This window comes from Neorhizobium sp. JUb45 (genome assembly GCF_004343585.1).
Lineage (GTDB): Bacteria > Pseudomonadota > Alphaproteobacteria > Rhizobiales > Rhizobiaceae > Neorhizobium.
This window is the reverse complement of record NZ_SLYW01000002.1, coordinates 1,124,609-1,207,998: the sequence shown is the minus strand read 5'-3', so window position 1 is coordinate 1,207,998 and position 83,390 is coordinate 1,124,609. Positions and strand designations below refer to the sequence as shown.

The window sequence follows — 83,390 nt, the reverse complement described above, 5'->3', positions numbered from 1 at the left end:
GATCTACAAGTTCGCGTATTCGGCCGATGGTCAGGCGATCAAGTTGTGGCGACATTTGCCCGAGCATCGCGCCCGACGCCGACCACGCCATGCCATGCCAGACGCAAGCATGGTCAACGGTTTAGCCCAGAACTCAACATTTTGCGCCGCCCCGACACTGTCGCTTCCCGGAAGCAGTTCGGGCACTGGGAATGCGATCTCATCCAGTTTCGAAAGAAGTTTGGGAAAGCCAATGTGACGTCGCTCGTCGAGCGCGTGAGTCGTTTCGCCATTTTCCTGCGCAACAATGATCGGCAATCCCGGCCGGTCATGGATGGCCTCGTTCAGGCGTTGCAGGCCCTGCCCCATCTTGCGCGTCGCTCCATCACCTTCGATCGCGGCACGGAGTTTACCGACTGGCCTTATCTGCAGGCCAGCATAGGCACACAGACATGGTTCTGCGACCCGCAATCGCCCTGGCAAAAAGGCACCGTCGAAAACACAAACCGACGAGCGCGAAAATGGCTTTCGAGAGAGGTCGATCCGCTGTCCGTGACCGACGCCGACCTGATTGAGATCTGCAACAGACACGGAACGCCACGCAAATGCCTCGGCTATCGAACGCCGGCAGAGGTCTTTCGCAAGAAACTGCTCGCCCAGATGCGCTATGCCGGTTAGCTTGATCAGGCCCGCAAGTCACACTTCAGCATGAATTCACACGGGCACATTCTATTTCCAAGTGCGACATGCCAGTAATTTCAATGGCTTCACTTTGGAGATTTTGGCATGTCCCGATGCTATACGCAGATCACCTCGCCGATCGTCGGCGCCTCCACCATCTGCTGACTGATGCCATAGCCGTCATTTCGAGGTTGAACCCGCCCTCGGCCATGGCGTGCGCTTGACCACCCGTTGCAGCAGCGAGCGCGATCGGCTTTTGTAAGGGACAAGATCGACATCGCTGACCAGCCGCGCGCCACCGTCACGGCGCTCCAGGGTAATCTTGCGGCTGTGGAATGCTTCCAGTTCTGGACGGTGGGCCACGCTGACGATCGTTGCCTTGGGCAGTTCCTCGGTAACGATCTCCATCATGCGGTCCTGGCTCTTTTCGTCGAGTGCGGCAGTCGCTTCATCCATGACGATAATGTCGGGATTGTGCAGCAGAAGCCGCGCGAATGTGAGCCGCTGCTTCTCGCCGCCGGACAATGTCTGATCCCACGGCGCATCGTCTTCGATCTTGTCCACGAGGTGACCCAAGCCCACTTTCTCAAGGGCGGCGGCGATATCTTCGAAACTCCAGACATCCGCCGACTGTGGATAGGATACCGCACGACGAAGTGTGCCGGTTGGAATGTATGGCTTTTGCGGCAGCATGAACAATCGGCTCTCGGGGTGGAAATTGACACTGCCACTGCCCCATGGCCACAGTCCTGCGATCGCCCGCACCAGCGTGCTCTTTCCCGAACCGGACTCGCCGGCAACGAGAACGCGTTCACCGGGCTCGATCTCGACATGCGTTTCCTTGACGACGGCAGTGCCATCGCCAAGCTTGACCGAGAGGTCACGCAGCGTGAGCATTGTTTCGCCCTCGGTGTTTCCGCGGGCAATGCGCCCAAGCGTGTCACTTTGTTCTGCCCGCTCAAGTCCGTCGAGTGACATCATCAAAGACGCGACGCGGCGGGCGCAAGCGTTCCAGTCCGCCAGACGCGGATAGTTGTCGACCAGCCATCCGAAAGCCCCCTGCACGATCGTGAAGGCGGATGCCGCCTGCATCACCTGCCCCAGCGACATGCTGCCATCGAGAAATTTCGGCACGCAAAGCAGGACAGGGACAATAGGCGCAACCAGCAGGGACGTGTGCGAAACGAGTGTCGTGCGCATGTACTGGCTGGCCAGCTTTCGCCATTGCTGGCGCACCGCGCCAAATCTCCTGTCGAGATCATTGCGCTCCTCCTCCTCCCCACCGAGAAGCGCGATGCTTTCACCGTTTTCACGCACGCGCGTCAGCGTGTATCGAAACTCCGCCTCAAGCTGGTTCTTCACTTCCGACACCTGCACGAACCTGCGTCCGATAAACGCGATGGACGTCGAGGTGATGACCGCATAGAGGACCGCGGCCACAACAAGGAAACCCGGAATGGTGATTTCGGAGCCACCAAACGAAACCGTAAGCGCTCCACCTATCGTCCACAATACGGCGATGAAAGTTGATGCGGACAGGAAGGCTGCGACAACGCCCGCAACGAAATCAACCGGGGCCTCTGTGGCGATCCGCATGTCTTCCGAGAGGCGTGCCTCCGGATTCTGGTGATCACCGTCGATCAGGTTCAACTGGTAATAGCGGCCATTGGCAAGCCAGCGCGCAATCGTCGATTTCGTCAGCCAGGAGCGCCAGCGACGTTGGATCAACATCCGTACATAAACCTGGGATGTGACAATGCCGACACTTCCAAGAACCAGTGGCGGGAACAATGCACCGAGATAGTAGACTGTCGGCGCGTCACGCTGTTCGATGGCGTCGAACAGGCCACGGTTCCAGACGTTGATACCGTATTGAAAACCGACATTTATGCAGATCAAAGCCAACAAACCCAACGAGAAGGGCCAGGCAATGCCGTCGCCGCGACGGCTCCAATACCCGCGCGCACTGATCCAGAAGCGGCGGAGCAGGTATTTTCTGCGGGCGCGCTCAATGTCTTCCGGCGTCATGCCGGTATCGGTCTCGCTGATATCCGGCGGAGGTGGTAGCTCGGCCTCCCCCTGCTCTTCCCTCGGATGCTCCTTTCCAGAAGCATGGGGATCGATGACGTCTGCCTGGTGCGGCTTGAGCTCTGATTTATCCATGGCGGCTTCAACGGCGGATGAAGCCAAAGGTTTCACAAGTTGTCACGTCGGCGTGCTGATATCTTGATAGTGTCAGCCGCGTAGAGCACGGTGACGCTCTGGGGCACTCGCCATTTCCATGAAGCACAAACGAAAACAGCCGGCTGACAAAGCCGGCTGCGTTCAATATTTACAGTAACATGCACTCAGTTGCAGACGCGCACGCTTTCCATATGCCAGCCGCCGTCATAGGCGTTGCCGACGCGGCGATCTTCATACCAGCAACGTGGCGGCGGCGGGGCTTCCTCGATGTAACGCGGACCGCCATTGTTGCCGTTGGCGAGTGCGCCGCCGATCAGGCCGCCGATGACGCCTGCCGCGACACCGCCGGCAATGATGCGGCCGGTATTGTCACGATGGCGACGTGGCGGTGGTGGCGGCGGGCCACGGCGGTCATCCCAGCGGCGCGGACCATCATCGCGCCACTGGGCGCTGGCAGGCGCGGTCTGCGCCAGAATGCTGCCGGCCGAAAGGGCCAGAATGATTGCGACGCGAATTGTCTTGTTCATTGCACACGTCCTGTTCCAGTCGCGGTTTCGAAAACCGGAAACCCTGCGATATTTTGATAAGATGCACATATTCTGATTAACGCACGCTGAACGATGCACATTTCCCGGCATCGTTCGTGGCATCTCTCCAGGCATCACTCCCGTCTGGCGAACTACGCCCCAATCATGGAACAAAAACGGCAAACCGCCGTTGAGCGGTCTCCTTCCTGGAGAAATATATATGGCGACCTTTTTCGCCCGGCTTATCGCTTCAACTGCCCCAGTTTCACATCGCCATCGAGAGCCGTGCCCGTGCGAATCAAGTCGCATTTGCCGGACCACGGAGGTGGCAGCGTGAGCGGAAAACAGGTTCTCGCATGGGCCATGATTATTGTCGGCTTTGGCCTTGCCGGTTATCTGCTTTATGCCGGTCTCAGCCAGTATAGTCTTGCCGACATCGTCCAGTCCGTGCAGGCCATTCCGACAGCCAATCTGGCAATGGCGCTGATTTATGCCGCCGGTTCCTATCTGTTTCTGACATTTTTCGACTGGGCCGGCGTACTTTATGTCGGCGGCCGCCTCGGCTACCCGAAAATCGCCCTTGCCTCCTTCCTGGCGCTGTCGATCGGCCAGAGCGTCGGTCTGGCGGGCTTAAGCAGCGGCGCCATCCGTTATCGTTATTACGCTCATTGGGGACTGGATGCCGAGGCCGTTGCAAAGATCGTGCTTCTGTCCGGCGTCACAGTCGGGCTGGGGCTCGCAGTTCTGGGCGGCGTGGTGATGATCCTCAACCCGGCAGATACGGCGGGCGTGCTGCGCCTCAGCGAGACCATGGTGGTGGCGATCGGCATCGGCCTGTTGCTGGCATCCCTGCTCTATGTCGTCCTGGCTGCAACAGTTCGGGCACCACTGAAGATCTGGAAATGGACGTTTGGCATGCCGACATGGCGCATCGCCGTCATGCAGATCGTCGTCGGCACGATCAATTTCGCGCTTGTGTCCGCCTGTCTGCGCGAGGTGATGGCGGCTTCGGCAGACGTCAGTTACCTGAAGGCGGCAACCGCCTTCGTGCTCGCCAATGTCGCGATCCTCATCACCCATGCGCCGGGCGGGCTTGGCGTGCTGGAAGTCACCGTGCGCCATGTGATGGGCGATCAGGCTTCGATCGGCGCGCTGGTGGCGTTCCGGGTGATCTATTTCCTGATTCCGCTGGCGATCGGCCTGCCGTTCTCGCTGGTCACGGAAGCGGCTTTTCGGGCTCGAAAAGGCAGTTCAGACAGTGCTGCATCGAATGGCTCGGCCGCATAACACACCTGTGCATCGCTTTTGCACGCAATCCCTTCATTTCCGCAGCGGTTTGTTCTAGAGACAATCTCTCAATGACGCTGGCCGGCTTCAAAGGGCGGCGCACAATATTCGCAAGGTGATGTAGTCCATGCTCGATTCCCTCAGAACAGCCTCCCGCTCCTGGGTTGCCAAAGCGCTTCTTATGCTGCTCGGCGTGTCATTTGGCATCTGGGGTGTTTCGGCCTCTATCATGGCGCCGGCCGGCGGCAACTCGGTGATGACGGTGGGCGACCAGAGCGTCACGCCGCAGGAATATCGCCTCGCCATGCAGCGCCAGCTGTCGCAGCTCAGCCGCCAGTTCGGCACGCATCTGACGGCGGAGCAGGCTCGCGCCTTCGGCATAGACCAGCAGGTATTCAGCCAGCTCGCAGCCGGCGCCGCACTCGATCAGCTGGCTTCGGACATGCGCCTCGGCCTGTCGGACGACCGCCTCGCCCTTCTTGTTGCCGACGACCCGGCCTTCAAGAACAGCAACGGCCAGTTCGACCGCCAGATGTTTTCTTCGCGTCTGCAGGCTGCCGGCCTCGACGAGAACGAATATATCAAGGAGCGCAAGAAGATCGCTGTCCGCAGCCAGATCGTCGACGCCGTTTCGGATGGGTTCACGCCGCCGGCCGTCATGGTCGATGCGCTGCGCCAGTATGCCGACGAGGCACGTGCGGTCGATTACCTGATCCTTTCCTATGCCAACATTCCGCCGGTCAAGGCGCCGGCAGACGACGTTCTGGCCGCATGGTTCGAAGGCGCAAAGGCGCGTTACCGCGCTCCGGAATACCGCAAGGTCACCTATGTGACGCTGCAGCCGTCCGACGTGGCCGACCCGACCTCGATTACCGATGAACAGGTGCAGGCCGATTACGACCGCCGCAAGGACTCATTCGGCACGCCGGAAACCCGCTCGATCGAACAGCTGACCTTCCCATCCAAGGAAATGGCCGATGCGGCCGCCGGCCAGCTTGCCTCGCGTGCCGTCACCTTCGACCAGCTGGTGAAGGATCAGGGCAAGACTGAAGGCGACGTTCTGCTCGGCGAGTTCACCAAGGAACAGGTGCCGGACCCGAAGGTTGGCGCTGCCGCCTTTGCGCTGCCGGTCACCGGCGGCACCAGCCCGGCCATTCAGGGCACGTTTGGCGCTGTCATCCTGCGCGTCAGCAACGTCAAGCCCGCCACCACCAAGACCTTTGACGAGGTCAAGGAAGAGATCCGTGGCCAGTTGGCGCTGTCGGCCGCCTCGCGCAGCCTCACCGCAACGCATGACCGTTTCGACGACCTGCGCGGCACCGGCGCCACCCTGCAGGAAGCCGCTAACGAGCTGAAACTCAAGACCGCGACAGTCACCATTGACCAGAGCGGCAATGACGAAAGCGGCAACCGCGTTGCCACCCTGCCCCAGTCCGACAATTTCCTGCCGGAAGCTTTTCGCGCGGAAATCGGTGCGGACACCCTGCCGGTCAATCTAGGCAATACCGGTTACGTATGGTTCAACGTCGATGACGTGATTGCCGAGCGTGATCGCCCGCTGGCGGAAGTGCGCGAAAAGGCTGTGGCCGACTGGACCAGCGAACAGCAGAAGGCTGCGCTTGCCGCCAAGGCCGACGAATACAAGAAGCGTATCGACAGCGGCGAGCCGCTTGCAACGATCGCCAGCGAGATCGGCATCACCGTCGAGAACAAGCAGGGCCTGCGCCGCGCCAGCACCGATGCCGTCTTCGGCCAGCCGACCGTGCAGGCCGCCTTTGCCGGCCCGGTCGATTCGACCGCCAGCGCGCTTGCCGCCGACAATGAAAGCCGCCTTCTGATGAAGGTTACCAGCGTCGAACACCAGCCGGCCTCCGGCGGTGGCGCCGACGATCAGCAGGTGCAGCAGATGGCCCGTGCCGCTGGTGACGATATGCTCGACCAGATGGTGACCCGCCTGCAACAGGATTTTGGCGTGCAGATCAACCAGACTGCCGCCGAGCAGGCTCTGGCAACGATGCGTTGAACGTGGACCGAGGAGAGATGACATGCCGGTTCTGAAACCGTTCATCGCCAAGGTTGCCAACGGCGAGAGCCTGAGCCGGCCGGAAGCCCTGGAAGCCTTCAACATCCTGATGTCGGGCGAAGCCACGCCATCGCAGATCGGCGGTTTTCTGATGGCGCTGCGGGTGCGCGGCGAAACCGTCGACGAGATTGCCGGCGCCGTTTCGACCATGCGGGCCAAGATGGTGCCGGTTTCGGCACCGTCCGACGCCGTCGACATCGTCGGGACCGGTGGTGACGGCATCGGCACCTACAACATCTCGACGCTTGCCTCGATCATAACGGCAGGGGCCGGCGTTCCAGTTGCCAAACACGGCAACCGCGCCCAGAGTTCGAAATCCGGCACGGCGGATGCGCTGAGCACGCTTGGCGTCAATCTCGACATCGGGCCGGACCTGATCGGCCGCTGCATTTCGGAAGCCGGCATCGGCTTCATGTTCGCGCAAAAGCACCATGCCGCCATGCGGCATGTCACCGCCAGCCGCGTCGAACTCGGCACCCGGACGATCTTCAACCTGCTGGGTCCGCTATCCAATCCGGCCGGTGCCAAACGTCAGTTGCTCGGCGTGTTTGCCCCGCAATGGCTGCTGCCGATTGCTGAAGTGCTGCGCGATCTCGGCTCGGAACGGGTCTGGGTCGTTTATGGCGACGGCATGGACGAAATCACCACCACGGGCACGACGCAGGTCGTGGCGCTGGAAAATGGTTCGATCCGCAGCTTCGAGCTGACACCGGAAGATTTTGGTGTTTCACGCGCCGTCATCGATGACCTCAAGGGTGGCGATGGTGTGGTCAACGCGGCTGCCCTGCGCGATGTTCTCGCCGGCGCCCGCAATGCCTATCGCGACATCGCGCTCTGCAATGCAGCCGCGGCACTCGTTATCGCCGGCAAGGCGGACAATGTCATGGACGGCATGGCAGTCGCCTCCGAATCGCTCGACAGCGGCAAGGCCACGGCCGTGCTCGACCGCCTGATTGCCGTTTCCAACGAGAATACCGACAAGGAAGGAACCGGCGCATGACCGACATCCTGCGCAAGATCGAAGCCTACAAGCGCGAGGAAATCGCTGCTGCCAAGGCAAAAACCTCGCTCGAAGACTTGAAGGCGATGGCCAGGGACGTTTCCGCTCCGCGCGGTTTCTACAAGGCACTTATCGCGAAGCGTGATGCCGGCGAATTTGGCCTGATCGCCGAAATCAAGAAGGCCAGCCCCTCGAAAGGCCTGATCCGCCCGGATTTCTATCCGCCGGCACTGGCCAAGGCTTATGAAGCCGGTGGTGCCGCCTGCCTCTCCGTGCTGACCGATGGCCCGAGCTTTCAGGGTGCGCCCGAGTTTCTGGGGGCTGCCCGCGATGCCTGCGCGCTGCCGGCTTTGCGCAAGGATTTTCTGTTCGAGCCCTATCAGGTGCATGAGGCGCGCGCCTGGGGCGGCGATTGCATCCTGATCATCATGGCGTCGCTCTCCGACGACGAAGCCCGCGCGCTTGAGGACACCGCCTTTTTGCTCGGCATGGATGTTCTGATCGAGGTGCATGACGAGGCCGAGATGGAGCGGGCGCTGAAACTTGCGTCTCCGATGATCGGCGTCAACAACCGCAACCTTCGCACATTCGAGGTCAACCTCGATGTCAGCGAGCGTCTGGCCTCGATGGTATCGGGCGATCGTCTGCTGGTCGGTGAAAGCGGCATCTTCACGCATGAGGATTGCCTGCGCCTGCAGAACTCGAACATTTCGACCTTCCTCGTCGGCGAAAGCCTGATGCGCAAGGACGACGTGACCGCCGCCACACGGCTGCTGCTGAAAGGCGATGCTGTTACTGCGGCCGCCCAGAGATGACCGAGAGCGACCGAAAACTCACCCATATCGATGCCGCCGGTGAAGCCCATATGGTCGATGTCGGCGACAAGGCGGAGACGACCCGCATTGCGACGGCCGAGGGTTTTGTGCGCATGCTGCCGGAAACCCTGGCGCTGATCCGCGAGGGTAACGCCAAGAAGGGCGACGTGATCGGCACGGCGCGTCTGGCAGGCATCATGGCCGCCAAGAAAACGTCGGATCTCATCCCGCTCTGCCATCCGCTGATGCTGACCAAGGTTTCGGTCGAAATCGAGGAAGATGACGCCCTGCCCGGCCTGCGCGTCACCGCCACAGCAAAACTTTCGGGAAAGACTGGCGTCGAGATGGAAGCACTGACCGCCGTGTCGGTTGCCTGCCTGACGATCTATGACATGGCCAAGGCCGCCGACAAGGGCATGGAAATCGGCGGCATAAAACTTCTGACCAAGAGCGGCGGCAAATCCGGCGACTGGCAACGCGAGGCACCATGAAACCGGCTCTGCTGCCCGTATCCGAGGCAAAGGCGCGTTTTTCGGCGCTCACCACGCCGGTTGTCCGGATCGAGATGGTGCCGCTTGCGCAGGCAGATGGCCGTATTCTGGCCCGAGATGTCGTCGCCCACCTCACCCAGCCGCCCTTCGATGCTTCGGCCATGGACGGTTACGCGCTACGGGCCGTTGACGCGCCGGAGATCGGCAGCGAACTGACGGTGATCGGCAGTGCCGCCGCCGGTCATGCCTTTGATGGCCGAATCGGCACAGGCGAAACAGTCCGCATCTTTACCGGCGCGCCGGTGCCGGAAGGTGCCGATACGATCCTCATTCAGGAAGATGCCGAGAAACTCGACGGCAACCGCATCCGCACGACCTTTGCCGTCACTGCCGGCCGCCATATCCGCCCACGCGGGCAGGATTTTGCCGAGGGCGAGGCGGTCATTACAGCAGGCACGCGGCTGGATTTCACAACGCTGACACTGGCTGCCGCCACCAACAACGCCGAACTTCCGGTCTATCGCAAGCCGCTGGTCGCGATCCTCGCGACCGGTGACGAACTGGTGCAGCCCGGCACGACACCGGGACCGGCGCAGATCGTCGCCTCCAACACGTTTGGGGTTGCCGCGCTGGCGCGTGACAATGGCTGCGAGGTGCTCGATCTCGGCATCGTGCCCGATGACGCCGCACTCATCGGAAAGGCGATCTCGGCCGCGCGTGACGCCGGTGCCGACGTGCTGGTGACGATTGGCGGCGCTTCGGTCGGTGATCATGACCTCGTGCAGGGCGTGCTGAAATCCGCCGGCATGGAACTGGACTTCTGGCGTATCGCCATGCGCCCCGGAAAACCGCTGATGGTCGGCACACTGGGTGGCATGCAGGTGCTCGGCCTGCCCGGCAATCCTGTCGCAAGCCTCGTCTGCAGCCTGCTGTTTCTCGAGCCGACACTGCGAAAGCTGGCACATCTGCCGGAGCGCAACCGCGAGGCGGAAGCCATTACAGCGCGAACGCTTGCGGCAAATGATTTGCGGCAGGATTTTTTGCGCGCAAAGCTTATCCGCAATGATGCGGGCAAGCTGGTGGCAGATGCCTATGGCAAGCAGGATTCCTCGATGATGAAGATCCTTGCCCATTCCGACTGCCTCGTGTTGCGGCTGCCGTATGCGCCGGAACTGCCGGCCGGCAGCCCCTGCTCCGTCCTGTTACTGCGTCCCTGATCTTTTGGCGTTGAGCCTTTGCCGGGCTCGCGCGTTAGTCCCCGGTAATCCAATCCAAGGAGGCCCGTGTGGCTGAAGACAAAAAGACGCCGGTCATCTTCTGGTTCCGCCGCGATCTGCGGCTCGATGACAATCACGCACTGCACGCCGCCGTCGAAACCGGCCGTCCGGTCATTTGCGTCTATATCCGCGAACCGGAAATGCCGGACATCGGTCCGCTGGGTGGTGCACAGGCCTGGTGGCTGCATCACTCGCTGGTCAATCTGCGGGAAAACCTCAAATCCCATGGCAATGATCTGACACTGCGCTCGGGTGCCGCCGAAGAGGTGCTGCAGGATATCGCCCGCACCTCCGGCGCCGATCTGGTCTTCGTCAACCGCGCCTATGAACGCACATCGGTGGATCGCGATATCGCCATTGCGCTGAAGGAAGCCGGCATCGGCATCCGCGCTTTTCATGGCCAGTTGCTGCACGATCCGAAAACCATCCGCACCGGCTCGGGCAATGCTTTCAAGGTTTACACGCCATTCTGGAACGCCATGCAGAAGCTCGGCGAGCCGGGCGAGCCAACCGACGCACCGGACGCCATTGCCGCACCTGACACCCATCCCCGTTCGGAATCGCTCGATGGCTGGAACCTGCTGCCGACCAGACCGAACTGGGCCGCTGGCTTTCCAGAATTCTGGACACCCGGCGAGGACGGCGCGCAGGAAAAGCTCGAAGACCTGATCGATGCCGATCTGCACGACTACAAACACGGTCGCGATTTTCCGGGCACTGAATCGACATCACGACTGTCGCCGCATCTGGCGCTCGGCGAAATCTCTCCGGCCCGCATCTGGCATGCCACCAACGGGCTTGCCGCACGCCACAAGGACGATCTCGTGCATTTCCGCAAGGAACTGGCCTGGCGGGATTTCTGCTACAATCTGCTGGTCGAGTTTCCCGAGCTGCGCACCAAGAACTGGGACGACAAGTTCGATGCGTTCGAATGGGAGTTCGATGCCAGGGATTTTGCCGCCTGGACCAAGGGGATGACCGGTTACCCGATCGTCGATGCCGGCATGCGCGAGCTCTGGCAGACCGGTTACATGCACAACCGCGTGCGGATGATCACGGCATCCTTCCTGATCAAGGACCTGCTGATCGACTGGCGGCGCGGCGAGGAATGGTTCCGCGATACGCTGCTCGATGCCGATCCCGCCAGCAACACCGCCAACTGGCAATGGGTGGCCGGCTCGGGCGCCGATGCCTCCCCCTTCTTCCGCATCTTCAACCCGATTCTGCAGGGTGAAAAATTCGATCCCGATGGCGATTATGTGCGTCGCTGGGTGCCGGAACTGGAAAAGCTGCCGAAAAAATACATTCACAAGCCCTTCGATGCACCGGACCATGTTCTGGCCGATGCCGGCGTCGAGCTTGGAAAGCAGTATCCCAGGCCAATCGTCAACCACGGTTTGGCGCGCGACCGGGCGCTGGCGGCGTATAAGGGCCTTAGAGGCTGAACCCGTACCGCATGTGGCAGGATTGACGTTTCAACGAAGGTCTTCTGCGATTACGCTGTTTCTTCCAGAACGGAGGAGCAGGCATGGCGAAGCGAACAATTGCAGTCGTCGGACTTGGCGGGATCGGTGGTGTCGCCGCGGCCTGCCTGAGCCTGTCACCGGATAACCATGTCATCGCCTGTGCCCGCAGGCAGATCGATGCGCTGACGTTCGACCACAACGAGGAACGTGCGCATATACCACTGACGACGCTGACCGACCCGCGCCTTGCCGAACCGGTGGATTGGGTGGTCCTCTGCACCAAGGCGCAAGACGTTGCAGCTGCCGCTCCATGGCTCGAACGCCTCTGCACACCGCAGACGACAGTCGCCGTGCTGCAGAATGGCATTGCGCATGAGCAGCGCGTTGGTCCTCATGTGAATGCTGCCACGGTGCTGCCGGCGATTGTCTATTACAACGGCGAGCGGTTGGCACCGGACCATGTGCGGCTCCGCCATATCCGCGGGCACGACCTGCTGGTTCCCGCCGTGCCGCAAGCCGATGCCTTTGTAGCCCTGTTCGAAGGCACGCCGATCGATGTCGGCCAGAGCGCCGAATTCATCACCTATCAATGGCGAAAACTGCTCGTCAACGTCATCGCCAACCCGATCACGGCTCTCACACGTCAAAGGCTCGGTGTCTTCCAGCGCACGGACATACAGGATCTCTCGCTTGGCATTCTGCGCGAGGCCGTCGCGGTTGGTCGAGCCGAGGGCGCGCAGTTGCGTGAGGATGAGGCTGAGGCAATCCTGGAGACGTTTCTCGGTTATCCACCGGAAGCAGGCACCTCGATGTATTTCGACTGCCTTGCCGGACGTCCGCTTGAAATCGAGGCGCTGAACGGCGCCGTCGTCGAGGCCGGACAGCGTCACGGCGTTGCCACGCCGCTCAACGGCGCCATGCTGGCATTGCTAACAACCATCAGCGACGAAAATGCGGCAATGTCTGCGCGCACATAACAAAAGACCCGGCCGAGGCCGGGTCTTGAACTGTTTTACACAAGCCGGTTCTGTTCCAGAGCCGCTTCAATGAAGCTCTTGAACAGCGGATGCGGATCGAGCGGACGGCTCTTCAGTTCCGGGTGGTACTGAACGCCGATGAACCACGGGTGATCCGGGTATTCCACCGTCTCCGGCAGAACGCCGTCCGGCGACATGCCGGAGAATACCAGGCCGCAGCTTTCCAGCTTGTCCTTGTAGTCGACATTGACTTCGTAACGGTGGCGGTGACGCTCGGAAATGTCGGTCGATCCGTAGATCTCGGCAATCCGCGTGTCCTTCTTCAGGCTCGCAGCGTAAGCGCCGAGGCGCATCGTGCCGCCGAGATCGCCGGCTGCCGCGCGCTTTTCAAGCGCATTGCCCTTCACCCATTCCGTCATCAGGCCGACGACTGGCTCGCTGGTCGGGCCGAACTCGGTCGAGGATGCGTTTTCGATACCTGCAAGGTTACGCGCCGCTTCGACGACCGCCATCTGCATGCCGAAGCAGATACCGAAATAAGGTACGTTGCGCTCACGGGCGAACTGCGCCGCCTTGATCTTGCCTTCCGAACCGCGCTCGCCAAAGCCGCCCGGCACGAGAATGCCGTTGACCTTTTCGAGGTATGGCGCCGGGTCTTCCTTTTCGAAAACTTCCGACTCGATCCACTCGAGCTTGACCTTGACCTGATTGGCGATGCCGCCGTGATGCAGGGCTTCGATCAGCGACTTGTAGGCGTCCTTGAGGCCCGTATACTTGCCGACGATGGCAATCGTCACTTCGCCTTCCGGCTGCTTGATACGGCTGGATACATTTTCCCAGGCATCCAGACGCGGCGCGGGCGCCGGCTCGATGCCGAAGGCTGCCAGAACCTCGTTGTCGAGGCCTTCCTTGTGATAGGCGACCGGAACGTCATAGATATTGGCAACGTCGAGCGCCTGAATGACCGCCGACGGACGGACGTTGCAGAACAGCGACAGCTTGCGGCGTTCGGCTTCCGGGATCTCGCGATCGGCACGGACGAGCAGGATGTCGGGGTGGATGCCGAGCGCCTGCAGTTCCTTGACGGAATGCTGGGTCGGCTTGGTCTTCAATTCGCCCGCCGCTGCAATATACGGCATCAGCGTCAGATGCAGATAGATCGCCGTTCCGCGCGGCAGGTCGTTCTTGACCTGGCGGATCGCTTCCATGAACGGCATTGCCTCGATATCGCCGACCGTGCCGCCGACTTCGCACAGAACGAAATCGTAGTCGTCATTGCCCTCGGTGACGAAATCCTTGATCTCGTTCGTCACGTGCGGAATGACCTGAACGGTTGCGCCGAGGTAATCGCCGCGACGTTCCTTGTCGATGATGTTCTTGTAGATCCGGCCGGTGGTGATGTTGTCGGTCTTGGTCGCCGAACGGCCCGTGAACCGCTCGTAGTGACCGAGATCGAGATCCGTCTCAGCGCCGTCGTCGGTCACGAAGACCTCGCCGTGCTGGGTCGGGCTCATAGTGCCCGGATCAACGTTGAGATAAGGATCGAGCTTGCGAAGCCGAACCCGGTAACCCCTCGCCTGAAGCAAAGCTCCGAGGGCCGCGGCCGCAATTCCCTTCCCGAGGGAAGAAACCACGCCGCCTGTGATGAATACATATCGCGCCATGGGAGTCACCGGTTACCTTTTAACGATTGATTCCGCCAGCCCCTAATGTCCGTTCTTCTGTTGAAAAGCGGCGGCGAGAATCTGCACAAAACAAAACCGGCAGGCTTTTGGCCTGCCGGAGGTTCAAACTTTCGACCGGTATTACTGACCGGTCGGGACAGCCGACGGATCGGCCGGAGCCGGTGCCGGCGTGGCGTTTCCAGCCGCCGGGGCGCTGGCGCCACCATTGGCCGGAGCGGCATCGGACGGTACGCCATTGCTTGCCGGCGGGGTCGCCGGTGCCGGGCCGAGCGAGTTGAGAATGCCACCGCCCGTACCGCGCTGCGCTTCCGGAATGCGATCGAGAATATCGGTCGGACGCGATTCGTAACGAGCCAGAATACCCAGCCCAAGCGAGGTGATGAAGAACAGCGTCGCCAGGATCGCGGTGGTGCGGGTCAGCGCATTGGCCGTGCCGCGTGCCGACATGAAGCCGGAGCCGCCGCCGATACCAAGGCCGCCGCCTTCGGAACGCTGGATCAGCACGACGCCGACAAGCGCGAGCACGATCAGGAGATGGATGACGATCAATACGGTCTGCATAATAATCCAGTCCGCCCCGGATGCCGAGGCCCAGTCAAATCTTTGCGGCTCTTTAGCCGAGGCGCGCGCGCTTTAAAAGCCCTTGCAGCACGTTTTACGCGCTTTACCTCAGGCTGTTTCCGCCACGAGCGGTTCACATGCGGCGTAGATGGCAAGAAAGTCGTCCGCTTTCAAGCTCGCACCACCCACCAAAACACCATCGACATTGTCGATTGCCATGATTTCTCCGGCATTGCCCGGCTTCACCGAACCGCCATAGAGAATACGTACGCCGCGGCCTTCTTCGCCCATGCGCTCGATCAGTTCGGCGCGCATGAAGGCATGCGCCACTTCGATATCGCTTTTGGTCGGCGTCAGGCCGGTGCCGATCGCCCAGACGGGCTCATAGGCGATAACGGTGTTTTCGGCCGTCGCGCCGGCCGGGATGGAATTGAAAATCTGACGTTTCAGAACATCGAGCGTCTGGTAGGCGTCGCGTTCATCCAGCGTTTCGCCGATGCAGATGATGGCAACCAGATCCGCCTCATGGGCAGCTTCGGCCTTGGCGCGCACCAGATGGTCGGTCTCTGCATGGTCGCCACGGCGCTCTGAATGGCCGACGATGACATGGGTACCAAAGCAGTCGGCGATCATGTCGGCGGAAATATCGCCGGTATGGGCGCCCGAAACCTTCTGGTGGCAATCCTGTGCGCCGATCAGCAGCGGACTGTCGTCGCAGAGCGCGGTCGCTACATAAAGCAGGGTGATCGGCGGGCAGAGAAGGGTTTCGACCTTTTCCGAAAGCGGCGTCTTCACACCATCCGCAATGGCCTTGATCTGATCGAGTTCGGCGCGGGTGCCGTTCATCTTCCAGTTTCCGGCGATCAGCGGGCGTATGTCTGGCGTCATGTAAGCTCTGTCCTCATCCCTGTTCCGTATCATCCGCCGGCACAAAAATGCTCACGCCAGACGGACAAGACGTACTTAGACAGTTCAGCGGCAAATTGGTATTCAAAAACGTGAAAACGGTTCAGAACAGTGGTTAACACTGATCATTTTTTCGCGTTAACAAGCAGAAAGTTCAGGATCTCGCGCCAGTCGCTCATGCGGACCGGCGTACCGTGGCCGCCGGTGGCGAACAGGGTGAAGCGGGTCGGATAGTTTTTGGCCAGCAGTGCCCGGTAGATGCCCATCTGGTCCTCGGCCTTGTAGACCTTGTCGACGCTGCCATGGGTGAAGAATACCGGGATACGCGCCTTCGCTGCCGCCGATGCCGGAAAATCCGGATCCGGCGGGCCGCCGAGAACGGCCATGCCGGCGAGGTTCGCAACGGCTGCCTTGTCCCGCGTGATGCCGGCGCAGATGAAACCACCCATAGAAGCGCAGGTAAGGATCACCGGCCGGCTGCCGGATTTTTCAGAAGCATAGCGGATCAGCGCGGCGATATCGGCCACGCCCTTGTCATCGAACGAGCGCACGCTCGGCGAATAATAGGTGCCGCCGTTTTCGACGGCGAGGTTTTTCAGCCGGTTGAAATTGCCGCCAAACGAGTAATCGTTGACGCCGAGGCGGCGATCCCCTCCCCGACCGTGAATGAAAATCACGGTGAAGGCAGCACCTTCGCTTTTGCCGACGCGCGTCACATCGAGACTGCGGCTGCCAAGGGTGAGCGTTTCGTTTTCCTGGGCACGACGCACGCCGAGCGACACATATTGCGATTTCACCCGTCGTTCCGGTTCGGAATCGCGACCGTTGATATCGCGCATTTCCTGGTAATCGATGGCCTTGAAAGCGCCGCCATCTTTGGTCTCAAGCACCGTCTGCTTCGAAAACAGCTCGTCCTTGAACGGCTTCAGCGGTCCTTCAGCTGCCGATACCGGCGCGATACCTCCCAAAGAAACGGCCAGAACCAGCGTGACACGCGACAAAAGAGCTGTGGACATGCGGCGTTTCATGGTGACTGTGACCCTTTCAATCTTGCCTTCGAACGACCGGCAAAGCATCACTTCGCCAAAGGCCGCTTTTATGACCGTTGCGTACGGCATCGCGAAAAGCCCTGCTTTCTGGCAGAATTGCGGGTGATTCGAAACGTCACGCAAACGGGACGGCCTCACATCGCATTATCGCGAAAAAATTTGGCTCTCACGCAGACAGGGTGTAACGACGCCGCCTATGGATGACAACGACCTCTTCGCCAGCATGCCCGCGCAACCCAAGCCCGCGGCAGCAGAACCAGCTCCGGCGCCCGTGCGCGAAAAGACCGAGCCGCGTGCTCCCACCACATCGAGTGGCGAGGAATACGGCGCGTCGTCGATCCGCGTTCTGGAAGGTCTGGAACCGGTGCGCATGCGGCCCGGCATGTATATCGGCGGTACCGACGAAAAGGCGCTGCATCACCTCTTCGCCGAAGTCATCGACAACTCGATGGACGAAGCGGTGGCCGGCCACGCCAATTTCATCGAAGTGCATCTCGATGCCGAAGGTTTCTTGACCGTCAGCGATAACGGACGCGGTATCCCGGTGGAAAACCACCCGCAGGTTCCTGGCAAGTCGACGCTCGAAGTGATCATGACCAAGCTGCATGCCGGCGGCAAGTTCGACGGCGATGCCTATGAGACCTCGGGCGGTCTGCACGGCGTCGGCGTCTCGGTCGTCAATGCCTTGTCGGACGTTCTCGAAGTCGAGGTTGCCCGTAACCGCAAGCTCTATAAGCAGGTCTTTTCCCGCGGCGTGCCGCAGGGCGGACTGCAGGAACTCGGCGATGTGCATAACCGTCGCGGCACCCGCGTGCGTTTCCATCCTGATCCGCAGATCTTTGGCGATCGCGCCAAATTCGATGGCGGCCGCATCTTTCGTATGGCGCGCTCGAAAGCCTATCTGTTCGGCGGCGTCGAAATCCGCTGGAGCTGCGATCCCGGCGTCGTTCCGGAAGGTGGCGAGATCCCCGAAAAGGCCGTCTTCCATTTTCCGGGTGGTCTGAAGGATTATCTGGCCGCGACGCTCGGCAAGGAATTTACCGTTACCCGCGACATTTTTTCCGGTCGCACGGAAAAGACCGGCGGTCACGGCGCGATGGAATGGGCGATCACCTGGTATGGTGGTGATCCGCAGGTACACTCCTATTGCAACACCATTCCGACGCAGGAAGGTGGAACGCACGAGGCCGGTCTGCGCATCGCGCTGACCAAGGGCCTGAAGAACTACGCCGACCTGACTCAGAACAAACGTGCCAAGGACATCACCACCGACGATGTGATGATTTCCGCCGTCGGCATGCTGTCCGTGTTCATCCGCGAGCCGGAATTCGTCGGTCAGACCAAGGACAAGCTGGCGACCGTCGAGGCCCAGCGCCTCGTCGAAAACACGCTGCGTGACCCCTTCGACCACTACCTTGCCGGCAATCCCAACGAAGCGGCAAAGCTGCTCGAATGGGTGATCGAGCGCTCCGAAGAGCGCATGCGCCGCCGCAAGGAAAAGGAAGTCAACCGCAAGACGGCAGTGCGCAAGCTGCGCCTGCCCGGCAAGCTGGCCGACTGCTCGCAGAACACCGCCGAAGGTGCCGAACTGTTCATCGTCGAGGGCGACTCGGCTGGCGGATCGGCCAAACAGGCGCGTAACCGCAAGAACCAGGCGATCCTGCCGCTGCGCGGCAAAATCCTCAATGTCGGTTCGGCCAGCCGTGACAAGTTGTCGGCCAACCAGCAGATTTCCGACCTGATCCAGGCGCTCGGCTGCGGCACGCGGACGAAATACCGCGACGAGGACCTGCGCTATGAGCGTATCGTCATCATGACCGATGCCGATGTCGACGGCGCGCATATCGCTTCGCTGCTGATCACGTTCTTCTATCAGGAAATGCCGGAGCTGATCCGCGGCAATCACCTCTATCTGGCCGTGCCGCCGCTCTACGTCATTCGCCAGGGCGCCAAGAGCGCCTACGCACGCGATGACGCCCACCGGGCGGAGTTGATGGAAACCATGTTCAAGGGCAAGAAGGTCGAAATCGGTCGCTTCAAAGGCCTCGGCGAAATGATGCCGGCGCAGCTGAAGGAAACCACGATGGACCCCGGCAAGCGCACGCTTTTGCGCATCGCCATCGACGACGTCGATTTCGAAGGCACGCGCGAGGCCGTCGACAACCTGATGGGGACAAAGCCGGAAGCACGCTTCCGGTTCATTCAGGAACGCGCGGCTTTTGCCGACAATCTCGACATCTGATTTTTTTACGGATGGACGATTTTTAAGACGCCGCCTCAGTCCTGCTGGGGCGGCGTTTTTCTGTGCTCTTCAAGCACTCTCATCACAGCCGAGATCAGTGCCGCCGCCTCATAGGGCTTGCGAACCACCGGCGCGTCAAAACTTGCCGGAATGATCGCGCGGTCGCTGTAGCCGGTGGCGAAAACGAAAGGCACATTGCGCCTCGTCAGTTCCTCGGCGATCGGCAGCGAGGTTTCCGAACCGAGATTGACGTCGAGAATGGCAACGTCGGGCGTAAAATCACGCAGGCGGCGCAGCGCCTCCGAAGCGGACGGCGCGGTGGTCACCTTGGAGATGCCGTGGTCGGCCAGCATGGTTTCGACATCGGCCGCCACCAGCATCTGATCCTCGACCAGCAGAAGGGCGAGCTCCGACATCAGCGGCGTGGATGCGCCATGCTGTTCGGCCGCCTGCTCGGCCAGTTCCGGAATAATTTCGGTCTCGGCGATGTGGATATGCTGGGCCGGAATCAGAAACCGTCCCTGCACTCCCTCTGCTGCATACTCGACCTTGCTCTTGCCGCCGAGTTCGAACGGCACGCTGCGGTCGATCAGCACGGTGCCGAAGCCGGCGCGCTTGGGCGGCACCACGGCCGGGCCATGGCTTTCGCCCCATGTCAGCTCGCAATCGCCATTATCCAGCTTCTGCCAGTTGATTTCCAGCAGGCCGCCGGTCACCGACAGGGCCCCGTATTTGGCGGCATTCGTTGCCAGTTCGTGCAGCACCAGCGCCATGACCGAATAGGCGCGGCTGTCGAGCCACACATAGGGGCCGAGCAAGGACACCGTACGCGCACCATCACGATAGGGCTTCAGTTCGGCTTCCAGAAGTTCGTGCAAGGCACCGCCATCGCCGCCACGCACGACCTGATCATGCGCGAAGGCGAGCGCCTGAATGCGGCCCTTCAAGGTGGCGATGTAATCCTGAAGATTGCGGCCTTCCTGCACCGGATGGCCGATCAACGCCTTGATGACGGCGAGGATGTTCTTGACGCGGTGGTTGAGTTCTTCGTTGAGCATGCGCTGACGCACGTCGGCCTTGCCGCGCTCGTCCTCCAGCAGCTCGTTGTGATGCAGAACGATCTCGACGAGCACGGAGCGGATCGCCTCGGCGATCTCTTCCTCGCCATCGGTCCACGGCTGCGACTGGCGGTGAACGGTTTCCTTCCAGATCGCAAAGCTTTTGCGGGGCGTCAGGCGGTCGCCCAGCGGTCCCGTCTCGTAGGATTTTTCCGGGTTTCCGGCCCAGTTGAGCGTCTGTACGACTTCGCGGCGGAAGAAGAACAGGTAATCGCGCGGGCGCTGCGACAATGGGATCGCCAGTACGCCGCAGACTTCGCCCGCATAGGCTTCCGCGTCGGGAATATCGCCCACCAGATTATGCGTCGACCAGATACGGCTATTGGCGGCCGAACCGACAAAATCGGCCAGCGGCGCGATCGCTTCGAGCGGTGGCGTCATGCCGGATGGCGTCCATTCGCCCTCAAGCCAGAGGCCTATGCCATCGCACGGCACCATTGCCCGGAATTCGGCGACGGAGCGCCGCAGCAGGCCGCCGAGATCGGTATGATGCGATGCGGTCTGCAGGAACTGGTCAAGGAAACGGCGGGCATCGTTGGTGGTGTCGAGGATCTGCTTCTGGCGCAGTGCGCTCAGGTGCATGGACAGGAACTCGCCGAACATTTCGGCAGCCACACGCTGCGTCAGAGACAGCGTTTTCGGGCTGTAGTGATGACAGGCGATCAGACCCCACAGCTCACCGTCGATGACGATCGAGATCGACATGGAGGCGCCGACGCCCATATTGCGCAGATATTCGCAATGGATCGGCGAAACACTGCGCAGATGCGCAAACGACAGGTCGAGCGGCAAGCCCGCCTCGTCCAGTGTCGGCACGACCGGCACACGGTGACCTTCGGCGTCGGAGATGATTCGGATCGTATTGCGCAGGTAGAGCGTGCGCGCCTGTTTCGGGATATCGCTTGCCGGGAAATACTGTCCCTTGAAGCTTTCGAGGTCGCGACGCTTGTATTCGCTGACCACCTGGCCGGCGCCGTCCTGCTCGAAACGGTAGACCATCACCCGGTCGTAGCCGAGCATCGCATACATCAGCCGCGTCGATTTTTCGATCAACTGGTTGATGCTGGAAATGCTGCGCACCCGGCTGATCAGCATGCGTGCGGTTTCCAGCGGCTGGTCCGAATGTTCGGCCGCGGGCTGGAACTCGATGATGACCGAGGTTTCTATACGGTGCACGGAAACGTCAAATGCGCCGGTCTCGTTGACGCGCACGCCCATGCGCAATGCGGCGCGGCTCGGGTCATCGGAAGTCGCCAGCGCGTTGCGAAGCGTGTGTGCCGCCTCACCGCCGATCACTTCATCGAGACGAAGACCGTTGATCTGCCCGGAAACGCCGAGCATTTCGGCCGCATTGGCGGAATGGCGCAGAACAACGGCACCGGTGGCATCGCATGCCAGAAGGCAACCATGCGGCTGGATACTGCCTGGAATATGGATCGGTTCGCGGTCGCAGTTGGTTAGATCGACCGTCATCTTGTCAGGCATATACATTTTCCCTGAAGGCGGAACTCGATCCCACCTCCGATGCGGCTGGCCCATCGTCATCGACAGGTTCACGCGCCACCAAATCCCAGAAACTCCGAAAAACCTCCCGACGCTGCCGACCGGCAAGTACGTCTCGAATTCCTCCCGAAGGCATAAGCCGACCGATACCAGACAATACAGGCGGATATCAGCGCTTTAGCACGTGAGCAGATAGAGCATGACCTTCCGGTTTTCCAGATTACGCCGAAGGTTTCATGAAACATCGACGAAATGGCTGAAGCACAGCCGGCCCGTTTGTCACGATCTTCATATTTCTATCGTAAACTTGATCAATCGCAAGAGAGAGGGTTGCGATCCGGCCGACATGGGGTTCCCTTGCGCAGCGGGGTCACATGGCCCATATGCTGATCAACATTTTAGGGAAGAGCAAGCGGCTGTGAGTGCATCTGACAAAAAGACACCATCCAGAGAACCGCGTTGGCTTGGCCCGGTTGCTTCTTCGAGTATTGCTTTAATTCCATCGATTTCGGCGGCGCGCTGGCTGCTGGTTCTGGTCGTTTTCGCCGGCATCTATTTCTTCCATGGTTTCATCGTGCCGGTGCTGGCAGCCCTTGTCATCGGTTTTGCCAGCTGGCCGCTCTACCGTCGCCTTCTTGCCCGCATCGGCGGCAGCACCACGCTCGGCGCGACGATTGCCATCCTGTTCATCGTCACCTTCCTGCTTGTGCCGATCGGCATCGCGATTTCCTACACGACCGGCGAAGTGCGCGAATGGGTCGGCTGGGCACTGGAGGCAAACCGCATCGGTTCGCCGACACCGGAATGGATCATCGCCCTGCCTTATGTCGGTGATTGGCTGAACGTCCAGTGGGCCAGCCATATCGGCCAGCCCGGAGCGATCGGCGAATATATCCAGATCGTCAGCGGCGCCAATATCGGCAATATCTACCGCGCGGTGGTGGCGGCCGGCGGCGGCGCCTTCCACCTCGTGCTGACGCTGCTGTTCATGCTGATCGCGCTGTTTTTCGTCTATCGCGACGGCGCTTCCTTCTCCCGCCAGATCGACCTGATCGGCGAACGCATCCTGCCGTCGCGCTGGGAGCGCATTTCGCGCGTCGTGCCCGCCACGATCAGCTCCACCGTCACAGGCATGACGCTGATTGCCATCGGCGAGGGCATCGTGCTTGGCATCGCCTACTGGATCGCCGGCGTGCCCTCACCCGTGACGCTTGGCGTCATCACCGGCATCATGGCACTGATCCCCGGCGGTGCGCCGCTCTCCTTCACGCTCGTATCGATCTACCTCGTTGCCAGCGGTTCGGTGTTTGCCGGTATTGCACTTCTTGTCTGGGGCAGTGTCGAGCTGTTCATCGTCGACAAGACGGTGCGCCCGCGTCTCGTCGGCGGCCCGATCAAGCTGCCATTCCTGCCAACCTTTTTCGGCCTTATCGGCGGCGTGAAGACGATGGGTTTTCTCGGCCTGTTCATCGGCCCGGTGCTAATGGCGCTGCTGGTTGCCGTCTGGCGCGAATGGGTGCGCGAGGTGGAGCTGTCGGAACCGCGTGAAGCCGAGGCCGCAAACATTCCAGCGACCGAAACACCGGCGGCGCGTCGCGAAGCCGCTTCTTCCTGATCTGCACGACGCCAGCCTGCCTTGCTGGCGTCACGATCCTTGTCATAAGCTCGGACAGGAAACAGAACCGGGACGCTTATGAACGCCGCCATCATCGCCATGACCATTCTCGGCTGCGACGACGCTGTGAAGGATTGCCAGTATATCGCCACGCTGCAGCAGCGCTGGCCCTCCATCGAGATGTGCAACGCGGTTTCGGAACAGCAGCTGGCGTCCTTCGCCAACGTCTCCTACCCCGTCGTCATCGCCGTCTGTCAGGATCCGACTGCGCCGGAGACAGCCGACAACATCGTGCCGCGCCCGCAACAGCCGGACACCGAGACTGCGGCCAAACCGGCTGAAAAGACACCCGCAACGGAGGCGGAAAAACGCGAGGAAGAGCGCGGCATGGCCGCACGCGCCATCAACCGCGTAACCTCGGCCCTGCCGAGCAGCGACGGCATGCGCACGCTGCTCGGCAAGCCTGTCCGCCTGGTGGAAAACAGCTATTCCTGGGTCGCTAAGAAATTCAGGGACTGACCGCCTGACGATCAGGCCGCAAAGGCCAGATCGCTGGCATAGGAGCGCGCCAGCAGGCGCTCTTCCATCAGATGCAGTTTTTCGATCATGTCGAGCATCTCGGCGAGCGGTGTCATCGGCTGCGCCTGCGCCCTGAAACGTTCGATCAAAGGCTGGCAGATGCTCTGCAGCGAAAAACCGATCGGCGAACGCGCCGCTTCCCGCCACAACAGCACGGCCTCGACGAAAACCACGGCAATGGACCGCTCAAGCCCTGCGGCTTCGAACAGCGCCCGCACGGCGTGCATGCGGCCTGTGGCGAGGATCGAGCGGACCCGTTGATCTTCAAGACCGGAGAGATTGCAGATGGCGCCGGAGAAGAAATCCACCTTGCCGCCACACAGGACATGGATCAGGAATGCCGGCGTCAGCCGCCCCTGCTGGCGAAGATGTTCGACCAGAGACGCGATATCGTGATGCCGCACCGTCCCGGCAATGGCGACTGTTGCCGCCTCGCTTGCCTCACGGGTGACATATTCGATACGCGAAGCGGTCAGTGTCGTGCGCATAAGGCCGCTGGCGGCGAGCGCCTCGCTGATATGGCTGACCAACAGGTGACGGGCATCGGCGCTCAGGTCTTCGCGATCGAGCAGCATGTTGCGCACATCGGCATTGTGGCCGTGGCGCTCGGCAATACGCCGCAGCGTAAAACGCGTGATCGAAGCCGTTTCATTTTCCAGCAGCAGCAGCGCTTCTTCTTCGCCCGCCACTTCGGCAATGGCGGCAGCGATGCCGCGTGAAAGGTTGGGGCGTGAAGCGACGAGCGCCCGCGTGACGATGCTGCCGCGACCGACCAGATCGACCAGATCGGTATCGGTCAGAACCGGCGAACGTGTGATCACGGAGGAGGCGATCAGCGGCTGATCTTCGGCGAGCGACATGATCATACCACGCGGCGCATCGGGAGAATCGGCCACGGCCTCGGCCAGTGCGGCGCGTACGACGGGCGAGGAATCATCCAGTAGATGCGTCAGCGCCATGACGGCCGCCTGACGTTTCTCATCCTGCACGGATGAGGCAAGATAGCCCCGTGCCAGCGCATGGGCAGCCTTTGCCCGGTCTGCTGGTCTGGCGGTTTCCGCCCAACGAAGAAAAGCCTGTACGATCACCCCGAAACCCCAATACAAAAGGAGCGTTAGCCGCATTCACCCTACGAACTGCACGCTACGGACAAATCGTTTAAGATTGGTTCACCATAAGACTTAACCACGCCCGGAGAGTATTTCTGTCTGTTTTACTGCCGACATCATGGCTGATCGTGCCATTCGCCAATACTCTCTCCGCTGCCGCGCAAACCGGCACCGGCACGCTGGTCACCGACCTTCGGGAGGCGCGTGATGGTGGTGACGTGGCCGATTCTCCACGTTCCGACGCGCTCGATCACCGCGGAGCCGCGCTGCTACCGCCTGTAACTTCATCGGCCATGACGCAGGTGCTCGACATCTGCCTGGCAAAAGGTGCCGGCATCGTTTTTCTGTCCGGCGCACGCCATGGCGCGGACCTGCAGCATCTCGATGTTCTTCTGCAGGTGGCGGAAGCCCGCGCCGGCATGACGGCGGGGGCGACGCGAATCGTTGCAATGGCAGGTGACAATCCGCATGGCCTGCTGGCGGCGGCGAGTTTTGCGGACAAGAGCGCCCGTCTGATCGGTCTCGGCTGGGATTCGGCAGCGCTTGCCGTCGCTATGGGGGCAAAGGCAGAACTTGGCGCCGACGTCGCCTCGAATGCGCGGGCGACATTGCTGCTCGCAGCGGCAGCAACAAACGTCGTTGCAATCGACACCGCTGAAGTGGAACCCGATACAGACACATTCCGGACAAACTGCCTGCACGCCAGGGCGCAAGGTTTTTCAGGAAAAATGACCGGCACGCCTTGGCAGGTGCCGGTCATCCAATCGGTTTTCGCAGACTGACCGCTCAGCGCTTTGGCGTCGAAGGCCTTGTCATTTCAAAAACATCGGCACCGCCATCGGCATAATCGCGATAGCCCATGCGGCCAAGCGGCCGGGCGATGCCCATATCCACCCTGCCCTCACGAAGAATGTCCTCGCTGAGGTGAATGCCGACCACCTGTCCGAACACAACGATCGCTTCGGCCTTGGAACCATCGATCGTCTTCGGCTCGACAATCTCGGTCACCCGGCACTCCAGCGCCGCATAGGCCTCGCCCACAAAGGGCGCATCGACCAGCGTGCCGAATTTCGGCGTCATCCCCGCGATGGCAAACTCGTCGACGCCGTACTCGACGCTGATCGACGAAACATTCATCTGTTCGGCCAGATGGCGGCTGGCGAGACTGGCGGTAAAGACGCCGGTGTCGCGGGCATTGCGCAGACTGTCCTTGTGGCCGCTCGATGCGAACATCACCAGCTTGGGATTGTCGGAAATGGCATTGAAGAACGAATAGGGCGACAGGTTCAACGAGCCGTCCTGCCCCTTGGTGCCGATCCAGCCGATCGGCCGTGGCGACACGATCGCCTTGAACGGATCATGCGCCAGACCGTGGCGGTTGTCATCTGTGCTGTAAAACATGCTCACTCCGTCCAGGTGACGATATCGGCAAGCTCCGGCCGCGGGCGATCCGGCGTATTGAAATCGCTGGAGCCGATATGGATGAAGCCGGCGGCCTTTTCGCCTTCCATGATGCCGAGTGCAGACTGCACGCGCGCGTCATAGGTGATCCATTCGGTGCGCCAGTTGGCGACATAACCATGCGCTTCGCAGGCCATCACCATGTTCAGGCAAAGCGCACCGGCAGACAGCACCTGCTCCCATTCGGGGATTTTTCCGTGCGGGGCAGCCGTGCTCACCACGGCGACGACCAGAGGCGCGCGGGTGAAGCGATTGAGTTCCGCCTGCTGCGCAGCCTCTGGCATGTCCGGAGCCTTTTCCAGAGACAGCCGGAGAAACTCCTTACCGAGCCTGGCGCGCGAATCACCGCGATAAACGATGAAGCGCCAGGGGGCGATCTTGCCATGATCGGGCACGCGTGACGCAAAACGGAGAATTTCTTCCAGTTCCGTCTGCGAAGGACCGGGCTCCCTATACTGCGCCACCGGCGTGGAATGGCGTTGGCGCAGGTAGTCGATCAGCTTGATATCATTGCCCATGGTCACACTCGCATTATTGACAGTTCGATGACGGACGCATCCGGCATACAGGACCGTTTTTGACACAGGCCTTGAATTTGCCTTGGCGTTGGTTTTCAAGTGAAGTCTGCAACAGCAAGAGTCAATCCGGGCGAAATGACCAGAACCTCCATTGCCGCATATGTGATGCTTGGCGCCGCGCTGATGACAGCGTCGGTCACGCCGTCTTTTGCCCAGGACGCATTCCAGAATTTCAAGCAGCTCGGCGGCTCGACCAAGATGCCGAAGCTCAACGCCTTCTCAGCAACGCCAGGCGCGCCGGCAGGCGTGCCCGCCCGTAACATCGCCTTTGAAGCAAAGCTGACGAAGGACGGCGAAGCAATGAAGGACGGGCTGGCATGGCGCGTCTTCGGCCCCATTCCGGGCGCCGATGGCAAGTTGCCGCTGCTGGCCAGTTCGGATGGCGGCACTGCCGATTTCCAGCTCGCGCCCGGTGACTATTTCGTCAATGTCGCCTTCGGCCGGGCCGGTGTGACGCGCAAGCTCTCCGTGCCGGAAAACGGTCAGGTCAGCAAGCAGACCGTCGTGCTCGATGCCGGCGGCTTCGTGCTCAACGCCGTCACCGGCTCCGATGTCCGTATTCCGCCCGCACAGCTCAGCTTTTCCGTCTATTCGTCGGAAACCCGCGAGGATGGCGAACGCGGACTGGTGATTGCCGACGTCAAACCGAACAGCATCGTGCGGCTTAACGCCGGCACCTATCACGTCGTATCGGAATATGGCGGCGTCAACGCGGTTGCCCGCGCCGATATTCAGGTCGAGGCCGGCAAGCTGACCACAGCGACGTTGCAGCACCGCGCCGCCCAGATCACCCTGAAGCTGGTTTCGCAGCCGGGCGGCGAGGCAATTGCCGATACCGCATGGTCGGTGCTGACCGCATCGGGCGATATCGTCAACGAAAGCGTCAGCGCATTTTCGACCATGGTTCTGTCCGAAGGCGACTATCTCGCCGTCGCCCGCAACAAGGACAAGATCTATCAGCGCGACTTCACCGTGAAATCGGGCCAGAACGCCGATGTGGACGTTCTGCTTTCGGCACACGCCCAGACGGCCAACGCCGACCTCGAATGATCCGGGCAACGCTTCGCCGATCACGTCGAATGTCCAACATGAATCGAAAACGGCGCCTGTGAGACACAGGCGCCGTTTTGTTTTAAGATCAGGCAGAAAGCTTGGCCTTGCGGGCCGCCAGCTTGCGCTTGACGTCCGGCGGTGTCGCTTCATCGGACAGCGAGGTGATCGCGTCTTCCAGCGACATCGGCGTCTGCGCCTGCGAGCCGAGACGGCGGATGTTGACCGAGCGGTTTTCGGCTTCCTGACGACCGCAGACGATGATCACCGGAACCTTGGTGACCGAGTGTTCGCGGACCTTGTAGTTGATCTTCTCATTGCGGAAGTCGGTTTCGACCTGCAGACCGGCATCGCGCAGCGCTTCGGCCACTTCACGACCGTAATCGTCGGCATCCGAAGTGATTGTGGCGACGACGACCTGCGTCGGCGCGAACCACAGCGGCATGTGGCCGGCAAAGTTCTCGATCAGGATGCCGAGGAACCGCTCCATCGAACCGCAGATGGCGCGGTGGATCATCACCGGTTGGGTCTTTTCCGAGTTCTGGTCGATGTAGAAGGCACCAAACCGTTCCGGCAGGTTGAAGTCGACCTGCGTCGTGCCGCACTGCCATTCACGGCCGATGGCGTCCTTCAGCGTGTATTCGAACTTTGGACCGTAGAACGCGCCCTCGCCCGGCAGGATGCCGGTCTTGATGCGACCGCCCGACTGTTCCTCGATCGTCTTCAGGACGTCCGTCATTACGCTTTCGGCGCGATCCCACAGATCGTCGGTGCCGACACGCTTTTCAGGGCGGGTCGAGAGCTTGACCACGACTTCCTCGAAGCCAAAATCCTCGTAGACCGACAGGATCAGCTGGTTGATACGCAGGCATTCGTCGGCCAGCTGCTCGTCGGTGCAGAATACGTGCGCATCGTCCTGCGTGAAGCCACGCACGCGCATCAGACCATGCAGCGCGCCGGACGCTTCGTAACGGTGCACGAGACCGAATTCGGCGAGACGGATCGGCAGTTCGCGATAGGATTTCAGGCCGTGCTTGAAGATCTGCACGTGACCCGGGCAGTTCATCGGCTTCAGCGCGAAAACGCGGTTGTCGGCTTCCTCGTCATCCGCATGCGTGAACGCATAGGCGGATTTCACCGCAAACATGTTCTCCTGATACCAGCCCCAGTGACCGGACGTTTCCCACAGCGAGGCATCGAGCACCTGCGGCGCGTTGACTTCCTCATAGGTGCCGGCCAGACGGCGGCGCATGTAGGATGTCAGGGTCTGGAACATGCGCCAGCCCTTGCCGTGCCAGAACACCACGCCTGGACCTTCTTCCTGGAAATGGAAAAGATCCATCTCGCGGCCGAGCTTGCGGTGATCGCGCTTTTCGGCTTCAGCCAGAATATGCAGATACTGGTCGAGTTCTTCTTGGCTGGCCCATGCCGTGCCGTAGATGCGCGTCAGCATCGGCTTGGTGGAATCACCACGCCAATAGGCGCCGGCAACCTTCATCAGCTTGAAGGCCGTGCCGATCTGGCCCGTCGAGGCCATGTGCGGACCACGGCAGAGGTCGAACCAGCCGCCCTGATTGTAGATCTTCAGATCCTGACCTTCCGGGATCATGTCGACCAACTCGACCTTGTAGGCCTCACCCTTGTCGCCAAATACTTGCTTGGCCTTTTCGCGCGTCCAGATTTCCTTGGTGAAGGCTGCGTTCTTCTGGATGATTTCCTTCATCTTCTTTTCGATCTTCGGCAGATCGTCGGGCGTGAAGGGCCAGTCTTCGCCGCTATCCGGATGGATGCGCTTGAAGTCGTAATAAAAACCGTTCTCGATGACCGGGCCGATCGTCACCTGCGTATGCGGCCACAGTTCCTGCACGGCCTCGGCCATGACGTGGGCGGCATCGTGACGGATCAGTTCCAGTGCACGCGGATCGGTGCGGGTAACGATCTCGATCGCACCGTCTGTGACGGGATCGGAGAGATCGCGCAGCTCGCCATCGATGGTGATCGCCACGGACTTCTTGGCCAGCGACTTCGAAATCGACTCGGCGACGGCAGAGCCGGTCGTGCCGGCGTCGTAAACGCGGACGGAACCATCGGGAAATGTAAGGGAAACGGACATGTTGAATTCTCCTAGCCAGTCCCGCCAACGAATGCGGGTGGTCAAAAAAGGGCCGCGTCTGCGGCAATGAACGCCGGCGTCTTAGTCAAAAATCGCTGGCGAGTAAAGGTTTCAGGCCTTTTTGCCGAACTGCCAGAGTGCCCAGGGCATCCATCTGCGATAATCGTCATCCAGCGCTTCCGGCACAGGATCCAGCCCCCCGGTGCCGCCCGGCCCGCAACGCCCGACACGAAACAGCGTCAGCCAGAAGCCGGACCAGAAACCGTGCCGGGCAAAGGCTTCGTATCCGTATTCCGAACAGGTCGGGATGTGGCGGCAGCCATTACCGATGAAACCGGACAGCGTCAGCTGGTAGAGACGGATAAAGCCCATGCCGAACAGACGGCCGGGCGTCTTGCGAAACGGGCCGCGCCAGTTGCGCCCGGCATATTTTGGGCGCTCCTTGGGCTCGTCCTCATCCGGCTGGCCACAGGCGCCACACATGGCTCAGGCCGTCGCGGCGGTGGATTGGGTCTTCGCTTCCGCCTGTTCGATCGCGTCGACCACGGCATCGAAGGTGAGCATGGTGGAGGCGTGGCGGGCCTTGTAGTCCTTAACCGGTTTGAGAACCCGCATTTCTTCGAAACGGCCTTCGGGGCCTTCGCCGCCATCCTTCAGCATGGCGAGCATATCGGCCCGCGCCTGGCGCAGTTCTTCAACGCTTGCACCGATCACATGTTTGGCCATCGCCGCCGAAGACGCCTGACCGAGCGCGCAGGCGCGCACCTTGTGGCGGAAGTCGGAAACGATGCCACCGTCGAGCTTTACAAAAACCTTGACCTTCGAGCCGCACAGTTTCGAATGTTTTTCGGAGACGCCATCAGCATCCTCCAGTTCTCCCGAAAAGCCGATATTGCCGGCCAGTTCGAGAATGCGGCTATTGTAGATGTCGTCCATAATCACCAGTTTCCGGATTGCTCGCAGCCATCGCCTGCGCGGCGCATGTCGAACACTGCGTCTTCGCAGATGATCCTGTCATGCCGATTGTTTTACCATTATATGCTACCGCTGAAAGCCCGCATCAAGACATGTGCTTTTGCGTGACGAACGTCAAAATCGGAATGCAATGTCTTGTAAAATGACTTCGGCGGCGTCAGATAGCCCCAAAATGACGTCTAACGGCTAAATTGCCCGGCGTCACTGCACTAGGATCGGATGCGGCCTTGACCCGCATCAGGATCAGGAGACCTGAAATGGATGCCATTGTGAAGAACTTTCCGGCCGCTGGCCAAGCCGACGCCCGCCCGACCCAGCAGGAGGCCGAGGACGCCGTGCGCGTGTTGCTGCGCTGGACCGGCGACGATCCGTCGCGCGAAGGCCTGCTCGATACGCCAAAGCGCGTTGCCGCCGCCTATCGCGAACTGTTTTCCGGTTATGAGCAGTCGCCCGAGGACATTCTAGGCCGCACGTTCGAAGAAGTGTCGGGCTACAAGGACATGGTTCTGGTGCGCGACATCCCGTTCTATTCGCACTGTGAGCATCACATGGTGCCGATCATCGGCAAGGCGCATGTCGCCTATCTGCCGAAGGGTCGTGTGCTTGGCCTGTCGAAGATCGCCCGTCTTATCGAAGTGTTCGGTCGCCGCCTGCAGACGCAGGAAGCACTCACCGCACAGATCGCCGATGCCATCCAGAGCGTACTCGATCCGCGTGGCGTTGCCGTGATGATCGATGCCGAGCATCTGTGCATGGCCATGCGCGGCGTTCAGAAGCAGGGTTCGACCACGCTGACGACGACCTTTACCGCCGAGTTCGAGAACAATGCCGCCGAGCAGGCGCGTTTCCTGACCCTTATCCGCAGCTGAGCCTGCCGGTCCGAGGCCTATCATGACGCTGACTTTTGCCGCACCTTCCGCCGACAAGCATGCACTCGAAGAGGCCGGTGATTTCACGCCGCGATTCGATGCGCATGGCCTTGTCACCGCCGTCGTTACCGATGCGCGCGACGGCGAATTGCTGATGGTCGCGCATATGAATGCCGAAGCGCTGGCGCTGACGATAGAAACCGGAATTGCCCATTACTACAGCCGCTCGCGCGCAAAAATCTGGAAAAAGGGTGAGACCTCCGGCAATCTGCAGGCGGTCGAGGAAATCCGCACCGACTGCGATCAGGATGCCGTCTGGCTGAAGGTCAGCGTCGCCGGTCATGATGCCAGCTGCCACACCGGTCGCCGTTCGTGCTTCTATCGCAGCGTCAAGCAGGTCGACGGCAAGGCCTTCGTCGAGATTGCCGACGACGAACGCCATTTCGATCCCGGATCCGTTTACGCGAGCTAAGGAACGCAATTTCCTTTCGTCCCGTTTCCTGTCACATTTGCCGTTGATCAATACTTTCGAAACCCATTCGGGCGCCTAATGGTCATCTGGGTTGATGATCCGGCGTGGAGGAGACGCGGAAGACATGAACTGGTCCTGGAACAGAAACGAACCGCGCCCCGCTCCCGCATCGGATACCGGAGGTGCGGCTGTTCTCGAAGCTCCGCCCGCAAGACCTCCCGAACACACTCAACACCGCAAGGCGAAGATCGCACTGGCACTGGGCGGCGGTGCCGCGCGCGGCTGGGCGCATATCGGCGTGCTGCGGGCGCTGGATGAAGAGGGTATCGAAGTCGGCATGATCGCCGGCACCTCGATCGGCGCGCTGGTCGGCGGCTGTTACCTTGCCGGCAAGCTGGATGAACTTGAAAGCTTCGCCCGTTCGCTGACCATGCGCCGTATTGCCGGCCTGCTGGACCTCACTATCGGCGGCGGCGGACTTTTTGGCGGAATGCGGCTGACCAAGCGCATGCAGGAGCATATGGAAGGCATCGCCATCGAGGACCTGAGCCGTCCCTTCGTCGCCGTTGCCACAGAACTGCAGAGCGGTCACGAAGTCTGGATCGCCAGCGGCTCGCTGATCACCGGCTTACGCGCCTCCTACGCCCTGCCCGGCATTTTCGAACCGGTCAAATGTAACAATCGCACGCTGGTCGATGGCGCATTGGTCAATCCGGTGCCGACCTCCGTCTGCCGCGCCTACGAGCAGCCGCTCGTCGTCGGCGTCAATCTCAACTACGACATCTTTGGCCGCGCCGCCGTGGTGCGCCACAATGCCAGCATTCAGGACATCGAGCAGCGTCAGCGCATGGATGATGCCGGCGGTCGGGCCGCCAGCCGCATCAGCATGACCGGCACGATGGTGCAGGCCTTCAACATAATTCAGGAACGCATTTCCCGGGCCCGCCTTGCCGGCGACCCGCCGGATCTGGGGCTCAATCCACGCCTCAGCGATATCGGTCTGTCGGAATTCCACCGCGCCGGTGAAGCCATCCGGCGCGGCTACGAGGAAACCAAGGCGCAGATCGGCGCGTTGAAACGCATGCAGGAAATCTGCGCCCGATAATCAGCCGGCGATATAGGCCTTGATCTGTTCGGCTTCGTGCTCGATTTCGCTGATGCGCGATTTCACCACGTCGCCGATCGAGATGATGCCGGCAAGCTTGCCATCGGTTTCCACCGGCACGTGACGAAAACGACCGGCAGTCATCATCTCCATCAGGTCGTCATTGGTATTGTCTTCCCGACAGTGGGTGACATTCGTTGTCATCGCGGATGATACGGGCTTTTCCAATACCGCCGCACCTTCGCCGGCTATGGCGCGGACAAGGTCACGTTCGGTAAAAATTCCGGCAATTCGGCCTTCGAGGCTCGTCACCACGACGGCACCGATGTGTTTTTCGTTGAGAATGGTCGCGATCTCGCTCAGGGTCTGCTCGCGGCTGACCGACACGACATTGCGACCCTTTGCATCCAGCATGCTCTTCACGGTCTGGGGCATTGTTCTCTCCTCACTTTTTGCAATCGTTGCGCCGCCAAAAGCCCTCCCCGGCCAGCGATGCAACCATAGGAATGGTGCCCCTTTGGCAGCGCAAAAGCAACATCTTGTGAGCTGTTCGCCTTACCTGACCCGATCGAACAATCCGAACAAGAGATATCCGAACAGGAAACCGCCGATATGCGCATCCCATGCGATCGCATCGGAACCGGTGTCGAGCAGCGGCAGGCCGACGGCAATGAGGATGTTGCCGGCAAACCAGAGCCCCACGAAAACGGCGACCGTACGGTTCATCAGCGCCCCGACAATCGACTGGCGGGGATAAAGATGACCAAAAGTGCGGTCGTAACCGCCATGCCTCGGGAAAGCGAATCGGCAGGCGGCGCCCATCAGCGCCGAAATAACGCCCGATGCGCCTATCAATACGGTCTGCTCACCCCAGTTCAGGCCCGCATGAAAGAAAGCCGAGGCGGCAGCGGAGAATATCCAGAACAGCAGATAACGAGCGGTACCGATGCGGCGCACCACCGGAGCGCCGAACGCCAGCAGCCACAATACATTGAAGCCAAGATGCTGAAAGCTGCCATGCATCAGCGAATAGGTGACCGGCGTCCAGATCTGCCGCATGCCCTCCTCCGCGAATGGGTAGAGATAACGAAGCGGAATAAAGGCGAAAGTGACCAGCAGCCATTCACGCCAGAGATCCGGCAACAGATAGGCATCGACCAGATAGATGGCTCCCAGCAGCGCCACGGTTGCGGTCAGTACGCCCGGCAGGTTGAAGATCGGCTGCTTGCCCTCATCCTCGATCAGCGCCTCTTCCCTCAGGGCTTCATCCGCCGTCGGGTGCGTGGGCATATCCGGTCTGTCACTCATCCATCACCTGCTCGTTTTCACCCGCAAGCCTTACAGGACGGCCAGCACAAACGGAAGCGTCGGCTCAGTTGGCATGGTTTTCGCTACGGTAACCACAAGGGCTCGGGAAAGAATGAATCTTGTTCCGAAATAAGACACATGGATACGATGCAGACTGCAGCAGGAAACGAATTATTCAGCTACTGGCTCGAACTGAAGCGAGATGGCAAGCTCCCCGTGCAGCGGGAGTTCGAACCCGCACGCGTGCGCCACATGCTTCCCGACCTTTTTATTCTCGGCAAAAACGATGCCGGCATTCTCTCTTTTCGCCTGGCTGGCACACGCCTCTGTGCATTGTTCGGCCATGAATTGCGGGGGCGCCCGTTCACCTGCCTGTGGCACAGGTCACAACGTCGGCAGGCCAATATCGGCATTCAGGCGATGCTGGCCCGCGGTCGTCCGATGGTGACCGATGTGACCGGTGTCGGCACCGAGAGTAACCACGACTACCAGATGGTGCTTCTGCCGATGCGATCGTCTGAGGCGGAGCCGGACCGGATTCTGGGCGCCATTCTTCCCCGCCAGCCACGCACGGGGGTTATTCTTGAGACGATCTCATGCCTTTATGCCGGCGAATCGCGCAGTATCGCCGAGGAGAGCGCTGAGATTCAGCCGGACGGCAAGCGTTTTACCCGCTTCATGCGGCGTCTTCTCTCTGTCGAAATAGTAGATGACGGGCTTTCTGGAAGAAGCTGACAAGCCCGTCAGAACGTTCTATTAACCGCGATGCGATATCCATTACAGTGCTCTGCACCGCTCGGCGCATAATGGGCATCATACATTTTAGAATATGCAAATCGCGACTTGAGAGAACGAGCATGTACTCTTTCCAGCCAGCTCAACAATCGACACCACCGCAAGGCGCGCAGGAGCGTTCCTTCCAGCGGGTGACCGTCGGCATGAGCGGGCGCCTGATGCTTGAGAGCCACGACGAATTCCCCTGCACGGCAGTGGAGATGTCTCCGGGCGACGTGGTGTTCTCGTGTGAAGCGCGACCATCCGCCAATGAACGCGTGATCGCCTATATCGAAAATCTCGGCCGCATCGAAGGCAATGTCATCGGCGTCAATGCCGATGGTTTTTACATGTCGATCAACGCCACGGACCGCAAGCGCGAGAAACTGGCGGCGCAGCTGACATGGCTCGCCAACAAGCACGAACTCGGCCTGCCGGAAGATCGTCGACACGATCGCCTGACGCCGCGCATCACCCGCACCGAGATTGTGCTCGACGATGGCCGCAAATATCCGTGCAAGATCGTCGATCTCTCGCTCTCAGGCGCGGCCGTCGACATCGAAATCCGTCCGGCGCTCGGCACACCCGTCATGCTCGGCAACATGCGCGGCCGAATCGTCCGCCATTTCATCGAAGGCGTGGCGATCGAATTCGCCTCGGTCCAGTCGCGCGAGTCGCTGCGCGCCTTCCTTTAGGCGACGGAGACAGCCATTCAGCCTTAACATTTTCGCAGCCGGCGGCACTCACCGCCGGCTTTTTCGTGCCGCAACGGGATGACAAAGCCGCAAATCTCGAAAATAATCGGCCGATATCGAATTATTTTCTCGTTTCGGGACGATTTTTCGACCCCAAAACGGGGTGTTTCAACGCGAAACAGCCGTCTGGCACGATGGAAAACACGGTTTACGTGGCGTTTATCATCGAAAACCAGGACCTCCTCAGCGCATCCGGCAGGTTCGGCCATCAATTGCCACCATTCCGAAAACATCAGCCATGTCAGCAATTTAGGCAAATGAGCCGGGCGCAGGACCCGACAGTTCGTTATAATTTGAAACAAACTTTGCGAAAATACACCGCGAATTTTCGTCGAATTCGATTGCAATTTTCTGCATGTTTTAGCCGAATTGAATTCAAATAAGCACTTGTTTTTACTTCGGTATTTTCCACCGGATCAAAACCTTGCTGCGATTGTCTCCTCACCAACGGGGAGACAAGAAAAATGACGAAAAGCACAGCCCTGGTGATCACCGCTATCGCCACCTTCATCGCCCTCTTCCAGACGCAGTCCGCATTTGCCGTCAGCGGAGACATGAAGATCATCGGTCAGGCAAACCCGCCGATCGGCCATTACGAATTCTGCAAGGCCTATCGCAGCGAATGCGTCCGCACCAATGGCGACCGCGGCCCGGTTGCGCTCACCGAAGACAAGTGGCGCACGCTGCTCGACGTCAACTACACCGTCAACACCGCCATCCAGCCGATGACTGACCAGGAAATCTACGGCGTCGAGGAAAAGTGGGCCTACCCGAAGACTGTCGGCGACTGCGAGGATTTCGTTCTGCTGAAGCGCAAGATGCTCATGCAGAAGGGTTTTGATGCCTCGGCGCTGCTGATCACCGTCGTGCTGCAGCCGAATGGCGAAGGCCATGCCGTGCTGACCGTCCGCACCGATCGCGGCGACTTCATTCTCGACAACATGCGCAACAAGGTCATGCTCTGGGCCGACACCGAATACACTTACCTGAAGCGCCAGTCGAACGACGATCCGGGCCGCTGGGTCAAGTTGCAGGATGGCCGCGCCATCGCTGTCGGCAGCGTCAGCCAGTAACAGTTTTTCTATCTCACTGAAGACTTGTCCGGCCCACGGAAACGTGGCGCCGGACTTTTTCGTTTTCGCCAGCCGGCCCCGCCCCGCGCAAGCCTCATATGCCATGGCTCGTCGAAAGCAGGCAGGTCATCATGGCGCAGGACAATTTTCAGGAACCGCTGATCAGCAATCGCATGGCGCTGGGTATCACCCTTGCCCTCGCCCTGATGGCCGCGGCGACCTTCGCCGTCAATCTCGGCGGCAGTTGGATCGGCCCGAAGCTTGCGCTCGGCAGCCATACCGACAGCCGTGAGGAGATCAGGGTCAGAATCGGTCAGGATGAACTGCGCCTGCCGGCCAACACCATCCGCTTCAGCGAACAGCGCCATGCAGGCGACAGCGAAAGGATCGATCTTTACCTCACATGGCCCGAAATGCAGGGCTACAGCGTCGCCCAGAAGCGACGTTTTGACGATTCGGGCAGCGCCGATGGCCTCATCTTCCTGCAACTGTCACAGAGCACGATGTCGCGCGACATGTCCGGCCGGCTCGAACCGATCTATTCACGACTGTTCGACGGCGACGCTATTCCGGGACCTTATGGGCTCACTGCGCACCATCTGCGTGCCGATAGCGGTTATGGCGACGAAGTCATCCTGACAGCGCCGACTTCCACCGGTGATGCCTATGCCGTCCGCTGCCTCATGCCGCGCGACAAAGGCCCCGAACGACAGACCGGCCAACAGACTTCCCCCGTTGCGACCAACAGCGCCAGTTGCCAGAGAGACATTCGCGCTGGCCAGGACCTGACCGTGCTTTACCGATTCTCGCCGACACTTTTGCGCGACTGGGTCCATATTGATGCCGCGATTGCCCGCTTTGTGAAAGAGCGCGTCGCGACACGAAAAACACCCCAATAAACCGCTAAAATTCGATCGAACGTCGCAACCACAGCTTCATCATAAACGAGTTGGTAACGCTGCTGACCTAAAGTGCCCCCAACGGCACGCTGCGGGGGCGCGACCGGACCTATTGAAATCGAGTTGCAAGTAGCGAGTGCAGGCGTGTTGAAAACCCTCTTTAGTTCATCTCTCCCCAAGGATGGCGCATCTAAAACCGCTCGGGTTGCCGGTCGGTTCGTAGCGGCGATCGTAGCGTCGACGATTTTCGTCAGTCCCGCTCTTGCTGCAAAATACGCCGGCATCGTCGTCGACGCCAAGACCGGCAAGGTTCTTTACAACGAAGATGCCGACGGCCTTCGTTACCCTGCGTCGCTCACCAAGATGATGACGCTTTATCTCACGTTCGAAGCACTGGAATCGGGCAAGATTTCCCTGAGTGACCGCGTCACGGTGTCTGCCAATGCCGCCAAGGAGCCGCCGTCGAAACTCGGCGTTCGCGCCGGCGGTTCGGTCAGTGTCGAACAGGCCATCCTGTCGCTGGTCACGCGCTCCGCCAACGACATGTCCACGGCCATGGGTGAATTCCTGGGTGGCTCGGAAACACGTTTCGGGCAGATGATGACCAACAAGGCACGTGCGCTCGGCATGACGCGCACCACCTATCGCAACGCCCACGGCCTGCCGAACACCGCGCAGATGACGACGGCGCGCGATCAGGCCCGCCTCGGCATCGCGCTGCGCCAGCACTTTCCGCAGTATTACGGCTACTTCAACACCCGCAGCTTCACATTCGGACGTCAGGTCATCGGCAATCACAACCGCCTCGTCGGCAATGTGAAGGGCGTTGACGGTATCAAGACCGGTTATACGCAGGCGGCAGGCAGCAACCTTGCCACCTCCGCACAGCTCGATGGCCGCTCGATCGTTGCCGTCATTCTCGGCGCCAAGGGCAGTGCCGCCCGCGATGCGCAGATGCGCAAGCTGGTCGCCACCTATCTGCCGCAGGCTTCGCGTGGCGGTAACAGCAACCTGATCGCCCAGACCGCACCCGCACCGTCGCTTCCGGTCGTCGATGCGCCGAAGCCGAGCACGCCTTCGGTCGACGTTCGCCAGCTGGCCTCCATGGACCTGCCGAATGCCGGCCCGCTGCCGGGCGCCCGTTACGACCAGAAGGTTCCAGGCGCATCCGCCTATGCAGCAGAGCCGAAATCGCAGGCCGCTCGTGAGGCCGTTTCGTCGGCAATCGCCAGCAACGCTCCGGTACCTCCGCGCGGTCTCGCACCCGCTGCCGGCTACCTGAAGGAACCGACATCGGAACAGAAGGTCGCGACCGTGACCGATGCGGTCACGACCGCTTCGACTCGCTCCGATCGACAGGCATCCTCGGCCCAGCAGATTGCCGGCTGGGTTGTGCAGATCGGCGTCTCGCCGAACAAGGACATGGCAATGGAACTGCTTTCCAGCGCCCAGGACAAGGGCGGCAGCGCATTGCGCGGTGCAAAGCCGTTCACGGTTGCCGTCAGCACCAATGGCAGCCAGCTCTACCGTGCCCGCTTCGGCGGTTTCGACGACCAGAAGACGGCGGTCAACGCCTGCAACGCCCTGAAGAAAAAGGGCATCAAGTGCTGGGCATCGCTCCAGTAATCTCATTGGCTTAACACTGCCGTCGGCATGTCCGGCGGCAGCAGCCGGGGCAGAGTTATTCCCGGCGCCGTTTCAGCCCTCGAATTGTAATGCGTACGAGGTCAAACATGGCAGTGAACGAAAACAACATCGAACGTGAATTTCCGACGACGTTGAAAGGCAATGCCCGCGGCCCTTCGTTGCATCCGCTCCACGAGGCCGCGATGCGGATCGCCGGTCTCGGCATGAACCGGCCGCGAGAAAAGACGCGTGATCTCGTCGGCCTGCTTCTGACGCATGCCGCGCGCGCATGGCGATACACGCAGCCGGAGGCCAGCATTCACCTGCATATCGGCAGCCATTCCGGCCGGGCACCGATCCATATCCGCCTGCGCTGAGCAGAGCCGATTGCCATTGAAGCGCGCCTGACGGTGCGCTTTTTTCGTTTCAGAGAAGGCCGAGTTCGGCGAGTTCCCGCCGCAGATCTTCCGGCAGCGCCATAACATCTTCGCCAAGGCTGCCGAGATCGGCCGGCGCATCTTCCGGCGTCAGATAACGCCAGCCCTGGAACGGGCGCCGTGGCTGCGGCAAGGTTTCGATCACTTCCGGCCCAAGAACGAGATGACAGCGACCGATGCCATCACCGCCGGTAAATGTCTCGATGCCGAGCAGTTTCTGGCGCGCCATAACCTGCCCCTTGATCACCCAATAGAGCGATCCTTCGGCCAGCAGTTCATCGACGCGCTTGGGAACCATGCGGGTGGTATGCACCGAATGCGGCTCAAGGCCGGCAGCGATTGCGCTCAAGGCGCGCTCGGCTACCCAATCCCTCAGATCCTGAATGGAATCGGCGCCGACGCAGAGTTTGACGAGATTGAGTGCCATGCCCTGCTTCAAGACCCATAAGTGCGCCACGTCAAGCCAAGGGCGCGGCATGGCTGGCCTGCATCCACAGGCCCGCTATTGGCGATCAACATTCCACGACGTTGACGGCGAGGCCGCCGGTCGAGGTTTCCTTGTATTTTTCGCTCATGTCGTTGCCGGTCTGGCGCATGGTTTCGATACAGGCATCGAGCGGCACGAAATGCGTGCCGTCACCCTTGATCGCCAGCGATGCAGCAGTGACCGCCTTGACCGCTCCCAGCGCGTTGCGCTCGATGCACGGCACCTGCACGAGACCGGCGATCGGATCGCAGGTCATGCCGAGATGGTGTTCCAGCGCGATTTCGGCGGCATTCTCGATCTGCTCGGGCGAGCCATCCATCACCGCGGCAAGGCCCGCCGCCGCCATCGCGGCCGCCGACCCCACCTCGCCCTGACAGCCGACCTCGGCGCCGGAAATCGAGGCATTGTGCTTGATGATGCCACCGACAGCCGCTGCCGTCAGCAGGAAGGTATGAACATCCTCGCGCGTCGCATCCTCGTGGAAATGCAGGAAATAACGCACCGTCGCCGGAATGACGCCGGCAGCGCCGTTGGTCGGGGCGGTAACGACGCGGCCACCGCCGGCATTTTCCTCGTTCACGGCCATGGCGTAGACCGACAGCCAGTCATTGGCGAGCAGCGGGTTCAGCCGGTTGGAGCGCCATTCGGCCTCCAGCTTCTCGTGGATGGCGCGGGCGCGGCGCTTGACCTTCAGGCCGCCGGGCATGATGCCGTCCACCTGCAGGCCGCGATCGATACAGCGGCTCATCGCATCCCAGATACGGTCGAGCCCTTCGTCGAGCTCGGTGTGGCTCATCTTGGTTTCTTCATTGGCACGTTTCATGGCGGCGATGCTGAGGCCCGCGCCACGTGCCATCTCCAGCATCTCCCTGGCCGAGGCGAAGGGATAGGGCACACGGTCGGAACTGACCTTCTTGTGGCCGCGCATGGCTTCCAGCTCGGTATCGGTCACCACGAAACCGCCGCCGATCGAATAATAGATGCGCTTCAGAAGCAGACGACCATCCTTGTCGAGCGCCTCGAAAGCCATGCCGTTGGCGTGGCCTGGCAGCGGCACCTTCTTGTCGTAGATCAGGTCCGTCTTCGGCTGAAAATCATAAGCCGGATGGCCGGGCGGTGTGACACGGCCGGTACGCTCCACCTTGGCGATGATCGCATCCATCTTGTCTGGATCGACGCTCTGCGGCGCCTCGCCCATCAGGCCGAGCACAACTGCCCTGCCCGTGCCATGGCCGATGCCGGTAAAGGCGAGCGATCCGTGCAGGCTGACCTTCAGGGCCGCCACATGCGCGCCTGCGGGCCTTGGCCAGTCATCCGACAGGATCAGGTCGAGAAAGCGGTTGGCGGCCGACATCGGTCCCATCGTGTGGGAACTCGAAGGGCCGATGCCGATCTTGAAGACGTCGAAGACGGAGAGAAACATGGCTATCCATATCGCGAGAATGATGAGGTCAGGCTACGCTTGACGAAAGACACGTCACGGCGATCGCCCGACATCGGGTTTTGTCGCAGCGACATAGGAACAAAATTACGCCCGCGCAATGTGGATAGGATGATCGTGATCATGCTTGCCGCTTGCCGGGCATGGCGAACTGAAGCATTACAGAAGAATTCGTTGAAATTCGGTCCTTTCCAGTTCTGGTTCCGCCCATGTCGAATGCCGACTATATCGCTCTTGTCCTGTTTCTCGTCCTGTGGGCGCTCTACAGCTGGTTCTCCGCCGGCTCCGGCGGCAAATACCTGCCGCGCCAGAGCCTCAACCGGGTGATGGCGGCACGTCGCAGGAACTGGATCTACAATTCGCTGACCCGCGACCTGAAGATGATCGATACGCAGATCCTTGCCGGACTACAGAACGGTACCGCGTTTTTCGCATCGACATCGATTCTGGCCATCGGCGGCTGTTTCGCGCTTCTGGGCGCCACCGATCAGGTCGAAGCCGTCTTCCGGGACCTCGCCATCGCATCCTATGGCGGACGCACCTCGTTCGAACTGAAGGTCGCCGGCCTCACCGTCATCTTCGGTTATGCCTTCTTCAAGTTCGGCTGGTCCTACCGGTTGTTCAACTACTGCACGATCCTGTTCGGCGCGCTGCCGATGATGCACGAGACCAACGGCAACCGCGAAGCCGCCGAACGCGCTGCCGATCAGGTGATCCGCATGAACACGATTGCCGCCAGCCACTTCAATTCGGGGCTTCGCGCATTTTTTCTGTCGATCGGCTATCTCGGTTGGTTCGCCGGGCCCTATATGTTCATGGCAATGACGATCGTCGTCATCGTCGCCCTGACACGCCGCCAGTATTTTTCGGAGGCGCGTCTAGCGGTGATGGAAGACGAACGGCCCTGAACGACATATCCAGCCGGAAAGAGTTTTCGTGGCAATTGCAGAGACGATTTCGGGCGCGCCCAAAAGGCCGCGCATCCTTCTGATCGACACCCTACGCGGTCTGGCACTGATCGCCATGGCCTCCTACCATTTCACCTGGGACCTCGGCTTTTTCGGTTATATCGATCCGGAAACGGCAACGCAGGGCGCGTGGAAACTTTATGCCCGCTGCATCGCCAGTTCCTTCCTGTTTCTGGCCGGTTTCAGCCTCGTTCTGGCGCATCTTTCGGCCATTCGCTGGCAATCCTTTGCAAAACGATTCGGCATGGTGGCGGGGGCTGCCCTCGTCATCAGTCTCGGCACGCTGTTCGCCCTGCCGGATGAATGGATCCATTTTGGCATCCTGCACAATATTGCGCTGTCGGGCCTGATTGGTCTCGCCTTCCTGCGCCTGCCGGCCGTCGTCACGGCCTTGATCGCCATCGCCATTGCAGCGGCGGGTTACATCAACGGCTATGTCTCTCCGGGCATTTTCAGCAGCGAGTTCTTCAATCCGCGTATTCTCAACTGGACTGGTTTTGCCGCCACGCCACCGCGCTCCAACGATTTCGTGCCGCTGTTCCCCTGGCTCGCAGCGCCGCTTCTCGGCATTGCCATCGGCAAGCTGGCGGTTACCCGCGGCTGGTTGACGCACTTGGCCAAGGTCCAGACCAAGCCGAACGTTCTCGGGCGGGCCGGGCAGCACAGCCTTGCCTTCTACCTGATCCATCAGCCGGTGCTGATCGGCCTCGTCTATCTGTTTTCGCTGATCCATCCGGCACCGGCGCCAGACCCGATGACGAGCTACACGCGCAGCTGCGAGAGCGGCTGTTCTGCTCAGGGCGAGGATATCGGCATGTGCCAGAGGTTCTGCGCGTGTACGGGTGAGCGCCTTCAGCAGCAGTCGCTGCTGGTGCCGATGAACACGGGCCAGATCAACCCGCAGACGGACGAGCGCGTGCAATCGCTGGCGCAGGAATGTTCGATGATCGCCCGCTGACCGGGCTTCGAAAGATCAGGTGCCAACGCCGATTTCGGCGAGACGTGTCAGGCAGGCTTCCTCGACATTGTCGAGTTCGACCAGCGTCTCTTCGATATCCTTGCGCTTCTGGCGCAGATCGTCGCGTTTTTCGTCGAGGCGCTTCATCAGCAGTTTCAGCTGACCCATCTCGCCCGGCGGCTCCTTGTAGACCTGCACGATCTCGCGGATTTCGGCGATGGTGAAGCCGATACGGCGGCCACGCAAAATTTCCTGAATGAGGCGGCGATCGGCGGCGCGGAACAGGCGTGTGCGGCCCCGGCGCTCGGGATGGATCAGGCCCTCGTCCTCGTAGAAGCGGAGGGTGCGCGTCGAAACGCCGAATTCGCGGGTGAGTTCCGTTATGCTATAATACTTGTGCACGTGCTTGCCCTTTTCAGAGGGCTAAAACTAATTGACCTTTACGTACAAGTCAATTTTCGCCCTCAGCCGATGGCAAACCACCATGTCGCGAGGCCGAGAAATGCGAAGAAGCCGGTGATATCGGTGATGGTCGTCACGAACACCGCAGAGGCCACCGCCGGGTCGGCACCGTATTTGTCGAGAAGAAGCGGCACCATGATGCCCGCCAGCGCTGCCGCCATCATGTTGATCAGCATGGCCGTGGCAATGATACCGCCGATATTGGGATCCTGAAACCAGGCGCCGGCGACGATGCCGATCAGCACGCCGAACAATACACCGTTGAGCAGGCCCACACCCGCTTCACGGCGGATGATGCGCCAGGAATTGTGAATGTCGAGATCGCGGGTGGCAAGCGCCCGCACCGTCACCGTCATCGTCTGAGAAGCGGCATTGCCGCCCATGCCGGCAACGATCGGCATCAGCACCGCGAGTGCGACGATCTGCTGGATGGTGGCATCGAAAAGGCCGATGACGGAGGCTGCCATGAAAGCCGTTACAAGGTTCACCAGCAACCACGGCACGCGTGACCGCGAGGTATCGGCAACCGAGTCAGACAGTTCTTCATCGCCGACACCGCCGAGGCGCATGATGTCCTCTTCGGCCTCTTCCTGCATGACGTCGACGATATCGTCGATGGTCAGCACGCCGACCAGACGGCCGTTGTCGTCCACGACGGCGGCGGAGAGAAGGTCATATTGCTCGAACAGCTGTGCCGCCTCTTCCTGGTCCATGTCGGCCGGGATCGGGTAATTGGTCTCGCGCATGATCGTTTCGATCTTCACCTGACGCTTGGTGCGCAGGATGCGGTCGAGATCGATGATGCCCAGCAGCTTGAAGGTCGGATCGATGACAAAGATCTGCGTAAAACTTTCCGGCAGATCCTCTTCGTCGCGCATGTAGTCGATGGTCTGGCCGATCGTCCAGAACGGCGGCACCGCCACGAATTCGGTCTGCATACGGCGACCGGCCGAGCTTTCCGGGTAATCCAGCGCGCGGCTGAGGCGCACCCGCTCGGTAAACGGCAACTGTGCAAGAATTTCCTCGCGGTCTTCCTTGTCAAGGTCTTCGAGAATGTAGACGGCATCGTCCGAATCGAGATCGCCGATGGCGGCGGCAATCTGCGCATTCGGCATCTGGTCGACGATTTCGAGGCGGATCGCCTCGTCCACCTCGGTCAGTGCGGTCAGGTCGAAATCGTCGCCGAGAAGGCGCACCAGCGCCATGCGCTGATCCGGCTGGATGGCTTCGAGAAGGTCGCCGAGTTCGGATTCGTGCAGCCGCGCCACGTTCTGGCGCAGGAACAGCACATCGCGGTCCGCGATCGCCGCGCCGACCATGGCCAGCACATCGGAGCGAATGGAACCGTCTTCGGAATAGATGTCGTCGGAAAACTCTTCGGCGGTCGGGCGAAGGCGATCGTCTTCGATATTCGTCATAAGGCCGCCCTCACATAAGAAGAATCCCGCCGCCATTCGCCTTTTCGAACGAATCTGCAGCAGAAAACCGATTTTCAACAACTGGATAGCGCAAACAGCCGGGTTTGGTTCCCGCCGCACGCCGATATCTGCTAGAACAATTCCAAAGCGGGGTCCAGCCTCGTTTTGGCCAAGCCAAAAACCGATAGTTTCTCGCCAAGGTGCCGCGTGACACGCCTGAAAATCCTGTCCTATCCCGATCCGTTGCTGAGCCAGCCCTGCCTGCCCGTCACGCGCTTCGACGATGACCTTCGTACCCTCGCCGACGACCTCTTGGAAACCATGCGCGCCGCCCCCGGTGTCGGCATCACCGCCGCCCATGTCGGCACGCTTTTGCGGCTCACCGTGATCGAGCTTTCGCCGCAGGATGGCGTGCGCATCTATGCCAATCCGGAGGTGCTGGCGTCGTCGGAAGAGGTGATGCGGCATATGGAAGGCAGCGTTTCCATGCCGGGCTTTACCGATGAAGTGGAACGCCCGAAACAGATCCGTTTTCGCTACCAGGATCTCGATGGCGTCGCCCACGAAGAAGATGCCGAAGGTTTTCTCGCCATCTGCATCCAGCACGAGATCGACCAGCTCGATGGCATCTTCTGGCTCAGGCGCCTGTCACGCCTGAAACGCGAGCGGCTGATCAAGAAATGGGAAAAAGCGTCACGCGATTAATCGCGACGTCGAACAATCCGCCGACCTGCACGTTATGCCTCCCGAGACCAAAATCAGGAGGCTGTCATGGCATTGAAGAAAAGCGAAAACGACCTGTCGCGCGAAGAGGATTTTCGCGACTACGAGGCGCGCGATATCGATGAGGGCTGGCCCTATGCCGACAAGCCGGGCGCGACATCGAAACAGGTGGACAATGCCGCCTATGGCGCATCCGGCAATTTCGACCGCGAGCGCAATGGCGGTTTTCGCGTCGATGGCATCGAGGCCGACGGTCAGGAAAACCGGCTGCGCGACCGCGGCCTGCCGGAAACTGTCGGCCGCGAGAATGACGACGATCTGGAGGAACGCATCAGCGATGCGCTCGAAAATCTCGAAGACCTGCAGATGGAGATGATCGATCTCCATGTCGATGACACGACCGTCGTGCTGGAAGGCATGGTCGATGACGACGCCCTCATCCGCCGTATCGTTGCCACCGTGCAGCGTGTGCCCGGCGTCGGCCGCGTCGTCAGCCGCATCACCGCTGGCGGCGTCGACAGCCACATCCCGGATGACGACGAATGAGCGTCAAATGATGCGGATCGTCGGCTTTGCCAGCAGCGTGTTGCTGACGGTGCAGATTTCTTCCGCCATGTGAATGATTTCGGCGCGTTGTTGCGCGTCGAAATCCCCCGACAGCTCGAATTTCACGTCAAAATTTTCGACCCGCGCCGGCTCTCCAGGGCTCTTCTGCCCGGTCACGTGCACGGCAACCTCATCCAGCTTGTCGAGAATGCCAAGCCGGCTCGCAGCGATCCGTGCGCTCAGAACGAGACAGGCGGCAAGCGACGAATAGAGCAGGTCCAAAGGGTTGAAGCCCGGCATCGAAGCGCTGGTGATGACATCCAGTTCGCCACCCGTCTCGCTCGTCAGACGCGGATGCCCATGTCGCCCGACCTTGGCCAGCGCCCCCACCGGCCGCGATTTCACTTTCACATCGACCATATCCGAAAACGTTCCTATTGCGCCTGCGCCCTGATGGCCGCCTCATAAGCCAGCCGCGCCCATTTCGTCATCTCGTCGGGATCATCCAGCGCTTCATCCGGCACCGTCCAATAGGGCATCAGCACCGGCTTGCCCTTCTTGCCCTCGTAACTCCACTGCTCGGCACCCGCCGCTGCAAATTGCGGCCCGCTGACGGCATCGGCCTTCAACATCAGCGTATCGCGCAGTTCCAGCGCAAAGATCAGTCCGTGGTGATAGATGCCCTTGCCGCCGAACATTCGCTTGACGGTGACAGGCCCGAGCCCTTCGAACAATTCCTCGATTGCAACGATATCCATGCGGAACTCCAATCAACCCGCCTATCGATAGGATTTCATCGCTGCCATTGTCCATGGCAAACATCTTCGTGTTATAGGCGAATACCTTTGACGCAACCGGTTGACAGATCCAGATTGCACGAACCGGCAGAGTGAAACAGTTGAACACCATGATCGTGACGTTAAAAGCCCCGATATTTGCCGTTGCCGGCCTGTTGCTGGCGAGCGCTGGCCCGACCATTGCGGCCACCATCGGTGTCGTCGCGCCGCAGAGCGGTCCCTATGCAGGCCTTGGTACACAGGTGCTGGAAGGCGCCCGCGCCGCAGCAGCCAAGGCCGGTGATCGACTGGTGGAAATCAATGAGACCTGCGATCAGGGTGCTGGAAAAGTCATCGCCGAGCGGTTGCGCGCAGAAAAGGCCGTGGCCGCCATCGGTTTTCTCTGCGTCGAGACCCTGTCTGAATCCCTGCCGGATCTGAAGGATGCCGGCATCGCCGCCATCACCTTGTCGGTGCGCTCGAAAATCCTGATGGAGGATGCGCAGCGTTACCAATGGCCGTTCTTCCGAATGGCGCCGGCGGATGGCGACGAAGCGGAAAAGCTTGCGGAAGTGATGCTGGGCCAGTGGCAGAACCGTCCGATCGCACTTGTCGAAGACGGGACGATCTATGGCCGTGATCTTGCCAGCGTCATCCGCCAGAAGCTGGAAGCGGGCGGTATAAAACCCGTCTTCACCGACACCTATCGTCCCGGTCAGGAGCAGCAACTGGCGCTGGTGCGCCGTCTCGCCAAGGCCGGCGCCACCCATGTTTTTGTCGGCGGCGATCACAATGACACCGCTACCATCGCCCGCGACGCCGCGGCCGACAAGATTTCCCTGACGGTGATCGGCGGCGACGCGCTGAAAGCCGCCAATCGGCCCATTGCGTTGCGTGACGGCACTCTGGCGGTCACCCTGCCGGATTATACGACCTTGCCGGAAGCCAAGATCGTCGTCGGCGAATTCCGCGAACGTGGTGCAGAACCGGACGGATATGCGCTGCCTGCCTATGCCGCGGTTGAAATCGTGCGTCAGGCCGCGACCAGCGGCAGCGTTGCGGACCACCTGTCCGGTCAGTCGTTTGCAACCGTCATCGGCCCGGTCGGTTTTGGTACGGACCACGAATTGCAGGCCAATCCGCTGCGCCTGCTCGAATGGCGCGACAACAATTTTCTCGACCCGCGCATGCGAACCGATTGATACGGTTTGCGGTCATTGTCTCGGGTCAGTCACTTTGCTAAGGCCACCAAAATTCAAGTCGCCGCCGGAGATTTTTCGCATGACGCTGCCGATCCGTATCGCCCCTTCCGTTCTTGCCGCTGATTTCTCTCGTCTGGGTGAGGAAGTCCGCGATGTAGTCGAAGCCGGCGCCGACTGGATCCATCTCGACATCATGGACGGCCATTTTGTCCCCAACATCTCCTTCGGCCCGGATGTCATCAAGGCGCTTCGCCCGTATACCAAGGCCTTCTTCGATTGCCATCTGATGATCGCGCCGGTCGATCCCTATCTCGAAGCCTTCGCCAAGGCTGGCTGCGACAGCATCACCGTGCATGCGGAGGCTGGCCCGCACATGCACCGTTCTCTTCAGACCATTCGCGGCCTCGGCAAGAAGGTCGGCGTCACGCTCAATCCGGCAACACCGCTGTCGGTGTTCGAAAACGTGCTGGACGATATCGACCTCATCCTGATCATGAGCGTCAATCCCGGTTTCGGCGGCCAGAAATTCATTCCGGCCATGCTCGACAAGATAGCCGCCACCAAGGCGCTGATCGGTGACCGTCCGATCGAAATCCAGGTCGATGGCGGCATCACGGCTGAGACGATCGGTGCAGCCGCAAAGGCCGGCGCCAATGTGTTCGTCGCCGGTTCGGCGATCTTCGGCAAGGCCGACAAGGTCGCCTATCGCACCGAGATCGACATCCTGCGCCGCAACGCCGAAACCGCGCGGGCCTGATGCCCGCCGCCCTGCCCCGGATGAAGGCGATCGGCTGCTCGACGGCAGCGGCCTTCCTTTGGGGTTTGGCGATGATGATCACCGCGACCGCCGGCCTGTTGCTGCGCGGACGCGTGGAAAGCTTTCATCTACCGACGATCCTGCTGGTGTTTTTCGCCGGTGGCGTATTGGGTTGGTGGCTGGCCGACCTGGTTGGCCATTTTTTCCAACGCATCGTCATAAGACGGCGCGTTCTGGCTGTTCTGGCGTTTGCCGGTCTGGCCGCCGCGACCGTCTTTGTCACCGCTGGCCTGTTCGCGCTGGAATACCGCTCCTTTTACGCCCAATGGCATGCGGAAACACTCAGCGGCATCTGGTTCCTGCAGTTCATATTCACCTCGGCCTCGGCATTTTACCAGTTCGCCGTGATGGCTACGCGCCTCTATCTGCCGCTCGGGCCCTTGTTCCTGTTTGCCGGCACATGGATCATGCTTCGTCGCATGCGTTGAGATTCCGGGAACACTTTGCTACAGGGACGCCAACTCTCAAGACGTCAGGAAGGCTCCGCCCATGATCCCCCGTTATTCGCGCCCCGAAATGGTCGCCATCTGGTCGCCGGAAACGAAGTTCCGTATCTGGTTCGAAATCGAGGCACATGCCTGCACGGCACTGGCCGAACTCGGTGTCATTCCGAAATCGGCCGCCGAAACGATCTGGGAAAAGGGCAATGCCGCCACCTTCAACGTCGATCGCATCGACGAGATCGAAGCCGTCACCAAGCATGACGTCATCGCCTTCCTGACGCATCTGGCCGAATTCATCGGTCCCGACAGCCGCTTCGTCCATCAGGGCATGACCTCGTCCGACGTGCTCGACACCACGCTGAACATCCAGCTGGTGCGCGCAACCGACATCCTGCTGGCCGGCGTCGACCGCGTTCTGGCAGCTTTGAAGACCCGCGCCTTCGAACACAAGGACACGGTGCGTATCGGCCGCAGCCACGGCATCCATGCCGAGCCGACGACGATGGGCCTGACGCTTGCCCGTTTCTACGCCGAGATGGACCGCAACCGCACGCGCCTCGTTGCAGCACGCGCCGAAATCGCCACCGGTGCCATTTCCGGTGCCGTCGGCACATTTGCCAATATCGACCCGCGCGTGGAAGCATATGTCTGCGAGCAGCTGGGCCTCATCGCCGAGCCGGTCTCGACGCAGGTCATCCCGCGTGACCGTCACGCGATGTTCTTCGCAACGCTCGGCGTCATCGCCTCGTCGATCGAAAATGTCGCGATCGAAATCCGCCACATGCAGCGCACCGAAGTTCTGGAAGCCGAAGAGTTCTTCTCTCCGGGCCAGAAGGGTTCGTCGGCCATGCCGCACAAGCGCAACCCAGTCCTGACCGAAAACCTAACGGGCCTCGCCCGTCTGGTGCGCATGTCGGTCGTCCCGGCCATGGAAAATGTCGCCCTCTGGCACGAGCGTGACATCAGCCATTCCAGCGTCGAGCGCGCCATAGGTCCTGACACGACCGTGACCCTCGATTTCGCGCTGAACCGTCTGGCCGGCGTCATCGAAAAGCTTGTCGTTTATCCCGACAACATGATGAAGAACATGAACAAGTTCCGCGGCCTCGTGCATTCGCAGCGCGTGCTGCTGGCACTGACGCAGGCCGGCACCTCGCGTGAAGACGCTTACCGTCTGGTGCAGCGCAACGCCATGAAGGTCTGGGAACAGGGCAAGGACTTTTTGGAAGAGCTGCTGGCCGATGCGGAAGTGCGCGCAGCGCTTTCGGAAAACGACATCCGCGAAAAGTTCGACCTCGGCTACCACACCAAGCATGTCGACACGATTTTCCGTCGCGTATTTGGCGAGGCGTAATTTCACCACCAAGATCGATCAACCCTCGGTGCGCCGAGGGTTGATCTCCCTGACGAGCGAACACAGATAAGCGGCATGAAAGCTTCAGACGCAGAAATCCTCATCGTTCCCGGCTATACCAATTCCGGCCCGACCCACTGGCAGACCCGCTGGGAGCAGAAACTTGCCTCCGCACGCCGTGTCGAACAGGCGGAATGGGCAAAGCCGGTGAAGGAAGATTGGGTCGCGCGGCTGGTGGAAGAGGTCAATGCCTCGACAAAGCCTGTCGTGCTGGTCGCCCATTCGCTGGGCGTGGCCACAGCAATCCATGCCATCCCGCATTTCGAAAAGCCGATCGCCGGCGCCTTCTTCGTGGCGCCGCCTGATGTCGCCAACCCGGCGATCCGGCCGAAACATCTGATGACCTTCGGCCCCTACCCGCGCGATCCACTGCCTTTCCCCACGCTGACGATTGCCAGCCGCAACGATCCGTTCGGATCGTACGAGCACGCTGACGAGATCGCCAATGCCTGGGGTTCGGCTCTGGTCGATGCCGGCGAGTCTGGTCATATCAACGCAGAGTCGGGTCACGGCCCCTGGCCGGAAGGCACGATGGTGTTCGCGCAGTTCCTTGCCAGGCTGAAGGCGCCGGAGACCTGATTTGCGTCAGGCATGCCGTTTTCGGATGGTGAAGCTTCCGCAGGTCGAATTACCGTCGCAATTAAGGTTCTAGCTCTCATTGCGCCCAAGCAAGCGCCGCACAAGATGACTGCTGGATGATGGCCGGACGAAACCGTCATCAGCGGGGTGAGAGGCAAACCGCATCCAGCAGGTCGCACGAGCGCACCATCACGGTTGAGAAGTTTCCGGCCCGCATTGTGAAAGCCGTACTTTTCCGTTAAGGGACCGCTTCAATAGTTTCCATCGCGCCCACGCGAGCGCGCCAACAACGAGACAAATCGAATGAACCGTCGCCGCCGTATCTACGAAGGCAAGGCCAAGATCCTGTATGAAGGCCCCGAGCCAGGCACGCTGATCCAGTTCTTCAAGGACGATGCCACCGCCTTCAACAAGAAGAAGCATGATGTCATCGACGGCAAGGGTGTGTTGAACAACCGTATTTCCGAATACCTGTTCACGCATCTCAACAAGATCGGCATTCCGACGCATTTCATCCGCCGCCTCAACATGCGCGAGCAGTTGATCAAGGAAGTCGAGATGATCCCGCTTGAGATCGTCGTGCGCAATGTCGCCGCCGGTTCGCTTGCCACCCGCCTCGGCATCGAGGAAGGCACGGTTCTGCCGCGCTCGATCATCGAGTTCTATTACAAGTCGGACCAGCTCAACGACCCGATGGTGTCGGAAGAGCACATCACCGCATTCGGCTGGGCCAACCCGGCCGAACTGGACGACGTGATGGCACTCGCCATCCGCGTCAATGATTTCCTTTCCGGTCTTTTCCTCGGCGTCGGCATTCAGCTCGTCGATTTCAAGATCGAATGCGGCCGCCTGTTCGAAGGCGACATGATGCGCATCATCCTGGCGGACGAAATCTCGCCGGACAGCTGCCGTCTGTGGGATATCGAGACCCGCGAAAAGATGGACAAGGACCGTTTCCGTCAGGATCTCGGCGGTCTTGTCGAAGCCTATTCCGAAGTGGCCCGCCGCCTCGGCATCATCAACGAAAACGAACCGATCCGCGGCACCGGCCCGGTTCTGGTCCAGTAAGCAATCAGGAGCGATCAAGTGATCAAGGCACGGGTAACCGTCACATTGAAGAACGGTGTTCTCGATCCGCAGGGCAAGGCCATTGAAGGCGCGCTCGGCAGTCTCGGCTTTTCCGGCGTCGGCCAGGTCCGTCAGGGCAAGGTTTTCGATCTGGAACTAGAAGGCGACAAGGCAAAGGCCGAAGCCGACCTCAAGGCCATGTGCGACAAGCTTCTGGCAAACACGGTGATCGAGAACTATACTATCGCAATCGACTGACGGTTGCGGAGGACGCCATGGCCGACATCACCAATGAGTTGATGTATGAACTGATGAAGCGCATGCAGGCCGACATTTCTGATGTAAAACTCGGCCAACGCGAGTTAAAAGCCGAGATGAATGCGATGAGGGGAGCAATGGTGGCCCTTCATCAGGATATCCAAAGTATCCACACGACCTTGGCGCGGCATGAGTTGCGCCTCGACCGTATTGAAAACCGCCTCGAGTTGCGCGAGCTCTCCGAGGCACAGGCAAGGTTTGAACCACACCCATGAAGTCCGCCGTTGTCCAGCTTCCCGGTCTCAATCGCGACCGCGACATGATCGCCGCCCTCACCAAGATTTCCGGTCATGAGCCCGTCACCATCTGGCAGACGGAAACGGAAATCCCCAATGACATCGACCTGATCGTCATTCCGGGCGGTTTCTCCTATGGCGACTATCTGCGCTGCGGTGCCATTGCCGCTCGCATGCCGGTCATGCAGGCGATCCGCGAGAAAGCGGAAAAGGGTGTCAAGGTTCTGGGCGTCTGCAATGGCTTTCAGATCCTCGTTGAAGCGCAGCTTCTGCCCGGCGCGTTGATGCGCAATTCCTCGCTTCTGTTCGTTTCCAAGGAAGTGAAACTCGAGATCGTCAATGCCGATACCGACTTCACCCGCACCTATGAACAGGGTCAGGTCATCCGCTGCCCGGTCGCGCATCACGACGGCAACTATTTCGCCGATGCAGAGACTCTGGCATCGCTGGAAGGCAATGGCCAGGTCGTGTTCAAATATGCCGAAGGCACCAACCCGAACGGCTCGCTGAACGATATCGCCGGTATCATCAATGCCCGCGGCAACGTTCTCGGCATGATGCCACACCCGGAAAACCTGATCGAGCACGCCCATGGCGGCAAGGACGGTCGCGGCATTTTCGCGTCCGCCCTCGACGTCATCGCAGCCTGATCTTGAAACCTGCCGGGAGTACCAGCATGCGCCTTCGCACATATGCCGCTTCCGGCATTCTTGTTGCCACTCTCGGACTTCTCGCCGGCTGCCAGTCGGACAAGAAACCTGCGGCATCATCGCCGCAGCGTGCCGCCCTGCCGACGATGGAACGTGTTGCCGTTGCAGCGAATACCTGCTGGTTCAAATCCAACGACCCGGCTTTCCGCGACTATCGCCTCGCACCGGAGCTGAACTCCTTCTCCGGTCGCCCGCGCATCCTCGCCGTTCCACGCCACAGCCCCGAATCACGTCCTTTGCTGGTCGTGCAGGCAGAAGGCAGCCCTGCGCGTCTCGACGCTTTTGGGCCGCTCATGCAGGGTCCGGCAGGTGGACGAATCAAAGCTGACGTCCTACGCTGGGCCGCGGGCGGCACCGGCTGCTGATTGTCGGGCCTGACAAGGCAATTGTGGCAATATGCCAGCTTAAATACGGCAAGCCATTCGTCTCAAAAGAGATTTAGCCCCTGCAAAAGTTACTGTGAAATCCATCGTTTCGGCTGAAACGTCCCGTTCCTGCAACACTTGCGCAACATTTTGACATTGCGCGTGATCACGTCCTGTTTTCAGTTGCGTGATCACAATTCAGCGGCCTATGGTCTGCACACTAAGACGAGAGCGTGTCTGTTCTCGAGCGGATCTTGCAAGGGTGCATCCATACATGTCGAAAGCCGCGGCGTCGAAATCCATCACTTCCCTCCTCGCAGCCAGCGCTCTGATGATCTCAGTGACCGCGACCTTCGCTGCGGACATGGAAGTCTCCCAGAAGCCAATTTTTGACGAAATTCGCTTTGGCGCGCTTGTTGCTGCCGACAAGACACCGACCAACGACGAAAAAGGTTCTTTCGTCACCGGCATGGTGTTTTTCGACCCTTGGAATCACGACGAAGCGCAAGGTTTTGAGAAGCTGGTCCGTCCGCGCGTTCACGTCGGCGCAGACATCGCCACTGCCGGCGAAGCCTCGCAGATCTATGCCGGCTTTTCCTGGACGGCCAACATCACCGACTTCCTGTTCGTCGAAGCCGGTTTCGGTGGTTCGCTCAACAACGGCGATCTGGAAATCGACGGCACGCGTGGCCCGAAGCTTGGCTGCCACACGCTGTTTCATGAATATGCCGCCGTCGGTGTCAATCTCGATCCGAAATGGCGCATCGTCGGTCAGATCGAGCATTCCAGCCACGCCAATCTCTGCGGCGAGCCGAACAATGGCCTGACCCGCGCCGGCGTTCTGGTTGGTTACAAGTTCTAAGCAACAAGCATGCGCCTTATCTGGCGTATCGCAGTGGGATATGGGGCGTGACAGGTATTTTCCTGTCGCGCCCTTTTCGTATCTACGCTAAAGAGACCCCAAATTAAGAGCCCCTCGCCATCAGGGAAAACCATGACGATTTCGAACAGCCGCCCGATCACGCCTGAACTCATCGCATCCCACGGCCTGAAGGCCGATGAATACCAGCGGATCCTCGACCTTATCGGTCGCGAGCCGACCTTTACCGAGCTCGGCATCTTCTCCGCCATGTGGAACGAGCACTGCTCCTACAAGTCCTCCAAGAGATGGCTGCGCACGCTGCCCACCAAGGGCCCGCGCGTTATCCAGGGTCCGGGCGAAAACGCTGGTGTCGTTGATATCGATGACGGCGACGTCGTCGTCTTCAAGATGGAGAGCCACAACCACCCGTCCTATATCGAGCCTTATCAGGGCGCGGCGACCGGCGTCGGTGGTATCCTTCGTGACGTCTTCACCATGGGTGCACGCCCGATTGCCGCCATGAACGCGCTGCGTTTTGGTGCGCCTGACCATCCGAAGACCAAACATCTCGTATCCGGCGTCGTTGCCGGCGTTGGCGGTTATGGCAATTCCTTCGGTGTTCCGACTGTCGGCGGCGAAGTCGAATTCGACGAGCGCTACAACGGCAACATCCTCGTCAACGCTTTTGCAGCCGGTCTCGCCAAGGCTGACGGCATCTTCCTTTCTGAAGCCAAAGGTGTTGGCCTGCCGGTCGTTTATCTTGGTGCAAAGACCGGTCGCGATGGTGTCGGTGGCGCCACCATGGCATCGGCCGAGTTCGACGAATCGATCGAAGAGAAGCGCCCGACCGTTCAGGTCGGCGACCCCTTCACCGAAAAGTGCCTGCTGGAAGCCTGCCTTGAGCTGATGAAGACCGGTGCGGTCATCGCCATTCAGGACATGGGTGCAGCCGGCCTCACCTGCTCGGCCGTCGAAATGGGCGCCAAGGGCGGCCTCGGCATCGAACTGCTGCTCGACACCGTACCGGTGCGCGAAGACCGCATGACGGCTTACGAAATGATGCTGTCGGAAAGCCAGGAGCGCATGCTCATGGTTCTCGAACCCTCCAAGGAAGAGGTTGCCAAGGCGATCTTCGTCAAGTGGGGGCTGGATTTCGCCATTGTCGGCAAGACCACCGACGACCTGCGTTTCCGCGTCATCCATCAGGGCGAGGAAGTCGCAAACCTGCCGATCAAGGAACTCGGTGACGAGGCTCCGGAATACGATCGCCCGTGGGTGGAATCAGCCAAGCGCGCTGCCCTGCCCGCTTCCGAGGTGCAGGCACCGGCAGACTATAATGACGCTCTCATCAAGCTGGTCGGTTCGCCGAACCAGTCCAGCCGCCGCTGGGTCTACGAACAGTATGACACGTTCATTCAGGGCAATTCGCTGCAGCATCCGGGCGGCGACGCCGGCGTCGTGCGCGTCGAGGGCCATGCCACCAAGGGCCTCGCCTTCTCGTCGGACGTGACGCCGCGTTATGTCGAGGCAGATCCGTTCGAAGGCGGCAAGCAGGCGGTTGCCGAATGCTGGCGCAACATCACCGCGACCGGCGCCGAGCCGCTGGCAGCGACCGACAACCTGAATTTTGGCAACCCGGAAAAGCCCGAAATCATGGGCCAGCTGGTTGGCGCCATCAAGGGTATCGGCGAGGCCTGCAAGGCGCTGGATTTCCCGATCGTTTCGGGCAACGTGTCGCTCTATAACGAAACCAATGGCGTCGCCATCCTGCCGACCCCGACCATTGCCGGCGTCGGCCTTTTGCCCGACTGGTCGAAAATGGCCAAGATCGGCACCGCCAATGACGGCGACAAGCTGATCATGATCGGCGTCGATGGCAGCCATCTCGGTTCGTCCATCTACCTGCGCGATATTCTTGGCTCCACCGAAGGTCCTGCCCCGGAAGTCGATCTCTCGGCCGAACGCCGCCATGGCGATTTTGTTCGCACGGCGATCCGCAACGGTCAGGTCACCGCCTGCCACGACATCTCGTCCGGCGGCCTCGCGCTGGCACTTGCCGAAATGGCCATGTCTTCGGGCAAGGGCCTGAATATCAGCCTCAAGGGCAGCAAGGGCCTGCCCCATGCGCTGCTGTTCGGCGAAGATCAGGCGCGCTACGTTCTGGCCGTTCCGGCAGATCTTGCCAACTTCCTGCAGGCCAATGCCGAAGGTGCCGCGGTTCCGTTCCGCGCGCTGGGCACCGTCGGCGGCGATACCGTCGTCATCGATGACCTCATCAATGTACCGGTTGGCGATCTCGGCAAGGCCCATGAAGGCTGGTTCCCCGGCTTCATGAACTGAGCCCAGGAACACGCGTTTACAACAGCGCGTCAGACTTGAAGAAAGCGGCCGCGGTCCTTTGACCGCGGCCTTTCTTTGAGGCAATCTAAGTTGATAGCGGCAACAACACGCCACCAGACAAGAGGACTTATCCGCATGCCCATGCGCCCAGGCGATATCGAGGACATGATCAAGGCCGGCATTCCCGGCGCAACCGTTACCATTCGTGATCTGGCCGGAGACGGTGATCACTACGCTGCCGAAGTGGTGGCCGAAGCCTTTCGCGACAAGTCTCGTGTTCAGCAGCACCAGATGGTTTATGACGCACTGAAGGGCAATATGGGCGGCGTTCTTCACGCTCTCGCCTTGCAGACCTCAGCTCCGAAGTGACGCGATGACCAGCCTGATCAATCAAATCGTGTCGGGTGTCGTCGAAAGCGTCGTCAAGGAATTGCTGGGCAAGTCGCATGGCCGCACCGCGTCCAAACGCCGGAAGCGGCAGGCAAAAGCGGCTACCCGTTCCACGACGACCGGCCGCTTTACCCGTAAGACAACGAAGAAAGCGGCAAAGCCCGCTCGCAAGCAGGTCAGTCGCCGCCGTACAGCGGTGAGCCGCAGCAAGCAGCGCAGCCGCTGAGACACAGCGCAACTGAAATTACATGCATCTACATGCTTCCGCGCTGGAATTTGCGCAGGGAGCTTGCTATTTAAGGCTAACGAACAGCGCCGCGGCCCTTGAACCCGCGTGTGAAAGGATTTGAGACATGAGCGGAATGACCGATTTCATCGCCAACGAAGTCAAGACCAACGATGTGGTACTCTTCATGAAGGGCACCCCGCAGTTCCCGCAGTGTGGGTTCTCGGGTCAGGTCGTCCAAATTCTGGATTACCTCGGGCTCGACTACAAGGGCATCAATGTTCTGGCCGATGGCGACCTTCGCCAGGGCATCAAGGACTATTCCAACTGGCCGACAATTCCGCAGCTCTACGTCAAGGGCGAGTTTATCGGCGGCTGCGACATCGTCCGCGAAATGTTCCAGTCCGGCGAACTCAAGACGCAGCTCGAGGAACAGGGGATCGCCGTCCGCGCGGCCTGATTTTCGGGGCGCGCCAGCCCCGACTCTAGACTTTGCATTTATCAAAGGCGCCGCATCCACGGCGCCTTTAACGTTGTTTAGGAAAAGCTGTGACACACCCTTCAAAAACCACGCCCGAGCGCCTCAAGGGCATGGGCAAGGTCGAATTCATTGCACTGATGGCGATGCTGATGGCGCTCAATGCGCTTGCCATCGACATCATGCTTCCCGGTCTGCAGCAGATCGGCGCGGCATTGGATGTGGTCAATGAAAATCATCGCCAGTACGTCGTTTCGGCCTATCTCTTCGGCTTCGGCCTGGCGCAGCTTTTCTATGGCCCCATCTCCGACCGTTTTGGCCGTCGCAAGCCGATCATCGTCGGCCTGACCATCTACATTCTGTCGTCACTTGCGGTTGTCGGCCTGATTGCCGTCCCCTCCTTCACGGCGTTGCTTGTCCTGCGTTTCATCCAGGGTGTTGGCTCAGCCGCCACCCGCGTCATCACCATTTCCATCGTTCGCGACGTTTACGGCGGCCGCGCCATGGCGGAAGTCATGTCGCTGATCATGATGGTGTTCATGGTCGTGCCCGTCATCGCGCCGGGTACCGGTCAGCTGATTCTCCTATTCGGCGACTGGCACCTGATTTTTGTCTTCATGGCGGTCGGCGCACTGGCCGTCGTGTTCTGGATGTACAAGCGCCTGCCGGAGACCCTGCATCCGGAAGACATTCGTCCCTTCACCGTGAAGTCGGTGATCGCCGGTTTCCGCATCGTGCTGACCAACCGCGTGTCGCTCTGCTACACGATCGCCAGCACCTTCATCTTCGGCGCACTGTTCGGCTTCATCAACTCCGCCGAGCAGGTCTATAACCAGATCTATGGCCTGGGCGTCTGGTTCCCAGTCGCCTTTGCGGCAGTCGCCGTGTTCATGTCGCTGTCATCATTCATCAATGCGCGCATCGTCGGCCGTTTCGGCATGCGAAAGCTCTCGCATGCATCGCTGCTGGGTTTCATCACAGTGACCTTCATCTGGTTGATGATCCAGATTTTTGGGCCGCAGCCAATGCCGTTTGCCCTGTTCCTCACGTTGTTTGCTCTGTCGATGTTTCAGTTCGGCTGGATCGGTTCGAACTTCAACTCGCTGGCAATGGAGCCGCTCGGCCATGTAGCCGGCACAGCGTCATCCGTACTCGGTTTCATGGGTACGATCGGCGGCGCCACGATCGGTGCGGTTATCGGCCAGGCGTTCGATGGCACAGCGCTGCCGATGGTCGCCGGCTTTTTCGCCGTCTCGATCATCGGCCTGATTTTCGTGCTGATCGCGGAAAAGGGAAAGCTGTTTCAGCCGCATAATCCGCGGGTGTGATCAGCTTCAGACGCTCTCCTGAATACGGCTTGTCAGCCGTTTGCTCAGGTAGAGCGTCGTTCCGCCCATGAACGGTTCCGTATGGGTGAGGACATAACCGCTCCGTTCATACAGAACCACATTGGCGGTAAACGCTGCGTTGGTCAGCAGGCGGATTTCCTTTCGCGCCGCCGAGGAAGCAATATCCTCCGCATGCGCAAGCAGGCCACGGCCATAACCCTGGCCATGGAATTCCGGCCGAACGGCAACGTTTTCGATATAGAGATGATCATCGCGAAGGATCGTCTCGATCACCCCGACGACAACGCCTGCGTTTTCCAGCAGATCGATACGATTGGTAACGATCGCCTCGGCATAATCCACCGTCATGGGAATCGGCTCGCGACCGATGACGGGCACCCATTTGGCATAGGCGGCACGGACAATCTCACGCACCACTAAAGCGTCCTGCCTGCCTGCTCTGCGTATTGAAATGTCTGGCAATATGCTCATCAAGATAGGCTCCCCTTTTTCAGGAAGCCTATCTTCGACAGCGAACAAAATCCATCAACCTGTCAGCTTTAGGCGCCAAAGATTTCGTCGTGCAGGGTCTGCCAGCTGTCGGGATCGGTGGCCACCAGAAGGCCACCGTCGAACTGATGCGGCTCGTAGAGCGAACCGTCCAGGCGACGAACATGACCACCAGCTTCGGTGGCGATCAGCGCGCCAGCCAGATGGTCCCAGGGCATCAGCTTGTTGTAGATCATGAACTGTACGTGGCCGCCGGCAAACGTACGGTATTCATGCGCGGCGCAACGGTAGTTCGCGAAGAAGCGGACCTTGGCCAGATTGGCCAGAACCTTCTCGCGTTCCTCACCGTAAAAATAGCCGGCCGACGCCATGCCGATCATCGCACCGATTGGCCGGGGCTCCGACACACTCAGACGCACCGCATCGCCATCCGGGCGACGCAGATAAGCGCCTGCGCCCTTTTCCGCCATTACCCAGTCGTCACCCATCGGATCATAGATGATGCCGGCCACGGTTTCGCCCTTCCAGACAACCGAGGCCATGACGCCGAAGGCCGGGATGCCGGAGGCAAAGTTGAACGTGCCATCGACCGGATCGACGATCACGGCGAGTTCCGCATCCTTCAGCTTGTCCAGCAGTGCGGGATCAGCAGCCACCGACTCCTCGCCGATAAAAAGCGCGTTAGGCGCCAGTTCCGCCATTTCCCGCTTCATCATCCGCTCGGCGGCCTCATCGGCTTCCGTCACCAGATCGGTCGGCTCGCTTTTGGAGCGTACGTCATTGCTGCCGAGACGGCGGAAGCGCGGCAGGATTTCCGCCTTGGCGGCACGGCGCAGAAGATCGGCAAGGGCGGAGACGTCAACGGGCATGTCAGGCAAAACTACTTCCTTTCGGCGGTCATCAGATTGCTGAAATCGAAAAGTCCGGTATCGAGCAGGTGCGACGGATTCACATGCGACAGCGCCCGCAGCATCGTATCCTTGCGGCCCGGCATGCGCTGTTCGATGCCCGACAGCATCGTCTTCATCGCATTGCGCTCCAGCCCGTCCTGCGACCCGCAGAGATCACACGGAATGATCGGGAACTGCATGGCGGCAGAGAATTTCGTCAGATCGTCCTCGGCACAATAGGCGAGCGGCCGCAGCACCATCACGTCGCCTTCGTCATTCAGAAGTTTCGCCGGCATGGCAGCGAGACGTCCGCCGTGGAAAAAGTTCATGAAGAAGGTTTCGAGAATGTCGTCGCGGTGATGGCCGAGCACCAATGCGTCGCAGCCCTCTTCGCGCGCCACGCGGTAAAGATTGCCGCGGCGCAGGCGTGAACAGAGCGAACAATAAGTCGCGCCGGCCGGCACCTTTTCCTTCACGATCGAATAGGTGTCACGATATTCGATACGGTGTTTGACGCCGATCGACGCCAGATATTCCGGCAGGATGTGTTTTGGAAAATTCGGCTGGCCCTGATCGAGATTGCAGGCAATCAATTCGACCGGCAGCAGGCCGCGCCATTGCAGATCGAGCAGGATCGCCAGCAGTGAATAGCTGTCCTTGCCGCCCGACAGGCCGACCAGCCAGCGTTTCTGGCCTTTCAGCATGTCGAAATCGGCAAATGCCTGGCGCACCTGCCGCAGCAGGCGCTTGCGCAGCTTGTTGAACGACACGCTGTCCGGCGCATCCCTGAAAAGCCCCGGCGCCAGCCCTTCGGCTACCTGCTCCAGTTCGTCCGCAATCTCGGCGTTCACGCCCATGAAAAAATCCCCTTGAAGCGAAAAAGCGGGCCTTGCGGCCCGCTTCAATCTTAAGCGCCGAGCGCCGCGGCGACTGCCTCAAGCGCCTCGTCGGCCTTGGCGCCATCCGGGCCACCGGCCTGCGCCATATCCGGGCGACCACCGCCGCCCTTGCCGCCGAGCGCGGCAGATGCGATGCGGACCAGATCGACGGCGCTCAAACGGCCGACCAGATCTTCGGTGACGGCCACAACGGCGCTTGCCTTGCCATCTTCCGACACGCCGATCAGCGTGACAACACCCGAACCGAGCGTAACCTTGCCTTCGTCGGCTAGTCCCTTGAGGTCCTTGGCATCAATGCCATTCAGCGTCTTGCCCATGAACTTGACGCCCGCAACCTCACGAATGTCGGCAGCACCGTCACCCTGGCCACCGCCGCCCATGGCGAGACGGCGCTTGGCATCCGCAAGTTCCTTCTCCAGCTTGCGACGTTCATCGACCAGCGTCTCAACACGAGCGAGAACTTCTGCCGGCTGAACCTTCAGAACGCCGGACAGCGCCTTGATGCGCTCATCCTGCTCGCCCAGATAAGCGCGTGCGCCTTCTGCCGTGACCGCCTCAATACGGCGTACACCGGCGCCGACGGGGCTGTCGGAGAGAACACGTACGAGGCCGATCTCGCCGGTATTTCCCACATGCGTGCCGCCGCAGAGTTCGACCGAATAAGCCTTGCCGGCCTTGGAGCCTTCAATGCCGCGGCCCATCGACACGACGCGCACTTCATCGCCATACTTTTCGCCGAACAGTGCCATCGCGCCTTCGGCAATGGCGTCATCGACGCTCATCAGACGGGTGGTGACAGGTGCCGTCTGCAGGATGATGGCGTTGGCCATATCCTCAACGCGCTGCAGCTCTTCCGCCGAGATAGGCTTCGGGTGCGAGACGTCGAAACGCAGACGCTCGGGCGCCACCAGCGAGCCCTTCTGGGCAACGTGGGTGCCGAGCACTTCGCGCAGCGCTTCATGCAGAAGGTGGGTTGCCGAGTGGTTGGCGCGCAGACGCGACCGGCGGGCGTGATCGACGGCGAGCGCGACGGCTTCGCCGACCTTGACCTCACCTTCGGTTACAACAGCCAGATGCGCGAAAAGGCCTGCCCCCTTCTTCTGGGTGTCGGTCACCTCGACGGCAAAACCTTCGCCGCGGATGATACCGGTATCACCCATCTGACCGCCGGATTCGCCGTAGAACGGCGTCTGGTTGACGATGACCTGAACGGTGTCGCCTGCCTTGGCGGTTTCGACGGATTTTCCGTCAGCAACGATTGCCAGCACGACGCCTTCGGCGGTCTCGGTGTCGTAACCGAGGAATTCGGTAGCGCCGAGCTTTTCCTTGAGTTCGAACCAGATGGTTTCGGTCGCCTTGTCGCCGGAACCCTGCCAATGCGAGCGGGCTTCGGCCTTCTGGCGCTCCATGGCGTCAGTGAAGCCGGCAATATCCACGCCGATTTCGCGGGCGCGCAGCGCGTCCTGCGTCAGGTCGAGCGGGAAACCATAGGTGTCGTAAAGCTTGAAGGCGGTTTCGCCATCCAGCATGTCACCCTTGGCGAGCGTATTGGTAGCGTCGGACAACAGGTTGAGGCCGCGTTCCAGCGTCTTGCGGAAACGGTTTTCTTCCAGCTTCAGCGTTTCCGAGATCAAGGCTTCGGCACGCACCAGTTCCGGATAGGCGCGGCCCATCTGGGCAACCAGCGTCGGCAGCAGCCTGTACATCAGCGGATCGCGCGAACCCAGCAGCTCGGCATGGCGCATGGCGCGACGCATGATGCGGCGCAGAACATAACCGCGGCCTTCGTTCGACGGCAGAACGCCATCGGCGATCAGGAACGAGGCGGAACGCAAGTGGTCAGCAATGACGCGGTGGCTGGCGCGGCGTTCGCCTTCGGCCTTGACGCCGGTGGCTTCTTCCGAGGCCGCGATCAGGGCGCGGAAAAGATCGATATCGTAATTGTCGTGCTTGCCCTGCAGAAGCGCTGCAACGCGCTCAAGGCCCATGCCGGTGTCGATCGACGGACGCGGCAGATCAATGCGCTGTTCCTTCGTCACCTGCTCGTATTGCATGAAGACGAGGTTCCAGATCTCGATGAACCGGTCGCCATCCTCATCCGGCGAGCCCGGAGGGCCACCCCAGATATGATCGCCGTGGTCATAGAAGATCTCCGAGCAGGGACCGCAGGGGCCGGTATCGCCCATCGCCCAGAAATTGTCGCTGGTCGGAATGCGGATGATGCGGTCGTCGGTCAGGCCGGCGATCTTCTTCCACAGGCCAAAGGCCTCGTCATCGGTGTGATAGACGGTGACCAGCAGGCGCTTGGCATCGATGCCAAATTCCTTGGTGATCAGGTTCCAGGCAAGCTCGATGGCGTTTTCCTTGAAATAGTCGCCGAACGAGAAGTTGCCGAGCATTTCGAAGAAGGTGTGGTGACGGGCGGTATAACCGACATTGTCGAGATCGTTATGCTTGCCGCCGGCGCGCACGCATTTCTGCGCGGTCGTTGCCGTCGAATAGGGGCGCTTTTCCAGACCGGTAAAGACGTTCTTGAACTGCACCATGCCGGCATTGGTGAACATCAGCGTTGGGTCGTTGCGCGGAACCAGCGGGCTCGACGATACGATCTCGTGGCCGTTCTTGCCAAAATAGTCGAGGAAGGTCGACCGGATTTCATTCACGCCGCTCATGCTACGCCCTTCATTACCGCCCAGTGCGGGCCAATTCGCCAGAAACCACCGGCTTTTATCGTCCGCGCCCTGCCCTGTCCAGCCGCACAAAGACAAACCGGCCGCACATCCATCGATGCGCGGCCGGTTTGTTGATCAGATATGCGGGAAAGGTCGATTAAGCGTCGTCAGCACTGTCGCCATCATTGGCATCAGGGCCACCATTCTGCAGGAACTTGTCGGCAATCAGGCCGGCATTCTGGCGCAGCGACAATTCGATCTCGTTGGCCAGTTCCGGATTGTCGCGCAGGAAGGTTTTGGCGTTTTCACGACCCTGCCCCAGACGCTGGCTGTTATAGGAGAACCACGCACCCGACTTTTCGACGATACCCGCCTTGACGCCGAGATCGACGAGTTCGCCGGTCTTGGAAACACCTTCGCCATACATGATGTCGAATTCGACCTGTTTGAAGGGAGGCGCCATCTTGTTCTTGACGACTTTTACGCGCGTCTGGTTACCGACGACTTCCTCGCGCTCCTTGACCTGGCCGATACGGCGGATGTCGAGGCGGACGGAAGCGTAGAATTTCAGCGCGTTACCACCGGTCGTGGTTTCCGGCGAACCGAACATCACGCCGATCTTCATGCGGATCTGGTTGATGAAGATGACCATCGTCTTCGACTTGGAGATCGAAGCGGTCAGCTTGCGTAGTGCCTGGCTCATCAGACGGGCCTGAAGGCCCGGCAGGCTGTCGCCCATGTCGCCTTCGATTTCAGCGCGCGGCGTCAGTGCTGCCACCGAGTCGACGACGAGAACGTCGACGGCACCGGAACGCACCAGCGTGTCAGTGATTTCGAGAGCCTGTTCACCGGTATCCGGCTGCGAGATCAGAAGGTTCTGCAGGTCGACGCCGAGCTTGCGGGCATAGACCGGGTCGAGCGCGTGTTCGGCGTCGACGAAGGCGCAGATGCCGCCCTTCTTCTGGGCTTCGGCAATGGTCTGCAGCGCCAGCGTCGTTTTACCCGAGCTTTCCGGCCCGTAGATTTCGACAATACGTCCCTTCGGCAAACCGCCAATGCCGAGAGCAATATCGAGGCTGAGCGAACCGGTCGATACGGTCTCGATCTCGACGATGCTATCGTTCGAGCCGAGCTTCATGATCGATCCCTTGCCGAACGCGCGTTCGATCTGGGAGAGTGCCGCTTCCAGCGCCTTGCTTTTATCCACCGATTTTTCCTCTACCAACCGCAAAGAATTCTGAGCCATTTGAACCACCCCTTTAGGTTATCGCCGCCACGCAATCAATGTTGTAACCGATGGCCAATTCGTACTCTTTTTGTTCTATTTTAACAAGTGGGCACGATGCGATTGATTCAAATGAATCTTTTGATCCTTCGTTCTATTAATGTTCTCAAGCAGATAAGCTGTTCCTGTTTGTTCCTGGAACAGCCATTTCAGCGGTATTCTGCCGCCGTTTCATGTCAAGGCGGACGGCCGATTCGCCGCCCGCTCACCACCTCAGTCCTGCCGATCCAGCATCTCGCGCACTGTCACCGCCAGCTGTTTCAGCGAGAACGGCTTTGGCAGGAAACCGAACTTGGCATCGGCCGGAAGGTTGCGCGCAAACGCATCCTCCGCATAACCCGATACGAAGATGAACTTCATGTCCGGATAATTTTTACGCAGTTCGCGCAGCAGGGTTGGTCCGTCCATTTCCGGCATCACCACGTCGGAGACGACGATATCGACCTTGCCTTCGAGCTCTTCCATAATCTCCAGCGCTTCGACGCCGGATCCGGCTTCATGCACGGTGTAACCACGGGTTTCCAGCATGCGCTTGCCGCCTCGGCGCACTGCCTCTTCGTCCTCGACGAGCAGAACGACCGCCGAATTGCCGGTGAGATCGATATCGGCATTGGCCGATGCCGATTCAGGTTTTGGCGCTGCCGCAACCGCCGCAACCTCGCCGCCCGTCCCATTTTCCGCAACGACGACCGGTTCCGGAATGTGGCGTGGCAGGAAGATGCGGAAGGTCGTGCCCTTGCCGACTTCCGATTCGGGATGGATGTAACCGCCCGACTGCTTGACGATGCCATAGACCATAGACAGGCCAAGACCGGTGCCCTTGCCAACTTCCTTGGTGGTGAAGAAGGGCTCGAAAATCTTGTCCATGATTTCCGGCGGAATGCCGGTGCCGGCATCCGCGACCTCGACCATCACCAGATCTTCTTCCGGCAGATCGGCGCCAGCATAAGCACGCCCCTCTTCCGCCGTCACGTTACGGGTGCGGATGGTGATGCGCCCGCCTTCCGGCATGGCGTCTCGGGCGTTGACGCAAAGATTGATCAGCACCTGCTCGAATTGCGAAAGGTCGGTGCGCACCGGCCAGAGATCGCGGCCGTAATCGACATCGAGCTTGACGTTGGTGCCGGAAATCAGACGGTCGACCAGCATGCGCAGATCGCCAACGACATCGGTGAGGTTCAGCACGCTCGGCCGCATCGTCTGCTTGCGCGAGAAGGCCAGCAACTGGCGCACCAGAACCGCGGCGCGGTTGGCGTTGCGCTTGATTTCCATCAGGTCGGCGAAGCTGGCATCCGCCGGCCGCGCCTGTAAAAGCAGATGGTCGGAGGACAGAAGGATGGCTGTCAGCACGTTGTTGAAATCGTGGGCGATACCACCCGCCAATGTGCCGACGGCATTCATCTTCTGGGTCTGCGCCATCTGCGTTTCGAGCGCCTTCTGCTCGGTCGTCTCGAAGGCATAGACGATGGCCACCTCTTCCGGCGCCTCATCGCTCTCGTCGATCACGGCATTGACGAAGAAGCGCAGGTAACGGTTTTCGTCACCCGGATGGCGGCTTTCGAGCGGGGCGATGTCGCTCTGGCGGTCCTTGGCCTCGGCCAGCGCCTGGGTCAACTGCGGCCGCACCGCCTCGTTAAAGATCACCTCGAGCGGCGCGCCGGCTTCCGCTTCGTCGCGCGACACCAAACCGGAAAACAGTTTTAGGAACGGCGCGTTGACACGCAGGATCTTGCCATTGCCATCGACGGAGGCGATCGCCATCGGCGTGTTGTTGAAAAAGCGGGTGAAACGCATGGCCGACGAGGAAAGGTCCGCACCCTCCCCCTTCGGCCGCGCCAGAACGATGGTGCGGCTTTCGCCGGGTGCACCATCACGACTGGTGCTGACGCTGTGGACAAGGCGTGCCGGCAGGCTCTGGCCGTTGGCGCGGCGCAGGTCGAGGTCAAGCGTTTCCGTGCGCGTCTGGCCGGGCGTCGCCTGAACCGACTGGATCAGCGCCATGCCTTCGCCGGCCACGAGATCCTGCATGGTCAGCGAACGCGGCACGAATTTCGTGAGGTCGTAACCGAGCCATTCGGCCAGCGTCGCGTTGAGATAAAAGATCTCGCCCTTGCGACCGGCGGAAAAGAACCCGGCCGGCGCGTGATCGAGATAATCGATGGCGTTCTGCAACTCGCGGAAAAACCGCTCCTGATCGTCGCGCTCCGAGGTGATGTCGGTGATCTGCCAGATGTCGAGCGGCTTTCGCGAAGCCCCATTGGCCAGCAACCGCGCCTTCAGGCGATACCAGTGCGCGCCGGAGCCGTTATCACCAGGCCGGCCCAGCGGTTTCAGCAGGCGAAACTCCTCGTGGCCTTCGCGACCCTCGCGCAAAGCCGTGGTCAGCCGATAGAGCGCCTCGGTCGATTCGCGGTTTTTCGACAGCAGTGTTTCGAGCGATTGCGCCTGGCTTGCATTGGTGGCGCCAGTCAGCCGGCCATAAGCGGCATTGGCGTAAATGATACGGCCCTTGGAATCGGTGATCAGAATGCCGTCCGGATGACCGCCGAGAAAACCACGGGCCAGATCGTCTGAGCGCGATTGCGGCATGACTTCGACCAGACCGATGACCGAGGACACCAGAAAGAAGATGCCGACCATGGCTAGGATGCCGAGCACACCCAGCACAAGTTCGCTATCAAGCGCTTCCTTGAAAACAACGAAACTAATCGCCACCGCGATCAGCACCGCGGCAAGGACGAGCAGCCGGATCACGGTTCCGCCGCGCGCTCCGTGTTCCACCAGCGGCGCGTCGTTCAGGCCGCTCTGCTGCATCTTCGTCATTCACCCTCACATGTCGGCCGCAAGCGCCTCGCCTTGACAATCGGCGCGGATCGGAATCGGTCGGCTGATCCTTCTTAGCAATTTGCGGCACCGGCAAAAAGCTCAGAAGACACAGAAACCCGTTGAAGAACGAAGGGATACGATTGCCGATCCTTGCTTTCGATCCATATTCCTGTCCCATGGTTCCAGAATGTCACAGATATGCCCCGCGTTTCACTTATGCACCGCGTTTCTCTGGCGTCATGATCCTGACACAGCCCGTTTCTAACGACGGCGTCTAATTGCTGAAGGAGTGGCTTATGCTTGATGAGATGCTGGGTGCCTATGGCAGCAACCTTACCATCGCCGTGGTGGGTGTCGCCGCAGGTTTTCTCTGCCTGATCCTCGTGCTGTGGCTGATACGCGGTCGCGGCGGCCCGTCGCCGTTCCTGCGTGGCGGCAAGAATCGCCAGCCGCGCCTGCAGGTGCTGGATGCGGCCGCCGTCGATGCCCGCCGACGCCTGGTTCTGGTGCGCCGGGACGATGTCGAACATCTGATCATGATCGGCGGCCCGACCGACATCGTCATCGAGAGCAGTATCGTCGATGGCCGCAGCCCGCCTTACCACACACTGATGAAGACCGTTTCGGAGCCGGAACAGCCAGCACTTGTCGCAGATGAACCGCCCCGCGTGCCCGAGCCGGCCGCACGCGCTGCCGGCCTTTCTGCACCCGCACCGCGTGCCGCGCCTGTTACCGCCACTCCGGAAAAGCCGGCCGCCGTGGTGGAAGAGAAGGAAAAATTCGCCTGGCTCAGCGCCGAGCCTGTCGATATCGCGCCTGTCGCAAAGGTTTCCGAACCCGTCCGTTCCACCGCGCCCGCAGAGCCGCCAGCGCGCAATCCGGAAACGCCGAAGTTTTCCGAAACTCCACCGGCACCGGTGCAACCGGCACCGCTTGCAGTTCCAGCTGAGCCCAATGTTTCGGAAATCACGCCGCAAGCCGAGCAGCGTTCGCCTGAAACGCCGCGGCCCGTCGATCCGGCACCTGTGATCGAGTTCCCGTCCGCCGAACCGCGCAGCGAAGTTGCCGCGCCGGCAAGTCCAACTCCGATGACGACCGCGTTTGCAACGGCTGCACCGGCTGCGGCACCGATGGTCGCTTCGCCGTCAAGGTTCCAGAGCGAACCGGCGCCATCGGTCAGCATCGATGAAACGCCGAAAGCGGCTGAACCGCATTTCGAGATCGTCGCATCACGCCCGACCAGCGAGCCGACGACAATCGACAATGCCGCCGATCTTCTCGACGCCGCCCGCGAGCGTGTGTTCCAGCAGCCCCGCGCAGAGGCCGTGCCGGCACCGGCACAACGCCCGACACCACCTGTGGTGCAGATGCCGGTCACCCCGGCACGCCAGCCCGCCCCTGCCACTGCAACCGCAGCCGCGCCTGCAAAACCACTTGGCTCCGATTTCGAACGTATTCTGGAGGAGGAAATGGCCAGCAATCTCGCAAGCGGCAATGCGGCCCCGGCCGTTGGACCGGCCGTACAAAATGCTCCCGGCCAGCTGCCACGTCGCGACCCCAGCCTTGCCCGCGTGACCGGCGCCACCCAGGAACCGGCCTTGCAGAACGAGATTGCGCGGATTTTTGGCGAGATGTCGGTGACGAAAGACGACCGGTAATTTTTAGAAAGACGCCTCAACGGCCCCAAAAACACAAAAGGCGCGGAAAAATCCGCGCCTTTTGTTTGTCGTCTGTCTGGCATTCAGGGATTTCTCGCCATCCGCCAGGTCCTATTCGTCGCGATAGACCTTTTCGCGTCTTTCGTGGCGTTCCTGCGCCTCGATCGACAGGGTGGCGATCGGACGGGCGTCGAGACGCTTCAAGCCGATCGGCTCTCCTGTCTCTTCACAGTATCCATATGTGCCCTCATCGATCCGCTGTAGGGCGGAGTCGATCTTGGAAATCAGCTTGCGCTGACGGTCACGGGCACGCAATTCAATAGCGCGATCGGTTTCGGAAGAGGCTCTGTCTGCTAGGTCGGGGTGGTTTGCGCTTTCCTCAGCCAGGTGGCCGAGCGTTTCGCGCGCTTCTCTGAGGATGTCATTCTTCCAGGCGATCAATTTGGCCCTGAAATAGGCCTTTTGTCGCACATTCATGAACTCGTCTTCTTCCGAAAGGACGAAGCTGCTAAGATCGATCTTCTCACTCAACGCGATTTCTCCTGAAGAACAGAACTTATGCGGCGCTCTATATCCCTAGGGTGGCAGCGATTCAAGTCTGATACGCGTCGTTAATGCATTTTTAAAACTGACACAAAAATCGGCTAAACGGCTAATTTTAAAGCACTTCCACCGATTGATTCGGAAAATACCCTGCGCCGCCGACCTGCAACCGAGCTGTGCATGACGGGTAGTTGACGCGGATCGCGACATGGCGTTACCCCTGATGTCCACGCGTTTTGACCGGCAGAGGCCTCCATGACGATCATCGAACCGCCACCTTCGCGAATCTATCTCCTGCGTCACGCTCGTGCCGCACAGGCGCAATCAGGCCAGCGCGATTTTGATCGCGAATTGGACGATCGCGGGTACGGCGAGGCCGAACTGGTCTGTGAAAAGGCTGTGGATAAAGGGTATCGCCCTGATCTGATCCTGTCCTCCACCGCCACCCGTTGCCGCCAGACGGCGGATGCAATGCACCGGGCCATGGCAGGCGAATGCGTCATGCAGGCGGTTGACGAAATCTATAACGGCACGGTCGAGACCTATCTGGCGCTGCTGGCCGGACAGGCGCCCTCACCCTCGGTCATGCTGGTCGGGCATAATCCGTCGATCGAGGAAACGCTGGAAAGCCTGATTGGCCGTGAGCAGTTGCGCTCGGCCATTCCCGGCGGCTATCCGACCGCCGGCCTTGCCGTCCTTGACCATGCCGGCGAAAGCTGGGTTCTGCACGACTTCATTTTCGCCTGAGGCCGAGGCAATAGAGCCGAACTGCTCCATCCTGCAATGATCCGGCAGGGACATTCTTCCTTCCGGCGCTTGCCCTCCCTATATGCAGGACAGGCATCGCCTTGAGATGCCGCCAGCAACCGGGATCACGCCTTGCCGCCTTCTCTGACCAGTTTCACCGACGACGCCCGTATCGCCTTCGACACGCTGACCGACCGCGCCACCGGCCTCGTCAACCCGACGCTTCGTCTCGGCGTCACAGGCCTGTCCCGTGCCGGCAAGACGGTGTTCATTTCCTCGCTCGTCCATAATCTTCTGAACGCCGGCCGGTTGCCACTGTTCGAGCCGGTGCGTTCCGGCCGCGTTTCCGCCATCCGTCTTGAACCGCAGCCGGATGATGCCATCCCGCGGTTTCAGTACGAGGATCACATCCAGGCACTGGTGCGCGAACGCATATGGCCGGATTCGACCCGCGCCATTTCCGAACTGCGCATCACGCTGGACTATCAAAGCGCCAGTGGCTGGAACCGCATGTTTTCGCCCGGTCGCCTGTCGATCGACATTGTCGATTATCCCGGCGAATGGCTGCTCGATCTGCCGCTTCTGGCGCAGGATTACAAAACGTTTTCCGACAATGCCGTAACGCTCGCCGGTGGTGGCGTGCGTGCGGAGCTGGCGCGTGAATGGCTCGGCCTTTGCGCCAGCATCGACATGGAAGGCCCGGCCGACGAGATGACGGCACGCCGTCTGTCGGAAAGTTTCGCCACTTATCTGAAGGCCTGCAAATCCGACGAACGCTCGCTCTCCACCCTGCCGCCCGGCCGTTTTCTTCTGCCCGGAGAACTGGACGGCTCGCCGGCGCTGACCTTTGCGCCGATGCCGAACGTGGCGGAGACGCGTCCCGAAAAAGGCTCGCTGAGGGCCATGATGGAGCGCCGTTTCGAAGCCTATAAGAGCGTCGTCGTAAAACCGTTCTTCCGCGAACATTTTGCCCGCCTTGATCGCCAGATCGTGCTGATCGATGCGCTGCAGGCGGTCAACCGTGGCCCGGAAGCGGTGCAGGATCTGGAGAGGGCGCTGTCCGATGTGCTCGCCTGTTTCCGCCCCGGCACCAATTCCTTTCTCAGCTCGCTGCTCGGCCGCCGTATCGACAAGGTGCTGGTTGCCGCCACCAAGGCCGACCATCTGCACCACGAAAGCCACGACCGGCTGCAGGCGATTACCCGCCGCCTCGTCGATCGCGCCATCCACCGTATCGGCATGACCGGCGCCGGCATCGACGTGATGGCGCTCGCCTCCGTGCGGGCCACCCGCGAGGCAACAGTCCGCGAGGATGGTCACCTGCTGCCCGTCATCACCGGCACGCCCATGGCCGGCGAGCGGATCGGCGACGAAATTTTCGACGGAATAAAGAAAACTGCGATCTTTCCCGGCGACTTGCCGGACAGCCCGGAATTGTTCTTTCGCGAAATCGATAAAGTGGATGAAAAAACGGATCTACCTGATTTGAATATCGTACGTTTTCGCCCTCCCGCAGTCGAAGAAAACACCGGCGGCATCGCTTTGTCCGTGCCGCATATCCGCCTTGACCGCGCCATGCAGTTCCTGTTCGGAGACCGTCTCGCATGACCCCATCCGACGAACACAGCAAGCCCCCGGCATCACCATCCTCCGACACGCCGCGCCGTCGCCCGACGGCGTTTACGGTCGAAAGCGAGCGCGATCTTCCGTTAGCCGCCAGCCGCCCGCCGCGCAGTTTTGACGATGGCATAACCGCCACGGCCGATGCCGACGATCCCTTCCTCGGCGCCACCGACGCGGATCTCGCGAATGTGCCTGTCGCCCTGCCCCGTCACCACGGTTTTTCGTTCGGCAAACTCGCCGCAGGTGCTTTTGGTGTGTTCGCCTCCTTCGCCTTCGGCCTGTGGGCAGACAGCGTCATCCGCGATCTTTTTTCCCGATCCGACTGGCTCGGCTACACCGCCATCGGCCTTCTCTCCGTCGCGCTGGCCGCGCTTGCCGTCGTTGTGGCGCGCGAGGTGCTGGGCCTGTTGCGGATCGGTGCCGTACAGTCACTCAAGGCCGATGTTGTCGCGATCGAGACCGGCACCGACTCGGCAACGGGCGCAAAATCGACCCGCGCCCTCGTCACACGCCTCACCGCAATCCTGTCACACCGCGCCGAGACCGCGCGCGGCCGTGCCGCATTGGACGCGACGAAGGACGAGATCATCGACGGCCCGCATTACCTCGACCTCGCGGAACGCGAGTTGATGACGCCGCTCGACCGCGAGGCGCGGCTGCTGATTCTCGCCGCCTCGAAACGCGTCTCGGTCGTCACCGCCATCAGCCCGCGCGCCGTGGTCGATCTTGCCTATGTGCTGTTCGAAGTGTCGCGCCTGGTGCGCGCCATGGCGGAACTGTACGGTGGCCGGCCCGGCACGCTCGGCATGTTCCGGCTGCTGCGTGATGTCATTGCGCACCTTGCCGTCACCGGCTCGATTGCGGTGGGTGACGGCATCGCCCAGCAGGTGCTTGGACACGGTCTGGCCGCCCGGCTTTCCACCCGACTCGGTGAAGGCGTGATCAACGGATTGCTGACCGCCCGTATCGGTATCGCCGCCATGGATCTGTGCCGGCCTTTGCCCTTCCGAGCCCTGAAACGGCCGGGAATAGGCGATTTCATGGGGGATATCGTCGCCACATCGAAACCAAAAGACCCGGCGTGAAACACCCGACGAACAGCAAAAGAAACCACTCATTAACCATCCTCCGCTAATTTGCGGGCTCTACCAGTTGGCCTTTGCCAGGGAATTTTTGAATGGTTTCGCGCATCTTTTCGCTGTTCGGTGGCTTTGCCGTCGCCATCTCCGTCGCCACGGTTGCGATGGCTCCCGAGGCTGGCGCTGCGTCGCGCGATCAGGTCTTTTTCGAAAGCGCCGCCGGCACCTGGAAAGGTCCCGGCGAAATCGTCGCCGGAAAATACAAGGGCACCAAGTTCACCTGCAATCTCATCGGTGCAGCGACTTCAGAGGGTGACGCCGGCCTGAAACTCGACGGCACCTGCCGCGTCGGCGTCTTCAAGCAGCCGATGAATGCCACCATCATCAAGACGGCCAAGGGTTATACCGGCAAGTTTCTGGATGGCGCCGAAGGCAAGGGTCTCGACATCACCACCGGCTCGCTCAACGGCGAGCGCATCGTTCTCGGCATAAACCGCGCCAAGCTGAACGGCGCCATGGTTGCCAGCATGAAGAGCGACAACGACATGAACATCACCATCTCGGTGAAGGTGGAGGAGCAGATGATCCCGGTCATCGGCCTGACCCTGACGCGCGACCTCGACCAGATGGCCGTCGGTTCGATCAAGAACTGATCTTCATCTCCACCAGTCGCGGCTTTCGTCCGCGACGGATATTCCACCGACATCTGCAAGGGCGAGCCAGGATGATACCGGCTTGCCCTTTATCATGAGATCTGCGGCGATATCGGCCAGCGGCATCAGCACGAAGGCACGCTCGGTCATGCGCGGATGCGGCAGTTGCAGCGGCTGCGTATCCTTCTCCACGTCCCCGTAAGTCAGCACATCGATATCGATGGTGCGCGGCCCCCAGCGCTCCAGCCGCTCCCGCTTCATCGTCTTTTCGATCGACAGACCCGTCGCCAGCAGATCCTCCGGCGCGAGCGTGGTTTCGATCAGGGCACAGCAGTTGAAGAAGTCCGCCTGATCGGTCTTCCCCCAGGGCGGCGTGCTGTAAAGTCTTGATACGGCCAGCACACGACAGTCGTCACGACCGTCGAGCAGGCGCAGCGCCTGCGCCATCGCCGCCTTAGGATCGCCGATATTGCCGCCGAGCCCGAGCGTCGCCTTGCTCCAGACGTTGTCAGGGACGGTGGTCAATACGGACCTCCACATAGTCGAGAATGCCGGGGATCGGCACGCTCGGCTTGCGCACGGCGATTGCGGCACGCCTGATCTGCGGGAAACGCTTGCACAGAGCCAGCGCGATATCCTGCGCCAATGCCTCGATCAGATAACGGCGCTGACCGGTCACCACCGCCTCGATCACCTGAAAGGCGATGCCGTAATGCACGGTGTCTTCGATCTCGTCGGTGTGCAGCGCCTTGCCGCCCTCGACCTCCAGTTCGGCATCGACGAAGAAGCGCTGGCCGAGCCGCTCTTCTTCGCTCAACACGCCGTGGCGGGCGAAGAACGAACAGTTTTTCAGATAGATCGTATAGAGCGTCATGGCCTTGTCTCCACGCTATCCCGGTTTCCGGCTTTCGCTGCCAAAAGAATCGCATCCGCCACGCGAAGCGCATCGCGATTGGCAGCCACGTTATGAACCCTGAAAACATGCGCGCCCGCCAGCCTCAGAACGGCGGTCGTCGCCGCAGTTCCGACGTCGCGCTCGTCCGCACGCTCGCGGCCGGTCATCGCACCGATGAAGCGCTTGCGCGAGGTGCCGATCAGGAGCGGCAGGTCCAGCGCATGCAGTTCGGCAAACCGCGCCATCAGTTCGGCTTCGTCTTCGCGGGTCTTGGCAAATCCGAAACCCGGATCGAGCATGATTTTTTCGCGCGCCACGCCAGCCGCATCGGCGATCCGAAGCGCATTTCTGAAAAACAGGAACTGGTCCTCGATCACATCCGGCAGCTTCTCCGCCTCGCGACCGCGACCGGTATGCATGATGCAGAGGCCCGCGCCGGTTTTCGCCGCGATGTCGGCAATCGACGGATCGTGGCTGAGGCCATAGACGTCATTGATGATATGCGCCCCGGCGTTCACGGCCGCCGACGCGGTGGCTCCGCGATAGGTATCGATCGAAATCAACGCATCGGTTTCCGCCGCGAGGCGCTCGATCACCGGCAACACGCGGCGCTGTTCTTCCGCTTCGCTCACCGGTTCGGCACCCGGCCGTGTCGATTCGCCGCCGATATCGATGATGACGGCACCCTCAGTGATGCAGGCCTTGGCATGCGCCACTGCCGCATCGACATTGTCGTGCCGGCCGCCATCGGAAAAGCTGTCGGGCGTCACGTTGACGATCGCCATCAGATGGCCGCTCGTGGCCAGATCCAGCGACCGACCATGACCGACCTGCCAGACGCCATTGCCGGAAACGTTGTTGCCGAGGAGACTCACGGTCATCCCAATCCTTGCTTTGTACACGTGAAATTGCGTGGCTTCTGTTGCGCTCGGGTGGGCTATGCCCCAAGCTTTGCGCCAGTTCAATCTGCCAGCACCCGAGAATACCATTGATGCGCAGCTTTCGCCGTTCGCCCCGGGTGCCGGTCCTCAAATCAGCAACGACGTTGACGATCCTGCTGGCGCTGACGGCACCGCTTGCCGCGCAGCCAGTCGTCACCAAGACCTATTCCTATTTCTCGATCGGCGGCAAGACAGCAGAAGATCTCGACGCCGAACTGGAACGTCGCGGCCCGCTGACCCGCCATACCGGTGCCCGGCATCCCGGCGCGACCGAGATCAAGTTCGGCGGTGAAGTCAGCTATGTGGAACGCGGCGGCCGTTGTTCCATCGGCGCTGTCAAGGTCACGGTGCGCACCCACATCATCCTGCCACGCTGGCGCAATCGCGGCGCGGCATCCGGCACGCTGGCATCGATCTGGGATGCGCTTTCGGCAGATATCAAACGCCATGAGGAACGCCACGCCGAAATTGCCCGCACGCACGCACGCACTCTGGAAGCACGGCTGCTGGCCATTCGCCCGGCCCGCGACTGCGATATCCTCGAAAAGCGCGTCGGCGAGATCAGCCGCGAGGCGATCGATTCGCATGACCGCGAACAGGTGCGTTTCGATGCGGTCGAATCGAAGAATTTCGACAGCCGCATCATGCGTGTTTTGAAAAACAGGGGTGTTTCGGCGCAGTAAGATCGCGCCCGATCGGCCCAAATCCTTCACGTCTCAGCAAAACAAGCCGCGCAATTTTGTCGCAGTGGAACCGAACCGGCAGGTTCGGCGTTGCCTCGCCACGCCTTGGCGAGCACAAAACCCGCCAAGCCGCAGGCGCCTGTCTGCCTGCCGTAAACTTGACATCACGCAAATGTTGCCTTGCAGCAATTTTACATACAGACTAACACGTATGTAAATTGCCGTCTTTGGGTCCATGGGGTTCTCTATGCGAATGAAACTGCCCGTCGCTGGTCTGTTGGTTGCCAGCCTTTCCGTTCTTGCCGCCTGTCAGAAGGAAGATCAGGCGGCGGGGGCGCCCCCTGCCCGCCCACCGTCTGCCGTCGGCGTCATCACCGTGCAGCCCGAAACGCTGCCGATCAACAGCGATCTGCCGGGCCGCATCGCCCCGACGCGTCTTGCCGAAGTGCGCCCACGCGTTTCGGGCATTATCGTCGAGCGTGTGTTCGAGCAGGGCTCGCTGGTCAAGGAAGGCGATGTGCTCTATCGCATTGACCCGGCACCGTTCCAGGTAGAACTCGACCGCGCCGAAGCGACACTGCGCAGCGCCGAGGCACAGCAGCTGCAGGCCCGCCAGACGGCCGACCGCCAGACCCAGCTGAGCAAGTCCAACGTTGCATCCCGCGCGGAATTCGACACCGCCATCGCCCAGCTCGCACAGGCCGATGCCCAGGTATCTGTCGCCCGCGCCGGTGTCGCCTCGGCAAAGCTCAGCCTGCAATATGCCAATGTGACCGCGCCAATCTCCGGCCGCATCGGCCGTGCGCTGATTACCGAAGGCGCACTGGTTAGCTCGACCGGTTCTGAAAATCTCGCCACCATCCAGCAGCTCGACCCGATCTATGCCGACTTTACCCAGCCGGCCGCCGATCTCGTGCGCCTGCGCCGTGCCCTGCAGAACGGCAAGCTGATGACCGGCCCCAATGAGGCCAAGGCACAGCTGATGCTCGACGATGGCAGCAAGTATCCGCAGGACGGCCGCCTGCTGTTCTCCGAAGCCGCCGTTGACGAGACGACCGGTCAGGTCACCTTACGTGGTGAATTCCCCAACCCGGACGGCGATCTTCTGCCGGGCATGTATGTCCGCGTGCAGATCGAACAGGGTCTCGAGCGCGACACCTTCGCCGTGCCGCAGCAGGCCATCCAGCGTGATGCCGGCGGCAAGGCAAGCCTTCTCGTTGTCGGCGCCGAAGACAAGGTCGAGCAGCGCCCGGTCACGGTCGGTCGTGCACTCGGCGAACGCTGGGTCATTTCCGCCGGCCTGAAGGCTGGCGACCGCGTCATCGCCGACGGTTTCCAGAAGACCGGGCCCGGCGCCACCGTCAAGCCGCAGCCCTGGTCGCCGGAAAAGCCGGCAACGGAAGAAGCCGCGCCGGATAACAACGCCGAAAAGCCGGCTGAGCCCGCGAAGCAGTAAGGACCCGGTTTCATGGCACGTTTCTTTATCGACAGGCCCATCTTTGCGTGGGTCGTCGCAATCTTCATCATGCTGGCGGGTGTGATCACCATTCCAATGCTGCCGATTGCGCAGTATCCGAATGTCGCACCGCCGCAGATTACCGTTTCCACAAACTATCCGGGTGCTTCGCCCGAAGACATCTATCAGGGCGTGACACGCCCGATCGAAGAGGAACTGAACGGTGTTCCGGGCCTGATCTACTTCGAATCGCAGTCGGAATCCTCCGGCCGCGTGTCGATCAACGTCACGTTCGCGCCCGGCACCAATATCGGTGAAGCCCAGGTCGAAGTGCAGAACCGCATCGCCCGCGCCGAACCGCGCCTGCCGAGCGCCGTGACCTCTCAAGGGTTGCGCGTCGAACAGGCCGGCACCTCGTTCCTGATGGTCGTGTCGCTCACCTCGACGGACGGCCAGACGGACGCTATCGGCCTCGGTGACTATCTGCAGCGCAACGTCATCGGCGAAATCCGCCGCGTGCCGGGCGTCGGCTCGGCCCAGCTGTTCGCCAGCCAGCGCTCCATGCGTATCTGGATGGACCCGGACAAGATGGTCGGCTTGAGCCTGACTGCCGCCGACGTCACCGCCGCGATCACCGCACAGAATGCTCAGGTTGCTGCCGGTCGTATCGGCGCCACCCCGAACCCGATCGGCCAGCAGATTTCCGCGACGATCAACGTTCAGGGCCAGCTGACCGATCCTGAACAGTTCGGTGCGATCGTTCTGCGCGCCAACCCTGACGGCTCGTCGGTTCGTCTGCGCGACGTTGCCCGCATCGAAGTGGGTGCGGAAAGCTACAACTTCTCGTCTCGCCTCAACGGTAAGCCGAGCGCGGCGATCGGTGTGCAGCTGTCGCCGACCGGCAATGCGCTTGCGACGTCGGAAGGCGTCAAGCAGATCATGGAAGAACTGAAGGAATATTTCCCCTCGGGCGTCGAATACGAAATTCCGTATGACACCAGCCCGTTCGTGGAAGTATCCATCGAAAAGGTCATTCACACCCTGATCGAGGCGATGATCCTCGTTTTCGTGGTGATGTTCATCTTCCTGCAGAATTTTCGCTACACCGTCATCCCGGCGCTGGTCGTGCCGGTAGCCTTGCTCGGCACCTGCGCGATCATGTTCGTCGCCGGGTTCTCGATCAACGTGCTGACGATGTTCGCCATGGTTCTGGCGATCGGCATTCTCGTCGATGACGCCATCGTCGTCGTCGAAAACGTCGAACGCATCATGGCGGAGGAAAAGCTGTCGCCGAAGGAAGCGACGAAAAAGGCGATGGGCCAGATTTCCGGCGCCATTATCGGCATCACCATGGTCCTGTCGGCCGTGTTCATCCCGATGGCCTTTTTCCCCGGCGCCGTCGGCATCATCTACCAGCAGTTCTCGCTGACCATGGTCGTATCGATCCTGTTCTCGGGGTTCCTCGCGCTCTCTCTGACACCGGCGCTGTGCGCCTCCTTCCTCAAGCCAGTTGCCGATGATCATCACGACAAGAAGGGCTTGTTCGGGATGTTCAACCGCGGCTTCGACAAGGCGTCGCACGGTTATTCTGGCGGTGTTGGCAAGCTCATCAAGCGCTCCGGTCGCTTCATGATCATCTATGTCGCACTGCTGGTCGGCCTCGGCTGGGCTTACACGCAGCTTCCGAGCTCGTTCCTGCCCAACGAAGACCAGGGCTTCCTGATCGTCGACGTTCAGGCGCCGGCTGAAGCCAGCACCGACCGCACCACGGAAGTCATTTCGCAGATCGAGAAGATCGCGCTGAAGGAAAAGGCCGTCGAGCGTATCATCGCCATCAACGGCTTCTCCTTCTCGGGTTCCGGCCAGAATGCCGGCCTTGCCTTCATCACCCTGAAGGACTGGGACGAGCGCGGTCCGGAAGACTCCGCCGATGCCCTTGCGGGACGTATCAACAGCCAGATTTTTGGCCTGCGTGATGCCATCGCCTTCTCGCTGTCGCCGCCGCCTATCCAGGGTCTCGGCAACTCGTCCGGCTTCACCTTCCGTCTGCAGGACCGTTCCGGTCAGGGTCAGACGGCACTGGGTGCAGCACGTGATCAGTTGATGGCGGAAGCGGGCAAGAGCCCCATCCTTGCCGGCCTGCGTATCGAAGGCATGCCCGACGCCGCACAGGTCAACCTGCTGATCGACCGCGAAAAGGCCAACACATTCGGCGTTACCTTCGCGGACATCAACTCCACCATCACCGCCAACCTCGGCTCGTCCTACGTGAACGACTTCCCGAATAACGGCCGCATGCAGCGCGTCACCGTTCAGGCGGAAGGCAACCAGCGCATGAAGACCGACGACCTTCTGAAGCTGAACGTTCGCAACGCCAGCGGCGGCATGGTGCCGATGTCCTCCTTTGCGACTGCCGAATGGGTGCGTGGCCCCTCGCAGGTGATCGGCTACAACGGTTATCCCTCGATCCGTATCGCCGGCCAGGCCGGTCCGGGCTATTCCTCGGGTGACGCGATCGCCGAAATGGAGCGTCTCGCCGACCAGCTGCCGTCCGGTTTCGGTTACGAGTGGACGGGCCAGTCGTTGCAGGAAATTCAGTCGGGCTCACAGGCGCCGGCGCTGATCGCGCTGTCCATCCTGTTCGTCTTCCTGCTTCTGTCGGCGCTGTATGAAAGCTGGTCGATCCCGTTGTCGGTCATGCTCGTCGTGCCGCTCGGCGTTATCGGCTCGGTCGCTGCGGTGATGATCCGCGACATGCCGAACGACGTCTACTTCCTCGTCGGCCTGATCACCATCATCGGCCTGTCGGCAAAGAACGCCATCCTGATCATCGAGTTCGCCAAGGA

Annotated in this window: 81 protein-coding genes and 1 pseudogene (1 of these 82 cut by a window edge); 51 read left to right on the top strand and 31 right to left on the bottom strand. The window is 60.7% G+C overall.

The genetic code is table 11. The features are described 5' to 3' along the window. Nucleotides 1–657: pseudogene (locus EDF70_RS12760) on the top strand (IS30 family transposase); the annotation flags it as partial. Between the two features lie 183 nt (nucleotides 658–840). Here the strand turns inward: EDF70_RS12760 and EDF70_RS12755 are convergent. Next, nucleotides 841–2,823, bottom strand: coding sequence for an ABC transporter ATP-binding protein/permease (locus tag EDF70_RS12755; RefSeq protein ID WP_132273659.1), 1,983 nt, complete (start codon nucleotides 2,821–2,823; stop codon nucleotides 841–843). A gap of 185 nt (nucleotides 2,824–3,008) precedes the next feature. Then, nucleotides 3,009–3,371: a hypothetical protein gene (locus tag EDF70_RS12750; protein ID WP_132273658.1), complete on the bottom strand. Its 363-nt coding sequence runs from the start codon at nucleotides 3,369–3,371 to the stop codon at nucleotides 3,009–3,011. A 363-nt stretch (nucleotides 3,372–3,734) separates the two neighbouring features. On the opposite strand from EDF70_RS12750, the gene EDF70_RS12745 reads away from it, so the two are divergent. The 8 genes from EDF70_RS12745 to EDF70_RS12710 all read left to right on the top strand — a co-directional run bounded on the left by EDF70_RS12745 (nucleotide 3,735) and on the right by EDF70_RS12710 (nucleotide 12,767). After that, nucleotides 3,735–4,658 carry a YbhN family protein gene (locus EDF70_RS12745; RefSeq protein ID WP_132273828.1) on the top strand — a complete coding sequence of 308 codons (924 nt, stop codon included), beginning with the start codon at nucleotides 3,735–3,737 and terminating at the stop codon, nucleotides 4,656–4,658. Nucleotides 4,659–4,785: 127 nt separating this feature from the next. Beyond that, nucleotides 4,786–6,681, top strand: a complete 1,896-nt coding sequence (locus EDF70_RS12740) for a peptidylprolyl isomerase (RefSeq protein WP_132273657.1) — start codon at nucleotides 4,786–4,788, stop codon at nucleotides 6,679–6,681. A 22-nt stretch (nucleotides 6,682–6,703) separates the two neighbouring features. Beyond that, complete coding sequence (gene trpD, locus EDF70_RS12735) at nucleotides 6,704–7,741, top strand: anthranilate phosphoribosyltransferase (protein WP_132273656.1); 1,038 nt, start codon at nucleotides 6,704–6,706, stop codon at nucleotides 7,739–7,741. After that, nucleotides 7,738–8,556 carry an indole-3-glycerol phosphate synthase TrpC gene (gene trpC, locus EDF70_RS12730; protein WP_132273655.1) on the top strand — a complete coding sequence of 273 codons (819 nt, stop codon included), beginning with the start codon at nucleotides 7,738–7,740 and terminating at the stop codon, nucleotides 8,554–8,556. Before trpD ends, trpC begins: the two co-directional genes overlap by 4 nt. Further along, the gene (gene moaC / locus EDF70_RS12725; RefSeq protein WP_132273654.1) at nucleotides 8,553–9,047 is read left to right on the top strand and encodes a cyclic pyranopterin monophosphate synthase MoaC; all 495 of its coding nucleotides are present in this window, start codon (nucleotides 8,553–8,555) and stop codon (nucleotides 9,045–9,047) included. The genes trpC and moaC overlap by 4 nt, the downstream gene beginning before the upstream one ends. Next, entirely contained in the window at nucleotides 9,044–10,264 is a 1,221-nt protein-coding gene (glp, locus tag EDF70_RS12720; RefSeq protein WP_132273653.1) for a gephyrin-like molybdotransferase Glp, read from the top strand. The genes moaC and glp overlap by 4 nt, the downstream gene beginning before the upstream one ends. A gap of 68 nt (nucleotides 10,265–10,332) precedes the next feature. Continuing rightward, a complete protein-coding gene (locus tag EDF70_RS12715; RefSeq protein ID WP_132273652.1) occupies nucleotides 10,333–11,769 on the top strand; it encodes a deoxyribodipyrimidine photo-lyase in 1,437 nt (478 codons plus the stop codon). An 83-nt stretch (nucleotides 11,770–11,852) separates the two neighbouring features. After that, nucleotides 11,853–12,767, top strand: a complete 915-nt coding sequence (locus tag EDF70_RS12710) for a 2-dehydropantoate 2-reductase (protein WP_132273651.1) — start codon at nucleotides 11,853–11,855, stop codon at nucleotides 12,765–12,767. 35 nt (nucleotides 12,768–12,802) lie between these two features. On the opposite strand, the gene EDF70_RS12705 is transcribed toward EDF70_RS12710, so the two are convergent. The 4 genes from EDF70_RS12705 to EDF70_RS12690 form a co-directional block, all read right to left on the bottom strand. After that, complete coding sequence (locus EDF70_RS12705) at nucleotides 12,803–14,431, bottom strand: CTP synthase (RefSeq protein WP_132273650.1); 1,629 nt, start codon at nucleotides 14,429–14,431, stop codon at nucleotides 12,803–12,805. A gap of 141 nt (nucleotides 14,432–14,572) precedes the next feature. Beyond that, complete coding sequence (gene secG / locus EDF70_RS12700; protein WP_132273649.1) at nucleotides 14,573–15,013, bottom strand: preprotein translocase subunit SecG; 441 nt, start codon at nucleotides 15,011–15,013, stop codon at nucleotides 14,573–14,575. Nucleotides 15,014–15,121: 108 nt separating this feature from the next. Further along, nucleotides 15,122–15,901, bottom strand: a complete 780-nt coding sequence (gene tpiA, locus EDF70_RS12695; RefSeq protein ID WP_132273648.1) for a triose-phosphate isomerase — start codon at nucleotides 15,899–15,901, stop codon at nucleotides 15,122–15,124. 143 nt (nucleotides 15,902–16,044) lie between these two features. Then, nucleotides 16,045–16,935: an alpha/beta fold hydrolase gene (locus EDF70_RS12690; RefSeq protein ID WP_132273647.1), complete on the bottom strand. Its 891-nt coding sequence runs from the start codon at nucleotides 16,933–16,935 to the stop codon at nucleotides 16,045–16,047. A 229-nt stretch (nucleotides 16,936–17,164) separates the two neighbouring features. Here EDF70_RS12690 and parE point away from each other — a divergent pair, with 229 nt between their 5' ends. Next, nucleotides 17,165–19,210, top strand: coding sequence for a DNA topoisomerase IV subunit B (gene parE / locus EDF70_RS12685; protein ID WP_132273646.1), 2,046 nt, complete (start codon nucleotides 17,165–17,167; stop codon nucleotides 19,208–19,210). 35 nt (nucleotides 19,211–19,245) lie between these two features. Here the strand turns inward: parE and EDF70_RS12680 are convergent, their stop codons facing one another. Further along, nucleotides 19,246–21,813, bottom strand: coding sequence for an HWE histidine kinase domain-containing protein (locus EDF70_RS12680; RefSeq protein ID WP_132273645.1), 2,568 nt, complete (start codon nucleotides 21,811–21,813; stop codon nucleotides 19,246–19,248). Between the two features lie 436 nt (nucleotides 21,814–22,249). Between EDF70_RS12680 and EDF70_RS12675 the strand changes: the two genes are divergently transcribed. Together EDF70_RS12675 and EDF70_RS12670 are read left to right on the top strand one after the other, a co-directional pair. Next, a complete protein-coding gene (locus EDF70_RS12675) occupies nucleotides 22,250–23,446 on the top strand; it encodes an AI-2E family transporter (RefSeq protein WP_165932001.1) in 1,197 nt (398 codons plus the stop codon). A 78-nt stretch (nucleotides 23,447–23,524) separates the two neighbouring features. Beyond that, nucleotides 23,525–23,965, top strand: a complete 441-nt coding sequence (locus tag EDF70_RS12670; RefSeq protein WP_132273643.1) for a hypothetical protein — start codon at nucleotides 23,525–23,527, stop codon at nucleotides 23,963–23,965. An 11-nt stretch (nucleotides 23,966–23,976) separates the two neighbouring features. On the opposite strand, the gene EDF70_RS12665 is transcribed toward EDF70_RS12670, so the two are convergent. Further along, nucleotides 23,977–25,149: a DUF2336 domain-containing protein gene (locus tag EDF70_RS12665; RefSeq protein WP_132273642.1), complete on the bottom strand. Its 1,173-nt coding sequence runs from the start codon at nucleotides 25,147–25,149 to the stop codon at nucleotides 23,977–23,979. A 113-nt stretch (nucleotides 25,150–25,262) separates the two neighbouring features. Here EDF70_RS12665 and EDF70_RS12660 point away from each other — a divergent pair, with 113 nt between their 5' ends. Further along, nucleotides 25,263–25,916 carry an aldolase/citrate lyase family protein gene (locus EDF70_RS12660; RefSeq protein ID WP_132273641.1) on the top strand — a complete coding sequence of 218 codons (654 nt, stop codon included), beginning with the start codon at nucleotides 25,263–25,265 and terminating at the stop codon, nucleotides 25,914–25,916. Nucleotides 25,917–25,920: 4 nt separating this feature from the next. Here the strand turns inward: EDF70_RS12660 and EDF70_RS12655 are convergent, their stop codons facing one another. Both EDF70_RS12655 and EDF70_RS12650 read right to left on the bottom strand, forming a co-directional pair. Next, on the bottom strand, nucleotides 25,921–26,535 hold the full coding sequence (locus EDF70_RS12655; protein WP_132273640.1) for a flavin reductase family protein: 615 nt from the start codon (nucleotides 26,533–26,535) through the stop codon (nucleotides 25,921–25,923). Nucleotides 26,536–26,537: 2 nt separating this feature from the next. Further along, nucleotides 26,538–27,113, bottom strand: coding sequence for a nitroreductase (locus EDF70_RS12650; RefSeq protein ID WP_132273639.1), 576 nt, complete (start codon nucleotides 27,111–27,113; stop codon nucleotides 26,538–26,540). A gap of 135 nt (nucleotides 27,114–27,248) precedes the next feature. Here EDF70_RS12650 and EDF70_RS12645 point away from each other — a divergent pair, with 135 nt between their 5' ends. Beyond that, nucleotides 27,249–28,223: a hypothetical protein gene (locus EDF70_RS12645; RefSeq protein WP_132273638.1), complete on the top strand. Its 975-nt coding sequence runs from the start codon at nucleotides 27,249–27,251 to the stop codon at nucleotides 28,221–28,223. Nucleotides 28,224–28,311: 88 nt separating this feature from the next. Here EDF70_RS12645 and thrS read toward each other — a convergent pair whose 3' ends face one another. The 3 genes from thrS to EDF70_RS12630 all read right to left on the bottom strand — a co-directional run bounded on the left by thrS (nucleotide 28,312) and on the right by EDF70_RS12630 (nucleotide 31,272). Beyond that, complete coding sequence (thrS, locus tag EDF70_RS12640) at nucleotides 28,312–30,336, bottom strand: threonine--tRNA ligase (protein WP_132273637.1); 2,025 nt, start codon at nucleotides 30,334–30,336, stop codon at nucleotides 28,312–28,314. 111 nt (nucleotides 30,337–30,447) lie between these two features. Then, nucleotides 30,448–30,819 (bottom strand): membrane protein insertion efficiency factor YidD, encoded by a 372-nt coding sequence (gene yidD, locus EDF70_RS12635; RefSeq protein ID WP_132273636.1) that lies wholly within the window; start codon nucleotides 30,817–30,819, stop codon nucleotides 30,448–30,450. A 3-nt stretch (nucleotides 30,820–30,822) separates the two neighbouring features. Next, the gene (locus tag EDF70_RS12630) at nucleotides 30,823–31,272 is read right to left on the bottom strand and encodes an iron-sulfur cluster assembly scaffold protein (protein ID WP_132273635.1); all 450 of its coding nucleotides are present in this window, start codon (nucleotides 31,270–31,272) and stop codon (nucleotides 30,823–30,825) included. Nucleotides 31,273–31,568: 296 nt separating this feature from the next. On the opposite strand from EDF70_RS12630, the gene folE reads away from it, so the two are divergent. From folE to EDF70_RS12615, 3 genes are all read left to right on the top strand, one after another. Further along, nucleotides 31,569–32,180: a GTP cyclohydrolase I FolE gene (folE, locus tag EDF70_RS12625; protein WP_132273634.1), complete on the top strand. Its 612-nt coding sequence runs from the start codon at nucleotides 31,569–31,571 to the stop codon at nucleotides 32,178–32,180. A gap of 22 nt (nucleotides 32,181–32,202) precedes the next feature. Beyond that, on the top strand, nucleotides 32,203–32,652 hold the full coding sequence (hisI, locus tag EDF70_RS12620) for a phosphoribosyl-AMP cyclohydrolase (protein ID WP_132273633.1): 450 nt from the start codon (nucleotides 32,203–32,205) through the stop codon (nucleotides 32,650–32,652). A 124-nt stretch (nucleotides 32,653–32,776) separates the two neighbouring features. Beyond that, complete coding sequence (locus EDF70_RS12615) at nucleotides 32,777–33,757, top strand: patatin-like phospholipase family protein (protein WP_132273632.1); 981 nt, start codon at nucleotides 32,777–32,779, stop codon at nucleotides 33,755–33,757. On the opposite strand, the gene EDF70_RS12610 is transcribed toward EDF70_RS12615, so the two are convergent. Both EDF70_RS12610 and EDF70_RS12605 read right to left on the bottom strand, forming a co-directional pair. Beyond that, a complete protein-coding gene (locus EDF70_RS12610) occupies nucleotides 33,758–34,192 on the bottom strand; it encodes a CBS domain-containing protein (protein ID WP_132273631.1) in 435 nt (144 codons plus the stop codon). 120 nt (nucleotides 34,193–34,312) lie between these two features. Further along, nucleotides 34,313–35,047, bottom strand: a complete 735-nt coding sequence (locus tag EDF70_RS12605; RefSeq protein WP_132273827.1) for a rhomboid family intramembrane serine protease — start codon at nucleotides 35,045–35,047, stop codon at nucleotides 34,313–34,315. A 156-nt stretch (nucleotides 35,048–35,203) separates the two neighbouring features. Between EDF70_RS12605 and EDF70_RS12600 the strand changes: the two genes are divergently transcribed. The 6 genes from EDF70_RS12600 (at nucleotide 35,204) to EDF70_RS12575 (ending at nucleotide 40,569) form a co-directional block, all read left to right on the top strand. Beyond that, nucleotides 35,204–35,800, top strand: coding sequence for a PAS domain-containing protein (locus EDF70_RS12600; RefSeq protein ID WP_132273630.1), 597 nt, complete (start codon nucleotides 35,204–35,206; stop codon nucleotides 35,798–35,800). Nucleotides 35,801–35,922: 122 nt separating this feature from the next. Next, complete coding sequence (locus EDF70_RS12595) at nucleotides 35,923–36,534, top strand: PilZ domain-containing protein (RefSeq protein WP_132273629.1); 612 nt, start codon at nucleotides 35,923–35,925, stop codon at nucleotides 36,532–36,534. A 524-nt stretch (nucleotides 36,535–37,058) separates the two neighbouring features. After that, nucleotides 37,059–37,667 (top strand): transglutaminase-like cysteine peptidase, encoded by a 609-nt coding sequence (locus EDF70_RS12590; protein ID WP_132273628.1) that lies wholly within the window; start codon nucleotides 37,059–37,061, stop codon nucleotides 37,665–37,667. Between the two features lie 98 nt (nucleotides 37,668–37,765). Continuing rightward, the gene (locus tag EDF70_RS12585; RefSeq protein ID WP_245519132.1) at nucleotides 37,766–38,566 is read left to right on the top strand and encodes a hypothetical protein; all 801 of its coding nucleotides are present in this window, start codon (nucleotides 37,766–37,768) and stop codon (nucleotides 38,564–38,566) included. A gap of 228 nt (nucleotides 38,567–38,794) precedes the next feature. Further along, nucleotides 38,795–40,192, top strand: a complete 1,398-nt coding sequence (locus EDF70_RS12580) for an SPOR domain-containing protein (RefSeq protein ID WP_245519156.1) — start codon at nucleotides 38,795–38,797, stop codon at nucleotides 40,190–40,192. Between the two features lie 107 nt (nucleotides 40,193–40,299). Next, complete coding sequence (locus EDF70_RS12575) at nucleotides 40,300–40,569, top strand: hypothetical protein (protein ID WP_132273626.1); 270 nt, start codon at nucleotides 40,300–40,302, stop codon at nucleotides 40,567–40,569. A gap of 49 nt (nucleotides 40,570–40,618) precedes the next feature. Here EDF70_RS12575 and EDF70_RS12570 read toward each other — a convergent pair whose 3' ends face one another. Together EDF70_RS12570 and EDF70_RS12565 are read right to left on the bottom strand one after the other, a co-directional pair. Beyond that, nucleotides 40,619–41,056: a DUF1489 family protein gene (locus tag EDF70_RS12570; RefSeq protein WP_132273625.1), complete on the bottom strand. Its 438-nt coding sequence runs from the start codon at nucleotides 41,054–41,056 to the stop codon at nucleotides 40,619–40,621. Between the two features lie 85 nt (nucleotides 41,057–41,141). Next, a complete protein-coding gene (locus EDF70_RS12565) occupies nucleotides 41,142–42,539 on the bottom strand; it encodes an L-serine ammonia-lyase (RefSeq protein WP_132273624.1) in 1,398 nt (465 codons plus the stop codon). Between the two features lie 227 nt (nucleotides 42,540–42,766). Between EDF70_RS12565 and EDF70_RS12560 the strand changes: the two genes are divergently transcribed. Together EDF70_RS12560 and EDF70_RS12555 are read left to right on the top strand one after the other, a co-directional pair. Further along, nucleotides 42,767–43,465, top strand: a complete 699-nt coding sequence (locus tag EDF70_RS12560) for a DUF599 family protein (protein WP_132273623.1) — start codon at nucleotides 42,767–42,769, stop codon at nucleotides 43,463–43,465. Nucleotides 43,466–43,493: 28 nt separating this feature from the next. Further along, a complete protein-coding gene (locus EDF70_RS12555; RefSeq protein WP_132273622.1) occupies nucleotides 43,494–44,483 on the top strand; it encodes a DUF1624 domain-containing protein in 990 nt (329 codons plus the stop codon). 15 nt (nucleotides 44,484–44,498) lie between these two features. Here the strand turns inward: EDF70_RS12555 and EDF70_RS12550 are convergent, their stop codons facing one another. Next, the gene (locus EDF70_RS12550; RefSeq protein WP_132273621.1) at nucleotides 44,499–44,885 is read right to left on the bottom strand and encodes a MerR family DNA-binding transcriptional regulator; all 387 of its coding nucleotides are present in this window, start codon (nucleotides 44,883–44,885) and stop codon (nucleotides 44,499–44,501) included. A 62-nt stretch (nucleotides 44,886–44,947) separates the two neighbouring features. Continuing rightward, nucleotides 44,948–46,363, bottom strand: coding sequence for a magnesium transporter (gene mgtE, locus EDF70_RS12545; RefSeq protein ID WP_132273620.1), 1,416 nt, complete (start codon nucleotides 46,361–46,363; stop codon nucleotides 44,948–44,950). 207 nt (nucleotides 46,364–46,570) lie between these two features. Here mgtE and EDF70_RS12540 point away from each other — a divergent pair, with 207 nt between their 5' ends. Beyond that, nucleotides 46,571–47,068 carry a peptide deformylase gene (locus EDF70_RS12540; RefSeq protein WP_132273619.1) on the top strand — a complete coding sequence of 166 codons (498 nt, stop codon included), beginning with the start codon at nucleotides 46,571–46,573 and terminating at the stop codon, nucleotides 47,066–47,068. Nucleotides 47,069–47,134: 66 nt separating this feature from the next. Further along, nucleotides 47,135–47,632, top strand: a complete 498-nt coding sequence (locus EDF70_RS12535) for a BON domain-containing protein (RefSeq protein ID WP_132273618.1) — start codon at nucleotides 47,135–47,137, stop codon at nucleotides 47,630–47,632. A gap of 3 nt (nucleotides 47,633–47,635) precedes the next feature. On the opposite strand, the gene EDF70_RS12530 is transcribed toward EDF70_RS12535, so the two are convergent. Further along, nucleotides 47,636–48,052 carry an OsmC family protein gene (locus tag EDF70_RS12530; RefSeq protein WP_132273617.1) on the bottom strand — a complete coding sequence of 139 codons (417 nt, stop codon included), beginning with the start codon at nucleotides 48,050–48,052 and terminating at the stop codon, nucleotides 47,636–47,638. 14 nt (nucleotides 48,053–48,066) lie between these two features. Next, the gene (locus tag EDF70_RS12525; RefSeq protein WP_132273616.1) at nucleotides 48,067–48,390 is read right to left on the bottom strand and encodes a TfoX/Sxy family protein; all 324 of its coding nucleotides are present in this window, start codon (nucleotides 48,388–48,390) and stop codon (nucleotides 48,067–48,069) included. Nucleotides 48,391–48,521: 131 nt separating this feature from the next. On the opposite strand from EDF70_RS12525, the gene EDF70_RS12520 reads away from it, so the two are divergent. From EDF70_RS12520 to EDF70_RS12445, 16 genes are all read left to right on the top strand, one after another. Beyond that, on the top strand, nucleotides 48,522–49,610 hold the full coding sequence (locus EDF70_RS12520) for a branched-chain amino acid ABC transporter substrate-binding protein (protein ID WP_245519131.1): 1,089 nt from the start codon (nucleotides 48,522–48,524) through the stop codon (nucleotides 49,608–49,610). 79 nt (nucleotides 49,611–49,689) lie between these two features. Beyond that, nucleotides 49,690–50,367, top strand: a complete 678-nt coding sequence (rpe, locus tag EDF70_RS12515) for a ribulose-phosphate 3-epimerase (protein WP_132273615.1) — start codon at nucleotides 49,690–49,692, stop codon at nucleotides 50,365–50,367. Then, nucleotides 50,367–50,855, top strand: coding sequence for a hypothetical protein (locus tag EDF70_RS12510; protein WP_132273614.1), 489 nt, complete (start codon nucleotides 50,367–50,369; stop codon nucleotides 50,853–50,855). Before rpe ends, EDF70_RS12510 begins: the two co-directional genes overlap by 1 nt. 61 nt (nucleotides 50,856–50,916) lie before the next feature. Then, nucleotides 50,917–52,224 (top strand): adenylosuccinate lyase, encoded by a 1,308-nt coding sequence (gene purB / locus EDF70_RS12505; protein ID WP_132273613.1) that lies wholly within the window; start codon nucleotides 50,917–50,919, stop codon nucleotides 52,222–52,224. Between the two features lie 75 nt (nucleotides 52,225–52,299). After that, nucleotides 52,300–52,863, top strand: coding sequence for an alpha/beta hydrolase (locus EDF70_RS12500; protein ID WP_132273612.1), 564 nt, complete (start codon nucleotides 52,300–52,302; stop codon nucleotides 52,861–52,863). 303 nt (nucleotides 52,864–53,166) lie between these two features. Further along, complete coding sequence (purC, locus tag EDF70_RS12495) at nucleotides 53,167–53,931, top strand: phosphoribosylaminoimidazolesuccinocarboxamide synthase (protein WP_112733334.1); 765 nt, start codon at nucleotides 53,167–53,169, stop codon at nucleotides 53,929–53,931. Between the two features lie 18 nt (nucleotides 53,932–53,949). After that, nucleotides 53,950–54,189, top strand: coding sequence for a phosphoribosylformylglycinamidine synthase subunit PurS (purS, locus tag EDF70_RS12490; protein WP_112733336.1), 240 nt, complete (start codon nucleotides 53,950–53,952; stop codon nucleotides 54,187–54,189). Between the two features lie 17 nt (nucleotides 54,190–54,206). Then, nucleotides 54,207–54,464: a hypothetical protein gene (locus EDF70_RS12485; protein WP_132273611.1), complete on the top strand. Its 258-nt coding sequence runs from the start codon at nucleotides 54,207–54,209 to the stop codon at nucleotides 54,462–54,464. After that, nucleotides 54,461–55,135 carry a phosphoribosylformylglycinamidine synthase subunit PurQ gene (gene purQ, locus EDF70_RS12480; protein WP_132273610.1) on the top strand — a complete coding sequence of 225 codons (675 nt, stop codon included), beginning with the start codon at nucleotides 54,461–54,463 and terminating at the stop codon, nucleotides 55,133–55,135. The genes EDF70_RS12485 and purQ overlap by 4 nt, the downstream gene beginning before the upstream one ends. 26 nt (nucleotides 55,136–55,161) lie before the next feature. Then, nucleotides 55,162–55,560 (top strand): hypothetical protein, encoded by a 399-nt coding sequence (locus tag EDF70_RS12475; RefSeq protein WP_132273609.1) that lies wholly within the window; start codon nucleotides 55,162–55,164, stop codon nucleotides 55,558–55,560. 274 nt (nucleotides 55,561–55,834) lie between these two features. Further along, nucleotides 55,835–56,422, top strand: a complete 588-nt coding sequence (locus EDF70_RS12470; protein ID WP_245519130.1) for an acyloxyacyl hydrolase — start codon at nucleotides 55,835–55,837, stop codon at nucleotides 56,420–56,422. Nucleotides 56,423–56,554: 132 nt separating this feature from the next. Next, entirely contained in the window at nucleotides 56,555–58,762 is a 2,208-nt protein-coding gene (gene purL / locus EDF70_RS12465; RefSeq protein ID WP_132273608.1) for a phosphoribosylformylglycinamidine synthase subunit PurL, read from the top strand. 135 nt (nucleotides 58,763–58,897) lie between these two features. Further along, nucleotides 58,898–59,131: a BolA family transcriptional regulator gene (locus EDF70_RS12460; RefSeq protein WP_132273607.1), complete on the top strand. Its 234-nt coding sequence runs from the start codon at nucleotides 58,898–58,900 to the stop codon at nucleotides 59,129–59,131. 4 nt (nucleotides 59,132–59,135) lie between these two features. After that, a complete protein-coding gene (locus tag EDF70_RS12455) occupies nucleotides 59,136–59,378 on the top strand; it encodes a hypothetical protein (RefSeq protein ID WP_132273606.1) in 243 nt (80 codons plus the stop codon). A 127-nt stretch (nucleotides 59,379–59,505) separates the two neighbouring features. Further along, entirely contained in the window at nucleotides 59,506–59,838 is a 333-nt protein-coding gene (gene grxD, locus EDF70_RS12450; RefSeq protein ID WP_132273605.1) for a Grx4 family monothiol glutaredoxin, read from the top strand. 131 nt (nucleotides 59,839–59,969) lie between these two features. Beyond that, nucleotides 59,970–61,184, top strand: coding sequence for a multidrug effflux MFS transporter (locus tag EDF70_RS12445; RefSeq protein ID WP_132273821.1), 1,215 nt, complete (start codon nucleotides 59,970–59,972; stop codon nucleotides 61,182–61,184). A gap of 6 nt (nucleotides 61,185–61,190) precedes the next feature. Here EDF70_RS12445 and EDF70_RS12440 read toward each other — a convergent pair whose 3' ends face one another. The 6 genes from EDF70_RS12440 to EDF70_RS12415 all read right to left on the bottom strand — a co-directional run bounded on the left by EDF70_RS12440 (nucleotide 61,191) and on the right by EDF70_RS12415 (nucleotide 70,263). After that, nucleotides 61,191–61,619: a GNAT family N-acetyltransferase gene (locus EDF70_RS12440; protein WP_245519129.1), complete on the bottom strand. Its 429-nt coding sequence runs from the start codon at nucleotides 61,617–61,619 to the stop codon at nucleotides 61,191–61,193. A 125-nt stretch (nucleotides 61,620–61,744) separates the two neighbouring features. After that, a complete protein-coding gene (locus EDF70_RS12435; RefSeq protein ID WP_132273819.1) occupies nucleotides 61,745–62,563 on the bottom strand; it encodes an inositol monophosphatase in 819 nt (272 codons plus the stop codon). A gap of 11 nt (nucleotides 62,564–62,574) precedes the next feature. Further along, complete coding sequence (gene ttcA, locus EDF70_RS12430) at nucleotides 62,575–63,441, bottom strand: tRNA 2-thiocytidine(32) synthetase TtcA (protein ID WP_132273603.1); 867 nt, start codon at nucleotides 63,439–63,441, stop codon at nucleotides 62,575–62,577. Between the two features lie 50 nt (nucleotides 63,442–63,491). Then, nucleotides 63,492–66,155, bottom strand: a complete 2,664-nt coding sequence (gene alaS, locus EDF70_RS12425) for an alanine--tRNA ligase (protein ID WP_132273602.1) — start codon at nucleotides 66,153–66,155, stop codon at nucleotides 63,492–63,494. Nucleotides 66,156–66,312: 157 nt separating this feature from the next. Beyond that, nucleotides 66,313–67,401 carry a recombinase RecA gene (gene recA / locus EDF70_RS12420; RefSeq protein WP_132273601.1) on the bottom strand — a complete coding sequence of 363 codons (1,089 nt, stop codon included), beginning with the start codon at nucleotides 67,399–67,401 and terminating at the stop codon, nucleotides 66,313–66,315. Nucleotides 67,402–67,653: 252 nt separating this feature from the next. Continuing rightward, on the bottom strand, nucleotides 67,654–70,263 hold the full coding sequence (locus tag EDF70_RS12415) for a PAS domain-containing sensor histidine kinase (protein ID WP_132273600.1): 2,610 nt from the start codon (nucleotides 70,261–70,263) through the stop codon (nucleotides 67,654–67,656). A gap of 299 nt (nucleotides 70,264–70,562) precedes the next feature. On the opposite strand from EDF70_RS12415, the gene EDF70_RS12410 reads away from it, so the two are divergent. Then, the gene (locus EDF70_RS12410; protein WP_132273599.1) at nucleotides 70,563–71,924 is read left to right on the top strand and encodes a flagellar biosynthetic protein FliO; all 1,362 of its coding nucleotides are present in this window, start codon (nucleotides 70,563–70,565) and stop codon (nucleotides 71,922–71,924) included. Between the two features lie 111 nt (nucleotides 71,925–72,035). Here EDF70_RS12410 and dksA read toward each other — a convergent pair whose 3' ends face one another. Then, complete coding sequence (dksA, locus tag EDF70_RS12405) at nucleotides 72,036–72,455, bottom strand: RNA polymerase-binding protein DksA (RefSeq protein ID WP_112733364.1); 420 nt, start codon at nucleotides 72,453–72,455, stop codon at nucleotides 72,036–72,038. Between the two features lie 267 nt (nucleotides 72,456–72,722). On the opposite strand from dksA, the gene EDF70_RS12400 reads away from it, so the two are divergent. From EDF70_RS12400 to EDF70_RS12385, 4 genes are all read left to right on the top strand, one after another. Then, on the top strand, nucleotides 72,723–73,214 hold the full coding sequence (locus EDF70_RS12400; RefSeq protein WP_132273598.1) for a histidine phosphatase family protein: 492 nt from the start codon (nucleotides 72,723–72,725) through the stop codon (nucleotides 73,212–73,214). 132 nt (nucleotides 73,215–73,346) lie between these two features. Continuing rightward, nucleotides 73,347–74,822: a YcjX family protein gene (locus EDF70_RS12395; RefSeq protein ID WP_132273597.1), complete on the top strand. Its 1,476-nt coding sequence runs from the start codon at nucleotides 73,347–73,349 to the stop codon at nucleotides 74,820–74,822. Further along, complete coding sequence (locus EDF70_RS12390; protein ID WP_132273596.1) at nucleotides 74,819–75,922, top strand: TIGR01620 family protein; 1,104 nt, start codon at nucleotides 74,819–74,821, stop codon at nucleotides 75,920–75,922. The genes EDF70_RS12395 and EDF70_RS12390 overlap by 4 nt, the downstream gene beginning before the upstream one ends. Nucleotides 75,923–76,014: 92 nt before the next feature. Further along, entirely contained in the window at nucleotides 76,015–76,569 is a 555-nt protein-coding gene (locus EDF70_RS12385) for a hypothetical protein (protein ID WP_132273595.1), read from the top strand. Nucleotides 76,570–76,572: 3 nt separating this feature from the next. Here EDF70_RS12385 and folK read toward each other — a convergent pair whose 3' ends face one another. Genes folK through folP form a run of 3 tightly spaced genes read right to left on the bottom strand, consistent with a single transcriptional unit; the run spans nucleotide 76,573 to nucleotide 78,345 of the window. After that, nucleotides 76,573–77,094 (bottom strand): 2-amino-4-hydroxy-6-hydroxymethyldihydropteridine diphosphokinase, encoded by a 522-nt coding sequence (gene folK / locus EDF70_RS12380; RefSeq protein WP_281033585.1) that lies wholly within the window; start codon nucleotides 77,092–77,094, stop codon nucleotides 76,573–76,575. Further along, the gene (folB, locus tag EDF70_RS12375) at nucleotides 77,078–77,443 is read right to left on the bottom strand and encodes a dihydroneopterin aldolase (RefSeq protein WP_132273593.1); all 366 of its coding nucleotides are present in this window, start codon (nucleotides 77,441–77,443) and stop codon (nucleotides 77,078–77,080) included. Before folB ends, folK begins: the two co-directional genes overlap by 17 nt. Beyond that, on the bottom strand, nucleotides 77,440–78,345 hold the full coding sequence (gene folP / locus EDF70_RS12370; RefSeq protein ID WP_132273592.1) for a dihydropteroate synthase: 906 nt from the start codon (nucleotides 78,343–78,345) through the stop codon (nucleotides 77,440–77,442). The genes folB and folP overlap by 4 nt, the downstream gene beginning before the upstream one ends. Before the next feature lie 110 nt (nucleotides 78,346–78,455). Here folP and EDF70_RS12365 point away from each other — a divergent pair, with 110 nt between their 5' ends. The 3 genes from EDF70_RS12365 to EDF70_RS12355 form a co-directional block, all read left to right on the top strand. Further along, nucleotides 78,456–79,088 (top strand): DUF922 domain-containing protein, encoded by a 633-nt coding sequence (locus EDF70_RS12365; protein WP_132273591.1) that lies wholly within the window; start codon nucleotides 78,456–78,458, stop codon nucleotides 79,086–79,088. Between the two features lie 247 nt (nucleotides 79,089–79,335). Then, on the top strand, nucleotides 79,336–80,544 hold the full coding sequence (locus tag EDF70_RS12360; RefSeq protein ID WP_132273590.1) for an efflux RND transporter periplasmic adaptor subunit: 1,209 nt from the start codon (nucleotides 79,336–79,338) through the stop codon (nucleotides 80,542–80,544). 12 nt (nucleotides 80,545–80,556) lie between these two features. Then, nucleotides 80,557–83,390, top strand: the 5' portion of a protein-coding gene (locus EDF70_RS12355; protein WP_132273589.1) for an efflux RND transporter permease subunit. The gene runs 316 nt beyond the window's last position; 2,834 of the gene's 3,150 nt are visible here — the first part of the coding sequence; the start codon lies at nucleotides 80,557–80,559; its stop codon lies off the right edge, out of view.

Bases quoted from the DNA above. Each gene is read 5' to 3' on its own strand.
- EDF70_RS12755 (WP_132273659.1), bottom strand. From the start codon at position 2,823: ATGGATAAATCAGAGCTCAAGCCGCACCAGGCAGACGTCATCGATCCC.
- EDF70_RS12750 (WP_132273658.1), bottom strand. From the start codon at position 3,371: ATGAACAAGACAATTCGCGTCGCAATCATTCTGGCCCTTTCGGCCGGC.
- EDF70_RS12745 (WP_132273828.1), top strand. From the start codon at position 3,735: ATGATTATTGTCGGCTTTGGCCTTGCCGGTTATCTGCTTTATGCCGGT.
- EDF70_RS12740 (WP_132273657.1), top strand. From the start codon at position 4,786: ATGCTCGATTCCCTCAGAACAGCCTCCCGCTCCTGGGTTGCCAAAGCG.
- trpD (WP_132273656.1), top strand. From the start codon at position 6,704: ATGCCGGTTCTGAAACCGTTCATCGCCAAGGTTGCCAACGGCGAGAGC.
- trpC (WP_132273655.1), top strand. From the start codon at position 7,738: ATGACCGACATCCTGCGCAAGATCGAAGCCTACAAGCGCGAGGAAATC.
- moaC (WP_132273654.1), top strand. From the start codon at position 8,553: ATGACCGAGAGCGACCGAAAACTCACCCATATCGATGCCGCCGGTGAA.
- glp (WP_132273653.1), top strand. From the start codon at position 9,044: ATGAAACCGGCTCTGCTGCCCGTATCCGAGGCAAAGGCGCGTTTTTCG.
- EDF70_RS12710 (WP_132273651.1), top strand. From the start codon at position 11,853: ATGGCGAAGCGAACAATTGCAGTCGTCGGACTTGGCGGGATCGGTGGT.
- EDF70_RS12705 (WP_132273650.1), bottom strand. From the start codon at position 14,431: ATGGCGCGATATGTATTCATCACAGGCGGCGTGGTTTCTTCCCTCGGG.
- secG (WP_132273649.1), bottom strand. From the start codon at position 15,013: ATGCAGACCGTATTGATCGTCATCCATCTCCTGATCGTGCTCGCGCTT.
- tpiA (WP_132273648.1), bottom strand. From the start codon at position 15,901: ATGACGCCAGACATACGCCCGCTGATCGCCGGAAACTGGAAGATGAAC.
- EDF70_RS12690 (WP_132273647.1), bottom strand. From the start codon at position 16,935: ATGTCCACAGCTCTTTTGTCGCGTGTCACGCTGGTTCTGGCCGTTTCT.
- parE (WP_132273646.1), top strand. From the start codon at position 17,165: ATGGATGACAACGACCTCTTCGCCAGCATGCCCGCGCAACCCAAGCCC.
- EDF70_RS12680 (WP_132273645.1), bottom strand. From the start codon at position 21,813: ATGCCTGACAAGATGACGGTCGATCTAACCAACTGCGACCGCGAACCG.
- EDF70_RS12670 (WP_132273643.1), top strand. From the start codon at position 23,525: ATGAACGCCGCCATCATCGCCATGACCATTCTCGGCTGCGACGACGCT.
- EDF70_RS12665 (WP_132273642.1), bottom strand. From the start codon at position 25,149: ATGCGGCTAACGCTCCTTTTGTATTGGGGTTTCGGGGTGATCGTACAG.
- EDF70_RS12655 (WP_132273640.1), bottom strand. From the start codon at position 26,535: ATGTTTTACAGCACAGATGACAACCGCCACGGTCTGGCGCATGATCCG.
- EDF70_RS12650 (WP_132273639.1), bottom strand. From the start codon at position 27,113: ATGGGCAATGATATCAAGCTGATCGACTACCTGCGCCAACGCCATTCC.
- EDF70_RS12645 (WP_132273638.1), top strand. From the start codon at position 27,249: ATGACCAGAACCTCCATTGCCGCATATGTGATGCTTGGCGCCGCGCTG.
- thrS (WP_132273637.1), bottom strand. From the start codon at position 30,336: ATGTCCGTTTCCCTTACATTTCCCGATGGTTCCGTCCGCGTTTACGAC.
- yidD (WP_132273636.1), bottom strand. From the start codon at position 30,819: ATGTGTGGCGCCTGTGGCCAGCCGGATGAGGACGAGCCCAAGGAGCGC.
- EDF70_RS12630 (WP_132273635.1), bottom strand. From the start codon at position 31,272: ATGGACGACATCTACAATAGCCGCATTCTCGAACTGGCCGGCAATATC.
- folE (WP_132273634.1), top strand. From the start codon at position 31,569: ATGGATGCCATTGTGAAGAACTTTCCGGCCGCTGGCCAAGCCGACGCC.
- hisI (WP_132273633.1), top strand. From the start codon at position 32,203: ATGACGCTGACTTTTGCCGCACCTTCCGCCGACAAGCATGCACTCGAA.
- EDF70_RS12615 (WP_132273632.1), top strand. From the start codon at position 32,777: ATGAACTGGTCCTGGAACAGAAACGAACCGCGCCCCGCTCCCGCATCG.
- EDF70_RS12610 (WP_132273631.1), bottom strand. From the start codon at position 34,192: ATGCCCCAGACCGTGAAGAGCATGCTGGATGCAAAGGGTCGCAATGTC.
- EDF70_RS12605 (WP_132273827.1), bottom strand. From the start codon at position 35,047: ATGCCCACGCACCCGACGGCGGATGAAGCCCTGAGGGAAGAGGCGCTG.
- EDF70_RS12600 (WP_132273630.1), top strand. From the start codon at position 35,204: ATGGATACGATGCAGACTGCAGCAGGAAACGAATTATTCAGCTACTGG.
- EDF70_RS12595 (WP_132273629.1), top strand. From the start codon at position 35,923: ATGTACTCTTTCCAGCCAGCTCAACAATCGACACCACCGCAAGGCGCG.
- EDF70_RS12590 (WP_132273628.1), top strand. From the start codon at position 37,059: ATGACGAAAAGCACAGCCCTGGTGATCACCGCTATCGCCACCTTCATC.
- EDF70_RS12585 (WP_245519132.1), top strand. From the start codon at position 37,766: ATGCCATGGCTCGTCGAAAGCAGGCAGGTCATCATGGCGCAGGACAAT.
- EDF70_RS12575 (WP_132273626.1), top strand. From the start codon at position 40,300: ATGGCAGTGAACGAAAACAACATCGAACGTGAATTTCCGACGACGTTG.
- EDF70_RS12570 (WP_132273625.1), bottom strand. From the start codon at position 41,056: ATGGCACTCAATCTCGTCAAACTCTGCGTCGGCGCCGATTCCATTCAG.
- EDF70_RS12565 (WP_132273624.1), bottom strand. From the start codon at position 42,539: ATGTTTCTCTCCGTCTTCGACGTCTTCAAGATCGGCATCGGCCCTTCG.
- EDF70_RS12560 (WP_132273623.1), top strand. From the start codon at position 42,767: ATGTCGAATGCCGACTATATCGCTCTTGTCCTGTTTCTCGTCCTGTGG.
- mgtE (WP_132273620.1), bottom strand. From the start codon at position 46,363: ATGACGAATATCGAAGACGATCGCCTTCGCCCGACCGCCGAAGAGTTT.
- EDF70_RS12535 (WP_132273618.1), top strand. From the start codon at position 47,135: ATGGCATTGAAGAAAAGCGAAAACGACCTGTCGCGCGAAGAGGATTTT.
- EDF70_RS12530 (WP_132273617.1), bottom strand. From the start codon at position 48,052: ATGGTCGATGTGAAAGTGAAATCGCGGCCGGTGGGGGCGCTGGCCAAG.
- EDF70_RS12525 (WP_132273616.1), bottom strand. From the start codon at position 48,390: ATGGATATCGTTGCAATCGAGGAATTGTTCGAAGGGCTCGGGCCTGTC.
- rpe (WP_132273615.1), top strand. From the start codon at position 49,690: ATGACGCTGCCGATCCGTATCGCCCCTTCCGTTCTTGCCGCTGATTTC.
- EDF70_RS12510 (WP_132273614.1), top strand. From the start codon at position 50,367: ATGCCCGCCGCCCTGCCCCGGATGAAGGCGATCGGCTGCTCGACGGCA.
- purB (WP_132273613.1), top strand. From the start codon at position 50,917: ATGATCCCCCGTTATTCGCGCCCCGAAATGGTCGCCATCTGGTCGCCG.
- EDF70_RS12500 (WP_132273612.1), top strand. From the start codon at position 52,300: ATGAAAGCTTCAGACGCAGAAATCCTCATCGTTCCCGGCTATACCAAT.
- purC (WP_112733334.1), top strand. From the start codon at position 53,167: ATGAACCGTCGCCGCCGTATCTACGAAGGCAAGGCCAAGATCCTGTAT.
- EDF70_RS12485 (WP_132273611.1), top strand. From the start codon at position 54,207: ATGGCCGACATCACCAATGAGTTGATGTATGAACTGATGAAGCGCATG.
- purQ (WP_132273610.1), top strand. From the start codon at position 54,461: ATGAAGTCCGCCGTTGTCCAGCTTCCCGGTCTCAATCGCGACCGCGAC.
- EDF70_RS12475 (WP_132273609.1), top strand. From the start codon at position 55,162: ATGCGCCTTCGCACATATGCCGCTTCCGGCATTCTTGTTGCCACTCTC.
- EDF70_RS12470 (WP_245519130.1), top strand. From the start codon at position 55,835: ATGTCGAAAGCCGCGGCGTCGAAATCCATCACTTCCCTCCTCGCAGCC.
- purL (WP_132273608.1), top strand. From the start codon at position 56,555: ATGACGATTTCGAACAGCCGCCCGATCACGCCTGAACTCATCGCATCC.
- EDF70_RS12460 (WP_132273607.1), top strand. From the start codon at position 58,898: ATGCCCATGCGCCCAGGCGATATCGAGGACATGATCAAGGCCGGCATT.
- EDF70_RS12455 (WP_132273606.1), top strand. From the start codon at position 59,136: ATGACCAGCCTGATCAATCAAATCGTGTCGGGTGTCGTCGAAAGCGTC.
- grxD (WP_132273605.1), top strand. From the start codon at position 59,506: ATGAGCGGAATGACCGATTTCATCGCCAACGAAGTCAAGACCAACGAT.
- EDF70_RS12445 (WP_132273821.1), top strand. From the start codon at position 59,970: ATGGGCAAGGTCGAATTCATTGCACTGATGGCGATGCTGATGGCGCTC.
- EDF70_RS12435 (WP_132273819.1), bottom strand. From the start codon at position 62,563: ATGCCCGTTGACGTCTCCGCCCTTGCCGATCTTCTGCGCCGTGCCGCC.
- ttcA (WP_132273603.1), bottom strand. From the start codon at position 63,441: ATGGGCGTGAACGCCGAGATTGCGGACGAACTGGAGCAGGTAGCCGAA.
- alaS (WP_132273602.1), bottom strand. From the start codon at position 66,155: ATGAGCGGCGTGAATGAAATCCGGTCGACCTTCCTCGACTATTTTGGC.
- recA (WP_132273601.1), bottom strand. From the start codon at position 67,401: ATGGCTCAGAATTCTTTGCGGTTGGTAGAGGAAAAATCGGTGGATAAA.
- EDF70_RS12415 (WP_132273600.1), bottom strand. From the start codon at position 70,263: ATGACGAAGATGCAGCAGAGCGGCCTGAACGACGCGCCGCTGGTGGAA.
- EDF70_RS12410 (WP_132273599.1), top strand. From the start codon at position 70,563: ATGCTTGATGAGATGCTGGGTGCCTATGGCAGCAACCTTACCATCGCC.
- EDF70_RS12400 (WP_132273598.1), top strand. From the start codon at position 72,723: ATGACGATCATCGAACCGCCACCTTCGCGAATCTATCTCCTGCGTCAC.
- EDF70_RS12390 (WP_132273596.1), top strand. From the start codon at position 74,819: ATGACCCCATCCGACGAACACAGCAAGCCCCCGGCATCACCATCCTCC.
- EDF70_RS12385 (WP_132273595.1), top strand. From the start codon at position 76,015: ATGGTTTCGCGCATCTTTTCGCTGTTCGGTGGCTTTGCCGTCGCCATC.
- folB (WP_132273593.1), bottom strand. From the start codon at position 77,443: ATGACGCTCTATACGATCTATCTGAAAAACTGTTCGTTCTTCGCCCGC.
- folP (WP_132273592.1), bottom strand. From the start codon at position 78,345: ATGACCGTGAGTCTCCTCGGCAACAACGTTTCCGGCAATGGCGTCTGG.
- EDF70_RS12365 (WP_132273591.1), top strand. From the start codon at position 78,456: ATGCGCAGCTTTCGCCGTTCGCCCCGGGTGCCGGTCCTCAAATCAGCA.
- EDF70_RS12360 (WP_132273590.1), top strand. From the start codon at position 79,336: ATGCGAATGAAACTGCCCGTCGCTGGTCTGTTGGTTGCCAGCCTTTCC.